A 114047-nucleotide genomic window follows, 5' to 3' on the forward strand; every position below is an offset into this window, starting at 1 on the left:
CCCCGACCACCCCGCCGGTCACGAGTCGCTCCCGGGCGAGGCGAAGGCGCGCTGGACGTCGGCCACCGAGATCCAGTCGGCGGGCAGCGGGACGGTCCGGCTCAGCCGGTCGCCCGGGCGCAGGACGGCGAGGACGGTCTCGACCGGCGCGCAGCCGGCGTCCCGGCAGCGGAGCTGGGAGACCAGCACGGTCTCGTCCGCGCCGAGCCCCAGGGTCGTGCGCACCCACCGGCGCAGCCGGTCGAGGACGTCGGGGGGCACGGGGGCGGGACGCGCGGCGAGGGGTTGCATGGCCGGAGACTAGCCATGATGACAATCATTCTCAACAAGAGGCCGACCGGAGGGGTGGCCGGGTGGCGCCGTCCGGCCACCACCCGACCGTCCCCGTGCAGCGGCGCTGCCGGCTACCGGGCGGGCTCCGGTCGTCCGGCGCCCCGGTGCCGGACGAGCCGGGCCGAGTTGACCGCGACGGCGACCGACGAGGCGTTGTGCAGCACGGCAGCGAGCACGGGGGACAGCGCCCCGCCGCCGGCGACGGCCAGCCCGACCCCGTTGACCGCGATCGACATGCCGTAGTTCTGCCGCACCACGCCCAGCGTCTGCCGGCCCAGCTCACGCAGGTCCAGCAGGTGCCGCAGGTCGTCGCCGACCAGCGCCACGTCGGCGGTCTCCACCGCCACGTCGGTGCCGGAGACCCCCATCGCGATGCCGATGTCGGCCGCGGCGAGGGCCGGGGCGTCGTTGGTGCCGTCGCCGACCATCGCGACGGTGTGCCCCTCGGCCTGCAGTGCCGCGACGACGTCCTGCTTGTGCTCGGGCAGCACCTCGGCCCGCCACTCGGTCACCCCGAGCTCGGCGGCGACGGCGGCAGCGGTGCTCTCGTGGTCGCCGGTGAGCATCACGATCCGCTGCACCCCGGTGGCCCGCAGCGTCTCCAGCACCTCCCGGGACTCCGGCCGCACCTCGTCGCGGAGGCTGACCAGCCCGACCAGCTCGCCGTCGACGGCCAGCAGCAGCGGGGTCTCCGCCGCGGCCCGCAGCCGGTCGAGCCAGCCCTGGGCCGCGTCGCCCACGGCCACGCCCTCGCTGGCCATCAGCGGCTCGCTGCCCAGCAGCAGCACGCGGCCGTCGGCCTGGGTGCGCATGCCCAACCCGAGCAGCACCTCGCACTCCTCGTGCGGCGGGATGAACACGTGCCGCTCCTCGGTGGAGCGGATCACCGCCTGGGCCAGCGGGTGGCGGGAGTGCACCTCGGAGCTGGCGGCGTAGCCGAGCACCCGCTCGGGCGTCCAGTCGTCGGAGAAGGAGACGACGTTGGTGACCACCGGACGGCCGATGGTCAGCGTGCCGGTCTTGTCGAAGACGACGGCGTCCACCCGGCCGGCGGCCTCCAGGTGCGCGCCGCCCTTGATCAGCAGGCCGCGGGAGGCGCCGTTGCCGATCGCGGCGCTGACCGCGGTCGGCGTGGCCAGCCCGACCGCACACGGGCAGGCGATCAGCAGCATGGTCATCGCCCGCCGCACGTCCCGGGTGACCAGCCAGGTCAGCCCGGCGAGGGCGAAGGAAGCGGGCACGAAGCGGCGGGAGAAGTTCTCGCCCACGGTCTGGATCGGCGCCCGGTCGTCGGTGGCCTGCTCGACCCGGGCGATGATCCGGCCGATCGCGGTGTCCGAGCCGGTGGCCGAGGCGCGCACCACCAGCCGGCCGCGCAGGTTGACCGACCCGGCGTGCACCGTCGCCCCCGGGGTGACCTGCACCGGCAGCGGCTCGCCGGTGATCGCGGCCTGGTCGACCACGCCGGTGCCCTCGACGACCACGCCGTCGACCGGCAGCGTCGTCTGGTCGTGCACCACGACGAGGTCGCCGACCCGCAGCCGGGCCAGGTCGACCTGCCGTTCGACGTCGGGCTCGCCCGCCTCCCCGGGCAGGATCACCCAGGCGGTGGTCTCGGTGCCGGCCAGCAAGGCGGAGATCGCGCGGCGGGTGCGGCGCAGGGTGACCGACTGCAGCCACTCGCCGATGTTCAGCAGCCACAGCACGGTCAGCGCCACGACGTTCTCCCGCAGCAGCAGGCTGGCGATGGTCGCGGCGGTGACCAGCGCGTCGGTGCCCGCGCTGCGCCTGCCGGCCAGCGCGCCGGCGGCGCCCTTCACGAACGGGTAGCCGGTGAAGATCGTCAGCGCCGTCGCCACCAGCCGGCTGCGCCCGGTGAGGACCGGCGGCCGGCCGAACCCGTACCGGCGCACGCCCAGCAGGGCCAGGGCGGCACCGCCGACGGCGATCCGCACCAGCTCCCCGTTGGCCACGTCCGCCGACCGCGGCGCCCGCGCCACCTCGGCGGCCGCAGGCAGCGCAACGGCCGAGGCCGCCACCCGCAGCACGTCGGCCCGGACGTCGTCCTCGGCGTCGGCGTCGGCGTCCAGCCAGACCAGCACCTGACCGGTCACCGGGTAGGCGTGCGCGGTGCGGACGCCGGGCACCGCGTCCAGCAGGTCCTCCAGCGCCACCGCCCGCGCGGGTGCACCGGTCAGCGCCGGGACGGCGAGCCGCAGCCGGCCAGCGGCGTCACTGACCAGCCGGGCGGTGCCGGTCGCCGTCTCCACGGTCAGTGCTGGTGGTCGTGGCCGCCGGAGCGGTCGGCCGGCGGGGGCACCTGCTCACCCAGGTCGGCGTAGGCCTGGGCACGGACGTCCCCCGCGGCGAGCCGGGCACGCTCCACGCCGACCTCGGCGCGGCGGGCCCCGCGGATGCCCCACTTCGTCGCCCCGACCGCCAGGCGGCGGGGCAGGCTGCCGGTCTCGCCGCGCTCGGCAGCGCGGACGACGGCCACGCCGACGACCCCGGTCGCCACCGTCCCGGCCGCCTTGCGCAGCACCCGGCCGGCGGTCGCGCCGCGGTTCTTCTTCGTCTCGCTCATCGACGTGCTCCTCGATCGGTCCGTCTGGGGGGTCTCACATGAGATCGTGGGTCCGCCCACGGTAACGGGACTCATCGTCAACGCGCGGAGGGGAGCCGGTCATCGCCGAGGTCCGGGTCGACGGTAGCCGGGTCGGGGACGGGCGGGCGCCCACCCGGGCCGGTGGGCGCAGCACCGACCTGCTGGGTGGGCTGGTCGCCGTCCTGGTGCTGCTGCACTTCCTCGCCCCCGCCTCCCTGCAGCAGCCGGTGGTGCTGGCCTGGAGCACCGTCTTCGTCGCCGTCTGCCTGCAGGCGCTGCCCTTCCTGGTGCTGGGCGTGGCGCTGTCGGCAGCGATCAGCACGCTGGTGCCGCCGTCCTTCTTCACCCGGGCGCTGCCCCGCCGGCCTGCGCTGGCCGTGCCGGTGGCCGGGGTGGCCGGGGTGGTGCTGCCCGGCTGCGAGTGCGCCTCGGTGCCGGTCGCCGGCAGCCTGGTGCGGCGCGGGGTGACCCCGGCGGCGGCGCTGGCCTTCCTGCTCGCAGCCCCGGCGATCAACCCGGTGGTGCTCGTCGCCACGGCCGTGGCCTTCCCCGGCCAGCCGGAGATGGTGGCCGCCCGCTTCCTGGCCTCGCTGGGGGTGGCGCTGGTGATGGGCTGGCTGTGGACCCTGCTGGGCCGCAGTGAGTGGCTGCAGCTCGCCCGGCTGCCCGCCGCGGCGCCGGGGCTGAGCCGGCTCGCCGGCTTCCGCGAGGCGATGGCGCACGACCTGGTGCACGCCGGCGGCTTCCTGGTCGTCGGCGGTGCGGCCGCGGCGACGTTGGGGGTGCTGGTGCCGCGGAGCTGGCTGGAGCAGGTCGCGGCGTCCCCGGTGCTCGCGGTGCTGGTGCTGGCGGCCCTCGCGGTGCTGCTGGCGATCTGCTCGGAGGCCGACGCCTTCGTGGCGGCGAGCCTCACGTCCTTCTCGCTCACCGCCCGGCTGGCGTTCCTCGTCGTGGGTCCCGCCGTCGACGTGAAGCTGATCGCGCTCCAGGCGGGCACCTTCGGCCGCGGCTTCGCGCTCCGGTTCGCGCCGGTCACCTTCGGCGTCGCGGTGCTGCTGGCGGTCGGGGTGGGGGCGGTCCTGCTGTGAGCAGCCGCCCGGACCGGACCACCCAGCACGTGCTCCTCCTGCTGCTCGGCGTCGTCGTCCTGTTCGTGGCCGGCAGCGACCGGTACCTGGACTACGTGCGGGCCGGCTTCCGGCCGCTGCTGCTCGGCGCCGGGGTGGTGGTCGTGCTGCTCGCGGTCGCCGGGCTGCGTCGACCTCGGGGCGGGGTGGAGCACGACCACCCGGGCCCGGCGGTCGGGTGGCTGCTGGCCGCGCCGGTGGCGGTGGTCCTGGTCGTCGCTCCGCCCGCGCTCGGCTCGTACTCCGCCGGCCGGCAGTCCGCAGCCCCGGTCGCGGTGCCCGCCCAGCCGTCGTCGGCGGGCATCGGGGCGGACGATCCCGGCAGCGACCACCGGACGATGACGCTGTTCAGCTACCACGTCTGGTCACTGGCCCCGGACACCAGCGCGCTGGAGGGGCGCCGGGTCCGGCTGGTCGGCTTCGTCTCGCCCCGGGCGGCCGGCGGCTGGTACGTCACCCGCTTCGACATCAACTGCTGCGCCGCCGACGCCACCGCCCTCCGGGTGGCCGTGCCGGACGGGCCGGCGGCGTTCGAGCCCGACCAGTGGGTGGAGGTGGTCGGCACGCACGTCCCGCCGCAGGTGGACCCGGCGGTCGGGTACCCGGAGCCGACGATCGACGCGACCTCGGTGGCCGCGGTGGAGGCGCCGGCCGAGCCCTACGAGTGAGCCCCGCAGTCGACAACAGTTCTCACATGCTCCTATCCTCATGCGAAGACCGCCGGGCTCTTCCGCACCACCACGCGGGCCGCCTCGACGAGGAGACGACCAGATGATCCGCAACACCCGCCAGCGCACCGCCGTCAACGCCGTCTTCGACGAGCTCGAGGGCTTCCACAGCGCGCAGGAGGTGCACGCCCGGATGCGCGCCGCCGGCGACTCGATCGGGCTGTCGACGGTCTACCGGGCCGTCCAGGCCCTCGTCGACGACGGCGAGCTCGACTCGATCCGCACCGACGCCGGTGAGGCGATCTACCGCCGGTGCAGCACCCGGCACCACCACCACCTGGTGTGCCGGGTCTGCGGCCGGACCGAGGAGGTCGAGGGCCCGACCGTCGAGCGCTGGGCCGACCGGGTGGCCGGCGAGCACGGCTTCGTCGACGTCACGCACACGCTGGAGATCTTCGGCACCTGCGCCGCCTGCCACCGCGCCGCGGCGGCCGCCGAGGCGCCGTCGGCCGACCGGCCGGGCTGAGACATCCGGCCGGCCGCCTCGGCGACCTCAGGCCGAGGCCTCCCGGGCGGCCTGCCAGAGGTCGATGCCGGCGTCGACGGCGTGCTGGTCGATCGCGGCCAGCTCCTCGGAGCTGAACTCCAGGTTCTCCAGCGCGGCGACGTTCTGCTCCAGCTGCCGCACGCTGCTCGCCCCGATCAGCACCGAGGTGACCCGCGGGTCGCGCAGCGCCCAGGACAGCGCCAGCTGCGGCAGGCTCTGGCCGCGGGCCTGGGCCAGCTCGTTCAGCGCCCGCACGTGCGTGACGTACTCGGGGGTGATCATCCCCGGGTCCAGCGACTTGCCCTGGTCGGCCCGCGAGCCCGCCGGGACGCCGTCGAGGTACTTGTCGGTGAGCATGCCCTGGGCCAGCGGGGAGAAGGCGATGCAGCCGGCGCCCACGTCGGCGAGGGTGTCCAGCAGCCCCTGCGTCTCGATCCAGCGGTTCAGCATCGAGTACGAGGGCTGGTGGATCAGCAGTGGCGTCCCCAGGTCGGCCAGGATCGCCGCCGCCTCCGCGGTCATCTCCGGGGAGTAGCTGGAGATGCCGGCGTAGAGGGCCTTGCCCGACTGGACGGCCGTGTGCAGCGCGCCCATCGTCTCCACCAGCGGCGTCGTCGGGTCGGGTCGGTGGCTGTAGAAGACGTCGACGTACTCGACACCCATCCGTTGCAGTGACTGGTCCAAGCTGGACAGCACGTACTTGCGGGAGCCGCCGCCCTGCCCGTACGGGCCCGGCCACATGTCGTAGCCGGCCTTGGTGGAGAGGACCAGCTCGTCGCGGTACGGGCGGAAGTCGTCGGCCAGGTGCCGGCCGAAGTTGGTCTCCGCGCTGCCGTAGGGCGGGCCGTAGTTGTTGGCCAGGTCGAAGTGGGTGATCCCCAGGTCGAAGGCGCGCCGCAGGACGTCCCGCTGCCGGTCGAAGGGGACGTCGTCCCCGAAGTTGTGCCAGAGCCCGAGGCTCACGGCCGGCAGGTCCAGGCCGCTCCTGCCGGTGCGCCGGTAGGTCATCGAGTCGTAGCGGGTGCTCTCCGCGCTGTAGGCCATGGGCAGATCGTGCCCGGCGGGCCGCCGGTCAGCGACGACGGGGGCGGCGGCCGCGGCTCGGGGGTGCGGCTGACCTGGAAGTCGACCAGTGCGCGGGCCGGGTCAGCCACTCCGGCAGCGTCGTGCCGCCGTCCCCGAGGGCGGCGGTCAGCTGCGGCTGGGTGAGGAACAGCGCACCGGTGAGGTCGGCGCCCCGCAGGTCGGCAGCGCGCAGGTCGGCACCCAGCAGGTCGGCGTGGCGCAGATCGGCACCGCGCAGGTCCGCCCCGATCAGGTACGCGCCCCGCAGGCTGGCCCCGTGCAGGTCCGCACCGCGCAGCGCCGCGCCCATCAGGTCGGCGCCGCGGCGGTCCCGGGCCCGGCCGGGCACGTCGGCCCGGACGGCGTCGCTGACCCGGCCGAGCAGCTCCCCGACCTCGCTGCGGTACGCGGCGGCGTCCAGCGCGGCCAGCTCGTCGGCGCCGGTGCCGGTCAGCTGCTCGGTGCGGGTGCGGGCCGCGGTCACCTCGGTGTGCAGCGGCCCGGCGGGCAGCAGTGCGGTCGCCTCGGTGAGGTACCAGAGCAGCTCGGTCAGCTGCCGCATGACCGGGAAGACGGCGGCGGTCGCCGCCCGGGTGGCGGCGTCGGTGCGCCAGTCCGCGCCGCCGAACACGTCCTGGGTGACCCGCTGGCCGGCCCCGAAGCAGTCGAACACCGTGCAGCCGGGGAACCCGCGGTCGCGCAGCCGGTCGTGGATGCCGCACCGCGAGTCCGGCTGCAGGTTCGGGCAGGGCGTGCCGGCCGGCTTGTCGATGGCGAAGTCCGCCGAGGCGGCGAACGCCGGGAGGACGCAGCACAGCCCGTTACAGCGACTGCAGTCAGCGGTCAGGTCCCGCCGGGCGTCGGCCAGCAGCGGCAGGAGAGGACGCGGGTCGGGCACGGTGCGGTCAGGCGCCCTGCTGGGACACGAGCGCGCGCAGCGCGGCGACGACCATCGCGTGGTCCTCGACCTGCGGCAGTCCGGAGACCACCACCACGCCCACCGGGCCCACGCCGCGCACCAGCAGCGGGAAGCCCCCGCCGTGCGCCACGTACTGCTGCGGGTCCAGCCCGAACTGCTCCTCGAACGTCGTCCCGGCCTCGCGGGAGCGCTGGCCGACGAAGAGGGAGCTGTGCCCGAACCGGTGCACGGTGGCGGCCTTGCGCGCGATCCAGGCGTCGTTGTCCGGCGTCGCCCCGGTCATCGCGGCGTGGAAGAGCTGGTGGGAGTGCCGGGAGACCTCGATCGCCACGGGCAGCCCGCCGTCCCGGGCGCGGGCCACCAGGTCGGTGCCGAGGGTCCAGGCGTCGTCGTTGGTGAAGCTGAGCAGCTGCAGCTCCTCCTCCTGGGCGGCGAGCTCGGCGAGGGGCGGGAAGTCGCTCATGGGTCAGACCTCGGTGACGTCGAAGGTGCGGGTGGGGGTGACGTACTCGTCCTGCGCGGCGACCAGCAGGATCTCCCGGGAGCCCGCCTCCGCGGTCAGCCGCAGCAGGCCGAACACCGACGCAGCGGCCCGGGCCAGCGCGTCGCCGGCCGACCGGGTCCTCAGCCAGTGCGCCAGGAAGAGCGCGGCGATCGCGTCGCCGGCCCCGTTGACCGACAGGTCCAGGCGCGGGGTGCGCACCCGGAAGTGCCGGCCGCCCTCCGACGCCAGCAGGTCGACGGCGTCGTCCGGGGTGTCCTCGGCGACCAGCGAGGTGGTCAGCACCACGCGCGGGCCCAGCGCCTGGACGGCGGACACGGCGTCCTTGACCGACGCCAGCGACCGGGTCTCGGACTGGGAGAGCAGGTCCAGCTCGTAGTGGTTCGGGGTGACGATGTCGGCGGCCGGGACGGCGACCTCCCGCATGAACTCCGGGATGCCGGGCCGGACGAAGACCCCGCGCCCGACGTCGCCGATCACCGGGTCGCAGCACCAGACGGCCGCCGGGTTGGCGCTGCGCACCTTGGCCACCGACCCGAGCACGGCGTGGCCGATGTCGGCCGACCCCAGGTAGCCGGAGAGCACGGCGTCGCAGCGGGCGAGCGCGCCGCGGTCCTCGATGCCCTGCACGACCTCGTCGACGGCCTGCCCGTCGAACACCCGGCCGGTCCAGGCGCCGTAGCCGGTGTGGTTGGAGAACTGGACGGTGTGCACCGGCCAGACCTCCACGCCCAGCCGCTGCAGCGGGAACACCGCCGAGGCGTTGCCGGCGTGCCCGTAGGCGACGTGGGACTGGATCGACAGGACGTTGACCATGCGCCAGAACATCGCACACCGGCCGCCCGGTCCGGTCAGCCGCGGGGCTGGACCTCGCCCATCGGGCCCCAGCCGGCCAGGTCGGGGGAGTCGACGAACATGATCGACGGCGTCGCCGACACCCAGTCGGGCATCTCCGAGATCGCCTTCTGGAAGTGGTCGGAGGCGGTGTGCACCGCACCGGCCTCGGCGTCGCGGAAGCCCTCCACGAGCACCCAGGTGTGCGGCTCCTCCACGCTGCGGGACCACTCGAAGAAGACGTTGCCCGGCTCGGCGCGCACGGCCTCGGTGAACTCCCGGACGAGCTCGGACCAACGCTCGTCGAACTCCGGACGGACCGGCCACTTCACCACGATGAGGATCACGGGTGCAGCCTAGGTCGCTCCCGCCGTCCGGTCGCGTCCCACCGGATGGGACGTCGTTGACCACCCCCGGTGTGGTGAGGTTCACTCTCTCGGGCCAGTACCGGAAGTTCTCGGAACTGGCCAGGTCACGCAGCAGCGCTGCTCGCGCACCGACCCGAGGAGAACGGGACACATGGGACGACGACGTCTGGGAGCCGGGGCAGCGATGCTCGGCATGGTCGCCACGGCGGGGGTGGTCGCGGCTCCGGCAGCCGGTGCCGCGCCGGCGACCGTGCACACGGCCGACTTCGAGCAGGACACCGGCGGCTGGTCCGGCCGGGGGACGGCGCAGGTCGCCCTCAGCACCGACCAGGCGCGCAGTGGTGCGCAGAGCCTGGCGGTCACCGGGCGCACCGACACCTGGCACGGTCCGGCGCTGGACGCCGCCGCGCTGCTGCCGGCCGGCAGCTGGGAGGTCGAGGCGTGGGTCCGGCTCGCCGACACCACGCCGGAGCCGGAGACCGACGTCGTGACGATGAGCGCGGCGCGCACGCCCACCGGGGGCGCGACCGCCTACGACACCGTGGCCTGGCAGGTCGCCGTCTCCGACAGCGCCTGGACCCGGGTCAGCGGCACCTACGAGTTCGGCACGAGCAACAGCGGCCTCGAGCTGTACCTGGAGAGCCCCGACGCGACCCAGGCCTTCTTCGTCGACGACGTGACGATCACCGGCGAGGCCGCCGGCCCGGTCCAGCCGGGCACCCGCACCGACCTGGCCACCGACTTCGAGAGCGGCGCCGGCGGCTGGGGCCCCCGCGGCGACGCGCAGGTCGCCACCACCACCACCGACGCGCACGCCGGTTCCACCAGCCTGCTGGTCACCAACCGGCTGCAGGCCTGGCAGGGCCCGGCGCTGGACGTCACCGACGGGCTGGCCGTCGGCGAGACCGTGCAGGTCTCGGTCTGGGCGAAGCTCGCGCCGGGACAGGCGCCGGCGTCGCTCAAGGTCTCGGTCCAGCGTGACCGGGCCGGTGCGTCGACCGCCTACGAGGGCGTCTCCGGCGCCGCCGCGGTGGTCACCGCCGACGAGTGGACCGAGCTGCGCGGCACCTACACGCTGGGCGCGGCGATCGACACGGCGCAGGTCTACGTCGAGGGCGACGTCGGCGTCGACTTCCTGATCGACGACTTCGCCCTGACCGGCTTCACCGAGACCCCCCTGCAGGACGTCCCCGGGCTCGCCGACGTGCTCGGCGAGGACGGCTTCGAGCACGTCGGTGTCGCGGTCGACCAGCGGGAGACCGTGGGCCGGCCCGCCCAGCTGGTGCAGCGCCACTTCGACGCGATCACCCCGGAGAACGACGGCAAGCCGGCCGAGATCCAGCCGGTCGAGGGCACCTTCACCTTCGGCGACCTGGACGCGCTGCTCGACTTCGCCGACGCCACCGGCACCGACGTCTACGGGCACGTGCTGGTCTGGCACAGCCAGACCCCGGACTGGTTCTTCCTCGACGGCGACCGCCCGCTGACGAACAGTCCGGCCGACCAGGCCCTGCTGCGCGCCCGGATGGAGGCGCACATCAAGGCGATCGCCGACCACGTCGACGCCCGCTACCCCGACGGCGACAGCCCGATCTGGGCCATGGACGTCGTCAACGAGGTCATCGCCGACGGCGACAACGCCAACCCGCACGACATGCGGGACAGCCGCTGGTTCCAGGTGCTCGGTGAGGGCTTCGTCGACGAGGCCTTCCGGCTCGCCGACCGGTACTTCCCGGACACCGCGCTGTTCATCAACGACTACAACACCGAGATGCCGACCAAGCGGGCCGACTACCTCGACCTGGTCGCCGGCCTGGTCGAGCGGGGCGTCCCGATCGACGGGGTGGGCCACCAGGCGCACGTCGACTTCGCCCGTCCGGTCTCGTGGCTGGACGACTCGCTGACCGCCGTCGAGCAGCTCAGCGCCCGCACCGGGACGCCGCTGCTGCAGGCGATCACCGAGCTGGACGTCAGCGACTCGAAGGAGAACAACGGCGCCGACGTCAGCAACGGCACCGTGCCGCAGCACTCGCCGGCGATGACCGACCAGGACGCCGCCGAGACCGAGCTCGGGTACTACTACCGGGACCTGTTCGACATGCTGCGGGGCCACGCGGACTCGATCGAGTCGGTGACCTTCTGGGGGATCAGCACGGGCCGCAGCTGGCTGCGCACCTGGCCGGCGGCCCGGCCGTGGGAGTCACCGCTGCCCTTCGACGACGACCTGCAGGTGCTGCCCGCCTACTGGGGCATCGTCGACCCGGCGCAGCTGGCACCGCGTCCGGCAGACCAGCTCCCGCCGCGGATCGCCGGCACCGACGACGTGGCCGCCGACTCCACCAGCCCCGCCGGTGCCCGGGTGCAGTACCGGCTGCCGGAGGCCGCCGACACCCGGGACGGCGCCGTGACGCCGGACTGCGCGCCCGCGCCGGGCACGCTGTTCCCGATCGGCACGACCGAGGTGAGCTGCACGGCCACCGACAGCGCGGGCAACACGTCGAACCCGAGCACCTTCGACGTGGTGGTCACCCCGCCGGCGACGGAGACCGAGCTGTACCAGCAGATCAACAACGGGCCGGTCGTCCGGGCGAACGCCAGGCAGACCGTCCAGCTGGTCGTGCAGTTCGGCAACCGGGGCCGGGGCGTGCTGCTGGGCGACTCGTTCGAGTACTCCTGCACCCAGACGGCGGGCCCGGCGCTGGCGCTGGACCTGGCGCCCGGGTCGGCCCGGCAGGTGGCCAACCGGGACTACCCGGCCGGCCAGAACGGCAACGTCACCCTGCGGGCCCGGCCCACGCAGGTCGGCCAGGCGACCTTCGACTGCACGATGTCGATGACCGACAGCAAGGGTGCCCCGGTGAGCAGCACGACGACGGTCACGATCGACGTCCGACGCTGACCACCGGCTGACCGCACGGACGCACAGAGCCCCCGCCCACCGATCGGTGGGCGGGGGCTCTGTGCGTCCTCAGCGCCGCGCGGCCGTCAGCTCGGCGAGGGTCGGCGGGTCGGCCCCGGGGCGGGTGCAGGCGAGGGCGGCGACCAGCGCAGCGTCGTCCAGCAGGGCGATCAGCTCGGGTTCGGGCAGGTCGCGCAGCTGCGCGGAGGTGAGCACGCCGGTGCGGGCCAGCCCGGCGAACAGCCCGGCGGCCAGGCTGTCGCCGGCGCCCACGGTGTCGACCACGGTCACCGACGGCGGCTGCACCCGCAGCACCGCGCCGCCGGGGCGGGCCGCCCGCAGCGCGTCCCCGCCGTCGGTGACGACCACCAGGGACGGCCCCTCGGCGGCCCAGCGGACGGCGGCCTCGTCCAGGTCCGCACCGGGCTCCAGCCACGCGAGGTCCTCGGCGCTCACCTTGACCACGTCGGCGACCCGGCGCAGCTCGGTCACCTGGGCGCGGACCGCGTCGGCGTCGGTCACGAGGCTCGGGCGCACGTTCGGGTCGAAGCTGACCAGCGCGGTGCCCTCGGCCCGCACCCGGCGCACCAGGTCGGCGATGGCCAGCGAGCCCGGCGGGGTCCAGCTGGAGATCGACCCGATGTGCACGATCCTGGTGTCGGCCGGCCAGGCCGCGGCCAGCTCCGCCGCCGTCCACTGCCAGTCGGCGGCACCCACGGTGTGGAAGGAGTAGCTGGCCGACCCGTGCTCGGCCAGCTCGACCACGGCCAGGCTGACCGGTTCGGGGGCCGGCAGCATCGCCTCGGTCGCGACGCCGTTGCCGGCGGCGTGCTCGCGCAGCAGCGCCCCGAACGGACCGGGGCCGACCCGGGACATCAGGTGCGTGGCCGCGCCGAGTCGGGCGGCCGCCACCGCGACGTTGAGTGCGTTGCCGCCGGGGAAGGCGGTGTACTGCGGCGGTGCGCCCGGCGTCGGGTCCCCGGAGGGGATCAGGTCGATGACGAGCTCGCCGCAGACGGTGATCACGGCCACACGGTAGCCGCGGCCTCGGGGCGGTCGGCGGGCGTCCTCCCCGGATCGGGTGGTCTGCGCGGCGACCGCTCAGCAACCGGCGCGGCGCTGCCGATGCACCGGGATCGGACGGTCCGGGCAGCGGGAGGAGGGGCGATGGCGCAGAGCTGGCTGACCGGGGCGGCAGCTGCCGGCCCGCTGCCGCCGACCCGCGAGGGCGTGCCCGGCGAGCTGCGTCGGGAGGTCGTCCGGGACGCCGCCGTGGTCGTCGCCCTGACACTGGGCTGCCTGGCCGCCGGCATCGCCTGGGACCTGCCGCAGCGGCTCGCCGGCTGGTCGCTGGAGACCGGCGCGCCGCTGGACCACGTGGTCTTCCTGCTGGCCGCCTCGCACCTGCTGATGATGGGGTTCGGCGCCCGCCGCGGCCGCCAGCTGAAGACCGAGGCCGCCGAGCACCGCCGGCTGGAGGCGCTGCTGCGCGAGCAGGCCGACCACGACCCGCTGACCGGGCTGGGCACCCTCACCGCGTTCCTGGCCGCACTCGACCGGCTCGAGCGGTCCGGCGCCGCCCCGGACGACGCCGCCGTGCTGCTCCTGGACATCGACCGGTTCACCGCCGTCAACGACACGCTCGGCCATGACGTGGGCAGCGGGCTGCTCGTCGCGGTGGCCGACCGGATCCGTGCGGTGCTGCCGCCGGCCGCGGTCGCCGCCCGGACCGGCGGCGACGTCTTCGCCCTGCTGGTCCCCGACGCCTCCGCCACCGTCGCCTCCGAGGTCGTCGCGGCGCTGCGGCGGCCCTTCTCCGTGGGGGAGCTGGAGCTGGAGGTCGACCTGAGCGCCGGACTGGCGCGCGGGCTCGGGCCCGGGGCGGCCGACCTGTTCCGCCGGGCCGACGTGGCCCGCGGCACCGCGAAGCGGCAGGCGGCCGGGCTGGTGGTCTACAGCCCGGAGCTGGACACCTTCGACCCGGGACGGCTGGCCCTGCACGGTGACCTGCGCCGCGCCCTCCGGGCCGGCGCCCTCGAGGTGCACCACCAGCCCAAGGTGGACCTCGCCGACGGGCGGGTCGTCGGGGTGGAGGCGCTGGTCCGCTGGCCGCACCCCGAGCTGGGCCTGCTGACGCCCGACCGGTTCATCGTGCTGGCCGAGCAGACCGGCCTGATCGCCCCGCTCACCGACCTGGTGCTGCACCGGGCCCTGGCCGATGCCCGCGGGTGGCGCGAGCAGGGCCGGCGGCTGACCGTGGCGGTGAACCTCTCCGCCCGGCTGCTGCACGACCCGGAGCTACCGGCCCGGGTGGCCGCGGCGCTGCGCGCGGAACGGGTGGCACCGGAGGACCTGGAGCTGGAGGTCACCGAGACCGCCGCCATGGAGGACCCCGAGCGCGCCATGACCGTGCTCGGGCAGCTGCGGCTGCTCGGCGTCCGGCTGTCCGTCGACGACTTCGGCACGGGGCACGCCTCGCTGGCGCACCTGTCCCGGCTGCCGGTGGACACCCTCAAGGTCGACCGCAGCTTCGTGGCCGGGCTGGGCACCGAGCCCGCCGCCCGGGCCATCGTGCGCAGCACCGTCGACCTCGGCCACGCCCTCGGCCTGAGCGTGGTCGCCGAGGGCGTGGAGACCGCCGGGCAGTGGCACCAGCTCGCGGCGTGGGGCTGCGACCTGGCCCAGGGCTGGTGGCTGGCCCGGCCGGTGCCGGCCGCCGTCGTCCTGGCGGTGGCCGCCGAGATCGAGCGCCGGTGCGCCGGGCTCGAACCGCCGGCCGCCGTCGACGTGGCCGCGGTCGTGCCGGCTCAGCGGTCGTTCGGGTAGTCCACCCCGAGCTGCGCGCGGACCCCGTCGAGCAGCTCCATCGTGGCCAGCGAGTGCTCCAGCGGCATCACCGGGCTCTCCGTGAGGCCCTGCTGCAGGCAGCGGGTGACCTCCCGCAGCTCGTGCACGTAGCCCGAGCCGATCAGCGGGAACTCCTCGGTGCGGACCGCGCCGTCACCCACCTGCACGTCGAGCCGGGTGGGCCGGTAGACCGCGTGCTCGCCGTCGGTGCGGATCCAGCCGTCGCTGCCGCAGACCAGGGCGGTGTGCGGTGAGCGGGCCAGCAGGGAGGTGGTCAGCTGGGCCTGGGCGCCGGAGGCGTAGCTGAGGGTGAGCGCGTTCTGCGCGTCGACGCCCTCGGGCGTGACGGTGCCCGCGGCGTGCACCGCGTCGGGCAGCCCGAGCGTGCCCCAGGCCCACAGCAGCGGGTAGACGGCCAGGTCCAGCAGTGCGCCGCCGCCGTCGGCGAGGGCCCAGATCCGGGCGGTGAGGTCCTGCGGGGCGGGGAACCCGACCTCCGCGCTGACCCACTGCACCGTGCCGATCTCCCCGGACGCGGCGATCTGCAGCGCGCGCTGGTACGCCGGCAGGAACCGGGTCCAGACCGCCTCCATCAGGAACAGCCCGCGCTCCCGGGCCAGGTCGACGAGCTCCCGGGCCTCCCGCGCGTTGATCGTGACCGGCTTCTCGCACAGCACGGACTTGCCGGCGGTGAGCGCCGCCCGGACCACCGCGGCGTGCTGGGCGTGCGGGGTGGCGACGTAGACGACCTCCACGGCCGGGTCGGCCAGCAGGGCGTCCAGCCCGGTCCGGGTGTCGTCGTCGGCGTACCAGGAGGCGAAGCCCAGCTGCTCGGCGAAGGCCCGGGCCCGCTCGGCGTGCCGGGAGCTGACCGCCTGCAGGACGGCGTCGGGCAGCAGCGCCAGGTCGGCGGTGACGGTGGCGGCGATGGCGCCGGTGGCAACCACGCCCCAGCGGACCGGGCGGCCGGTGGCGGCCAGCGGGTCGGCGTCGAGCAGGTCGGGGCGGGGGATGGCGGGCGAGGTCACGGCTCCACGCTAGGGGAGCGCTCTCAGGCCCCGGACACCGACGCCGCCGACGCCACCTGCGCCCCGAGGACGCCGGCGAGGACGGCCTCGGCGTCCACCGGCAGCGAGCCGCGCCAGGCGACGTGCTGGTCCGGGCGGACGAGGACCAGGTCGGCCCCGCAGGACTCCCGGAGGCCGGGGACGTGGTCGAGGTCCAGCACCCGCAGCGGGACGTCGTGCCGGGCGGCCGCCGTCGTGAACGCCTCGGCGGACACCGCGCGCCCCAGCCGCAGCAGGGTCAGCTCCTCGCCGAGCAGGTCGTAGAGCGAGCGCCCGTCCGGCAGCCAGGCGTGCGGCAGCCGGGCACCCGGGTGCGCCGAGGGGCGGAAGGCGACCAGCTCAGGCTCCGGCACGGGCAGGCCGTCGGGGACGACGACCGGGGAGTCGGGGTAGTCGTAGCCGAGCACCAGGCCGAGGCTGTGGAACTCCGGGTCCTTGACCTGCAGCGCCCGGGCCAGCGCGGCGCGCAGGGCGGCGCCCTCGGCGGTCTCGGCGTCCAGGTCGCCGGTGGCGAAGGACGGCGCCAGGAAGGCCTCCTGTGCCCCGGCCGCGTCGATGGTCCGTTCCGCCACCGGCCGGCGCTCGGCCTCGTAGCTGTCCAGCAGGCACTCCGGTGCCCAGCCGTGCAGCACCGCGGCGAGCTTCCAGCCCAGGTTGACCGCGTCGCCCACGCAGGTGTTGAAGCCGTGCCCGCCCCACGGGGGGTTGAGGTGGGCGGCGTCCCCGACCAGGAACACCCGCTGGCCCCGGTACCGGTCGACCAGCAGCATCCGGGCCGACCAGGGGTCGGTGGCGAGCACCTCCACGTCGATCTCCGCGCCGGCCAGGCTCTGCACCAGCCGCACCGGGTCGACCTGCTCGGTCTCCGCGTCGACGCCCTGGACGATCGCCCACCACGTGCCGTCGAGGTCCAGCCGCCCCATCAGCCCGCCGCGCTCGGCGCCGATCACCCAGTAGTGCACGCCGAGGGCGCACAGCTCCCGTTCCTCCAGCTGGGGGGAGCGGAAGGTGATGCTCACGTTCGGCAGGGTGCCGGAGGAGCCGGCGTACCGGGCCCCGATCGCCCGGCGGGTGACCCCGCTGCTGCCGTCGCAGCCCAGCAGCCAGTCCGCGGTGACCTCGTGCTGGCCGCCGTCCGGGTCCGCGAGCACCGCCCGCGCCTCGGTGGGCCCGTCGGTGACCTCGACGGCGCGCCAGCCGGTGAGGACGGTGACCGAGGCCAGCTCGGCGACGGCGTCCCGCAGGAGCTGCTCGACCAGTGGCTGCGGGGCCTGCTGGCCCGGCTCGGCGAACTCGTCCCGGCGCTCGGTGGTGAGCCCGAAGGCCTCCCGGAAGCGGGTGATCTCGTGCCCGAACAGGCCGGTGCAGAAGACGACGTCCTGCGCGTGCTCGACCGGCAGCGGGGCCAGCGCGCGCAGCCGGTCGGCCAGGCCCCAGCGGCGCAGGTGCTCCATGGTGCGCACGCTGGTGGTCTTGGCGCGGGGGCGGAGCGGGTCGAGCGAGGTGCGCGGTTCGACGACGAGCACCTCGATGCCCCGCCGGCCGAGCTCCAGTGCGGCAGCCAGGCCGCTGGGCCCCCCGCCGGCGATCAACACCGGGACGCGGGCTGGCACGGCGGTCATCGGGGTCTCCTGTCCTGGGCAGCAGCGCCCAGTGGGTGGGAAGAGGGGGGGAGGGCGTCGGTCGTGCGGGCCGCTCGACGCCGGTCCAGCATCGGTGGCGGCCGTCACGTCCCCGTAGCCCGATGTCATTGAGCGGCAGAGCGAGACGGGATCGTCTTCAGGACCCGTGCGCCGCCTGCCACTGCCGGACCCAGGCCCGGCCGTAGTCGTTGCCGTGCGGGGTGCGCAGCACCGTGTGCACGTGGAAGGGCTGCGGGGTGGAGTAGTCGAGGAAGACGCCGCAGTGGTGGTCCAGCTCGGCGATCAGCACCGGGGACTGGACCCGGTAGTAGAAGACGTCGCCGGGGGAGTGGCCGCCGATCCAGCTGAACCAGGTCTCGTCCAGGTGCTCGGCCACCTCGCGCAGGCGGGCCCGGCGGGGGCCCTCGGGGAGCAGGCCGACGAACTGCTCGACGATCCTCAGCACCTCGTGCTGCGCCTCCGGCGGCATCCCCGCGACCGGGACGCCCTCCAGCGGGATGACCCGGTTGTCCTGGAAGGCGCCGGCCAGGTGGCGCTCGTCGCCGGGGTGCACCCGGCCCGGCGGCATCGCCGGGTCGACCATCTCGCGGTAGGTGGTGGCCGCGGCCCGCTGCTCGGGGGGCAGGGCGGCCATCACCGCCAGGCCCGCGGCGATCCGCTCGCCGAACGGCGACGCGGTGCCGGCGTGCGGGCCCTCGTCGATCTCGTCGGGTTCGGCGCCGAGGAAGACCGGGGACAGCGACATCCGGCCCTCGACGACCAGGCAGTTGACCGCGGCGTGGTGGCCGAACAGCTGCCACCCCCACGGCGCACGCAGGTCCGGGTCGCCGTAGAGGGCGATGTTGTAGCTCCACTCGCCCAGCACCGTCGGCAGGTCGACGACCTCGCCCAGGAAGCCGTTGATCAGCATCATGGCGTGGACGAGGTCGGCGCCCTCCGGTGACAGCGAGGCCCGCACCAGGGCCAGTGCCTTCGCCCGCACCTGGGCCGGCTGGAACTCCAGCCGCAGGCCGGTGTCGAACTGCATGAACTCCGGGTTCGCCCAGGTCTGCCACTCGACGGCGTCGACCGGGGAGCTGATCCGCGCCCGCCCGTCGTCGTCCAGCGCGGCCAGGAGGTCGGCGGCGGCGGCGACCATCGCGGCGACCGGCGCCTCCTCGCCCGGCTCGGCGGGGGTCAGCGGGTACAGCCCCTCGCGCAGGACGCCGTCCTCGGTGACCCCGCGGAAGTCGGCGAGGTACAGCGGCGTCCAGCCCTCGACCAGCCCGCCGGTGAAGGTGCCCGGCGTCCGGGCGTGCTCCCGGTAGGCGTAGGCGTCCAGCCCGCGGACGCCGGCCAGCCGCGGGTGGTCGTGCGGGAAGAGGTACCGGCGGAACTCACCGGACACCGCGGGCAGCCTCTCCCCGTGCGGAGTTCCCGACGACGGTGTTCCGCAGCACGCCCAGGTGGTCCACCTCGACCTCGACGACGTCGCCGGGTTGCAGCAGCCACGGCGGCGTCCGGGCGTAGCCGACCCCCGACGGCGTGCCGGTGGCCAGCAGGTCGCCGGGGCGCAGCGTGAACGTCCGGGAGATCAGGGAGAGGGTGTCGCCGACGGTGTAGACCATCTCGTCGGTGCGCCCGTCCTGGACGGTCTCGCCGTTGACCCGGGTCTGCACCCGCAGGCCCTCGCGCAGGTCGCCGACCTCGGCGGCCGGCACGAGCGGCCCGAGCGGGCCGGAGCGGTCGCCGTTCTTGCCGAGGATCCACTGGCTGGTCAGCTTCTGCGCCCGCCGCGAGGTGAGGTCGTTGAAGGTGGAGTAGCCGACGACGGCGGCCAGTGCGTCCTCGGGGGTGGCGTCGACCAGGGTGCTGCCCACGTAGGCCACCACCTCGCCCTCCCAGTCCAGCCCGTCCTCCTCGGCCGGCACCGGCACCTCGGCGCCGTCCACGGTGAGCGAGGCGGTCCAGCGGGCGAACAGCGTCGGGTAGGGCGGGATCTCCTGGCCGGCGAAGCTGCCCTCGGCGACGTGCTTGAGGTAGTTCAGCCCGATGCAGACCACCCGGGCGCCGGGCAGCACCGGCGGCACGAACTCGACGTCGGCCGCAGCGAGCGTCTCCCCGCCGGGCTCGCGGGACAGGTGCCCGGCGGCGTCGGTCCAGAAGTCCTCCAGTCCGGCCACGACGGTGACCGAGGCGCCGTCGTCGGAGAGCGCGGCGACCTGCACCCCGCCGCCGTCCCGGCGGATGCCGACTGTCCTCATGCCCGGTCTCCTTCGTCGATCAGGTGGCGCCGCAGGAAGGCGACGGTGCGGGCCAGCGCGTCGGTGGCCGCGTCCGGGGCGCCGAGCCACATGTGGTCGGCGCCGTCGTAGGTGTGCAGCTGCACGTCGGGCAGCAGTCCGGCCAGCCGCTCGCTCTGCACGCAGGGGACGAACCGGTCGGCCCGGCCGTGCAGCAGCAGGAACGGCGGTGCGCTGGGGGAGGCGTGTGTGAGTGGGCCGGCCTGCGCGGCCAGCTCGGGGACGGTGGACACCGGCGCACCGAGCAGCTGCGCCTCGCGGCTGTCCGGGGCGGCGGGGTCGTTGCCGATGTCGGTCGCCACCGCCGCGACGTCGCTCGGTGCGTACCAGGCGGCCACGGCGGAGACCGCGGACGACGGGCCGGTGACGCCGACCTCGCCCTCGAGGGCGGGGTCGGTCACCAGGCCCAGCAGCTCGGCCAGGTGGCCGCCGGCCGACTCCCCCCAGGCGGCGACCCGGTCGGCGTCGACCCCCAGCTCGGCGGCGCGGGAGCGCAGCCACCGGACGGCGGCCTTGGCGTCGTGCAGCTGCGCCGGCCACACCGCCTCCCCCGACAGCCGGTAGTCGACGCTGGCCACGGCGACCCCGGCCTGGGCGACGGCCTCGAACGGCGTCGGGTCCGCCTCCCGGTAGGCCGGCCCCGCGCTGCGCCGGCTGCCCAGCCGCCACCCGCCGCCGTGCAGGAACACCACGACCGGTGCCGGGCCGTCCTCGGCCGGGAGGTACAGGTCGAGCTCGAGCGGCCGGGCGCCGGGCAGTGCCGCGAAGGGCACGCCGGACAGCACCCGGACGCCGCCGGCCCCGGTGCGGGGCGGGGGCAGGGGCGCCTCGTGGGCGGGTGGTGGGAGCGGGAGGGCAGGCGTGGGCACGGGTCTCCTCAGGGCGCGCTCCCGCAGCCGAGGGGGCCTCGGCTGCGGGGGAGGTGCGGTGGGCGGCGCGGGTCAGGCGGTGGGCTCGGGCCACTCGAAGTCGCGCATGAACTGCATGTTGTGCTGCTGCGCCGCGGCCTGCATGCGCGGGAAGTCCGGGATGAACGGCGGCTGGTCCGGGGCCGTGGAGTCGGTCGGGGTGCCCATGTGCTGGAAGAACCGCTCGAAGCCGCCGGACAGCGTGCCCATCATCCGGGCGTCCTCGACGATCTGGTACGCGTGGGCGAAGCCGGCCGGCACGTAGCCGAAGTCCCCGGGGGTGAGCAGCTGCGACTGCTTGGCGCCCTCGGCGTCCTGGAAGAACAGCCGCACCTTGCCCTCGAGCACGTAGAACGTCTCGTGGGTCTCGTTGTGCGAGTGGGTGGGGATGACGTCGCCGGCGGGGGAGGCGCTGGTGATGATGCCGAACTGGTTGCCGGTCTCGTCGCCGGAGAGCAGCACGGTGAACACGTCGCCGAACAGCTTGGCGTGCTCGCCCTCGCCGCTGCGGAGCACGTAGGGCTGCGGCTTGCCGGGCAGCACGCCCTGCCACTGCGGGCCCTTCGCGGGGTCGATCAGGTACTCGAAGCTCATGGGGTGCTCCCGGTTCGGTGTCGACGTTGACGGTGCCGAGCCTCGGTGACCGGTGTCACCGCGGCCCAGCGAGCTGCCATTGGGCGGCAGGCGGATCAGGCGAGGCCGTTGCGCTTCGCGACGTCGCCCAGCCAGGCCAGGCTCGGCTTGGGGGTGCGGGCGAACGTCTCCCGGTCGACGGCGACCAGACCGAAGGTGGGTGCGAAGCCGAGCATCCACTCGAAGTTGTCCAGCAGGCTCCAGTGCACGTAGCCGCGCACGTCGGCGCCGTCGGCGATCGCCTCGGCCAGGCCGCGGAGCGCGTCGGTGGTGAAGGCGATCCGGTCGGCGTCGTCGGCGGTGGCGATGCCGTTCTCGGTGACGATCAGCGGGGTCTCCGGCAGCACCGAGGACGCGTACCGGATCGCCGCACCGAGGGCCTCCGGCCGGCGCTCCATGCCGTGGGCCAGGGTCTGCCGGTCGGCAGGCGGGGCGATCAGCCCGTCGGTGCCGAACCGCTGGGCCGTGTAGATCTGCAGCCCGACGAAGTCGTCGCCGGCGGCGGCGTGCAGGAACTGGTCCATCATCGCGGCGCGCGCCGTCTGCAGGTGCTCCTGGCCGCCCTCGTCGATGTACTCCAGCCCCACCAGGGTCATCCCCGCCGGCGCGGACCCGGCGCCCCGGAGCACCTCCATGCTGCGGCGGTGCAGGCCGATCAGCGCCTCCGCGACGCCCTGGTCGGGCACCGGCAGGCCCCGGATCTCCTCACCGCGGCGGGCCATCGCGCCGATCACCGGCTGCACCGCCATCAGGTTCGGCTCGTTGATCGTGGCCACGTACTCGGCGTCGGCGACGGCCGGCAGGGCGAGCTCGGTGAACCGGGCGACCCGGTCACCGGCCTTCGGCCCGGTCCAGCCGCCGTCGTGCATCATCCAGCGCGGCATCGTGAAGTGGACCAGCGTGGCGATCGGGGCCAGCCCTCGGTCCCGGCAGCCGTCGACGATCCGGCGGTAGTGGTCCAGCGCCGCGCGGGAGACCTCGCCCTCGGCCGGCTCGATCCGGCTCCACTCCAGGCTGAACCGGTAGGTGGTGAGCCCGGCCCCGGCGACCAGGTCGAGGTCGTCGGACCACCGGTGCCACGAGTCGCAGGCGTCGCCGCTGGGCTCCGCGAAGGGGGAGTGCGGCGCGTGCTCCATCTCCCAGTGGTCGTTGTTCACGTTGCCGCCCTCGACCTGGTGCGCGGCGGTGGCCGTCCCCCAGAGGAAGCCGTCGGGGAACTGTGCAGGTGCGGTCATGCCGCCACCTCCAGGGTCTCGGGAGTGCGGGCGGTGGCGACGACGTCGGCCATCAGGGTCAGCGTGGAGTCGACCGGCTCGAGGTCCGGCCGGGTGTTGAGGAAGCCGTGCAGCATCCCGACGGCGGTGACCTGCCGGACGTCGACGCCGGCCAGGGCGAGCTGCGCGACGAACGCCTCGCCGGAGGAGCGCAGGTCGTCGTACTCGGCGTTGACCACCAGCGTCGGGCAGAGCCCCTCCAGGACGGCGAGCGCGCCGAAGGCGTAGCCGTCGGCCGACGACAGCGGCCCGCCCAGGTAGTTGGTGTTGAAGGAGTGGGTGTCCTCCGGCAGGAAGCGCAGCAGCGCCGGGACCTCGGCCATCCGTGCGGCGAGGGCTGGCGAGGCCGGGGGCAGCACTGCGTGGGCCACCGGGTAGATCGGCAGCAGCGCGGCCGGCGGCTCCCCGTCCTCGTCGCGCAGCTTCAGTGCCGCCCCGATGGCGAGGTTGCCACCGGCGCTGGCGCCGCCCAGGGACAGCCGCGTCGGGTCGATCCCCAGCGCGTCCGCGTTCTCGCGGGTCCACCGGAACGCGGCCACCACGTCGTCGTACGGCACCGGGTGGTGCACGCCGTCGTGGCACAGCCGGTAGTCGACGCTGACCACGACCGCGCCGGCGCGGTCGGCCATCTGCCGGGCGGTCCAGTCGGCCTCGGGCATGTCCAGGTCCCCGCTGACGAACGCGCCCCCGTGCAGCCACACCAGGCCCGGCCGGTCGGTGGCGTCCCCCGCGGGCAGGTAGACCCGGACCGGGATCGAGCCGTGCGGGCCGTCGATCGTCTCGTCCCTGGTGCGCACCTGCGGCGGGAGGGGGGCGCCGGTGATCGACATGAACTCGTCCAGGCGGGCCCGCTGGTCCGGGTCGGCCATCGCCGTCTCGAAGGAGGTCAGTCCCTCCAGCAGAGCGAGCTTCGACGCGATGGCGGGGTGGATCGGCACAGCGCTCCTCGGTGGTCGACGGTCCGATGAGCATGCGTGACCCGGCTCACCGTGATCAGCACCGCTGCCGGTCAATGGCAGGGGAGTCGGATCAGGGCGTCGCGGGGGCCCGCCAGGCGCCGAGCCCTCGGGAGATGCCCCGCGCGGCCGTGCGCACCGCCGGGCCGAGCAGTCGTGGTTCGGCGTTCTCCGCCGGGACGACGACCGACAGCGCGGCGACGACGGTGCCCTGGGCGTCGTGCACGGGGGCGGCGACGGAGACGATCGGCCCCGGGGCGGCGCGGCGGAGGGTGGACAGCCCGTCCCGCCGGATCTCGGCCAGGGTGCGGCGGAGCGCAGCGGGGGAGACCGGGACGTTCTCCGGCTGGTGCATCAGCGGCTGGGCCAGCACCTCCTCCTGGAACCCGGGTTCGGCGAACGCCAGCAGCACCAGCCCCACCCCCGTGGAGTGCAGCGGCAGCCGCCCGCCCGCCCGGTACAGGGCGGGGACGGCGCCGTGCGAGGACAGCCGCTCCACCATCACCGCCTCCTCGCCCTCCCGGACGGCGAGCAGCACGTGCTGCCGGGTCACCTCCTCCAGGTCGCCCATGAACGGCAGGGCCACCTGGCGCAGCCCGTGGCTGCGCGGGCTCAGCGACGCGACCTCCCACAGCCGCAGCCCGATGGAGAAGCGGCCGTCGGCGCCGCGCTCGAGGGCCCCCCACTCCAGCAGCCGGCCGGCCAGGCGCAGTGCCGAGCTGGCTGGGATCCCCGTCCGCCGGCTGAGCTCGCTGAGGGTCAGGTACGGCCGGTTGCTGTCGAAGGCGCTCAGCAGGGCGAGCGCCCGGTCGACGACGGGGTCCCCGGCCGGCGGGCGGTGGCCGCGGGCGCGGGGCGGCGCACCAGGGACCCCGGTCACCGGGAGGACATCCGTTCGTCACGGTTGAGGCACAGACCACAGTTGCGTTCCATTGAGCGGCATTGTGCCTGACGTCACGGCAGAGCCCGCCGCATGGTTGCCGCCAAGCCGGATCCCCGGCGCGGCCGACCCCGGCCGACATGACCCCTCTGCAACGAAGCGAAGGAGCCAGACCGGCATGAAGCTGTTCCGGACCCCCGACCCCCGGGCGCCGCGCCGCCCGACCCTGATGCGGACCGGGGTCGCCGTCCTGGCCACCGGGGCGCTCACCTCGCTCGCCGCGTGCGGTGGCGGCGACGGTGGCGGCAGCACCAGCAGCCAGAGCGCCAGCGACACCCTGACCTTCGCCTACGACGCGGACGCCGCCCCCACCGGCTACGACCCGCTGGAGTACTCGCAGGGCCAGTTCACCTTCTTCAGCGCGCTGTACGACTCGCTGTTCGTGACCCAGCCCGACGGCACGGTCGCCCCCAGCCTGGTCACCGAGTTCAGCAACAACGAGGACGACACCCAGACGACGCTGACCCTGCGCGACGGCGTCACCTTCGCCGACGGCACGGAGCTGACCGCGGAGGTCGTGAAGGCCAACCTGGACCGCCGCAACGACGCCGACCTCGAGGCCTACGGTGCACTGGCCACCGGCGGGGCCAGCGAGATCGTCGACGTGGCGACCCCGGACCCGCAGACCGTCGTCATCACCTGGGCCCAGCCGCAGGCCAGCCCGGAGAACGCCCTCACCGACACCGCCGGCGTCATCGTCGGGCCCGAGGGCCTCGCCGACCCCGCCTCGCTGGAGACCAACCCCGACGGCTCCGGCGCGTACACGCTGAACGCGGGCGAGACGACGCGGGCCAGCACCTACACGCTGGACAAGAACGCCGAGGCGTGGAACGCCGACGAGTGGGCCTACGACACCGTCGTGTTCAACGTGATCACCGACCCGCAGGCGCTGGCCAACGCGGTCGTCTCCGGGCAGGCCGACATCGCCACCATCCTCAAGCCGACCACGATCGACATGGTCGAGCAGCGTTCCAGCCTGGCGAAGGTCGGCGGCACGATCGTCGGCTTCCCGGTCATCGACAAGACCGGTGCCACCAACCCGGCCTTCGCCGACGAGCGGGTCCGGCAGGCGATCAGCCACGCCATCGACCGCGAGGCGATCGTCGAGCAGCTGCACCCCGGCGCCCAGCCGACGGCCCAGCTCTTCCCCGCCGACGCCGCGGGCTTCGACCCGGCGCTGAACGAGGAGTTCGGCTACGACCCCGAGCGGGCCCGCGAGCTGCTCGCCGAGGCTGGCCTGGCCGACGGGTTCGCCTTCGACATCACCGTGCTCGGTCAGCCGACCGAGGACCAGGTCGTCATCCAGAGCCAGCTGGCCGAGGTGGGCATCACGATGAACTTCGTGACGGCGACCTCCACCGACCAGGTGTTCGCGGCCGTGCGCACCGACCCGCTGATCTACGGGCCGATGGCGGTCGGCGGTCAGCCGGCCGGCTGGGTCGCCGGCGTGCTCTACGGCGGCTTCATGAACATGCAGGGTGCCGAGGAGCCGGAGATCGCCAGCGCCATGGGGGCCGCGCTCGGTTCCACCGGTGAGGCCAAGGAGCAGGCGCTGAGCGACCTGAACCGGGCGATCGCCGAGCACGGCTGGTACATCCCGGTCTACGAGGACTACGCCTACACCGGCTACAACGCCGAGAAGGTGGCCGAGCCGCCCTACGCCGGGACGAACAACTACCTGGTCCTCTCCGAGGTCGAGCCGGCCGTCTGAGCCGCCGGACGTCGGCCGGTGACCGCGGGGCCTCCGCGGTCACCGGCCCCTCCCGCACCCTCCCCGCACGCGCACCCGAACGCCGAAGGACTCCCAGATGCTCGCTTTCATCGCCCGGCGGCTGGCCATGGCCGTCGGCACGGTGCTCGCCGCGGTGGTCATCAGCTTCCTGCTGGTGCACGCCACCGACAGCTCCCCGGGCGCGGTCCGGCTGGGCACCAACGCGACCCCCGAGCGGATCGTGGCGGAGAACGAGGCGCTGGGCTGGAACCGCCCGCTGCCCACCCAGTTCCTGGACTACCTCGCCGACCTGGTGCGGGGCGACCTCGGCACCTCGCTGATCGACGGCCGCTCGATCGCCGCCGACCTGGCCGACCGGGTGCCCGTCACCGCCTCGATCGCCCTCTTCGCCACCGTCCTCTCCGGTGTCCTGGGTGTCTTCCTCGGGGTCACCGCGGCGGTCCGCGGCGGCCGGCTGGCCCGGGTCATCACCACCGGAAGCGGCATCGCGCTCTCCCTGCCGGTCTTCTGGGTCGGCATCCTGCTGGTCTACGTGCTGGCCCTGCAGCTCGGCTGGCTGCCCGCCACCGGGTACGTGCCGTTCTCCGCCGACCCGGTCGGCTGGTTCACCAGCCTGCTCGTCCCGGTGCTCACGCTGACCATCGGCGGGGCGGCGATCGTGGCGCGGACGGCGAACGCCGGCCTGCGGCAGGCGCTGGCCCAGGAGCACGTCCGCACGCTGCGCGCGATGGGCACCCCGGAGTGGCGGATCCGCTACGTGCACGCCCTGCGCTTCGCGAGCCTGCCGGTCGTCTCCGTGCTCGGCATCCAGTTCATCGCCCTGTTCGGCGGTTCGGTGATCATCGAGAACCTCTTCGCGCTGCCCGGGCTGGGGCAGGCCGGGCAGGCCGCGGCGGCCTCCAGCGACTTCCCCGCCCTGGTCGGCGTGGTCGTGGTGGCCACCGTCGTCGTCGTCGTCGTCAACCTGCTGCTCGACCTGGTCGTCGCGGCCCTGGACCCGAAGGTGCGTGCCGCATGACCGCCCTCCCGTTGGACGCGGCCGGGGAGATCTCGCCGGACCCGAGCCCGCGCCCGGGGCGTCGGCTGCCCGAGGCCCTGCGCCGGCCCGGTGCGTTGCTGGCGACCGGCTGGCTGCTGTTCGTCGTCGTGGCGTCACTGACCGCCCCGCTGTGGCGGCCCTACGGCGTCGCCGAGCAGGACCTCGCCAGCCGGCTGGCGCTGCCCTCGGCGGACCACTGGCTCGGCACCGACCCGCTGGGCCGCGACCTGCTCAGCCGGATCTTCACCGCCGGCACCGAGCCGCTGCTCTCCTCCGCGGTGACCGTGCTGGTCGCCTTCGGGATCGGCCTGCCGCTGGCGCTCATCGCGGCCGAGCGCGGGCCCCGCGTGGAGCGGGTGATCAGCCGGGTGACCGAGGTCTTCCTGGCGCTGCCGTCGACGATCCTGCTGCTCGCGGTGATCGGGGTGATCGGTGTCCGGACCTTCATCATCATGGCGATCCTGGGTGTGCTGATCTCCGCGGCGGTCTACCGCGTGATGCTCGGGGTCGCCCAGTCGGTCCGCACCCGGCTCTACGTCGACGCCGCCCGGGTCAACGGCCTGGGCTCGCTGCGGGTCAACGTCGTCCACGTGCTGCCGTCGATGGCCACCGTCATCGCCGTGCAGGCCGCCCAGCTGTACGGCATCGGGCTGCTGATCGTCGCCGGCCTGGCGTTCCTCGGCTTCGGACCCGCCGAGCCGGACCCCAGCTGGGGGTTCATGATCCAGGACGCGTCGTCCTACGTGTTCACCGCGCCGTGGCTCATGGTGCCGACGGGCCTCGTGCTGGCGCTCACCGTCATCGCCGCCAACGAGCTGGCCGATGCCCTCGCCGGCAAGGCCTCGGGGGAGACCGCGCCGGTCCGCCGGACGCGCCGGCCGGCCGCGCGGACCGCTCCCGTCGAGACCGCCGCGGCCGACCCGGCCGCCGTCTTGGAGGTCGCGGACCTGACCGTCGCCGTGGACGACGGCCCGGAGCTGGTCACCGGTGTGTCGTTCGCGCTGCAGCCCGGGCGGGTGCTCGGCCTGGTCGGTGAGTCCGGGTGCGGGAAGACGATGACCGCCCGGTCGCTGCTCGGGCTGCTGCCCGACGGCGTCTCGGTGACCGGTGGCTCGATCCGGTTCGCCGGCCGCGACCTCGTCGGGCTGTCGGAGCGGGAGCTGGTCGCCCTCCGCGGCCGGGAGATCGCGATGATCTCCCAGGAGCCGATGGTGGCGCTGGACCCGATGTTCTCCGTCGCCTACCAGCTCACCGGCCCGATCCGCCGGTTCCGCGGGGTCGGCCGGCGGGAGGCGCGGACCATCGCCGCCCAGCTGCTGCGGCAGGTCGGCATCGTCGACGGCGAGCGGGTGCTGAAGAGCTACCCCCACCAGCTCTCCGGTGGCATGGCCCAGCGGGTGGCCATCGCGCTCGCCCTGACCGGGGAGCCGAGGGTGCTGGTCGCCGACGAGCCCACCACCGCGCTCGACGTGACCGTGCAGGCGGAGATCCTCACCCTGCTCCGGGCGCTGGTCCGCGACACCGACCTGTCGGTCGTCATCGTCAGCCACGACCTCGGGGTCGTCGCCGACCTCTGCGACGACGTCGCCGTCATGTACGCCGGGACGGTCGTCGAGTCCGGCACCGCGGCGGCCGTGCTGGACGAGCCGGCGCACCCGTACGCGCAGGCCCTGCTGGCGGCCAACCCGCACGTGCCCGACGGCGTGCCCGTGCCGGTGCGGCTGGCGTCCATCCCCGGGACCGTGCCGCCGCCGGGCTCCTGGCCGACCGGCTGCCGGTTCGCCACCCGGTGCCAGTTCGCCCAGGACCAGTGCCGGTCGCCGTTCCCCGTCCTCCCCGCCCACGCCACCGGCTCGGTGCTGTGCGTCCGCGCTGAGGAGCTCGCCCGCGAGCACCTGAGCTGGGCCGCCGAGCCCGTCGGTGCACCGCCGGAGGCGGCCGGTTCCCCGCCGGAGCCGGCCGGTGCCACGTCCGTCCCGACCGCAGGAGCACTCCGATGACCGCACTCGCCCACGCCGCCTCCGGGGCCGGCGCGGTGCAGCAGACGCCGGCGCTCCGGGTCCGCGACCTGGTCGTCCGGTACGGCTCCGGGCGCAGGGCGAAGAGCACCCCGCCGGCGGTGGACGGCGTCAGCTTCGACATCGCCCCCGGCGAGACGCTCGGTCTGGTCGGCGAGTCCGGGTCGGGCAAGTCGACGATCGGCAAGGCCGTTCTCGGCCTGCAGCGGCCGACCGCCGGCACGGTGGAGGTCGCCGGGCAGGACGTCACCGCGATGTCGCTGAAGCAGCGCAGCCGCCAGGTGGCCGACCTGCGGGTGGTCTTCCAGGACCCGTACTCCTCGCTGAACCCGGCGCGCACCATCGGCCAGACGCTGGTGGAGCCGCTGCGCCTCATGGGCGTGAAGGGCCCGGAGGCGCTGCAGCGGGCCCGGGCGGGACTGGAGTCCGTCGGCCTGCCCGCCGACGCGGCCGACCGCACCCCTGCCCAGTTCTCCGGTGGGCAGCGGCAGCGCATCGCCATCGCCCGGGCACTGGTCTGCGACCCGAAGGTCGTCGTCCTCGACGAGCCGGTGTCCGCCCTCGACCTCTCCACGCAGGCGCAGGTGCTCAACCTGCTGGCCGACCTGCGCGACCAGCGCGGCCTGTCGTTCCTGTTCATCGCCCACGACCTCGGGGTGGTGCGGTTCCTGTCCCAGCGCACCGTCGTCCTGTACCGCGGTCAGGTGATGGAGACCGGCCCGGCCGAGGCGGTCGCCGAGCAGCCGCGGCACCCGTACACCCTCGCGCTGACCGCAGCGGCCCCGGTGCCCCGCCCCGCCGAGCAGGCCGCCCGCCGCGCGGCCCGGGAGTCCGCCGGCTTCGGAACGGCCGGGGCGGCCTCGCCGTCGGCGACGGGCTGCCCGTTCGTGCCGCGCTGCCCGCTGTCCACCGACGTCTGCATCGAGCAGCGCCCGCCGCTGCGGCTGGTCGACACCGACCTCACCGCCTGCCACCACGCCGAGCGGTCGGCCGACCTCGGTGCCCCGCTGCACCGCGGCCGCTGAACCGCCCGCCCACCACGTCCGACAGGAGAGGCATGTCTGCGCCGCACGGCCTGCGGGTGGAGCACCTGGACGAACCGCTGGGCCTCTGCACCACCACGCCCCGGCTGTCCTGGCAGCTGCCGGCCGGTGCCCGGGAACAGCGGGCGTCCCGGCTCACCGCGGACACCGGCTGGGACACCGGCTGGGTGGAGGGCGACCGCAGCCTGCTCGTGCCCTACGCCGGCCCGCCGCTGTCCTCCGGGCAGCGGGTGCAGTGGCAGGTGCAGGTCCGCACCGACCTGGGGGAGAGCGCGCCGTCCGCGCCCGGCTGGTTCGAGACCGGGCTGCTGTGGGCCGAGGACTGGCAGGCGGCGTGGGTGGAACCGGGGGAGCTGCCCGCCGGCCCGCCCGGGGAGCGGCCCGCCGCGCTGCTGCGGTACGAGTTCGACGTCGACCGGCCGGTGGTGGCCGCCCGGCTGCACGCCACCGCCCAGGGGCTGTACGAGGCCTTCCTCAACGGCACGCGCGCCGGTGACGCCGAGCTGACGCCCGGCTCGACCCAGTACGACGTGCGTCTGCAGGTGCACACGGCCGACGTCACGCACCTCCTCCGGCCCGGCCGCAACGCACTGGCCGTGGTGCTGGCCGACGGCTGGTTCCGCGGGCAGATCGGCATCCTCCGCGCCGCCGACCAGTGGGGCGACCGGCTCGCGCTGCTCGCCCAGCTGCACCTGGTGCACGACGACGGGAGCGTGACCGTCCTCGGCACCGGGCCGGGCTGGCGCAGCGCGGAGGGCCACGTGGTGGCTGCCGACCTGATCGCCGGCGAGCGGGTCGACCTGCGCCGGCTGCCGCGCGGGTGGGACGTCCCGGGGTTCGACGACGCCGGCTGGGCGCCGGTGGGCGTCGTCCACCACGGGTACGCCGGCCTCGTCGACTCCCCGGCGCCGCCGGTGCGCCGGGTCCAGGAGCTCACCCCGCTGTCGGTCACCCGGCTGCCCACCGGCGACCATCTCGTGGACCTGGGGCAGAACATCAACGGCTGGGTGCGGCTGACCGACCTGGGGCCGGCGAACACGACCCTCACGCTGACCCACGGCGAGGCGCTCGGCCCGGACGGCGACCTCACCACCGACCACCTCCGCCCCGCCGTGCCGTTCCTGCCCGCACCGCTGCCGGCCGGTCAGGTCGACCAGGTGGTGTCGGCCGGCGTGCCGGGAGAGGTGTTCGAACCCCGGCGGACGACGCACGGCTTCCGGTACGTGCGGGTCGAGGGCCACCCCGGCGACCTCACCGTCGACGACGTGCGCGGCATCGTGGTGCACACCGACCTGCGGCGCACCGGATGGTTCAGCTGCAGCGACGAGCGGCTGGACCGGCTGCACGAGGCGGCGGTGTGGAGCTTCCGGGGCAACGCCTGCGACGTCCCGACCGACTGCCCGCACCGGGAGCGGGCCGGCTGGACCGGCGACTGGCAGCTGTTCGTGCCGACCGCCGCCTTCCTCTACGACGTGGCCGGGTTCTCCGCCAAGTGGCTGCGCGACGTGGCCGCCGACCAGTGGCCCGACGGCACGGTCGCCAACATCAGCCCGTCGTCGCGCAGCGAGGGGCGGGACAGCCCGGTCGCCGGGATGAACGGCTCGGCGGGCTGGGGCGACGCGGCGGTCATCGTGCCCTGGGAGCTCCACCGGGCCTACGGCGACGAGCAGATGCTGGCCGAGCTCTGGCCGACGATGGTCGGCTGGCTGGACCGGGCCGAGCGGATGGCCCGTGACCACCGGCACCCGCAGCGGGCCGCCCGTCGGCCCGAGCCCGCACCGCACGAGCGGTTCCTCTGGGACACCGGCTTCCACTGGGGCGAGTGGCTGGTGCCCGGTGAGGAGATCGACGACTTCGGCGCGTTCGTCGCCGCGGACAAGGGCGAGGTGGCCACCGCCTACCTCGCGCACAGCGCCACGCTGATGAGCCGGATCGCCGCCGTCCTCGGCCGCACGACGGACGCCGACCGCTACGCCCGGCTGGCCGCCGGCGCACGGGCCGCCTGGCAGGCGGAGTACCTGGACGACGCGGGGCGGCTGACCTGCGACACCCAGGCCGACCACGTCCGGGCGCTCGCCTTCGACCTGGTGCCCGCCGAGGTGCGGCCGGCGGTCGCTGAGCGACTGGTCGAACTCGTCCGCAAGGCCGACACCCACCTGGGCACCGGGTTCCTCGCCACCCCCTACCTGCTGCCGGTGCTCGCCGACGCCGGGCACCTGGACGTCGCCTACGAGCTGCTCCTCTCCGACACCGAGCCGTCGTGGCTGACGATGATCGACCGCGGCGCGACGACGACGTGGGAGCGCTGGGACGGCGTGGACGCCGACGGCGTGCCGCACGAGTCGCTGAACCACTACAGCAAGGGCGCGGTCGTCTCCTTCCTGCACCGGTACACCGCCGGGATCGAGCCGCTGGAGCCGGCGTACCGGCGGTTCCGGGTCCGCCCCCGGCCCGGTGGTGGGCTGACCTCGGCCGAGGCCGCGCACGAGTCGCCGTACGGCCGGATCGAGTCGGCCTGGCGGATCGCCGACGGCGCGTTCTCGCTCCGGGTGCTGGTCCCCGCGGGCACCGAGGCGACCGTCGTCCTGCCCGACGGCACCACCCATCCCGCCGGCCCCGGTCGGCACACGTTCACGACGACGGAGAGCGCCCGATGACCACCACCGACACCCCCGAGTGGGCAGGCCCGGCACACTTCCTGCCGCCGCACGAGCCGATCCGGCGCGCTGACGGCGCCCGGCACTTCTCCGGCCTGACCTACGCCGTCGCCTTCGGCTACCGGCCGCTGCAGCTCGACGTCTGGGTGCCCGACACCCCGGCGCCGGCACCGCTGGTGGTCTACGTGCACGGCGGCGGCTGGATGATGGGCGACCGGCGGTACCTGCCCGAGACGCTCCGGCCGGGGGCGCTGTTCGACGCCTTCCTCGAGGCCGGCCTCGCGGTCGCGACCATCGACTACCGGCACGCCCACGAGGCCGCGTTCCCCGCCCAGCTGCACGACGCGAAGGCCGCCGTCCGCTACCTGCGCGCGCACGCCGACGTCCTCGGGGTCGACACCACCCGGATCGGGGCGATGGGCGAGTCGGCCGGTGGGCACCTGGCCGCGCTGCTCGGGCTCACCGCGCACCGCACCGACCTGGAGGGGCATCACGGGGTCACCGGACCCTCCAGCGCGGTCGACGTGGTCGTCGACTGGTACGGCGTGGCCGACCTGGACACCATGCCGCGCCAGGCGCCGCCGCCGGAGGTCGCTGCGCTGCTGCCGGTGGAGATGCAGGTGCCGCCGGAGGACCAGCTCATCGAGGGGCTGGACGGGCAGCTCCGGGACGACGCCAGCCCGATCACCCACGTCACCGAGCAGGCCCCGCCGTTCCTGCTGGTGCACGGCACCGGGGACTGGCTGGTGCCCTACACGCAGAGCGAGCAGCTGCACGCGGCCCTGACCGGTGTGGGCGTGGACTCCCGGTTGGTGCCGGTCGAGGGCGCCGAGCACATCTTCCTGGGGCACGGCGACGTCGACGGCCTGATCGACCTCTCCGTCTCGTACCTGGCCGACTCCCTCCTGGAGCACCGGCCATGAGCGACCTGACCGTCCTGCCCGTCACCGTCGAGCACCACCGGGAGCCGCTCGGCATCGGGGAGCCGGCGCCGCGGCTGTCCTGGGTCGCGCGCACCGACGTCGACGGCTGGCGGCAGACCGCCTACGAGCTGGAGATCGAGCCCGCGGACGGCCCGGCGTGGTCCTCGGGCCGGGTCGACTCCGACGGGTCGGTCCTCGTGCCCTGGGGCGCACCCCCGCTGGCCAGTCGTGAGCGGCGCGCGGTCCGGGTCCGGGTGTGGGGCGAGGGGGTGGGTGAGCCGTCGGCCTGGAGCGAGGACGTCGTCGTCGAGGCCGGGCTGCTCGACCCGGCCGACTGGACGGCGACCCTCGTCCGGCCCGTGCTCCCCGCGGACGCCGGCGACGAGCCGGCGGCGCTGCTCCGCCGTGAGTTCGTGCTCGACCGGCCGGTGGTCCGGGCCCGGTTGTACGCCACCGCGCAGGGCGTCTACGAGGCCGAGCTGAACGGTGCGGTCGTCGGCGACGAGGTGCTGGCGCCGGGCTGGACCAGCTACACCCACCGGCTGCGCTACCAGACCCACGACGTGACAGGCCTGGTGCACGAGGGCGCCAACGCGTTCGGCGTCCACCTCGCCGACGGCTGGTACACCGGCTTCCTCGGCTTCACCGGCAAGCGCGACTGGTACGGCGACCGCACCGGCGCCTTCGCCCAGCTGGAGGTCGAGCACCCGGACGGCAGCCGCACGGTGGTCAGCACCGACGACACGTGGCGGTCGGCGCCGAGCCCGCTGACCCGGGCGGGGCTCTACAACGGCGAGACGTTCGACGCCCGGCGGGAGCTGCCCGGGTGGTCGCAGCCGGCCTTCGACGACAGCGGCTGGACACCGGTGGAGCCCGGGACCCTGGAGGTGACCACCCTCGTCGCCCCGACCGGGCCGCCGGTGCGCCGCACCGAGATCCTGCCGGTGCGCGAGATCAGCACCTCCCCGTCGGGGAGGACGCTGGTCGACTTCGGGCAGAACCTGGTCGGCCGCCTGCGGCTCTCGCTGCCGGACGCACCGGCGGGCACCGAGGTCACCGTCCGGCACGCCGAGGTGCTCGAGCACGGCGAGCTGGGCACCCGCCCGCTGCGCGCCGCCGACGCGACCGAGGTCATCGTCCTGGACGGCGCGGGGCCCCGTACCTGGGAGCCGCGGTTCACCTTCCACGGCTTCCGGTACGCCGAGGTCAGCGGCTGGCCCGGGGAGCTGACCGCCGACTCGCTGGAGGCGGTGGTCCTGCACACCGACCTGCGCCGCACCGGCACGTTCAGCTGCTCCGACGCCGACGTCACCCGGCTGCACGAGAACGTGGTGTGGGGGATGCGCGGCAACTTCCTCGACGTCCCGACCGACTGCCCGCAGCGCGACGAGCGGCTGGGCTGGACCGGTGACCTCCAGGTCTTCGCCCCGACCGCATCGTTCCTGTACGACACCACCGGCATGCTGCGGTCCTGGCTGGCCGACCTGGCCGCCGAGCAGCTGACCGACCACGACGGCATCGTGCCGATGTACGTGCCCTACATCCCGATGCTGCCCATCCCGCTGCAGGCCGACGTCGGCTGGGGCGACGCCGCCGTCGTCGTCCCGTGGGTGCTGTACCAGCGCACCGGGGACGCCGGACTGCTCGCCGACCAGTGGGAGTCGATGACCCGCTGGGTCGAGGTCTTCGCCGCCCGGGCCGGGGACGGGCTGGACTTCCCGGAGGGCGGGTTCTCCTTCGGCGACTGGCTGGACACCGCAGCGCCGCCGGACAACCCGGCGGCGGCGCGCACGGCCTGGCAGTGCGTGGCCACCGCCTACCTGGCCCGCTCGGCGCGCACCCTGGCGCAGGCGGCGGAGGTGCTCGGCCGCGACGGCGCCCGCTTCGCCGACCTGGCCGAACGGGCCGCCGCCCGGTTCCGGGCCGAGTACGTGACCCCCACCGGGCGGGTGGCCTACCCGTCGCAGACGGCCTACGCCCTGGCGCTGGAGTTCGACCTGCTGCTGCCGGAGCAGCGCGAGCACACCGGCCGGTTGCTGGCCGAGCAGGTGCTGAAGGACGGCTTCCACATCGCCAGCGGCTTCCTCGGCACGCCGCTGGTCACCGATGCGCTGACGAACGCCGGTGAGCTGGCCACCGCCTACGAGCTGCTGCTGCAGCGGGAGAACCCGTCGTGGCTGTACCCGGTGACGATGGGGGCGACGACGATCTGGGAGCGCTGGGACTCCATGCTCCCCGACGGGACCATCAACCCCGGCGACATGACGTCGTTCAACCACTACGCCCTCGGCGCCGTCGCCGACTGGCTGCACCGCACGGTCGCCGGCCTCGCCCCCGCCGCACCCGGGTACCGCCGGATCCGGGTCGCCCCACGGCCGGGCCCGGGGATCACCTCGGCCGCCGCGACGCACGAGACGCCGTACGGGACGGCGTCGGTCTCCTGGACCGTGGACGGCGCGGCCTTCGCACTGCAGGTGGTGGTCCCGCCGAACACGACGGCGGAGATCGCGCTGCCCGACGGCAGCGAGCCGGTCGAGGTCGGCTCCGGACGGCACTCCTTCACCCGGGACGTCGTCGTGCCGCCGCCGGTGGAGAAGCCCGCGCTGTTCTTCGACGCGGAAGCCCACCAGTGACCCCGACCCCCGTCGTCCCCGGGTTCCACCCGGACCCGAGCATCTGCCAGGTGGGCGACACCTACTGGATGGTCGTCTCCAGCTTCGAGTACGCCCCCGGCGTGCCGCTGTTCCGCTCGACCGACCTGCTCTCCTGGGAGCAGGTCGGCCACGTGCTGGCCCGCCCGTCGCAGCTGGACGTCTCCGCCGCACCCGGCTCCGGCGGCATCACGGCACCGACGCTGCGCCACCACGACGGCCGGTTCTGGATGATCACCACCAACCTCGCCGACGGCGGCTGGCAGACCCTCGTCACCGCCGAGGACCCGCTGGGGGAGTGGTCCGAGCCGGTCCGGCTGCCCGAGGTCCGCGGCATCGACCCCGACCTCGCCTGGGACGACGACGGCGCGCTGCTGGTCACCTACGCCGGCTTCGGCGCCGGCGGCCCGGCCGGGCTGGTCCAGCAGGCGGTCGACCCGGTGACCGGTGCCGCGCTCACCGAGCGGCAGCACGTGTGGCAGGGCACCGGCGGCCGGTTCCCGGAGGGCCCGCACCTGTACCGGGTCGGCGCGCACTGGTACCTGCTGATCGCCGAGGGCGGCACCGAGCGCGGCCACGCGGTGACCATCGCACGCGGGCCGTCGCCGCAGGGGCCGTGGGAGGCCTGCCCGGACAACCCGCTGCTCACCCACCGCGGGGTCGAGCACCCGGTGCAGAACACCGGGCACGCGGACCTGGTGCAGCGGACCGACGGCAGCTGGGCGATCGTCTTCCACGGCGTCCGCCCGCGCGGCGCGAGCCCGCAGTTCCACGTGCTGGGCCGGGAGACCTTCGCCGCCGAGGTGGAGTGGGTCGACGGCTGGCCGCAGCTGGGGGAGTGGCTGACCCCGCCCGCCGGGCCGGTCGAGGTCGAGGAGCTGGCCGGCGGCGAGCTGCCGGCCTCCTGGGTCTCGCCGCGCCGTTTCCCCGGCGACGTCCTCACCCGGGGCGAGGGCGGCTGGCGGCTCACCGCCGTGGACGCCGACCCGGCCTCGGACGACGCTGGCTTCGCCGGCCGCCGGCAGGAGCACCTGTACTGCCGGGCCCGCGCGGTCGTGGCGGCGCACGGCGACGGGGTCGGGGGCCTGTCGGTGCGGATGGACCCCCGGCACCGCCTCGAGCTCCAGGCCGCCGGGGACGTGGTGCGAGCGGTCGCGCAGGTCGGCCCGCTGCGGTCGCTGCTGGGCGAGGCCGCCGTCCCGGCCGGGGACGTCGTGCTCGAGGTGCGGGCCGTCCCGTCGGAGGGCCACTTCTCCTCCACCGCGCTCAGCCCGGACCAGCTGGTCGCCGGGGTCGTGGACGCCGACGGCGGCTTCACCGAGCTCGGCCGGATCGACGGCCGCTACCTCTCCACCGAGGTCGCCGGCGGCATGACCGGCCGGATGCTCGGCGTCTGGTGCTCCAGCGGCTCGGTCGTCGTCCGCTCCTTCCACTACGCCGGCAGTGACGAGCCGGGGGAGCTGCCGTGACCGGGTCCCTGCGCATCACCGAGCGGTGCCGCGTCGTCGTCGACAACGACTGGGCCGGTGACCCCGACGGGCTCGTCGCCCTCGCCCACCACCTGCTCAGCGCCGCCAACCGGGTGGTCGCGGTGACCAGCTCGCACCTGAGCCCGGTGTTCGGCCCGCCCGCGGGCGGGGCGGCCGCCGGGACGGCCCTCGCCCAGCAGCTGGTCGACCTGGTGGACGGGCCGCACCGGCCGGTCGTGGCCAGCGGGTGCGACGTGCCGATCGACGGCGGCGACACCCGTTCCGGGGCCGCCGACGTCATCGTGGCGGAGGCCCGGCGGGAGGACCCGCTGCCGCTGTTCCTGGTCTGCGCCGGCCCGCTGACGAACGTGGCCCAGGCGCTGCGGCAGGCGCCGGAGATCGCCCAGCGGCTCACCCTGGTCTGGGTCGGCGGGGCGCTCGACGGCGGGGCCTTCGAGTACAACCGGGAGACCGACGCGCAGGCCGCGCGCGAGGTGCTGGCCTGCCGGGACCTGGCCATCTCGCAGTTCCCGCTGGAGACCTACCGCCGCTGCACGTACTCCGTCGCCGAGCTGGAGCAGGACCTGGGCGGCTCGGGCCGGGTGGGCGCCTGGCTGTGGCAGCGCTACGTCGAGCTGCCGGTCCCCGACTTCCTCCCGCAGCCGGAGACCTGGCCGCTCGGCGACAGCCCGCCGGTCCTGGTCACCGCGCTCGACGACGCTGCCTGCTCGTGGACGGAGTCCCTCGTGGCGCCGGGTGGTGCGGTCCGCCGGGTCTGCACCGACGTGGACACCCGCCTGCTCGTCGCCGACCTGCTGGCCCGGCTCCGGCGGCACGAACGCCGGCAGGGGAGCTGATCGGGCACCGAGCAACGTCCCGGTGCGGTGTCTTCCACGGGTGACACCGCACCGGGACGTGCCTCGGCGGGCCGGTGCGGCTCAAAGCGTGGTCATCCCGCCGTCGACCGCGAAGGTCGCGCCGGTGGCGAACACTGACTCGTCGCTGGCGAGGAACACCATGACGCCCTCGAGGTCGTCCGTCGTGCCGGCCCGGCCCATCGGGATCCGGCCGACGATCGCGGCCCGCGCGACGGGGTCGGCGGTGAGGGTGCTGACCAGACCCGTCTCGGTGTAGGGCGGCACGACGGTGTTCACCCGAATGCCCCGGCGGGCGTAGGCGGCGGCGACCGTGCGGCCGAGCCCGTGCATCCCGGCCTTGGACGAGGCGTAGGCGGTGAACTCCGCGCCCTCACCGCGGACGGCGGTCGGACTCCCGGTGAGCACGATCGACCCGCCGCCGACGGTGAGCATCCCCCGAACGGCGTGCTTCACCGTCAGGAACGCGCCGGTCAGGTTCACCTCGTGGGTGCGGCGCCAGACGTCGAGGTCCAGGTCGGCGATCTCGGCGTCCTGGCCGAACAGCTGCACGCCGGCGTTGACGACCACCACGTCGGGGACCCAGCCGTCCGCTGCCAGCGCGGCGAACCCACCCGCGACGCTGTCCTCGTCGGCGACGTCCATCGGCACCGCCCGCCCGCCCGACGCCCCGGCGGCTGCCACGGCACCGTCGGCGTCCCGGTCGGCGTAGGCCACCCGCGCCCCCTCGGCGGCAAACCGGTCGGCCACTGCCCGCCCGATGCCGGCCGCGGCCCCGGTGACCAATGCCGTCTTACCTGCCAGTCGCGTGCCCATCCGGGCAGACTGCCTCGACTCCTCGCCGTCGGACAGGTCCACTGCCATCCACCGGCACCACCGGCGAGCTGCCGCCCAATGGCAGCCGGGTGGCCTCCAGTGACGACGGTCACCGAGGATCGAGCGCGTCCGGGCTCCAGCGGCGATCCAGCAGACGGCGGATCGCCCTTCGGCTGGGTCCGGGCGGCATGGGGCGCTCCAGCCAGGACGCCATCCGTCGCGTGCTGACCTTCCTCCGACGACTCGAGAGGGGCAGCCATGCGCCGCACCCCGTTCACCACCGGCTGGCAGTTCCGGCCGCACGCCAACCACTTCGCCGAGATCAACGGCGCAGGCCAGTCCTGGCAGGACGTGACCCTGCCGCACGACGCGACGCTCGGTCAGCCGCGGGACGCCGCGCACGGCCCGGGCACCGCGTACTTCCCCGGTGGCGTCTACGAGTACCTCACCACGGTCGCCGCACCGGGGGAGTGGCGCGACCGGGTGGTGGCGCTGGAGTTCGAGGGCGTCTACCGCTCCGCGCAGGTGTTCGTGAACGGCAGCCTGGCCGGGCAGTGGGCGACCGGGTACACCCAGTTCACCGTCCCGCTGGACGACCACCTCCGGTACGGGCAGGACAACGAGGTGCGGGTGGTCTGCCGCAGCCACGCCGACTCCCGCTGGTACGCAGGCGCCGGCATCCACCGCCCGGTGCACCTGCTCGTCGGCCCGCTGGTGCACCTCGCCCAGGACGGCGTCACGGTCACCACCGAGCAGGTCGACGGTGGCGTCGCCGTCGTCGGCGTGGCGGCCACGGTGGCGCACGCCGGCCGGGGCCTGGCCCACCGGGAGCTGGTCATCGAGCTGCGCGACGCCGCCGGCACGGTCGTCGGGACGGGGACCTCGCCGGTCACCGTGCTGCCCGGGGAGCCGGCGGTGGTCCGGCAGCGGTTCCTCGTCCGGGACGCCGCGCTGTGGAGCCCCGACTCGCCCGCGCTGTACACCGCCGCCGTCGTCCTGCGCGACGGTGCGGCCGAGACCGACGCCGAGGACGTCCGCTTCGGGATCCGCACCCTGTCGCTGGACCTGGAGCGGGGCCTGCGGGTCAACGGCGAGACGGTGCTGCTGCGCGGCGCGTGCGTGCACGCCGACAACGGCGTGCTCGGCGCGGCCGCGATCGACCGGGCCGACGAGCGGCGGGTGGAGCTGCTCCAGGCCGCCGGGTTCAACGCGCTGCGCAGCTCGCACGGACCGATGCCCCGGGCGATGCTCGACGCCTGCGACCGGCTGGGCGTGCTGGTGATGGACGAGCTCACCGACATGTGGACGGAGAACAAGACCGACTTCGACGCCGCCCTCGACTTCCCGCAGTGGTGGGAACGCGAGGTCGCGGCGATGGTCGCCAAGGACCGCAACCACCCCAGCGTGGTCATGTACTCGATCGGCAACGAGATCCCGGAGCTCGCCAAGCCGCACGGCGGGCTGTGGTCCCGGCGGCTGGCCGAGGCGGTCCGCGCACTGGACGGCACCCGGTTCGTCACCGCCGGCATCAACGCGATGCTCACCGTGCTGGGCGAGGCCCGGGGCCCCGAGGGCGTCGAGGCCGGGATCAACACCGCGCTCACCGACATGGGCGAGTTCATGGAGCACCTGTCGGTGTCGTCGATGGTCGGCGAGCGCACCGCGGAGGCCTACGACGTCCTCGACGTGGCCGGGATGAACTACATGGAGGCCCGCTACGAGCTGGACCGGGAGCTGTTCCCGCGGCGGGTGATCGTCGGTTCGGAGACCTTCGCGCAGAAGATCGACCGGCTCTGGCGGCTGGTGCAGGACCACCCGCACGTCATCGGTGACTTCACCTGGACCGGGTGGGACTACCTCGGCGAGGTCGGCATCGGCCGGGCCTGGGACACCGCGGACCCGGCCGCGGCCGGCTTCAGCGGCGCGTTCCCGTGGCTGCTGGCCTGGTGCGGCGACATCGACGTCACCGGGCACCGCCGCCCGGCCTCCTGGTACCGGGAGATCGTCTTCGGGCTGCGCCGCGACCCCTACCTGGCGGTGCAGCGGCCGGAGCACTCCGGCCGGACCTGGGGCTCGACCCCCTGGGGGTGGGCCGACACGGTGGGCAGCTGGAGCTGGGCCGGCGCCGAGGGCACGCCGCTGGAGGTGGAGGTCTACAGCGACGCCGAGGAGGTCGAGCTGCTGCTGGACGGGCGCTCGCTGGGCACCGCACCGGCGGGGGAGGCCCACCGGTTCCGCGCCGAGTTCGCGGTGCCCTTCGCCCCGGGTGAGCTCACCGCGGTCGCCCGCACCGGCGGCCAGGAGACGGGCCGGTTCTCCCTCCGCACGGCGACCGGGGACGTGCGCCTGGCGGCCGCCGCCGACCGGGACGTCGTCCGGGCCGACGGGACCGACCTGGCGTACGTCGACCTGTCCCTGACCGACGCCGACGGCACGGTGTTCACCGGCGTCGACCGGGTGGTGACCGTCGTCGTCGAGGGGCCGGCCGTGCTGGCCGGGTTCGGCAGCGCCGCGCCGTCCACCACCGAGTCCTACCTCGACGACGTGCACACCACCTTCGACGGCCGGGCGCTCGCCGTCGTCCGCCCGACCGGCCCCGGGACGATCACACTGACCGCGACGGCGGAGGGCTGCGCACCCGTCGCGGTGACGGTCCAGGCGCACTGACCGGTCGAGACCCGTCCCGCTGCGGTGTCCGCCTCGGGGGACACCGCAGCGGGGCGCGTCTCGATGTGGGAGCTGGCTACGGTGCTGGCATGACGGACGTGGTGCAGCCCTGGGGCGCCGGCGAATGGACGACGCCGCCGGTCGCGGCCACCGAGGACGGCGACGACCTGCTGGTCACCGCGGTCGAGGGCAGCGACGCGTGGCGGCACACCAGCTACGGGTTCGTGCACGACGACGCGCACGCCCTGCTCGCGCCGCTCGACGGTGCGGTCGAGGTGACCTTCGACGCCGACCTCGACCAGCAGTTCGACCAGGCGGGGCTGATGCTGCGGGCCGACGCGGAGACCTGGCTGAAGAGCGGCGTCGAGTTCTCCGACGGCGCCCCGCAGCTGGGCGCGGTGGTCACCCTCGGCCGCTCCGACTGGTCGGTGGCGCCGGTGCCGGACTGGGCCGGCCGCCGGGTGACCGTGCGGGCCAGCCGGGCAGGGGACGCCGTCACCGTCCGGGCCCGGGTGGACGACGAGCCGTTCCGGCTGGTCCGGGTGGCCTGGTTCCCGCCGGACGCCGAGGTGCACGCCGGCCCCTACTGCTGCGCGCCCACCCGGGCCGGCCTCGTCGTCCGCTTCCGTCGCTGGGCCACCGGCCCGGCCGACGCCGCCCTGCACTGAACAGCCCCGGGCTGGACGGCCCTGCACCGGACAGTGCTGCGCCGAGCCGTCCTCCCGCTGGATGGCAAGGCGGCCGACGCCGTGGTCGGGGGCTCGGCAGGATCGACGGGTGACCCCCACCACCCCGCTCGACCCGACCGCGCTGCCGCTCGAGCAGAAGGCGGCGCTCCTCTCCGGCCAGGACTTCTGGTCCACCCCGCCCGTCGAGGCCGCCGGCCTCCCGTCGGTGGTGCTCACCGACGGCCCGCACGGCGTCCGCCGCCAGGTGGGCGACCTGGACCAGATCGGGCTGCTGGAGAGCGTGCCGGCCACCTGCTTCCCGCCGGCGGTCGCGGTCGGCTCCAGCTGGGACCCGGAGGTGGCCGAGCGGATCGGTGCGGCGATCGGGGTCGAGGCGCGCGCGATCGGCGTCCCCGTCGTCCTCGGGCCCGGGGTGAACATCAAGCGGTCACCACTGTGCGGGCGCAACTTCGAGTACTACTCCGAGGACCCGCTGCTGGCCGGGGTGCTGGGCGCCGCGCACGTCCGCGGCCAGCAGGACGCGGGCGTCGGGGCCTCGGTGAAGCACTTCGCGGCCAACAACCAGGAGACCCAGCGCATGCAGGTCAGCGCCGACGTCGACGAGCGCACGCTGCGCGAGATCTACCTGCCGGCGTTCGAGCGGGTGGTCACCGAGGCGCAGCCGGCGACGGTGATGTGCGCCTACAACAAGGTGAACGGCGTCTACGCCTCCCAGAACCGCTGGCTGCTCACCGAGGTGCTGCGCGAGGAGTGGGGCTTCGCCGGCGCCGTCGTCTCCGACTGGGGCGCGGTCGACGACCGGGTCGCCGCCCTGGAGGCGGGGCTGGACCTGCAGATGCCCGGTGACCACGGTGCCGGCAACGCCCTCGTCGTGGACGCCGTCCGCACCGGGCGGCTGGACGAGGCCGTCGTCGACCGCAGCGTTGCCCGGGTGGCGGCGCTGGCCGGGTACGTCACCGAGCCGGCCCATGCCGCCGACGTCGCTGCCTTCGACGCCGACGCCCACCACGCGCTGGCCCGCGAGCTGGCGGCCGGCTGTGCGGTGCTGCTGAAGAACGACGGCGGCGCGCTGCCCCTGGCCGCCGGGCAGCGGGTCGCGGTCGTCGGCGAGTTCGCCCGGACCCCGCGTTTCCAGGGCGGCGGCAGCTCGCACGTCAACGCCACCCGGGTCGACGACGCGCTCACCGCGCTCACCGCCGCCCACCCCGGCGTCGCCTTCGCGGCCGGGTTCACCCTCGACGGCTCCGGGGACGTCGCCGCGCTGCGGGACGAGGCGGTCGAGCTGGCCCGGGACGCCGATGTCACCGTGGTGTTCGCCGGGCTGGCCGAGAGCGACGAGTCCGAGGGCTTCGACCGCACCCACCTGGACCTCCCGGCGGCCCAGGTGCAGCTGATCCGCGCCGTGGCCGCGGTCGCCCCGCGGACGGTCGTGGTCCTCTCCTCCGGGAGCGTGGTCTCCCTGGAGGGCTGGCACGACGACGTCGACGCGGTGCTCGCCGGGTTCCTGCTCGGCCAGGCCGGCGGCAGCGCGCTGGCCGACCTGCTCACCGGTGCTGCCGACCCGTCGGGACGGCTGGCCGAGACCATCCCCCTGCGCCTGCAGGACACCCCCAGCTGGCTGAACTTCCCGGGGGAGCAGGGGCACGTCCGCTACGGGGAGGGCGTGATGGTCGGCTACCGGCACCACGTGACGACCGGCACCCCGGTGCGCTACCCGTTCGGTCACGGGCTGAGCTACACGACGTTCGAGACGAGCGACCTGCAGGTCACGGCCACCGGCGCGGACAGCGCGGAGGTCGCCGTCACGGTGACCAACACCGGCGGACGCACCGGCCGGCACGTCGTCCAGGTGTACGTGGCGACCAGCGCCGGACCGGTCCGGCGGCCCGCCCGCGAGCTGCGCGCCTTCGGCAAGGTGTCGTTGGCGCCGGGGGAGTCCCGGACGGTGACGTTCGCGCTGGACCGCCGGGCGTTCGCCTACTGGGACGTGCGCGAGTCCGGCTGGGTGGTGGCGCCGGGGGAGCACACCGTCCAGGTCGGCCGCAGCGCCGCCGACGTGGTGGCCGAGGCGAGCCTGACGCTGGCCGGCGACGAGATCGTCCCGGAGCTCACCCTGCAGTCCTCGGTCGCCGAGTGGTTCGAGCACCCGGTGGCCGGGCCGCAGCTGCTCGAGGGGTTCCTGGCGACCATGCCGGAGGGCGCTGCGGAGATGCACGCCGGGATGCTGCAGATGATCGGGTCCATGCCGATGCGCCGGTTCGCGGCCGACTTCGGCGCGGCGATCCCCACCGACGAGCTGGAACGGCTCATGGCGGCCGCGCGGGCCGCCCGGTGACCCGCTACGTCGCGCTCGGCAGCTCGTTCGCCGCCGGCCCGGGCATCGAGCCGATCCTGGACCCCGGGTGCGCCCGCTCGGGTGGCAACTACCCGCACCTGGTCGCCGAGCGCCTCGGGTACGACCTGGTCGACGTCACCTCGGGCGGGGCGACGATCGACGACGTCCTCACCCGGCCGCAGGCGCTGCTGGCCGGCGGCACCGTGCCGCCGCAGGTCGACGCGGTCGGCCCGGACGCCGACCTGGTGACCGTGACCGTCGGCGGCAACGACGTCGAGTACCTGCTCACCCTGCTGCGCTGCTCGTCCCGGGCCGACCCGGAGGGCACCCCGCTGCCGGCCCGGGCGTTCTTCGGCACCCCGATCGACCCGGCCGCGGTGCACGCCGCGCTGGCCGTGCTGCCGGGCCGGCTGGCGGGGCTGGTCGGCGAGGTCCGCCGCCGGGCACCGCGGGCCCGGGTGGTGCTGGTCGACTACCTGACCGTGGTGCCGGACCGGGCCACCCCCGCCTTCCCGATGAGCGAGGAGCACCGCCTGCTCTGCGCCGACGTCGGCCGGCGGCTGGAGGCGGCCACCGCCGCCGCTGCGCGGGACAGCGGCGCCGAGCTGGTGGCGGCCTCGGCCGTCTCCCGGGACCACGCCGTCGGCTCGGCGGACCCGTGGGTCACCGGCTGGGTCTTCGGTGACCTGCTCGGCGGCGGGGTGGCGCCCTACCACCCGAACGCCGCCGGGATGCGCGCCGTCGCCGACCTGCTGACCGACCGGCTCACCGCCGCACCCGTGTCCTGAGGGGCGGTTCGTCTCGTCGGGGACGGGCAAGGAGGACGGGTCCCCACCCCCGTCCGAGAGGAACACCACCAGCATGCGCGGAGCCGTCCTGCACGCCCCCGGCGACGTCCGCGTCGAGCAGCTCGACGACCCCCGGGTCCTCGAGCCCACCGACGCCGTCGTCCGGGCCTCCGCCACCTGCGTCTGCGGCTCGGACCTCTGGTCCTACCGGGGCATCAACGAGGTCACCGAGCCGACGCCGATCGGCCACGAGTACTGCGGGATCGTGGAGGAGGTCGGTGCCGACGTCACCGCGGTCCGGCCGGGCCAGTTCGTCATCGTCCCGTTCATCGCCTCCGACGGCACCTGTGCGAACTGCCGGGCCGGCTACCAGAGCGCCTGCGTGCACCGGGTCGGCATCGGCGGCGCCCAGGCCGAGCTGCTGCGGGTGCCGCACGCCGACGGCACCCTGGTCGCCACCCCGGAGGTCCCGGCGCCGGAGCTGCTGCCCAGCCTGCTCACCCTCTCCGACGTCATGGCCACCGGCTGGTTCGCCGCGGTGGCCGCCGGCGTGCAGCCGGGGATGACCGTCGCGGTCGTGGGGGACGGCGCCGTCGGCCTGCTCGGGGTGCTCTCCGCCCAGCAGCTGGGGGCCGAGCGGATCATCGCGATGAGCCGCCACGAGCCCCGGCAGCGGCTGGCCACCGGCTTCGGCGCCACCGACATCGTGACCGAGCGCGGGGACGAGGGCGTCGCGCGCATCCGGGACCTCACGAACGGGGTGGGCGCCGACGCCGTCCTGGAGTGCGTGGGCACCGGCGAGTCGATGGACCAGGCGATCCGCTCCACCCGCCCCGGCGGTGGGGTCGGCTTCGTCGGCGTCCCGCACGGCGTGGAGATCACCGGCCGGCAGCTGTTCTCCACGATGGTGCGGCTGCACGGCGGCCCGGCGCCGGTGCGCCGCTTCCTGCCCGACCTCATCGACCGGGTCTGGTCCGGGGCGATCGACCCGGGCCGGGTGTTCGACCTGCAGCTGCCGCTGGACCAGGCGGCCGAGGGCTACCGCGCGATGGACGAGCGGCGCGCGGTCAAGGCGCTGCTGACGCCCTGACCGGTGGGGCCCCGGGCCGGGGCCCCACCGCCGTCAGGTCCGGACGGGCGCGTCCTCGTCCCGGTCGTCGCCGACCGGCTCGACCAGCACCGGCTGCTCGACGCCCGGCTCCGCCCGCAGCGCGGCGAGCTCGTCCTCCGAGGACACCGCCTCGCCGCGGGCGACCATGCCGGCGACGTCGGACAGCGGCACCTCCCGCAGCGCCAGGGCCAGCAGCAGCGCGAGGACCAGGATCGGCACCAGGTACCAGAACACCGGCGCCAGGGCGTCGGCGTAGGCGTCCACGATCGCGGTGCGCAGCGGCTCACCGGCGGCCTCGACCGCCGTCGGCACCAGGGTGTCCGGCGAGGTGATCCCGGCCTGCACCGCCTGCTCGGGGTTCCCGGCCAGCGCCTCGCCGAGCCGGTCGCCCAGCCGGGAGGTGAACAGCGTGCCGAAGACGGCGACGCCCAGGACGGCGCCGACCTCGCGGAAGTAGTTGTTCGTCGAGGTCGCGGTGCCGATCTGCGCGGCCGGGACGGCGTTCTGCGCGGCCAGCACGACGTTCTGCATGATCAATCCGAGGCCGGCGCCGAGCAGGAAGAACATCGCGCCGACGGTCCACAGTGCGGTGTCCCCGGCCAGCGTGGTCATCCAGACCATCGCCGCCAGGATCAGCGCGACCCCGGCGACGGTGAACACCTTGTAGCGGCCGGTGCGCATGATGACCGCGGCCGAGCTCTGGATGGTCAGGATGATCCCGGCGGTCATCGGCAGCATCAGCAGGCCCGAGTTCGCCGCCGAGAGGCCCGAGCTCATCTGCAGGTAGGTGGGCATGAAGGCGATCGCGGAGAACATGCCCAGGCCGACCGCCATGCCCAGCGCGGTGGCCACCACGAAGGTCGGGTTGCGGAACAGGGACAGCGGGACGATCGGCTCCACCGCCCGCCGCTCCACCACCACGAAGGCGGCGACCGAGGCGGCGAGCACGGCCAGCAGCGCCAGCACCTGCCAGGAGCCCCAGCCCTCGCTGCCGCCGATGTCGCTGGCCAGCACCAGCGACGTGGTGGCAGCCGACAGGGTGAGGATGCCGGCGAGGTCCAGCGGCGTGGTGTTCCGCTTGCGCGGCAGGGAGAGTGCGGCCCAGCCGACGGCGAAGGCGGCCAGCCCGATCGGCACGTTGACCCAGAAGCACCAGCGCCAGCCGAGGGCCGCGCTGTCGGTGAAGAACCCGCCGACCAGCGGCCCGGCCACGGCGGACAGCCCGAACAGCGCGCCGATCGGGCCCATGTACTTCGCCCGCTCCCGGGCCGGGACGATGTCGGCGATGATCGCCTGGGACAGGATCATCAGCCCGCCGCCGCCGAGGCCCTGCACGCCGCGCCAGAACACCAGCCAGCCGAAGTCCGGCGCCAGCGCGGCCCCCAGGCTCGCGACGGTGAACAGCCCGATGGCCACCAGGAACAGCGTGCGGCGGCCGAACAGGTCGCCGAACTTGCCGTAGACGGGCATGACCAGGGTGGTCGCCAGCAGGTAGGCGGTGGTCATCCAGGCCATGTGCGAGACACCGCCGAGCTCACCGACGATCGTCGGCATCGCGGTGGACACGATGGTCTGGTCCAGGGCGGCCATCAGCATGCCGGCGAGCAGCGCGCCGAAGATGGTGTTGATCCGCCGGCGGGTCAGGACGATGGGCGGCGCGGCAGCGGGCGCGCTGGACATGGGTCTCCTCGGAGTCGTGCGGGGTCGGGCGGGGGGAGCGGAGGGGTCAGCGGTGCGGAGCGGGGAAGCCCGCCTCGACCTGGTCCCAGCCCTCGTCGACGAGGGCGGGCAGGGATGCGGTGTAGCCGCCGGCGCTCCAGCGGTGCAGCGCCGTGCGCATCACCGAGCCCTGGACGGCGGCGAGCAGGGTGGGCTGGACGTCGAGGTCGGCCCGGGTGCCGGTACGGGCGGCGAGCCACTCGGCCAGCTCGCGCTCGCTCTGGGCGAAGGTCGCGGTGAGCCGGGCGGCCAGCACCGGGTGGGCCTCGACGACCTGGAGCCGCAGCGGCCACAGCTCCGTCTCGGCGGCCATCCGCTCGGCCGTGGCGGCCTGCACGGCCCGCAGCGCCTGGATCGGGGTCTCGTCGGCCGGCCTGGTCGACAGGGCCTCGGCCAGCCGGAGCGAGTGCTCCGGGTCCAGCCCGATGACCGCCTCGTCCTTGGACGGGAAGTAGTTGAAGAACGTGCGGGGGGAGACGTCGGCCGCGGCGGCGATCTCGTCGACCGACACCCGGTCCAGCCCGCGCTCGGCGACCAGCCGCAGCGCCGCCTCGTGCAGCGCCACCCGGGTGGCCTGCTTCTTGCGCTCGCGCAGCCCGGTGGTCACGGCGAGAGCATCGCAGAGAACATGCAGAGACTGCAAACATGCGCACACTGCATGGCGCGCCGTTGGTCGCCCCTGCGCCTGTCCCGGCGGCGTCCCACGGCAGCCCAGCTGGTGGACGGCGGGTGCGGACCGCGCGGCACCGGCGGCCATCGGCGAGGATCGGCCGGTGACCGACATCGAGAGCCCGCCCATCGCCGTCACCGGGTCGACCGGGCGGCTCGGCGGCCGGGTCGCCCGGCTGCTCGCAGACGCCGGGGTGCGCCAGCGGCTGCTGGTCCGGGACCCGGCGCGCGCCCCGCAGCTGCCCGGTACGACCGTGGCGGTCGCGCCCTACGCCGACCGGCGCGCCGTCCGCGAGGCGCTGACCGGCGTCGGCACGGTGCTGATGGTCTCCGGCAGCGAGTCCGCCGACCGGGTCGAGCAGCACCGCAGCTTCCTCGACGCGGCCGCGGACGCCGGGGTCGGGCACCTGGTCTACGTCTCCTTCCTCGGCGCCGCGCCGGACGCGACGTTCCTCCTGGCCCGCGACCACTGGGCCACCGAGGAGCACGCCCGGACCCTGGGCCTGCCGGCCACGTTCCTCCGCGACGGGCTCTACGCCGACGACATGCCGGGGCTGGTCGGCGAGGACGGCGTGATCCGCGGCCCGGCCGGCGACGGCCGGGCGTCGGTGGTGGCGCTGGACGACATCGCCGCCGTCGCCGCGACCGTGCTGCGCGACCCGGCGCCCCACGCCGGGGCTGCCTACGACCTCACCGGGCCGGCGGCGCTGACCCTTCCCGAGGTCGCCGAGACGATCACCGCCGTGACCGGCCGGCCCGTGCGGTACCAGGCGGAGACGGTCGAGGAGGCGTACGCCTCCCGGGTGCAGTTCGACGCACCCGACTGGCTCGTGGCCGCCTGGGTCTCCACGTACACGGCGATCGCCGCCGGGGAGATGGCGCCGGTCAGCAGCGACGTCCCGGACCTGCTCGGCCGCCCGGCCACCCCGCTGGCCGAGGTGCTGCGGCGGGGTGGGACCACGGCAGGATGAGCCGGTGACCTCCGCGCCGCACCTCGCCTCCCGGTTGCAGGGCTTCGGGACGACGGTCTTCGCCGAGATGAGCGCGCTCGCCGTCGCCACCGGCGCGATCAACCTGGGCCAGGGCTTCCCCGACGAGCCCGGCCCGGCTGAGGTGCTCGACGTGGCCCGGGCGGCGATCGGCACCGCGCACGACCAGTACCCGCCGGGCCCCGGGCAGCCCGACCTGCGGGCCGCGATCGCCGAGCACCAGCAGCGGTTCCACGGGCTGGCGTACGACCCGGCCGACGAGGTGCTGGTCACCGCCGGGGCCACCGAGGCGCTCACCGCCGCGCTGCTCGGGCTGCTGGAGCCCGGCGACGAGGTGGTGCTCTTCGAGCCGATGTACGACAGCTACGCCGCGGCGGTCGCGATGGCCGGCGGGGTGCTGCGCCCGGTCCCGCTGCGCCCGCCGCCCGCGGTCGCCGGCGAGGTCGCCACGGGCCGGTGGACCTTCGACGAGGCCGAGCTGCGCGCGGCGGTCACCCCGCGGGCGCGGCTGCTGCTGCTCAACACCCCGCACAACCCGACCGGCAAGGTCTTCACCCGCGCCGAGTTGGCGGTGCTGGCCGAGGTGGCCGGCGCCGCGGACCTGCTGGTGCTCACCGACGAGGTCTACGAGCACCTGGTGTTCGACGGTGCCGAGCACGTCTCGATCGCCACGCTGCCCGGCATGCGCGAGCGCACCCTGGTGGTCAGCAGCGGCGGCAAGACGTTCAGCACGACCGGCTGGAAGACCGGCTGGATCTGCGGCCCGGCGTCGCTGGTGGCGGCGGCCCGCACCGCGAAGCAGTACCTCACCTTCGTCAACGGCGGGCCGTTCCAGCCCGCGATCGCCGCCGGGCTGCGGCTGCCCGACTCGTACTTCACCCGCGTCGCCGCGGACCTGCAGCGCCGCCGCGACCTGCTGGTCGCCGGGCTGGCCGAGGCCGGGCTGCCGGTGGTGAGCCCGGAGGCCACCTACTTCGCCACCGTCGACGTCCGCCCGCGGCAGCCCGACGGCGACGGCATCGCCTTCTGCCGGACGCTGCCCGGGCGCGCCGGGGTGGTCGCCGTCCCGACCGTGGTCTTCTATGCCCCGCAGCACGCGGAGCTGGGGCGGCACCTGGTGCGCTTCGCCTTCTGCAAGCGTGACGAGGTGCTGGCCGAGGCGGCCCAGCGGTTGAGGGAGCTCACATGAGGATCGCGGCAGTGCAGCACGACATCGTCTGGGAGGACCGGGACGCGAACTTCGCGCGGCTGGCCCCCCAGGTGGCCCGCGCGGCCGGCGCCGGCGCGGAACTCGTGCTGCTCACCGAGACCTTCTCCACGGGGTTCTCCATGACGCCCGGGATCGGGGAGCCGGAGGGCGGTCCGTCGTCGCAGTTCCTCGCCGCCCAGGCGGCCGAGCACGGCGTCTGGGTGGCCGGCACCTGCCCGGAGACCGACGTCGAGGGCGAGCTGCCCTACAACACGTTCGTGCTCGCCGGCCCCGACGGCACCGCCCACCGCTACCGCAAGCTGCACCCCTTCGCCGACGAGCGGAACCGGTTCCGGTCCGGCACCGGCCCGGTCACCGTCGAGGTCGGCGGACTGCGGGTCACCCCGTTCATCTGCTACGACCTGCGCTTCGCGAACGTCTTCTGGGCGGCCGCACCGGACACCGACGTCTACCTGGTCCCGGCGAACTGGCCCAGCCCGCGCCGGCACCACTGGTCGGCGTTGCTGCAGGCGCGGGCGATCGAGAACCAGGCCTACGTGGTCGGCGGCAACCGGGTCGGCACGGCCGGCGACGGCACCGAGCACGCCGGGGACAGCCGGATCGTGAGCCCGATGGGCGAGCTGCTGGCCACCGCGTCGGGGGTGGAGACGATCGTGCTGGCCGACGTCGACGCCGCCGAGGTCGCCGCCACCCGCGACCGGTTCCCCTTCCTCGGCGACCGGCGGGACCTGGCCTCCCGGCCCGGCTGACCTGCCGCTGGGCGTCGTCCGCCCGAAAGCTGGGAGGATGGGTGCCGACCGGCCCCGGCATGGGGCCGAGGACGTCAAGATGTGCAGGAGCTGAAGGATGCCGCAGGGCACGGTCAAGTGGTTCAACGCCGAGAAGGGCTTCGGGTTCATCGAGCCCGACGACGGCGGGCAGGACGTGTTCGCGCACTTCTCGGCCATCGCCGACGACGGGGGCTTCCGCAGCCTGGACGAGGGGCAGCGGGTCGAGTACACCGCCAGCTCCGGCGACCGCGGCATGCAGGCCGACTCGATCCAGCCGCTGGGCGGCGGGGGTGGCCGGCCCGCCCGTGAGGAGCGCGGGCACCGGGACGACCCCCGGCAGGTGCGTGCCCCGCGGGCAGCTCGCAGCGGCAGTGGCGGGTCCGAGGGCACCGTGCGCTGGTTCAACGCCGAGAAGGGCTTCGGGTTCATCGAGCCCGACGAGGGCGGGGACGACGTGTTCGTGCACTTCTCCGCGATCGCCGACGACGGCGGCTTCCGCAGCCTCGACGAGGGGCAGCGGGTCGAGTACACCGCCAGCCCCGGCCAGCGCGGCATGCAGGCCGACTCCGTCCAGCCGCTCGGCGGCGCCCGCGCCCCCCAGCGCGAGGAGCGCGGCCGCCGGGACGACCGCGCCCCGCGCGGCGGGCGGGTCTCCGAGGGCACCGTGCGGTTCTTCAACGCCGACAAGGGCTTCGGCTTCATCGAGCCCGACGAGGGCGGCGACGACGTGTTCGTGCACTTCTCCGCCATCGAGGACGACGGCGGCTACCGCAGCCTGGACGAGGGACAGCGGGTCGCCTACACGGCCAGCCCCGGCCAGCGCGGCATGCAGGCCGACTCGGTCCGCCCGCTCGGCGGCAGCCGGCCGCCGGCCCGGTACGACGACCGGCGGGACGACCGGCCCCGCCGGGACGACCGGCCCGCGCGTGCCCCCCGCGCACCCCGCGCCGGCGGTGGCGGTGCCCAGGGCACCGTGCGCTGGTTCAACGCCGAGAAGGGCTTCGGGTTCATCGAGCCCGACGAGGGCGGGGACGACGTGTTCGTGCACTTCTCCGCCATCGCCGACGACGGCGGCTACCGCAGCCTGGACGAGGGGCAGCGGGTCGAGTACTCCGCCAGCCCCGGCCAGCGCGGCATGCAGGCCGACTCCGTCCAGCCGCTGTGACACCCTCCCGCTGACCGCCGGGCACCCGGGCGGTCAGCGGGACGGACGGGCTCCCCGTCGACCCCGGGTGCGCACCGGTCCGATGAGGGAGCAGATGGTCACCGAGGCAGACGGTGGAACGCCGGGGGAGTCCGCACCGGCCTGGACCCGGAGCTACGCCGAGGGCGTCCCGGCCGAGATCGAGGTCCCGCGGGAGACCGTCCCCGACCTGCTGGCCGCGGCGGTGCAGCGGTTCCCCGACCGGCCGGCGCTGGAGTTCTTCGGCGCGACCACCGACTACACCAAGCTCCAGGACGCCGTCGCGCGGGCGGCGACGGTGCTGCACGACCGCGGGGTGCGGCCGGGTGACCGGGTCGCCCTGGTGCTGCCGAACTGCCCGCAGCACGTGGTCGCCTTCCAGGCCGTCCTCCGGCTGGGAGCGGTGGTCGTCGAGCACAACCCGCTCTACACACCCGAGGAGCTCGGTCAGCAGTTCCGCGACCACGGCGCCGGAGTCGCCGTCGTCTGGGACGTCGTCGCCCCCGTGGTCCAGCGCCTGGACGCCCCGGAGCTGCGCGAGGTGCTCGCGGTCGACCTCAGCCGGGCGCTGCCGCTGGTCAAGCGGCTGGCGCTGCGGCTGCCGGTGCCGAAGGCCCGGGCCACCCGGGCGGCGATGACCAGGCCGGCCCCCGGGGCGACGCCCTGGGACGCCGTGGTGGCCGCGGCGACCCCGCTGGCGGTGGACCACCCGGGCCCGGCGCACGAGGACGTGGCGCTGCTGCAGTACACCGGCGGCACCACCGGCAGCCCCAAGGCCGCCGTCCTCACCCACCGGAACCTGGTCGCCAACGTCACCCAGTCCCTCGCCTGGGTGCCCCAGTTGCGGGCGGGGCAGGAGGTCTTCTACGGCGTCCTCCCGCTGTTCCACGCCTACGGCGTGCTGCTGTGCCTGGCCGCGGCGGTGCGGCTGGGGGCGGTGCTGGTGCTGTTCCCCCGCTTCGACGTCGACCAGGTGCTGGCGGCGGCCAAGCGGAGGCCGCCGACGTTCTTCCCCGGCGTCCCGCCGATGTACCAGCGGCTTGCGACCGCGGCGCAGGAGCGCGGTGTGGACCTGTCGGGCACCCGGGTGGCGATCTCCGGGGCCATGCCGCTGCCGCTGGAGACCGCGCAGCTGTGGGAGCGGGTGACCGGCGGGCTGGTCGTGGAGGGCTACGGGATGACCGAGGCCTCGCCGATCGTGATCGGCAACCCGGTGGGGCCGACCCGCCGGCCGGGCACCGTCGGGCTGCCGTTCCCGTCGACCCGGATGCGGGTGGTCGACCCGGAGGACCCGACCGTGGACCGGGCGCCGGGGGAGCGCGGGGAGCTGCTCGTCTCGGGCCCGCAGGTGTTCTCCGGCTACTGGAACCGGCCGGAGGAGACCGCCGCGGTGCTGCTGCCCGGTGGCTGGCTGCGCACCGGTGACGTGGTCGAGGTCGACGACGACGGCTTCGTCCGGATCGTCGACCGGATCAAGGAGCTGATCATCACCGGCGGCTTCAACGTCTACCCCTCCGAGGTCGAGGACGTGCTGAAGGCGGTCGACGGCATCACCGACGCCGCCGTCGTCGGCCTGCCCGGCCGGAACGGCGAGGAGGTCGTCGCCGCGGTGGTGCTGGACCGGGAGCTGGACCTGGACGCCGTCCGGGAGTCCACCCGCGGGTCGCTGGCCGCCTACAAGGTGCCGCGGCGCATCGTGGCGGTCGACGACCTGCCCCGCTCGCAGATCGGCAAGGTGCTCCGCCGCGAGGTCCGCGACCAGCTGCTCGCGGACTAGACGACCGATCCCACGGCATCGCGTCCGCGGGACCGTGGTCGAGCCGGTCAGCTCGACGACCGTCCCGCGGGACCGCGGTCAGCAGCGCGGCGCGTCCCGGAGGGCACCGGTCAGCGGGTCCAGCAGGAGCGGCCTGGCCAGGTCGACGCCCCGTCGACGTACTGGCTCGAGGACCGGGACGGCTGATCGTTCTGCTGACGAGGGGCCCCTGCGCCCGAGGTGGCAGGGACCGGCTGCGGGCGGACCAGTCCGTGCGCGCGCAGCGTGTCGTGGACCGTCGTCATCAGGACGGCGCTCTGGTCGTCGTCGGTGGCGCTGTTCAGCCCGATGGCGATGATCACCCCCGAGTCCGGGAAGTAGGCGTGCAGGGCGCGGAAGCCCAGCGTCTCGCCCTCGTAGAACCAGAACGTCCCGAGCTCCTCGACCGTGAGCTGGGCGATGCCCAGTCCGAACCCCTGGGGGTCGTCCACGGAGGTGCGCGCGATCGGCTGGCCGGTCGTGGTGGAGATGAGGCTCTCCAGCTCGGCCTGCTGCTGGGGCGGCAGCAGCCGGCCGCCGTAGAGAGCGCGTTCCCAGCGGGTCATGTCCCTGGTCGTGCTGATGATGCCGCCGGCAGCGCGCGCCCAGGACAGGGTGTCCCGGCTGACGTCCTGTCCGAACTGCGGCAACGGGAACTGCTCGTTGAACAGGTAGCCGGCGGGTTCGCGGCTGGTCACCGAGGCGGGGTAGACGTGGGGGCGGTAGTGCAGGTCGCGCAGGCACAGCGGATCGATGATGCGGTCGTAGAGCTGCTCCTGATAGCTCGCCCCGGTCACCCGTTCGATGATCATCTCGGCGAGGACGTAGTTCGTGTTCGAGTAGCTGTAGCCCGTCGTGGCCGGAGCGTCGAGCACGTAGCCGACCAGCCGTTCGGGTGAGAAGTACGTGTGCGGGTCGGCGCCGTAGTCGGCGTACCAGGCCGGCTGGTCGTCGTAGGTCGGGATGCCGCTGGTCATGTTCAGCAGGCGGCGGATCGTCACGTCCCCCCACTGCGGGTACTGCGGCAGCCAGGTGCTGAGGGTGTCGTCGATGGACAGGCGGTGCTCGGCCTCCAGTTGCAGCAGCAGCACGGCGGTGAACGCCTTGGTGTTGCTGCCGATCTGCCAGACGCTGTCCGGTCGCACCGGCACCGAGCCGCCGAGGGTCGTCGTCCCGGCGCTGACGTCGATGGTCCACCGACGATCGGGCAGGCTCACGCTCAGACCCGCGCCCGAGACGTGCTCGGCCGCCCCGCGCTCCTGCAGGTAGGCCTCCAGGTCCGCCCGCAGCTGCGCCTCCAGGTCGCCTGCGCCTGCGGTCGCCGGACCGGCCGGCATGGCGCGCGCGGGGACGTTCCCCCCGATCGGCGCGACGAGTCCTCCCAGCACGATCAGCGCGGCGACGAGTGCGCGGACCAGGCGTGCGCGGCTGTGCAGCAGTGGTGCTCGGTCTTCGGTCATCGCGGGCTCCGCCGGGAGGGAGATGTCGAGCAGGGCTGCCCACCGTCCCGGGGCCGAGCCGCCGATGGGAGTTCTCGATGGACGTGCGTCCGCGTCCCCGGCGTGTCCCTACGCCGCTCCACCTCCTCCCTCACCCGAGGGGCCGGCACCGCCCCCGGCGTGCGCGGGTGCCCGCAGGCTGCGACGCCCCGATGTCCGCCTGGACCGCCGCGGCCGGTCGTGGCCGTCGATGACCTGCCTGCTCGCCGACCAGCCCGGCGCACCCGTGCCCGGTCGGCGGGCGGCTGATCAGGCCCGGTCGTGCAGGGTGACGTGGTACCCGTCGGGGTCGGCGAAGGTGAACGTCCGGCCGAAGGGCCCGTCGACGGGTGCGGAGACGACGGTGTGCCCGTCGGCGGCGAGCGCGTCGTGGATGGCCTGGACGTCGGTGGCGTGCAGCCAGATCGCGGCGCCGATGCCGGGCTGGGGGACGGAGACGAGATCGGTGCCGGGGACGACGTCGCGCAGGGCGAACGCGATCGGCTTCGTCTCGAAGACGACGGCGTGCGGGGGCCCGGCCGGCGAGCGGACGAGGCCGAGGTACTGCTCGTAGAACGCCTGGGACGCGGCGAGGTCGCGCGCCTGCAGGGAGATGAAGTCGGGGCCGGTCACGGGCATGGAACGCTCCTCCGAGGCATGTCAGGTTCCTGACACGCATGACGTTATGTCAGAATCCTGACATGAGTCAAGACGGCGGCATCGACCTGGAGACGTCGCTGGGCTACCTGCTCAAGGAGGCGTCGAGCGCGCTCCGCACGGCCATGGAGGAGGTGCTGCGGCCGCTCGGGATGAGCGTGACCCACTACTCCTGCCTGGAGCTGCTGGCCCAGCGACCGGGCTCGTCGAACTCCGAGCTGGCCCGGGGGGCGTTCGTGACCCGTCAGTCGATGAATGTGCTGCTCCAGGCCCTGGAGCGGGACGGCTACGTGACCCGTCCCGCCGAGGCGCCGGTCGGGAAGGCCCTGCCCACGCGGCTCACCCCGCGCGGCCGGCGCAGTCTGGATAAGGCGACCGCGGCGGTCCGGTCCGTCGAGGTCAGGATGCTGGCCGGTCTGACCGAGACGGAGCAGGCGACCGCGCTCCGGTTGCTGCGGAGCATGGTCCGTTCGCTGCGCGAGGAAGCCCCGCCCGGCTGAGCGATCCGGAGGCCTACGGCGCGACGGCCTCCGGGTCGCCCGCGAGCACCTCCACCCGACCGTTGCGCAGCCGCACCGGGTACACCGGCAGCCGCACCGCCGGGTCGTCGGGCGCGTCCAGGCAGACGCCGGTGGTCAGGTCGAAGACCTGCTTGTACATCGGCGAGGCCACCGTCGGCGCGTCGCCGCGGGTGCCCACGATGCCCCGGGCGATCACGTGCGCACCGCTGACCGGGTCGCGGTGCCCCACGGAGTGCAGCGAGCCGTCGAAGAGCCGGAACAGCGCGATCTGCTCGTCCCCGACCAGAGCGGCCACCCCGCGCTCGGGCTGCAGGTCGGCGTACCGACAGACGGTCGTCCACCCGGTCGGGGCTGTGGTCCAGGGGGGCAGGGTCGCGGTCATCGGGAGAACACCTCCAGTCGGGGGCCGGCCACCAGCACGGCGCCGGCGGCCTCGCCGGCCGTCCGTTCCGCCGCGGTGCTCGGCCGGGGCTGACCCCGCTCCACCACGTAGGACAGCGAGGGGTCGGGGGAGTCGGGGGCGTTGACGAAGGAGGCGAACCGGCGCAGCTTCTCCGGGTCCTCCAGGGTGGCCCGCCACTCGTCGGTGTAGCCCTCGACGTGGTCGGCCATCGCCGCGTCCAGGTCGGCGGCGATGCCCAGGCTGTCGTCCAGGACGACGGCGCGCACGTGGTCCAGCCCGCCCTCGATCTCCTCCAGCCAGGGCGCGGTGCGCTGCAGCCGGTCGGCGGTGCGGACGTAGTAGACGAGGAAGCGGTCGATGGTGCGGACCAGCGTCTCGGTGTCCAGGTCCTCGGCCAGCAGCTTCGCGTGCCGCGGGGTGAACCCGCCGTTGCCGCCGACGTAGAGGTTCCACCCCTTGTCGGTGGCGATGACGCCGACGTCCTTGCCGCGGGCCTCGGCGCACTCCCGCGCGCAGCCGGAGACGCCCAGCTTGATCTTGTGCGGGGAGCGCAGCCCGCGGTAGCGCAGCTCCAGGGCGATCGCCAGAGCCACCGAGTCCTGCACTCCGTACCGGCACCAGGTCGACCCCACGCAGGACTTCACCGTGCGCAGCGACTTGCCGTACGCGTGCCCGGACTCGAAACCGGCGGCCACCAGCCGCTCCCAGATCGCCGGCAGCAGCTCCATCCGGGCGCCGAACAGGTCGATCCGCTGCCCACCGGTGATCTTGGTGTAGAGCCCGAAGTCGCGGGCCACCTCACCGATCGCGATCAGCCCCTCCGGCGTCACCTCGCCGCCCGGGATGCGCGGCACCACCGAGTAGGTGCCGTCCTTCTGGATGTTGGCCATCACGTGGTCGTTGGTGTCCTGCAGCGTCGCCCGCTCGCCGTCCAGCACGTGCCCGGGGGCGAGGCTGGCCAGGATGGAGGCGACCACCGGCTTGCAGATGTCGCAGCCCCGGCCGCGGCCGTGCCGGTCGACCAGCTCGCTGAAGCTGGTGATCCCGGTGACCCGGACGACGTCGAACAGCTGCGCCCGGCTGACGTCGAAGTGCTCGCACAGCGCCGAGCTCACCGTCGCCCCGGCGGCCGTCAGCTCGGTGGTGACCAGCTTCTTCACCAGCGGCAGGCAGGAACCACAGCTCGTGCCGGCCTTCGTGCAGGCCTTCACCGCGCCCAGGTCGGTGCACCCGTCGCAGCGGACGGCGTCCCGGATGGCCCCGGCGGTGACGTTGTTGCAGGAGCAGACCGCGGCGTCGTCGGGCAATTCGGCCGAGGCCGGACCGCCCTCGGCACCCTCCGGCAGCAGCCAAGCGGCCGGGTCACCGCCCAGCTCGCGGCCCACCAGCGGCCGCAGCCCGGCGTAGGCGCTCGCGTCCCCGACCAGGATGCCGCCGAGCAGCGTGCGGGCGTCGTCGGAGAGCACCAGCTTCTTGTAGACCCCGGCCACCGGGTCGCCGTAGACGACCGACAGCGCCCCCGGGGAGGTGCCGAACGCGTCGCCGAAGCTGGCGACGTCCACGCCCAGCAGCTTGAGCTTGGTCGAGAGGTCGGCGCCGGGGAACTCCGCGGCTCCACCGAGCAGCTGGTCGGCGACGATCTCGGCCATCGTGTAGCCGGGGGCGACGAGGCCGTAGGTGCGCCCGTCCAGGCAGGCGACCTCGCCGATCGCCCACACGGCCGGGTCCTCGGTGCGGCAGGTCGGGTCGACCACCACCCCGCCGCGCGGGCCGACCGGCAGCTCGCAGGCCCGGGCCAGCTCGTCGCGCGGCCGCACGCCCGCGGCGAAGACGACGACGTCGACGTCCAGGTGGGTGAGGCCGGCCGCGGAGCCCTCGGCGGCGTGCATGCGCGCCACCCGGCCGTCCCGGCCCGCGGTCAGCCTGGCGGTCGCGGTGCCGGCGTGCACCTGCACGCCGAGCGCACCGACCAGCCGCTGCAACGCCTCGCCGCCGCCCTCGTCGACCTGCAGCGGCATCAGCCGGGGGGCGAACTCGACCACGTGGGTCTGCACGCCCAGCGCGGTCAGCGCGCCGGCGGCCTCCAGCCCGAGCAGCCCGCCGCCGACGACGGCGCCGGTGACCGGGCGGGGGCTGCTGCCCTCCTGCCGCCGGGTGCCGACCTCGGTCACGTACTGGCGGAGGGCCGCGACGTCGTCGATCGTCCGGTAGACGAAGCAGCCGGGGAGCTCCTTGCCCTCGACCGGGGGGACGAACGGCGCGGATCCGGTGGCCAGCACGAGCGCGTCGTAGCCGTGCTCCCGGCCGCCCGCCGTCCGCACCACCCGGGCCGCGCGGTCGACCTCGGTCACCTGCTCGCCGCGGCGCAGCTGAACCCCCAAGGTGTCCCAGAGGGCCGGGTCGCCGAGCGCCAGGTCCTGCGGGTCCCGGCCGGAGAAGTAGGAGGTGAGGGCGACCCGGTCGTAGGGTGCGCGCGGCTCCTCGGCCAGCACGGTCACCTGCCAGCCGCCCTCGGCGACCCCGCCGCGGTCGACGAGCGCCTCGACCAGCCGGTGGGCGACCATCCCGCCGCCGACGACGACGAGCCGGCGGCCTCCGGGGGTGCGCGGGGCGGCGCCGCTCGTGGGCATCGGGTCGGCGGTGCTCATGCGCAGGGGGCTCCTTCGACGACGGCGACGGCGGTGCTGCGGGACTCCGGTGCTGCCGACGCGGGTCCCATGCCGAGGGAAGCTATGTACGGGGTGTTTCGGTCGGCGCCCCGACGCGTTACGGAGCGGCAAGGTCCGGCGCACACTGCCGCCGGGCCCGGCGTGAGCCGCTCAGCCCTGCGGGCCGCTCCCGAAGTCGCCGAACGGCTCGCTCGCCATCGGGGCCACGGGGGCCTGCGCGAGGAGCTGCCCCGCGGCGTCCACGGTGCGCACGGTGCGCGCGCCCTCGGGGAGGGCGACGACCGTGCCGCCCCCGGTCAGCGGGAGCTGGGCCAGCACCCGGTCGGTGGGGCCCAGCACCAGTGCGGCAGCCGCGGCCGGTGGCGCGGTGACCACGAGCCAGCTGCCGTCGCCCGGCTGTGCGCGCCCCGGCCGTTCGACCGTGCACGTCCGGACGACGGTCAGCGACGCCACCGGGGTGGGGCCGGGCGGGGTGGCGGTGCCGCAGGCAAGCGCCCCGCCGACGCCACCGACCCAGGTCGTGACCACCAGCGCACCGCCGGGGCTGCGACCGACGACGACGGCGACGGTGCCCGGCCCCCGGCTCTGCGGCAGGGTGCCCGACCACAGCAGCTCCGGCTGCAGCTCGGCGGGTTCCACGCCCAGCGGCACGGCCAACCCGACCAGGGCGGCCGCGACCACCCGTGCGTCGGGTTCGCCGTCGACCGGGCGCACCGGGTCGAGCTCGGGGAGCGGGGTGCTGCGGCCGGGCCGGTCCCCGGGCCAGTCGACGGCCGAGCGGTGCACCAGCCGTCCCTCCCGGGTGACCCGGACGCTCAGCGCCGGGCCGTCCTCGGTGGTGGTCGCCGGGACGACGGCCACGCCCTCGACCGCCTCGACCGGCGTGTAGCCGCGGCCGACGGTGCCGCGCGGGCCGACCCGCAGCCGGTCGGAGACCTCGATCGTGTCGCCCGGTGCGGTGACCACCACCAGCGACGCCGCACCCGGCCCGCCCAGCAGCAGGGCGACCGGCCGGCTGCGGCCCAGCCCCCGCGGGAATTGGGGGACGAGCGCGTCCGCGGATGCCCCGGTCGGCCCGATGAGCCAGGTGCCGCGGAAGTCCTCGTCCACCGTGCCGACGACCAGCGCCGCGCGGCCGGAGGGGGTGTCCCCGGCGAAGACCACGGTCCGGTCCGCGACCGGGGGCGCCGCCAGGCCACCCCAGTCGGCCCGCTGCACCGCGGCGAGGAACGCGGGGTCGTCGGCCAGCGACCCGCGGGCGGGACCGGTGAGGACGGGCGCGGTACGGACGGACGGCTCGTCGGCAGGGGCACCGGCCGACGGCCCGGCGCCCGACGGCCCGGCACCCGACGACGTGCCACCCGACGGCTCGGCGCCCGCCGAGGCGGCAGCCGACGGCCCGGCGGCGGGGTCGGGTCGGTCGGACGCCGGCCGGGTCAGCGCGCCGACCGCACCGGCGAGCAGCACCGCGGCCACCGTGGCCGCGGCCAGCACCCGCCGCCGCAGCCCCGTCCGCCGGTGCCCGACGTCGGCGACGGCCTGCGCGGCGTCCAGCCGCCACCCGCCCGGTGCCCCGGACAGCCGGGCCAGCCCGTCGTGCAGCCGCTGTTCCTCCGTCGCCGGCTGCGCGCGCCGGTAGGGGTCCGGCCGCACGGCCGGGCGCAGCCGCTCGGCACCCTCGGCAGCGGCCGCGTCGGCCGCCGCCGCCGGGACGCCGAGCACCGCGCCGACGGCGGCCGGGTCGAGGCCGTCGGCGACGCGGAACACCGTCGCGGCGCGGGTCCGCAGGGGGAGCTCCCGCAGCGCGCGGGCCAGCTCCTCGTCCACCGCCGGGGCGAGCGGATCGGGCAGCTCCTCGATGACCTGCTCGCTGCCCACCCCCCGGCGGCCGGCGCCGGTCACCAGCGCCCGGCGGGCCGTGGTCAGCGGGTCCGGCGCGGGCCAGGCCCGCCGGGTGCGGGTCAGGGCCCGCTGCACCAGCTCCTCGGCGGTGGCCCGGTCGCCGGTCAGCAGCAGCGCGGTGCGCAGCAGCCCGGGACGGTGGTCGGTGACGAACCGCGCGAAGCCGACGTCGTCCGGGAGTCCGTCGTCCGCCACGCCGCGCACCTCCCGGCCTCAGGCCGCAGCGTAGGCCTGGGTGAGCCGGGTGAAACCGTCGTCCAGCGACACCTGCGGCGTCCAGCGGAGCGCCTCGCGGGTGCGGCGCTGGTCGAACCAGTGCGCGGTCGCCAGCTGCTCGGCCAGGAACCGGGTCAGCGGGGGAGTGTCCCGCCGCTGGGTGACCATCCAGATCGCCTCGACGAGGCCGCCGGCGGCCCAGGCCGCCCGGTACGGCACCCGCCGGCGCGGCCCGGGGACGGCGGCGGCGCGGCACAGCCGGTCGATCACCTCGGCGACCGGGCGGGGCTCGCCGTTGGAGACCACCAGCGCCTCCCCGTGCACCCGGCCGCAGGCGTCGACCGCGGCGATCAGCGCGGCGGCGGCGTTGTCCACGTAGGTGGTGTCGATGAGCGCGGCACCCGAGCCGATCACCGGCAGCCGCCCGGCCCGGGCCCGCTCGACGATCCGCTCGACCAGCTGGGTGTCCCCGGGACCCCAGACCAGGTGCGGGCGCACCGCGAGCACGGCGAGCGCGGCGTCGTCCGCGGCCAGTGCCTCCTGCTCGGCGACGGCCTTGGAGCGGGAGTAGTGCCCGCGGGCCCGCGCCGGGTCGGCCGGCTGCGCGCCGACCCCGACCAGGGCCGAGCCGCCGTGCGCGACCGACGGCGAGGAGACGTGCACCAGCCGGCCGACCCCGGCGCGCCGGCAGGCGGCGACCACCGCGCGGGTGCCGTCGATGTTGGCCCGCGCGTACTCCGCCCACCGCCCGGTGACGTCGACCTTGGCGGCCAGGTGCAGCACGGCGTCCTGCCCGGTCACCGCGCGGGCCACCACGGCCTGGTCGGCGACGTCCCCGCGCACCTCGCGGCAGGGCAGCCCGGCCGGGCGGCGCTGGAGCACGGTGACCTCGTCGCCCCGGGCCAGCAGGCCGTGCACCGTGGCCCGGCCGAGCATGCCGCTCGCGCCGGTGACCAGCACCCTCATCGGGTGCCGGTCCGCGCGCCGGCGAGCGTGCGGGCCGCCTGCCGGGCCACCTCCCGCCGGTCGATCTTCGACTGGTGCCGGATGTCGACCGGCAGCCTGCCGGTGACCAGGACGGCGGCGACCTCGGTGCCCGCAGCGTCGCGGACGGCGTCGGCCAGGGCCGGCCCGGCGAGCTCGAGCCGGGCGCGGCGGCGTGCCCCGTCGGCGGGGACGACGACGACCACCACGACCTGTGCACCGACCGGCCCCACGCCGACCACGGCCGCGGCGCTGACGTCGTCCAGCAGCTGGACCCGCTGCTCGACGCCGACCGGGGTCACCACGCCGGCGGCGGTGGTCACCACGTGCGGCAGCCGGCCCTCGATCCACAGCCGGCCCTCGGCGTCCAGGTGCCCGACGTCACCGGTCCGGTGGAAGCCCGGGTCGCGGGACGAGGCGCGCTCGGTGGCCCACAGGGCGTCGTAACGGTCCTTGACGTGCGCGGCCCGCACGGCCACCTCACCGGTCGTCCCGGGGGCGTCGGTGAGCTCGCCGTCGGCCGACCCGGTCGGGGACAGCGGGCTGACCCGGACGTCGACCCCGGGCAGCGGCCGGCCGACGCAGACCCCGTTCCCGGGCCCGGCGGCCTCGATCTCGGTCGCCGAGACGTCGGTGACCGGCAGCGCCTCGGTCATCCCGTACGGGGTGTGCGCCGCTGCCGCGGGCAGCACCTCGCGCAGTCGCCGCAGCAACGGCAGCGGCACCGGGGCGCCGGCGGACATGAGCAGGCGCACCCGGCCCAGCGCGGCCCGCTGGGCGTCGCTCAGCTCGCCGGCGGTGGCGGCGACCCGGCTCAGCGCGGCCGGGGAGGCGAAGACCACCGTGCCGTCGACCGCCGCGGCGGCGTCGGCCAACGCGGCTGCCGTCAGCGACCCGGGCCGGGTCACGTCGACGTCGGGCACCGCGGAACCGATGCCCAGCGCCGGCCCGAACAGCGCGAACGGCGCGAAGCCGGCGACCAGCCGGTCGTCGGGGGACAGCCCGTACGTGGCACCGACCAGGTCCAGCTGGGCCATCGCCTGGCGCCGCGTGTAGACGACGCCCTTGGCGGGCCCGGTCGCGCCGGAGGTGAACAGGACGGCGCAGTCGGTGTCCGGGTCGGCCTCGGGCGGCAGCGGTGCGGTGCTGCCCGCGCGCTCCAGCTCCTCGAGCGTGGTGGCCACCGACAGCGCGCGTGCGGCGGCGGCGGGCAGCGGCGTGGCGGCGATCCGGGTCGCGGTCAGCCCCATGGCGCGGGCGGCCGCCAGCCCGGGGGCGCCGCCGATGACCGCGTCGACCCGGGCGCTGCGCAGTGCCCGGCGCATGCCGCGCAGGCCCAGGCCCTTGTCGGCCACGACGATGACGGCGCCGGCCCGCCAGACGGCGTAGACCGCGGCGGTGAGGTCGGTGGAGGGCTCGACCAGCAGGGCGACCCGCTGCCCCGGCCGGACGCCGGCCTGGCCGAGCCCGGCGGCGAGGTGCTCGACCCGGCGGTGCAGCTGCGCCCAGCTGACGGTCGCGCCACCGACCTCGACCACGGCCGGGGAGTCGTCACCGGCCCGGTCGGCCAGCGCGGAGCCGAGGCCCCGGGTCTGCGGCGTCGGCTCGGCCGGGCGGGCGGTGGTGGCGGTGTGCCGGCCGGTGGACAGGTCGCCGACCCACTGGGCGACCGCGGCGGCGTACTGCGGTGCGTCCTCGGGCAGCAGGTGCGAGGCGCCCTCGTAGCGGTGCAGCTGGGCCTGGGGGAGCCGCGCGCGCAGGTCGGCCAGGTACCGCTCGCCGAAGACCGGGTCGCGCGGGCCCCACAGCAGCAGCGCCGGGACGTCGAGGGAGCGGATGCCCTCGGCGATCGCCTCCTGCGCGGCCCGGGAGGGGTGGCCGGTGGAGAAGGGGATGTCGGCCACGAAGTCCCCGACCGACCGTCGGCGGGCCGCCGTCCGGTAGGGCGCGGCGAAGGCGTCGCGGACGTCGGCCGGCAACCGCGGGGAGGACAGCGCCGTCGTCGCCCGGACGAACAGCGGCGTGCCGACCGTGGCCACCGACCGGACCCCGGGCGCGTGCGCCAGGCGGATCAGCGCCGGGCCGAGGTCACCGGGCGGCATCGAGACCGCGGTGTTGCCCAGGACGACGCCGCGCAGCTGGTCCCGGTGCGCCAGCGCCCAGCCCAGCGAGATGACCCCGCCCCAGTCGTGCCCGACGGTGACCACCGGGCCGGTGACGCCCAGCGCGGAGGTGAGGTCGCCGAGGTCGGCGACCCGCTGCTCCAACGGCCGGGGCCCGGGGAGCCGCGCCGAGAAGCCCATGCCCAGCTGGTCCGGGGCGATGACCCGCCACCCGGGTGGGGCCGCGGCGAGCAGCCGGCGCCAGAGGTAGGACCAGGTGGGGTTGCCGTGCACGCACAGCAAGGTGCCCACCGGGTCGGGAACGCCGTTGTCGAGCAGGTGCCACTCGTGCTTCGTGCCGCCGGCGTCGGCCACGGTGATCCGGCGGGACCAGGCCGGGTCCAGCCCGGGCAGGCCGGCCGGGAGGTCGGTCGGCGTGCTCACCAGGCGATCTCGAGGCAGGAGGCGTTGAGGCCCGAGCCGATGCCCATGAGCAGCACCCGGTCGCCGTCGACCAGCTCGTGCTGGGCGTTGGCCAGGGTGTAGGGCACCGACGCCGGGCCCAGGTTGCCGCGGGTGGGGAAGGTCTTGGGCACCCGGGTCTCGTCGATGCCGAACCGCTCGCACATGGCGGCCGTGTGCACCTTGGACACCTGGTGGATCACGTAGCGGTCCATGCCGCGCTGCCAGTCGAAGTCCGCGGCGGCCTCCTCCCACATGTCCATCGACAGGTCCAGGCCCGCTTCCAGCAGGCCCTTGAGGTCGGTGCGCATCTCGTCGTTGTCGCCGGTGCACAGCTCGTGGTGCTCCGTGCCGGCCCGGCTGACGGAGCCGACCAGCCGGTGGCCCTCCGGGTGCTGGTCGGACCGGCCGAGCACCATGGCCACGGCACCGGACCCCAGGGTCAGGGTCGCGAACTGGGCGATCACGTCACGGGCGGTCGTGTCGGGCTGGTTGAGCCGGTCGATGGTGCGGTCCTGGACCGTCTGGGCGTCCTCCCCGTTGACGATCACGGCGTGCTCGATCATCCCGGAGTCGATCATCGCCGCGGCCAGCTCCATGCCGTTGACGAAGCCGAGGCAGGCGTTGGTCACGTCGAAGTTCTGCGCCGACCGCGGCAGCCCCAGCGCGTGGTGGACGGCGACGGCCGTCGAGGGCTCCAGGTACCGGCGGCTGACCGAGGTGTTGATCATCAGGCCGATGCCGGCCGGGTCGACGCCGCTCTCGCTGATCGCCTTCGCCCCGGCCATGGCGGCGCCGTCGGTGAAGGTGACGCCGTCCTCCCACCACCGGCGCTCGCGGATGCCGGCCAGCCGTTCGAGCAGGCCAGGGCGCAGCCCGACCCGCTTGTAGGTGTCGGCGAGCCGCTCGTCGATGGCGTCGGAGGTGACGACTCGGGAGGCATCTGCCGTCTGCACGGTCAGGATGCTGGTGTTGCTGAAGCGGTGCGTGGCGTTTCCACTCATGGGCGGGGTCCAGTCCTCGAGAGGGGGCCGACTCTTCCATGTGTGTCGCCGGCGTTCCGTTGGGCACTACCCGACGAGGACACCGGTATGCCGTCGGACGTCCACCGGCGGCACAGCTCACACCGCCCCGGCGGAGCGCTCAGAACCGGACGGGCAGCTCGTCCAGGCCGTAGACGAAGGACAGCTCGCGGAAGGACAGCTCCCGCTGCGGCACGGCCAGCGCGAGGTCGGGGAAGCGGCGGAGCAGCGCGGGCAGCACGACCCGCAGCTCCATCCGGGCCAGCTCCGCGCCGATGCACCGGTGGATGCCGTGACCGAAGGCCAGGTGGCCGGAGACCGGTCGCCGCAGCGGGTCGAAGGTCTCCGGCTGGTCCCCGGCCGACCGCGGGTCGCGGTTCGCGCCGCTGAGCGAGGCGAGCACGACGTCCCCGGCCTTCAGCGGGACGCCGAAGAGGTCCAGGTCGTGCCGGGCGAACCGGGGGAACGCCAGCTGCACGACCGACAGGTGCCGCAGCAGCTCCTCGACCACCCGGTCGACGTCCGCGCGTGAGCCGTCGCGCACCAGCGCGGCGTGGGCCGGGTCGCGCAGCAGCACCATGGTGCTCAGCGAGATCATCCCGGCGGTCGTCTCGTAGCCGCCGGTGAAGACGCCGTCGGCCAGGCCGGCGAGGTCGACGTCGGAGATCCGGTCGCCCTCGTCCCGGATGATCTGGCCGATCAACCCGGGGCCGGGCTCGGCGCGCTGCCGGGCGACGGCGTCGAAGAGGAACTCGCGCTGGGCCGAGACCGCACCGAAGGCCGCGGCGGCGCCGGCGGTCGCGTCGAAGCGCTGGACGCCGAGCCGGGCGAACGCGTCCCGGTCCTCCAGCTCCAGGCCCAGCAGCGCGCAGATGGTCTGGAACGGCACCGGGAAGGAGACCAGCCGGGCCAGGTCGGCCGGGGACCCGGTCGCGGCCAGGGCGTCGAGCCGCTCCGCCACGATGGTCTCGATCATCGGCTCGAGCCGGGCCAGCCGGCGCATCGTGAACTCCGGCGTGATGATCTTGCGCAGCCGGGTGTGCAGGGGCGGGTCGGTGAAGCCCAGGCCACCGACCTCCTCGGCGCTGCTCGGACCGGCGCCCGGCAGCAGGTGCCGGATGTCGTTGCTCCAGCTGTCCCGGTCGGCCAGCACGGCCCGGACGTGCTCCGCGCCGGTGACCAGGTACACGGAGAAGGCGAACGGCAGCTTGAGCCGGTGCACCGGGTCCTGATCCCGGAGCTCCGCCAGCCGGGGGACGGGGTCGATGCCGTCCCGCTGCAGGGGCACCTTGGTGCGTTCGGGGATGAAGGTCAGGCTGGAGAGGTCGATGCCGCGCTTCTGGATGCGGCGGGCCAGCAGCTTGCCGGTCCAGGCACGCGCCCGGGCCCGGACCCCGGCGCCCGCCCGCGCGCCGACCGGCGGCCGGGGCGTGGGGACGGGGTACCTGGAGAGTGCGGGGACACCGGGCGCGGGGGGACGGGGTGCGGGGTCCGTGACCCCTCCCGCCGGCTTGTGGTCGATGGCGTCTTCGTACTCCAGGACGGCGTTGTCGATCAAGGCCGCCACGCGCCGTCCACCAGAGCGTTCACCTCGGCGTCCCTGTCGTCGCCCCTGTCGTCGCCCGCCCGCCCGCCGCGCCGGGGCCGTGGTTTGCCGGGCGGCAGCGGTCGGGCACCAGCGGCCCATGGACGCCGAGATCACGTTGCGGGTCGACGGCGAGGCGCACCGCCTCACCGTCGACACCCGCACCTCCCTGCTGGACGCGCTGCGCGAGCGGCTGGGCAACACCAGCCCGAAGAAGGGGTGCGACCACGGACAGTGCGGGGCCTGCACCGTGCTGCTGGACGGCGACCGGGCGCTGACCTGCCTCGCCCTGGCGGTGGCGCACGACGGCGCGGAGATCACCACGGCCGACGGGCTGGCCCCGGCCGGGGAGCTGCACCCGGTACAGCAGGCGTTCCTCGACCAGGACGCCTTCCAGTGCGGCTACTGCACCCCGGGCCAGGTCTGCTCGGCGGTCGGCGTGCTCGACGAGGTGGGCCGGGGCTGGCCCAGCCACGTCACCGAGGACCTCACCGGGGAACCGGAGCTGACCCACGACGAGGTGGCCGAGCGGATGAGCGGCAACCTCTGCCGCTGCGCGGCGTACGTGAACATCACCCCCGCGGTGCAGCAGGCGGCCCGGTCGTGAAGCCGTTCGCCTACGCGCACCCCGGCGACGTCGCCGAGGCCGTGCGCGACGTGGCCGCCGAGCCGCACGCGGTGTTCCTCGCCGGCGGCACCAACCTGGTCGACCACCTCCGGCTCGGGGTGGCCCGGCCGGACCTGGTGGTCGACGTCCGCACGCTGACCTCGCGGGAGGTCACCGACACCCCGGACGGCGGGCTGCGGCTGGGTGCGGCCTCCACCAACAGCGCGGTCGCCGCCGACCGGCGGGTCCGCGAGCGCTACCCGGTGCTGGCCCAGGCGCTGCTGGCCGGTGCGACCGGCCAGCTGCGCAACATGGCCACCACCGGCGGCAACCCGCTGCAGCGCACCCGGTGCGTCTACTTCGCCGACGTCACCACCCCCTGCAACAAGCGCGAGCCCGGCACCGGGTGCTCCGCGGTCGGCGGCTACACCCGCCACCACGCCGTGCTCGGCACCCCGGGCGCGCTGCCGGACCCGACGGCGCCGGAGACCTGCATCGCCACCCATCCCTCGGACATGGCGGTCGCGCTGGCCGCCCTGGACGCGCAGGTGCAGGTGCTCGGCCCGGCCGGTGAGCGCACGATCCCCTTCGTCGACCTGCACCGGCTGCCCGGCGACGACCCGTCCCGGGACACGGTGCTCGAGCACGGCGAGCTGATCACCGCGATCGACCTCCCCGCGCTGCCGGCCGGCACCCGCTCGGCCTACCGCAAGGTCCGCGACCGGGCCTCCTACGCCTTCGCGCTGGTCTCGGTGGCGGCGGTCCTGCGCCCGGACGGCGACCTCCGGCTGGCCCTCGGCGGCGTCGCGCACAAGCCGTGGCGGGCCAGCCGGGCCGAGGAGGTCCTCCGCGGGCAGGAGCTCACCGAGGACGCCGTCCGCGCCGCGATGGCCGCCGAGCTGGCGGCCGCCCAGCCGCAGCCCGGCGTCGGCGGCGGCAACGGCTTCAAGATCCCCCTCGTCTCCCGGACGGTGCTGGCCACCGTGCGGGGCCTTCTCCCGGAGGAGCAGTCATGACCGACCTGCTGGAGCCGCGCGCCATCGGCCAGGCCCTGGTCCGCCGGGACGGGGAGCAGAAGGTCCGCGGCACCGCGACCTACGCCTACGAGACGCCGGTCGAGCACCCGGCCTACTGCTCCGCCGTGCAGGCCACGATCGCCCGCGGGCGGGTCACCGCGATGGACACCACGGCGGCCGAGGCCCTGGACGGGGTGCTCGCCGTGCTCACGCCGTTCAACGCGGAGCGGCTGGCCGACGACTCCGACGCCGAGTACGCCGTCCTGCAGGGGCCGGAGGTCGGCTTCCGCGGGCAGCTGATCGGGGTGGTGGTCGCCGAGACCTCCGAGCTGGCCCGGCAGGCCGCCGACGCGATCGAGGTCGGCTACGCCGAGCAGCCGCACGACACGACGCTGTCCGCCGACCGGGACGACCTCTACGCCCCCGAGCAGGTCAACGCCGGCCACGAGACCGACACCGCGGAGGGCGACGTCGCCGCGGCGATGTCCACCGCCGAGGTCACCGTCGAGCACACCTACGCCACCGCGATGTACCACAACAACCCGCTGGAGCCGCACGCCACGACGGCGCTGTGGGAGCCGGCGGGCGAGGGCTCGCTGACCCTGTGGGACTCCACCCAGGGGGTGCACCCCGACCGCGCCGCGGTGTGCCAGGTCTTCGGGCTGGAGCAGGAGCAGGTGCGGGTCGTCTGCCCCTACGTGGGCGGGGGATTCGGCTCCAAGGGGCTGCCGCACGCCAACGTGATGCTCACCGCGCTGGCCGCCCGGGCGCTGCCCGGCCGGCCGGTGAAGCTGGCGCTCACCCGGCAGCAGATGTTCTCCCTGGCCGGGTACCGCACGCCGACCATCCAGCGGGTGCAGCTGGCCGCCGACCACCGGGGCCGGCTGTCGGCGGTCGCGATCGACGTGGTCGAGCAGACCTCGCGGATCAAGGAGTTCGCGGAGCAGACCGGGGTGCCCGCCCGGATGATGTACGCCGCCCCGAACCGGCGCACCACGCACCGGCTGGCCGCCCTCGACGTCCCGGTCCCGTCGTGGATGCGGGCACCCGGCGAGTGCCCGGGCATGTTCGGGCCCGAGGTCGCGATGGACGAGCTGGCCGAGGAGCTCGGCATCGACCCGATCGAGCTGCGCGTCCGCAACGAGCCCGAGGTCGACCCGGAGACCGGCAAGCCCTGGTCCAGCCGCAACCTGGTGCGCTGCCTGCGCGAGGGCGCCGAGCGGTTCGGCTGGTCCGGGCCACGGGCGCACCGGGACGGCGACTGGCTGGTCGGCACCGGCGTCGCCTCCTCGGTCTACCCGACGATGCGCCAGGCCACCTCCACGGCCGAGCTGCGCTACGAGGGCGGTCGCTACGTCGCCGAGACCGGGGCTGCGGACCTGGGCACCGGCGCCTGGACGGTGCTGCCGCAGATCACCGCGGACGCCCTGGGCGTCGACGTCGCCGACGTCGAGGTGCGGATCGGGGACACCCGGTACCCGGTCGCCTCGGTGGCCGGGGGCTCCTCGGGCACCAACACCTGGGGATCGGCGCTGGTGGTCGCGGCCCGGGAGTTCCGCACCAAGTACGGCACCGACCCGAGCGACGGCGACACGGCCAGCGGGGACGTCGACCAGGCGGCCACCGACGACGCGCACGCCCCGTACGCGTTCGGCGCCCAGTTCGTCGAGGCGCGGGTCAACGCCGACACCGGGGAGGTCCGGGTGCCGCGGCTGCTCGGCGTCTTCGGCGTCGGCCGCGTGATCAACCCGCGCACGGCGCGCTCGCAGCTCATCGGCGGGATGACCATGGGGCTGTCGATGGCGCTGCACGAGGACAGCGTCTGGGACCCGCAGGTGGCCCAGGTGGCCAACCACGACCTGGCCGAGTACCACATCACGGTCAACGCCGACGTCGGCGAGATCGAGGCGCACTGGATCGACGAGCACGACCCCTGGGTCAACGCGATGGGCTCCAAGGGCATCGGCGAGATCGGCATCGTGGGCACCGCGGCGGCCGTGGTGAACGCCGTGCACGCCGCCACCGGCGTCCGCGTCCGGCACCTGCCGGTCACCCTGGACAAGCTGCTGCCCGCGCTGCCGTAGCGGCCGTCGGGGCGTCCTGGATCGAGGGCGCGTCCACGGTGGACGGCGGGCCGGCGAACGAAGGAGGAGCGCGTGACGGGACAGGTCGTGACGGACACATGGGCGGGGGTCGGGCGGGGCACCGTCGCCGCCGGTCCCGGTGCCGCACCCCGGCGCGGCGGTCGCCGGTGAACAGCCGCCGTCGGCGCCGGGCGCTGGCCCGGGCGCTCGCCGCCCCGCTGGCCGTGGGGGGAGTGGTGCTGCTCGTGCGCCCGGAACAGGTCGCCCGGGCGGTCAGCGGGCGTGGGCGCGAGCCGAGCGCCTGGGTGGTCCGGGTGTTCGGCGGCCGGATGCTCGTCCAGCACACCGCCGTCCTCCTGCACCCGACCCGCGGCCTGGTGCTGGCGGGGGTGGCCGCGGACGCGCTGCACGCGGCCAGCATGGTGCCCACCGCACTGGCCTCGGCGGCCTACCGCCGCCCCGCCTGGGTCAGCGGCGCCTTCGCCGCCGGCTCGGCGGTCCTTGCCGCCGCGGTCAGTCCCCGGCCCGGGGACTGACCGCACCGACTGCCCGCGGGTCAGGGGGCGATGACCGCCTTCGTCCAGCCGCTCTCCCGGTGGTCGAAGGTCTCGTAGGCCTGCAACACGGTGGGCATGTCCTCGACCTGAGTCAGCACCGTGGCCGGGTCCACCGCCCCGGTGCGCACCAGCTCCAGCAGGTGCGGGATGTAGCGCCGGTGGTTGCAGTTGCCCATCTTGATGCTGAGGTTCTTGTTCATCGCCGCGCCGGTCGGGAAGGCGGTCAGCTGCGGTGGGTAGACGCCGATGACCCCGATGCTGCCGGCCTTGGCGACGGCCTGGACCGCCCACTCCAGCGACTGGCTGGGCGCGTCACCCGGGACGAAGGTGTCCCCGTGCGGGTTCTGCTCCGGGGCCACCTGGTCACGCTCGGCGTCGAACTGCGCCGCCTCCTGCTCGGCCTTCTCCGCGGCCGGTCCGGTCTTCGGCCGCTGGGCGTCCACGCCGACGGCGTCGATCACCCGGTCGACCCCGATGCCGCCGGTGAGCTCCTTCACCACCTCGACCGGGTCCTCGGTGTTGAAGTCGATCGCCTCCGCACCCCGGCGCCGGGCCTGGTCCAGCCGGCTGGTGATGCCGTCGACGACGAGCACCCGGCCGGCGCCCTGCTGGAAGGCGCTGGTCACCGCGAACTGGCCCACCGGGCCCGCGCCCAGCACGAGGACGGTGTCACCGTCGGACACGTCGGCCAGCCGCGCGCCGAACCAGGCGGTCGGGTAGATGTCGGACAGCATCAGCGCCGCGTCGTCGCCCACCTCGTCGGGGAGCCACACCGGGCCGACGTTGGCGTACGGGATCCGGGCGTACTGGGCCTGCAGGCCGTCGACCGGTCCGGTGGTCTGCGGGCCGCCGAAGAAGCAGGTGCCGGCGGCGGCCCCGTTGGGGTTCGCGTTGTCGCACTGCGCGTAGTAGCCGGCCCGGCAGTAGGAGCACCAGCCGCAGCCGACTGTCGAGGGGACCACCACCCGGTCTCCGGGGCGCAGGTTCCGCACGCCCGGGCCGGTCTCCCGCACGATGCCCACCGCCTCGTGGCCGAGGATCGTGCCCTCGACCATGCCGGACATCGTGCCCCGGACGAAGTGCAGGTCGGTGCCGCAGATGCCGCTCGCGGTCACCTCGATGATCGCGTCGGTGGGGTCCTGGATGGTCGGGTCCGGGACGTCGTCGAGCCGGATGTCCCCGACGCCGTGCCACACGACTGCCTTCATGGTGCCTCCTGCGGATGAGCGGACGCCGCGCTGTGGACCTGGGCTCGGTCCGACGGCGTCCCGTCGGCCCCTACCCGGTCGTGCCCCGTCCACCCGCCCGACGCGGTGCGGGTCCGACGGCTCAGCCGAGGGTGCCGTCGCCGACCAGCGCGGTCACCAGGCCGGCACCGAGACCGACCGCCAGCACGCCCAGGGCCCCGGCCACCGCCGCCGCGTGCGGCCAGCCGGCCGTCGCTGCGGGCTCGCCGGGCCGGAACGCCTCGACCAGCCACCGCAGGTAGTAGAAGAGGCTGACCACGGTGTTCACCGCGGCGACCACCACCAGCCAGGCCAGACCGCCGTCCCACGCGGCGGTGAAGACGGTCAGCTTCCCGAGGAAGACCGCCGTCGGCGGGGTGCCGACCAGGCTGAGCAGGCTGATCACCAGCGCGGCGGCCAGCGCCGGTCGCTGCCGGGCGAGGCCGCGGAAGTCGGTCAGCGACCGGGCGCCGGGCACCGCGGCGAGCACCGCGAAGGCGGTCAGGTTGGTGACCGCGTAGCCGGCCAGGTAGACCAGCAGCGCCGGGGTCGCGGCGGAGGTGCTGGTGACGACGGCGACCGGCATGAGCAGGTAGCCGACCTGGCTGACCGTCGACCAGCCGAGCAGCCGGCGGGCGTCGGTCTGGGCGAGCGCGGCCAGGTTGCCCAGCGTCATGGTGGCGGCGGCGAGCAGGCCGACCAGCAGCGGCCAGGGCAGCGAGCCCGGCAGCACGTCGACCAGCCGCGCGGCGGCGACCAGGGCCCCGAGCTTGGGCACGGTGGTGAGGAAGGCGGCGGCCGCGGTGCCGGCGCCCTGGGTGGCGTCGGGCACCCACTGGTGCAGCGGGACGCCGCCGGCCTCGAACAGCAGCCCGGCCAGCACGGCCAGCGCCCCGACGGCCACCGCGGCGGCCGGTGCAGCCGCCAGGCCGGTGGCCAGGTCGGCGTAGGCGGTGCCACCGGCGATGCCGGACAGCACGGTGGCCCCCAGCAGCAGGAGGATGCCCGACAGGGCGCCCAGCAGGTACGTCTTCAGCGCCGCCTCGGCCGCGCCGGGGGAGCGGACCATCCCGACCAGGGCGTACACCGGGATGCTGGCCAGCAGGAACCCGACGGCGAGGGTCAGCAGGTCGTCGGTGGCGGCCAGCACGATCGCGCCCAGCCCGCCGAGCAGCAGCAGCGTGTAGGTCTCGCTCTCCCGGGCCTGCCCGGCCAGCTCGTCGACGCCGAGGCCGATGACCAGCAGCACCGCCGCGACCACCACCAGCCGGGTGACCCCCGTGGCGGTGTCCAGCACGAAGGCCCCGAACACCGTCTCCGTGACCCCGCCGAGAGGGGCGTCCCGAGGGAAGGCCAGGGCGGCGGAGACACCGGCGACCAGCAGCGCTGCGACGGCGACCAGCCGGGCGACCCACTGCCGTTGCCGGGGCAGGAAGGAGCCGGCCAGCAGGGTGACCACCGCGCCGCCGAGCAGGCAGAGCTCGGGCAGCAGCGCCAGTGGCGACTGCTCCATCACCTGCCCACCAGGTCGACCAGGACGGCGGACGCCGGGGTGATCAGGTCCAGCAGCAGCCAGGGCAGGACGCCGATCGCCAGGGAGAGCAGCAGCAGCCCGGTGACCGGCACCGCCTCGACCGCCCGGACGTCGGAGAAGCCGATCGACCGGCCGCCGGGCAGCCCGGTGACCAGCAACTGCAGCGCCCGGAGGAACAGCGCCGCGGTGATCAGGATCCCGGGGAGCGCGATCGCCGCCCAGGCCGTGGTGCCGATGCTCCCGGCGAAGACCTGGAACTCGGCGATGAACCCGCTGAACGCCGGGATGCCCAGCGAGGCGAACGCCGCGACCGCGAAGAGCCCGGACCAGACCGGTGCGCTGCGCGCCAGCCCGCCGTAGTCGCGCATCGCGTAGCTGCCGGTCCGGTCGTGCAGCACCCCGGCCAGCAGGAACAGCGCACCGGTGATCAGGCCGTGGCTGACCATCTGGGTGACCGCGCCGGTCACGGCCAGCTCGCGGGCCGCCGTCCCGGTGCCGAGCAGGCCGGCCGCGCCGACGGCGAGCACCACGTAGCCCATGTGGTTGATCGAGGTGTAGGCGATCATCCGCTTGACGTCGGTCTGCGCCAGGGCGACCAGCGCGCCGTACAGCACCGAGGCGATGCCGACGGCGAGCACCACCCAGGCCGCCCCGCGCCAGGCGTCCGGCATCGCGGGCATGGCGATCCGGACGAAGCCGTAGGTGCCCATCTTCAGCAGCACCGCGGCCAGCACCGCCGAGCCGATCGCCGAGGCGTCGGTGTGCGCCGGCGGCAGCCAGGTGTGGAACGGGATCGTCGGCGTCTTCACCGCGAGCCCCAGCAGCAGGGCGGCCAGCACGAAACCACCGGCGACCGGGTGGTCCTGCAGGGGTGCGGCGGCAACCAGCTCGGGGATGTCGAAGGTGTGCGGGTCGGCGGCCAGGTAGAGGCCGATGAAGCCGAGCAGCAGCGCCAGGCTGCCCAGGAACGTGTACAGGAAGAACTGCAGCGCCGAGCGGCCGGCGTCCCTGCCGTGCCCCCAGCCGGCGATGGCGGCGTACATGCCGACGATCGACAGGTCGAAGAAGACGAAGAAGACGATCAGGTCCTGGGCGGCGAACAGCCCCATGCAGGTGGACTGCAGGGCGAGGAAGAGGGCGGCGTGCTGGCGCGGGCGCCGGTCCTCGCGCAGCCCGTAGACCGCGCAGGCGCTGAACACCACCGCGGTCAGCGCCAGCAGCGGCACCGATAGCCCATCGACCCCGACGTGCCAGCTGCTGTTGACCGACGGGATCCAGCGCGCGCGCTCCTCGAACGCGAGGTCGCCGTCGGCGGGCGTCTCGTACCGCGCGATCAGCACGCCGACGAGCACGACCTCGGCGGCGGTGACCGCGATCCAGGTCCAGCGGGCGACCCGGTCGGGCACCGCGGGCACGGCCAGCAGGGCCCCGGCGACGAGGGGCAGGAAGATGATCGAACTGAGCACGGAGCTACCTCACTGCCAGCAGGAGGGCCAGCGCGGCGGCGAGCACCACGGCGGCCGAGACGTAGTACTGGTGCAGCTGGCCGGTCTGGGTGCGCCGGGCCCAGCCCCCCAGCCAGCGGGTGCCGGCGGCCAGCGACCGCACGGCGGCGTCCGGACCGGCCAGGTCGGCCCGGCCCGCGGCGTCGGCGAGCCGGACCGTGCCGGCCGACGAGGCGCGCACCCCGCGGTCCAGCCGGTCGTCGTCGAACCGGGCGGCCCCGGCGGCCAGGTGCAGGGCACCGCGGGCGGTGCCGTGCACGGCGGGGGTCAGTCGCCGGTCGTCGAACCGGGCCAGCGCCTCGGCGGCGCGCAGCACCGGCCGGACGACGACCAGGTCGGTCGCCCGGGCCAGGCCGAGCCAGCCGGTGAACCAGCTGCCCACCCGGCCCCAGGAGACGCGCCTGACCCGCGCGGAGGCCATCACCAGCACCCCGCCGATCGCCAGCAGGGCAGAAATGGCCATTTCTGCCCAGGAGGCGGTGGGGGCGCCGGTCTCGCCGAGGAGCCGGTGCAGCGCCTCGCCCACCGGGGGGAGGGCCAGCAGACCCAGCACGGCGGCGCCGACGGCGAGCACGACCAGCGGGGCCCGCTCCAGCGGCCCCACCCGGCGGGTGCCGTCCTCCTCGGTGTCATAGCCCTCCTCGGCCCGCGCGGGCAGCGGCCGCCAGACCAGCCACAGCACCTTCCCGGCGTAGGCCGCCGAGAGCGCGGCCGCTGCCAGTCCGGCCAGGTAGAGCGCGAGGGACTCCTCCAGGGCCCCGGCCAGCACCTCGTCCTTGGTCGCCCACAGCGACAGCGGGACGACGCCGGCCAGCGCCAGCGCGCCGATCGCGGCGCACACCCCGACCAGCGGCCACAGCCGGGCCGCACCACGCAGCGCGGCCAGCTGCTTGGTGCCCAGCGCGCTCAGCCACGCCCCGGCCACCAGGAACAGCAGCGCCTTGGTGGCCGCGTGCGCCACCAGGTGCGCCGTGCCGCCGGCGACCGACCCGACCCCGGCGCCGAGCACGACGAACCCCAGCTGCGCCGCGGTGGAGGCGGCCAGCAGCTGCTTGAGGTCGCGCTGCGCGACCGCGACCGCGCCCAGCAGCAGGGCGGTCAGCACCCCGGCCCAGGCGGTCACCGGCCCCGCCCAGCCGGTGGCCGCCAGCAGCGGAGCGGTGCGCAGCAGCAGGTAGCCGCCCATCGCGACCATCGCCGCGGAGTGCAGCAGCGCGCTGACCGGGCTCGGCCCCTGCATGGCGGCGGACAGCCAGGCGGTGAACGGCAGCTGGGCGGCCTTGCCGAGGGCGGCCACCAGCACGCCGGCCGCCACGACGTGCAGCCAGCCGCCGTCGGCGCCGGCCAGCTCGTCCAGCGCCAGGCCGGTGCCGCCGGCCAGCGCCGCCCCGGCGGCCAGGTACAGCCCCAGGTCGGCGGTGCGGGTGGTCAGGAAGGCCGTCAGCCCGGCGCCGACCCGGTGCTCCTCCTGCCAGCGGAAGCCGATCAGCGCGTAGGACGTCGCGCCCATCACCTCCCAGGCGAACAGCAGCGTCGGCAGCGTCGTCGCGGTGACGGTGACGACCACCGCGGCGGCGAACAGCAGCATCAACCCGGTGAACCGGGCCCGCGCCCCCTCGACGTCCCCGGCGGAGAAGACCAGCACCAGCAGGGTCACCGCGGTCACCGCCGGCAGCACCACCGCGGCGAGCGGGTCGACCGCCAGCCCGAAGCCGGCGGCCGGCAGGAACGGTGCCTGCACCGCCGGCCGCTCCAGCGCCACGGCGATCGACAGCGCCAGGACGACGGCCGCCGTCCCGATGCCGGTCGCGGGCGCGGCCCGGTCGGCCCGCCGGCCGAGCACGCACAGCAGCGCCCCGACGGCGGCCGGCAGGACGGCGACGGCCCACAGCAGGCCGGTCACTGGGCGAGGTCCGTGGCCATGTCGGTCATGTCGGACTGGCGGGACCGGTGCAGCAGGGTGGCCACGGCGAAGCCCATCGCCATCTCCACCGTCATCGCGGTGATCACCACGAGCAGCAGCACCTGGCCGTCGGGGGTGGGGGAGAGGAACCACCAGAACGCCGCCGCGGCGAGGATGACGCCGTTGAGCATCAGCTCCAGGCCCATCATCACCATGACCACGACCTGCTGGGAGATGGCCCCGTAGAGGCCCACGCTGAACAGCGCGGCCGCGACCAGCAGCATCGTCTGCAGGGTCATCGCCGGGACCCCCCGCGCAGGGCGGTGCCCTTCAGGTCGTCGCCGAGCCGGTCGTAGCGGCCCCGCGGCAGCGCCAGCACCAGGGCGGCGACGATCGTGGCGAAGAGGACCGGCGAGACGGTCATCATCACCAGCATCTTCGACTCCATGATCGCCTCGCCGAGCGAGGTGACCAGGCCCGCGGCCGGGGCGCCGCGGCGGGTCGGCCACGGGACGAGCAGCGCCCCGGCGGCCAGGACGACGAACGTGCCCAGCGAGACCGCCAGGGCGGGGCGCTTGCCGTGCACCATGCTCATCGGCATCAGCGCGGGGTTCATCCCCATGAACATGATCATGTAGATGCCCATGACGGCCATCTCCATGGTCATCATCAGCACGGTGATGACGCCCAGGAACTCCAGGTCGACCAGCAGCAGCACCAGGCCGACGGCGATGAACGACGCGGCCAGCGCGTAGGTCGCCCGGGCCATCGAGTCGACCCGGAAGACGGCGACGCCGGCGGCCACCGCCACGACGGCGAGCACCCAGAACACGATCCCGGTCAGCAACGTCCCTCCCTCCTCAGGCCTGGACCACGACGACGACGGACACGACCAACACCTGCAGCAGCACCAGCGGGAGGGCGACCAGCCAGGCCGGGGCCGCGAACTGCTCCGGGCGGATCACCGGGAGCACTCGCCGCAGCGCGACGAGCGCCGCGAGCAACCCGGCGGTCTTGACCAGCAGCCACAGCCAGGCCGGCAGCAGCGGACCGTGCCCGCCGCCGAGGAAGGCGGTCGCCCCGAAGGCGGCCCCGGCGGTGAGCAGCGCGTACCGCCCGGTGCTGAGCAGCCAGCGGTCGACCCCGGACGCCTCGACGAGCACCCCGCCGGCCGTCGTCGCGCCGGTGGGCGCGGAGAGCGGCCCCCAGACGGAGAACCCGGCCACCGCGACGCAGAAGACGGCGAAGGCCACCGGCATCCAGACGACGAACCACAGCCCGGACTGCGCGGCCACCACGTCCCCCAGCCGGAGGCTGCCGGCGGCGACCGCCGGTGCGGTGAGCGCGAACATCAACGGCAGCTCGTAGGACAGCGCCTGGGCCAGGCACCGGTAGCCGCCGACCAGGGCGTGCGCGCTGTTCGGGCCCCAGCCGGCCAGCCAGACCGCCGCCCACACCAGCACGTCCATCGCGTTGAACCAGACGACGCCCACCGTCAGGTCGGCCACGGTCCACCGGCCGAACGGGACGACGGCGATCATCAGCAGCGCGGCGGTGAGCAGCCCGGCACCGCCGATCCGCTGCAACGGGAGGTCCGCGGCCACGGTGGTCCGGCGGCGCTGGCCGAACAGCCGGGCCGTCTCCGCGACCGGGGCGAGCAGGCCACCGCCCAGCGGCTGCCCGGCCGACCGCGCGGCCAGCGCGCCGTCCAGGCTCGCCGCGGCGGCTGCGACCAGGAGGAGCAGCGCGGCCGCCACCGGCACCCAGCCGACCGAGACCTCGGTGACGGTCACGAGCCTGCCCCCACCGGCACGGTCACCCGGTCGGCGGTGTCCAGGTCGAGCGAGGCCACCACCAGCCGGGCGGTGGCCAGGTCCAGCCCGGTGACCAGCTCGGCCACCGCGCTCAGCTCGGTCGACCGGCGCTGCCCGGTGCCGGTCAGCCAGTGCCGCAGCCGGTCGTGCGCATCGCCCTCGGGCAGCCGGCCCAGGCCGCGCAGCGACCAGCGGAGCAGTCGGGAGCGGGTGATCCGGCGGGTCAGCCGCTCGGCCTCCGGCGGCTGTCCGCCGGCCAGCAGGCCGTCGCGGACCCGCGCGGCCCGGACGGCGGCGTCGTCCCAGCCGGCCAGGACCAGCAGGGTGGCCACCGCGTCCCACCGACCGGCGGGGGTGCCGTGCACCGGCGGGTCGGGCGGGGCGTCGTCGGCCGGCAGCAGGACCTCGGCCCGGGCGGCGACGACCAGGTCGCCCTGCAGCGTGGTGTGCAGCAGCAGGCCGGCCGGCCAGTGCGGCAGCACCGGCCCCAGCGGGACGTGCAGCACGTCCATGTCCAGGCCGTCGGGGTCGGGGAGCTGGTCGTCGCCGCCGGCGCCGGCCAGGCCGATGCCGGCGGGCATCGGCATGTCCATGTCCATGTCCATGTCGCCGTCGCCGGAGTCGTCGCCGCCGCCTTCGCCGGAGTCGTCGTCCATGTCCATGTCGCCGTCGCCGGAGGCGTGGTCCCCGTCGGCGTCGCCCGGGTCGTCGTCCATGTCCATGTCGCCCGAGTGGCCGGAGTCGCCGTCCATGTCCATGTCGCCCATGCCGTCGTCGCCCGCGGCGGTGGTCCCCGGTTCCGGATCGGCCGGCCGGCCGGCGGCGTCGCGCCGCTGGGCTGCGCCGTCGGCGAGCTCGGCCGCCGCACCGTCCAGGACGGCCGGGACGTCGTCGGCGGTGGTGACCTCCGCCCGGGCGCGGGGGCCGGGCAGCTGGCTCCAGACGTGGTCGACCGCGGCGGTCAGCCGGGCGCCGGGGCGCCCGCACACCACCAGCAGGTCGGCGTCGGCGGGGGAGCCGGCCAGCCGCCAGCCGCGGGCCCGCACGTCCTGCTCGAGCGCGCACCGGGTGCGGCTCCAGCCCGGGACCTCCACCGCCAGCACCGCGGTGCGCCGGGCGGCCAGCCGCGTCAGGTCCACCGCAGTGCACCCTCGCGCCAGGCCCAGAGCACGCCGGTCATCAGCACGCCGAGCAGCACGAACATCTCGACGATCGCCGAGGTCCCGATCGAGGCGACCACGGTCGCCCACGGGTACATGTAGAGCATCTCCACGTCGAAGGCGAGGAACAGCAGGGTCATCGGGTAGTACCGCGCCTCGAACCGGGACAGGGCGTGCTCGGCGGGCCGCCAGCCGGAGAGGAAGGGCAGGCTCGCCACCGCATCCGGCGCCACCGCGGTCCGCCGGTGCAGCAGGTACGCCAGCAGCACGCCGCTGACGGCGAGGCCGAACATGGCGGCGAGACTCAGGTAGGCCACCCCGGGTTCCCCCTCGTCCGTTCCGCCTGAGGCCGTGGTCTGACCGCGACCGCGCATACCCGTGCGACCGTCCGGGTAACCGCCTCACCGTGGCAGATCACCCCCATCCGGTCGACCCCGTGCGTGTGGCCTCGGCGAGGGCGCGCGTGCCGAGCCGGGAGGACGCCGCGAGCCTGTCGGCGATGCTGAGCCTGCTGGCCGACCCGACCCGCTCCCGGGTGCTCTACGCCCTGGACGTGGTCGACGAACTCTGCGTGGGCGACCTGGCGATGGCGCTGGAGGCGACGGAGGACGCGGTCGGCTACGCGCTGCGGCTGCTGCGCACCGCCGGCTTCGTGACCAGCCGGAAGGACGGGCGGGTCGTCTTCTACCGGCTGGCCGACGGCTTCCCGGGGCCGCTGCGGGAGCACTGCCTGCGGCAGCTGGTCGAGCTCTCCCGCCAGGTCGCCGACGCGGAGGGCTGACCCCGGCTCAGCTGCTGCGCGCGACCGTCTCCAGGTGCTCGCTGTACGTCCGCCGGCCGTGGACGTACGGCTCGGCCGGGACGAGCGCCCCGCCGGTCATCGCCGCACCCACCCGGCCGGGGAGCCGCACCGGGACGACGAGCCGGCGCTGCCCGGTGGCCCGCAGCAGCCGCCGGACCAGGTCGACCATGTCGTGGTCCTCCGGCCCCGCGATCGGCTGGGCGACCCCCTGGGGTGCACCGTGGGCCAGCTCGACGAGGTGCGCGGCGACCTCGGCGGCGGCCACCGGCCGGCTGGCCATCCGGGGGACGACGACGAGCGGGCGTGGCGAGCGGTCGACCAGCTGGCCGGCGAGCTCGTGGAACTGGGTGGCCCGCAGCAGCGTCCAGGGCACCGGACCGGCGGCCAGCAGCTCCTCCTGCCGCCGCTTGCCCAGGTAGTAGCCGAAGTCGACGGTGTCGGCGCCGACGATCGACGCCGTGACGACGTGCCCCGCGCCGGCCCGGGCGGCCGCGGCGAGCAGCTGGGTCGTGGCCGCGGTGAAGAAGGCCACCGACCGGCGCCGGCTGGCCGTGGTCACGTTCGCGACGTCGACCACCGCGTCGACGCCGTCGAGGGCGGCCGCCAGGCCGGTGCCGTCGGTCAGGTCGACGCCGCGGGACCGGGCGAGCACGACCGGGTCGTCGCCCTGCCGCGCCAGCTCGGCGACCACCAGCGCACCCAGCAGGCCGGTGCCACCGGCCACCGCGATCCTCACGCGCCCATCCTGGCCGATGCCCGGGGCGCTCAGCGGGCAGGCGCCTCCGGGCCGAGGGCGATGGTCAGCTGCAGCACCGTCTGCGGGTCCTCGAGGCGGTCGCCGTACAGGTCGCGGAGCTGCCCCATCCGGTATCGCACGGTCTGCGGGTGCACGAACAGCTCGGCGGCGACCTGCTCGCGCCGCCCGTGGTGCAGCAGCCAGGAGCGCAGGGTGGCGGCCAGCTTCTCCCGGGTGGCCGGGGTCAGGCCGTCCAGCGGGGCGAGGGCGGCGGCCCGCAGGTCGGCCAGGGCGTCCTCGTCGGCCCGCAGCACCAGCTCCGGGAGCCGCTGCTCGGTGTCCAGCGGCGCCGGGCCGGTGGCGCGCAGCCCGAGCCCCAGGGCGCGCAGGGCACGGGCGTAGGACCCGGCGACCGCGGTCCAGGGGCGAGCGGGGCCGACCACCGCGGACCGCCCGTCGAGGGCACGCAGCAGGGCGACCCGGGCGCCCTCGCCGGCGTCGGGCACCAGCAGCACGCTGAGCTCCAGGGCCGGGTCCAGTCCGGGCGGGTCGTCGTCCAGCTGCAGGGTGCGCGGGTCCAGCAGCGCGACGGCGCCGCGGGCCCGGACCTCCGGGAGCAGCACGGCGGTCAGCGTCCGCGGGGGGAGCCAGCCGGCCCGGTCGGCCGCGGGGGTGAGATCGTGCAGCGGGCGCCCGGCGAGCAGCAGCGCGCCCAGCCGCTCGCGGTGGTGCCGGCGGACCCGGCCGGTGGTCTCCAGCTCGTCGGTGTGCCCGGCCACGCTGGCGGCCGACAGCTGGTCGATGTAGGCGAACACCAGCTCGGCGAAGCGGGCCAGCGCCCCGACCGAGAGGCCGGCGCCCACCGCGGTGTCGCTCATGTGCCGCCAGGACACCCGGGCGCCGACCCGGTAGGCGGCCAGCAGCGCGTCCATCGACCGCCCGCTGCGCGCCTCGCCCCGGCCCAGCGAGTAGGCGCCCTCCAGGGCGGGACCGATCGGCCGGCTCGCGTCGGCGCCCCCGGCCGTGGTGGCCAGCTCCAGGAACCCGCCCAGGGCCAGCTGGACGGCGTTGGAGATCGCCCGGCCCATCTGGCCGGCGAAGGCGTCGGCGTAGCTGGGCACCTCGACGACGATGCTGGCCACGGTCTGCTCGGCGACGGCGGGGAGCTGGGCCTGCATCGCGGCCACCACCGACGGTGGGAAGGTCACCTGGTCGCTCATCGTCCGCACCTCCACGTTGTTCGCCGAGGATAGAACTCGGCGTCCGATTCACGTCATCGGCACAGTTCTTCGCCCCTCGCGCGGGTAAGACTCAGTACATGACCGCCACTGTTCCGCGCCCGTCGACGGCCCGTCCCGTGCTGACCACGCTGCGCGACCGGGTGCTCAAGGTGGCCGAGCTCGTCACGACGCCGCTGCTGCCCGCCGACTACCTGGACCTGGTCGACCCGCTGCGCTCCGGTGCCGCGCTGCGCGGCCGGATCGAGGCGGTGCACCGGGAGACCCGGGACACCGCCAGCATCGTGATCCGCCCGGGCCGCGACTGGCTGCCGCACACCCCCGGCCAGTACGTCCGGATCGGCATCGACATCGACGGGGTGCGGCTGTGGCGCGCCTACTCGATCACCTCGGTGCTCGGCCGCGCCGACGGCTGCTTCAGCATCACCGTGAAGGCGATCCCCGACGGCAAGGTCAGCAACCACCTGGTGCACCGCGCCCGGCCGGGCACCGTCGTCCAGTTGGACCAGGCCACCGGAGACTTCGTCCTCCCCGAGGCGCGGCCGGCCAAGGCGCTGTTCGTGACCGCCGGTTCCGGCATCACGCCGGTGATGGGCATCCTGCGCAACCTGGGCGAGGACGCCGGGTGCGACGTCGTCCTGGTGCACTCCGCGCCCACGCCCGAGGACGTCATCTTCGGCGCCGAGCTGCGCGAGCTGGCCGCGGCCGGCCGGATCCGGCTGGTCGAGCACCACACCGAGGCCGCCGGCCTGCTGGACGCCGAGGCGATCGCCGACCTGGTGCCCGACCTGGCCGAGCGGGCCACCTGGGCCTGCGGCCCGGTCGGCCTGCTCGAGGCGCTGGAGGAGCACTGGGCGGCCCAGGGCATCGACGACCAGCTCTACACCGAGCGCTTCCGCCCCCGGGTGCTGGTCACCGGCGAGGGCGGCACCGTCACGTTCGCGAAGTCCGGCCGCACGCTGGAGGCCGACGGCGCGACCCCGATCCTGGACGCCGCCGAGGAGGCCGGGCTGCTCATGCCCAGCGGCTGCCGGATGGGGATCTGCTACGGCTGCGTGCTGCCGCTGCGCGAGGGCGCCGTCCGTGACCTGCGCAACGGGGAGCTGACCACCGCCGCCCCCGGTGACGGCGTCCTGATCCAGACCTGCGTCAGCGCCGCCGCTGACGCCTGCGACATCGACCACTGACCCCCGCACCCCAGAGCTGAGGAGCCGCACATGACCGTCCTGCAGAAGAAGCCCGACAACCCGATCGCCCACCTCTCCGAGGCCGACATCGAGGCCATCGGCCGCGAGCTCGACGCCATCCGGCAGAGCGTCGTGGACAGCCGTGGCGAGGACGACGCGGCCTACATCCGCCGGGTCATCGACGTGCAGCGCAAGATGGAGCTGGCCAGCCGGGCCGTGCTGCTGTTCTCCAAGTTCCCGCCGGCCTGGGTGCTGGGCACCATGGGGCTCTCGGTCGCCAAGATCCTGGAGAACATGGAGATCGGGCACAACATCCTGCACGGGCAGTGGGACTGGATGCGTGACCCGAAGATCCACTCCACGACCTGGGAGTGGGACATGGCCAGCCCGGCCGAGCAGTGGAAGCACTCGCACAACGTGCTCCACCACACGTACACGAACGTGATCGGCAAGGACAACGACCTCGGCTACGGCATCATGCGCGTCGACGAGGACCAGAAGTGGGTGCCGCTGTACCTGCTGCAGCCGGTGTGGAACTTCGTCAACGCCTGCTTCTTCGAGTACGGCATCGCCGCCTACGACCTGGAGCTGGGCAAGAACCTGGCCACCAAGGAGCGGCGGGCCGACCCCGGCTTCCGCGCCCGCGGCAAGCAGGTGCTGAAGAAGATCGGCAAGCAGATGACCAAGGACTACGTCGTCCACCCGGCGCTGTCGGGTCCGTCGTTCCTGCCGACCCTGGCGGCCAACTTCACCGCCAACGTGGTGCGCAACCTCTGGTCGCACTCGGTGATCATGTGCGGGCACTTCCCGGAGGGCGTGGAGACCTTCGAGAAGAAGTCGATCGACGGCGAGACCCGCGGTGAGTGGTACCTGCGCCAGATGCTCGGCTCGGCCAACATCTCCGGCAGCAAGGCCATGCACATCATGACCGGGAACCTGTCCCACCAGGTCGAGCACCACCTGTTCCCGGACCTGCCGAGCAACCGGTACGCCGAGATCGCGCCGCAGATCCGCGACCTGTTCGCCCGCTACGGGCTGCGGTACCACACCGCGTCGCTCCCGCGTCAGGTCGGCTCGGCATGGCACAAGGTGCTCCGGCTCTCGCTGCCCAACGGCTGGCTGGCCCAGACCACCCCGGCCAACGCCCCGGCGCAGGTCGTCAAGCTCTACAAGATGACCACCGGCGGGCCGAAGGTCCGCCGCCAGCTGCAGGGCGCCGCCTGGAACCAGGTCGCTGCCTGACCCAGCTCCACAGCTCGACAGCGCTCACACGACGGAGCCCGCCAGGCAGGTCGCCTGGCGGGCTCCGTCGTGTCCGGGGTGGTTCAGCCGGCGCTGGGGTGCGGCTTGACCGCGAGCACCGGCCGGTCGGCGTCCAGCAGGATCCGCTGGGCGCTGCTGCCCATCAGCAGCTTGCCGACGGGGGAGCGGCGGCGCAGCCCGATCACGATCAGTGAGGCATCGGCCTCCTCGGCCACCCGGAGCACCGAGTCGGCCAGGTCGCCGGTGTGCGGGGTCTGCCGCACCTCCAGGGCCACCCCGTCGGTGCGGCTGCGCTCGGTGAGCTGGGCGACCAGCTCCGGCGGGGCGACGTCGGCGCTGACCGGCGCGCCGCCGCGGGGGCTGTTGAGCACCAGCAGGTCCTCGCCCCGGCGGCGGGCCTCGGCCAGGCCGGCCGCGAAGGCCGCCTCGCCCTCGGGGGTGGGGAGGAAACCGACGAGGACGGTCACACGAGCTCCTTGGGGGTGGTGGTGTCGGAGTGGTCGGCGGAGGTGCCCCGCCGCCGGGCCAACGCGCTGCGGATCGGCGGCAGCAGGGCCACGACCACGAAGACGACCAGCAGTGTGCCGGAGATCGGGCGGGTGAAGAAACCGGTGGTGTCGCCGTCGAAGATCAGCAGCGACCGGCGCAGCGAGTCCTCCAGCAGGGTGCCCAGGACGAAGGCCAGCAACAGCGGCCCCGGGTCGAAGCCGACCTTCTTCATCAGGTAGCCGAGCACGCCGAAGACGATGACCAGGACGATGTCGAACGTGCTGTTGTTGACCGTGTAGACGCCGATCAGCGTGATCAGCACCGTGATCGGCGCCAGGACGGCCGGCCGCACCCGGAGGATCTTCACGAACAGCCCCACCAGCGGGATGCTCATGATCAGCAACAGGATGTTGCCGATGTACATCGAGTTGACCACGCCCCAGAAGAGCTCCGGCTCGTCGGTGACCAGCCGCGGGCCGGGGGAGACGCCCGAGACGAGCAGCGCACCGAAGATGACCGCCATGGTCGCGTTGGCCGGGATGCCCAGCGTGAGCAGCGGGATGAAGGACGACGTCGCGGCCGCGTTGTTCGCCGTCTCCGGGCCGGCCACCCCCTCGACCGCGCCCTTGCCGAACCGCTCGGGGGTCTTGGAGCGCCGCTTCTCCACCGCGTAGGCGGCCAGCGAGGAGAGCGTCGCCCCGCCGCCGGGCAGGATGCCGAGGACGAAGCCGAGCACCGAGCCACGACCGATCGCCCCGGAGGACCGGCGCAGGTCGGCGCGCGAGGGCCACACGTTGGCCACCTTCGCCGGCGCGTGGACGGCGTTGTGCCGCTCCTCCAGGTTGTAGAGGATCTCGCCGAGGCCGAACAGGCCCATCGCGATCGGGACGAAGTCCAGCCCGTCGGCCAGGTTCAGGTTGCCGAAGGTGAACCGCTCGCCCCCGGTGAACGCGTCCCGGCCGACCGTGGCGAGCAGCAGGCCGATGCAGGCGGCGATGACCGCCTTGAGCCGGCTGCCGCTGCTCACGGTCGCGACCAGGAGGATGCCGAGCAGCGCCAGCGCGGTGTACTCCGGCGGCCCGAAGTCGAGGGCGAAGCCGGCCACGACGGGGGCGAGGAAGGACAGGGCGACGATCGAGATCGTGCCGCCGACGAACGAGCCGATCGCCGCGATGCCCAGCGCGGTGCCGGCCTTGCCCTGGCGGGCCAGGGCGTGGCCGTCGAACACCGTGACCACCGAGGAGGCCTCACCCGGCAGCTTGAGCAGCACCGAGGTGATCGTGCCGCCGTACTGGGCGCCGTAGAAGATCCCGGCCAGCATGATGATCGAGGTCACCGGCTCCAGGCCGATGGTGATCGGCAGCAGGATCGCGATGGTCGCGGCGGGCCCGAGGCCGGGCAGCACGCCGACGAGCATGCCGACGACGACGCCGATCAGGCAGTACAGCAGGTTGGTGGGTTCCAGGACGACGGCGAAGCCGTCGAGCACCGGGGCGACGTCCACTCAGACCCTCCTTCAGAACAGGTGCGGGATGGGGACCGAGAGGGCGGCCACGAAGACCAGGTAGAACGCGACCACCACGCCGAGGCTGACGAGCACCGACGAGCGCCAGGTCTCCCCGCCGAGGAAGCGCAGCCAGACGAAGGCGAGCAGCGCGGCGGGGATCTCGAAGCCGATGACCTCGATGACCGCGACGAAGACGACCATCGTCGCCAGGCCGGCCACCACCAGCCAGGACGAGCGGGAGAAGCGCTCGGCGTCCGAGGTGCTGGTATCGGGGGCGCCGGCGTCCGGCGAGGTGGTGCGCGCGTCGAGCGCGAGCGCGAGGCCCAGGACGACGATGACGACGCCCAGCACCATGGGCCAGGTGCCCGAGCCCGGGTTGCCGGCGCTGCCGGCCCCGAGCGAGAGGGAGCCGACCACCGCGGCGACGCCGAGCGCCACCACCAGGACGGCGACGACCACGTTCGTGGTCGTGCCGGCCGGCGGGGGCCGGTGCTCGGCCTCCACCTCGACCTGGTGGGCGTCCTCCTCGACGTCGTGCAGCGTGGAGGCGTGCGGTCCGACGGGGTGCGCCGGCCCGGCCGTCGAGGTCGAGCCGGCGTCCTCCCGGGGGGTGGCCCCGGCGGCCGTGCTGCCGCCGGGGTGCCCCGGGGTGGTCGCCCCGTCGTGCGCAGAGGTCACTGCTCTCCACCGAGGTCGATGTCGTACTCCTCGACCACGCTGCGGTACCGGTCCAGGTTCTCCGTCCACAGGTCCCGGATCTCCTCACCGTCGAGCTCGTTCGGGGTGAGCAGGTTGTCCTCGTTGAACTGCTGGTAGGCCTCCTCCTCGAAGGCCGCCTGGAACCCGTCGCGCAGCGTCTGCATGACGTCGTCCGGCACGCCCTGCGGGGCGAAGACGGCGCGCGACTGCTGGACCGGCACGTCGTAACCGGCCTCGACGGCGGTCGGGGTGTCGGGGAGGTAGCTGGGCCGCTCCTCGGCGAAGGTCACGATCGGGGTCAGCTCGCCGGCCTCGATCTGCTCGATCGCCTCGCCGAGCTGGATCGAGCCGACGTCCACCTGGCCACCCAGCACGGCGGTCAGGGTGGGGGAGCCGCCGTCGAAGGGGACGGCGGTGGCGTCGATGCCGGACTGGGCGAAGAGCAGCTCCTGGGAGAGCTGGCTGCCGGTGCCCACGCCCGTGGTGCCGAAGGTGATCGGGCGCCCGGCGGCAGCGAGGTCCTCGACCGTGGTGAAGCCGGAGCCGGGCGCGGTCACCAGGACGTAGTCGTCCAGCGAGAGGCCGGTGACGATGTCGAAGTCCGCGATGTCCGGCGCCTCGCCCTCACCCACCGCGAGCGGGGTGATGTAGGCCAGGCTGCCGTTGTAGACCATCAGCGTGTGGCCGTCGGGCTCCTCGCCGGCCAGCTCCTGGGCGGCCAGCGCACCGTTGGCGCCGGGCTGGTTCTCCACCGTGACCGGGACGCCCAGCTCGTCGGACAGGCCCTCGGCCGCCGCGCGGGCGATGAGGTCGGTGCTGCCGCCGGGGTCCTGGCCCACCAGCACGGTGATCGGGTCGTCGCCGGGGAAGTCCGCGGCGTCGGCGTCCGAGCCGCCGCCCACGTTGCCGCCGCAGGCCGCGACCGAGAAGGTCAGAGCCAGCCCGAGACCGGTCACCGTCCAGGGGCGCGCGCCGAAGTGCTTGTCCATGTCGTTCTCCTCTTCGAGAAGCCGGCGGTCCGGCTGCAGGCGCTGTGAGTGCGGTCACGCACCGAGCCAGGGCAGCGTAAGAACGACCGGCGATGCCTGTCCAAGAGCGATGCAGCATTGATTGATACCTTGCCGACATGGCGTTCACGCTGGAGCAGTTGCGCGGTTTCGTGGCGGTCGCCGACGAGCTGCACTTCGGCCGGGCGGCGGCCCGGCTGGCCATGACCCAGCCCCCGCTGAGCCGCCAGATCCAGAAGCTGGAGCGGGCCGTGGGCGCCCAGTTGCTGGAGCGGGACAACCGCCGGGTCAGCCTCACCGCGGCCGGCGAGGTGTTCCTGGTGGAGGCCCGCCGGCTGCTCACGCTGGCCGACGGTGCGCCCGAGCTCGCGCGCCGGGTGTCCTCGGGCTCCAGCGGCGTGCTGCGGATCGGGTTCACCGCCGCCTCCACCTACGGCCTGCTCGGCCGCTTGCTCGACGACCTGGCCCGCGACCTGCCCGACGTCGACGTCGACCTGGCCGAGATGGTCACCCGCGAGCAGGTGGCCGGCCTGCTGGCGGAGGAGATCGACCTGGGGCTGGCCCGGCCGCCCTTCGACGAGGAGCGGTTCGGCTCCCGGCTGCTGCACCGGGAGGCGCTGCTGGTCGCGGCCCCGCGGGGGCACCGGTTGCTCGAGCTGGGGCGCCCGGTCGAGCCGGCGGACCTGGCCGGCGAGCCGGTCGTCATGCACTCGCCGACGAAGGCCCGGTACTTCTACGACCTGGTGGTCGGGTTCGTGCCGGTGGCGTCGGAGAACACCGTGCACACGGTGAGCCAGGTGCTGACCATGCTGTGGCTGGTGGCCGCCGGGCGCGGGATCGCGTTCGTGCCGGAGTCGGCGGCCGGGCTGACCATCGAGGGGGTCGGTCTGGTGCGGTTGCAGACCCCCGTCCCCCGGCCGGTCGAGCTGCACCTGCTCTGGGCCCGGGAGTCGAAGAACCCCGCACTGTGGCGCGCACTGGCCGGTCTCACCGCTGGGCAAGCGCTTTCATGATGCGCGGCGAGCATCGTTCGATGCGGAACTGCTCTTGGACAGGCATCGTCAGCCGTTCCTAGGGTGACGTCGACCACCGCCCCACGACCCCCGGTCGATCGGCGCGCGGACCCGTCGGACCCAAGGACACGCCCCGTGACGATGCTGCCCCCGGACGCCCTCGCTGACCGGCTGAAGTCCGGCCTGCTCTCGTTCCCGGTCACCCACTTCGACGCCGACCTGCAGTTCGACGAGCCCCGCTACCGCGAGCACCTCGCCTGGCAGTCCAGCTTCGACGTGGCCGGCCTCTTCGCCGCCGGCGGCACCGGGGAGGGCTTCTCGCTCACCCCCGCCGAGATCGACCGGGTGGTCCGGGTCGCCGTCGACGAGGTGGCCGACCGGGTGCCGGTCATCGCCCCGGCCACCGGGGGCACCGCCGTCTCGGTCGCCCAGGCCCAGGCCGCCCAGGCCGCTGGCGCCTCCGGCCTGCTGCTCTTCCCGCCCTACCTCACCGAGGCGAGCCAGGCCGGGCTGGTCGAGCACGTCAGCGCCGTCTGCCGGGCCACCGACCTCGGGGTGATCGTCTACAGCCGGGCCAACGCCGTCCTCGCCGACGTGACCGTCGCCGAGCTCGCCGACCGCAACCCGAACCTGATCGGGCTGAAGGACGGCGTCGGCGACATCGAGCAGATGACCCGCACCTACGCCAAGGTCGGCGAGCGCCTCATCTACGTCGGCGGGCTGCCCACCGCCGAGACGTTCGCCCTCCCGCTGCTGCAGCTGGGCGTGAGCACCTACTCCTCGGCGCTGTACAACTTCCTCCCGGAGTTCGCGCTGCGCTTCTACGCCGCCGTGCGCGCCCAGGACCGCCCCGCGGTGTACGGGATGCTCAGCGACTTCGTCCTGCCCTACCTGGACATCCGCGACCGGGCCCGCGGCTACGCGGTGTCGATCGTCAAGGCCGGGCTGACCGCCGTCGGCCGGGACGGCGGCCGGGTGCGGCCGCCGCTGACCGACCTGACCGAGTCCGAGCTGGCCGAGCTCACCGCACTGGCCTCCAAGGTCTCCTGAGCCCCGACCACCGTCTGCCGAGAGGACCACGATGAGCGGAAACCCGCCGACCGTCAGCCGCGTCGAGGTGGTGCCCGTCGCCGGGCGGGACAGCATGCTGCTGAACCTCAGCGGCGCCCACGGGCCGTTCTTCACCCGCAACATCGTGATCGTCACCGACAGCGAGGGCCGTGAGGGCGTCGGCGAGGTGCCCGGCGGCGAGGACATCCGCCGCACGGTGGCCGACGCCGCTCCGCTGCTCGTGGGGCAGCCGGTGGGGATGTTCGGCCGGCTGCTGCGCTCGGTCGCCGACACCTTCGCCGACCGGGACGCCGGTGGCCGCGGGCTGCAGACCTTCGACCTGCGCACCACGATCCACGCGGTGACCGGGCTGGAGTCCGCCCTGCTGGACCTGCTCGGCCAGCACCTGGGCGTGCCCGTCGCCGAGCTGCTCGGCGACGGGCAGCAGCGGGACGCCGTCCCGATGCTCGGCTACCTCTTCTACGTCGGGGACCGGGCCGCCACCGACCTGCCCTACGCCGCCGAGGCCGACCCGGCCGACGACTGGGAGCGGCTGCGCCGGGAGCCCGCCCTCACCCCCGAGGCGGTCGTCGCCCTGGCCGAGGCGGCGCAGGCCCGCTACGGCTTCGCCGACTTCAAGCTCAAGGGCGGGGTGCTCCCCGGGGAGCAGGAGGTCGCCGCCGTCCGGGCGCTGGCGGAGCGGTTCCCCGACGCCCGGGTCACGCTGGACCCCAACGGCGGGTGGCTGCTGGCCGACGCCGTCCGGCTGCTCGGCGACCTGCACGGCGTGCTCGCCTACGCCGAGGACCCGGTGGGCGCCGAGGGCGGCTTCTCCGGGCGGGAGGTCATGGCGGAGTTCCGGCAGACCACGGGGCTGCCGACGGCCACGAACATGATCGCCACCGACTGGCGGCAGATGGCCCACGCGGTGCGCTCGCACGCCGTGGACATCCCGCTGGCCGACCCGCACTTCTGGACCATGCGCGGCTCGGTGCGGGTGGCCCAGCTGTGCGCGGACTTCGGCCTGACCTGGGGCTCGCACTCGAACAACCACTTCGACGTCTCCCTGGCGATGTTCACCCACGTCGGCGCCGCCGCACCGGGGGAGATCACCGCGCTGGACACCCACTGGATCTGGCAGGACGGCCAGGCGCTCACCCGGTCGCCGCTGCAGATCCGGGACGGGCAGATCGCCGTGCCGACCGCCCCCGGGCTCGGCGTCGAGCTGGACCGGGACGCGCTGGCCGCGGCGCACGAGCTGTACCGGGAGCACGGCCTCGGTGCCCGGGACGACGCGGTCGCCATGCAGTACCTGGTGCCCGACTGGCGCTTCGACCCCAAGCGCCCCTGCCTGGTCCGCTGACCCTCCTCTCTGCGCTGGAGCACCCCATGACGACGACCGCCCCTGCCCCCACCTCCGTCGCACCGGCCGTGCTCGACCGGATCTCCTCGGTCACGCTCTCCTCGGTCACGCTGCCGCTGCCCAACCCGATCAGCGACGCCAAGGTCTTCACCGGCCGGCAGCGGGCGATGACCGAGGTCGCCTTCCTGTTCGCCGAGATCCGCACCGAGGGCGGCTTCGAGGGCGTCGGCTTCAGCTACTCCAAGCGGGCCGGTGGCCCGGCCCAGTTCGCCCACGCCGGGGAGGTCGCCCCCGACCTGATCGGCGAGGACCCGAACGACATCGCCCGGCTGTGGACCAAGCTCGTCTGGGCCGGGGCCTCGGTGGGCCGCAGCGGCGCCTCGACGCAGGCGATCGCCGCCATCGACGTCGCGCTGTGGGACCTCAAGGCCAAGCGCGCCGGGCTGCCGCTGGCCAAGCTGCTGGGCGCGCACCGCGACTCGGTCCGCTGCTACAACACCTCCGGCGGCTTCCTGCACGAGACGATCGAGCAGGTCAAGGACAACGCCACCCGCACCCTGGAGAGCGGCGTCGGTGGCATCAAGATCAAGGTCGGGCTGCCCGACTCGGCCGAGGACCTGCGCCGGGTGCGCGCCGTCCGCGAGCACCTCGGGGACGGCGTGCCGTTCATGGTCGACGCCAACCAGCAGTGGGACCGGCCCACGGCCATGCGGGTCAGCCGCCGGCTGGAGGAGTTCGACCTGGTCTGGATCGAGGAGCCGCTGGACGCCTACGACGCCGAGGGGCACGCCCAGCTGGCCCGGTCGCTGGACACCGCGATCGCCACCGGTGAGATGCTCACCAGCGTCGCCGAGCACCGGGAGCTGATCCGGGCCGGCTCGGTCGACATCCTGCAGCCGGACGCCCCGCGGATCGGCGGCATCACCCAGTTCCTCAAGCTGGCCGCGCTGGCCGACGACGCCAACCTGCAGATCGCCCCGCACTTCGCCATGGAGATCCACGTGCACCTGGCCGCGGCCTACCCGCACGAGCCGTGGGTGGAGCACTTCGACTGGCTGCACCCGCTGTTCAACGAGCGGCTGGAGACCCGGGACGGCCGGATGCACCTGTCCGACCGCCCCGGCCTCGGCGTCACCCTGACCGAGCAGGCCCGCGCCTGGACCGTGGACCGCGTCCACGTCGACGCGCCCCGCTGACCCGTCCACCCCACCCGACAGGAGCAACCATGACCGACGTCATGAGCATCGACCCGCGCACCGGGCAGGCAGCCGAGGTGGTCGCCCAGGAGACCAGCTCGGCGGAGGTGGCCCGGCTCTGCGAGGCGGCGCTGGCCGCGGCGCCCGCGCTGGAGGAGCTGGGCCGGGACGGCCGCGCCGCCCTGCTGCGCGCCCTCGCCGACGCACTGGAGGCCCGGCGGGAGGACGTCGTCGCCGTCGCCGACCGGGAGACCGCCCTGGGCACCACCCGGCTGAACGGCGAGCTGACCCGCACCGCCTACCAGCTGCGGCTGTTCGCCGAGGTGCTCGACGAGGGCAGCTACCTCGAGGCGACCATCGACCACGCCGGCGACAGCCCGATGGGCCCGCGCCCGGACCTGCGCCGGATGCTGCTGCCGATCGGTCCGATCGCGGTCTTCGGGGCGAGCAACTTCCCGCTGGCGTTCTCCGTGCCCGGCGGCGACACCGCCTCCGCGCTGGCCGCCGGCTGCCCCGTGGTGGTCAAGGCGCACGGCTCGCACCCGGCGACCTCCCAGCTGGTGTTCGAGGTCTTCGTCGAGGCGGCCCGGGCGGCCGGCGCACCGGAGGGCACCCTCGGCCTGGTCCACGGCCTGCAGGCCGGTGCCGACCTGGTCGCCCACCCGGCGATCCGCGCCGTCGGCTTCACCGGCTCGGTCAACGGCGGCCGCGCGCTGCTGCAGATCATCGAGCAGCGGCCCGACCCGATCCCGTTCTTCGGCGAGCTGAGCAGCCTCAACCCGGTCGTGGTCACCCCGCAGGCCGCGGCCGAGCGCGGCACCCAGCTGGGCGGTGAGCTGGTCGGCTCCTTCACCCTGGGCGCCGGGCAGTTCTGCACCAAGCCCGGGCTGGTGCTGGTGCCCGCCGGCGCCGAGGGCGACCAGGTCGTCGACGCGATGGCCGAGGCCGTGCGCGGCAGCAGCCCGCAGGTGCTGCTCAACGAGGGGATCGCGGCGTCGTTCGGGAAGCTGTCGGCCGCGATCGCCGAGGCCCCCGGGGTCACCCCGGTCGCCCGCGGCACCGAGGCGGAGGGCGCCGGCTTCGCCGCGACGCCGCTGCTGCTGACCACCTCGGCCGACGCGCTGCCCGAGCAGGTCACCGAGGAGGTCTTCGGCCCGGTCACCGTGGTGGTCCGCTACGCCGGCGAGCCGGAGCTCTTCGACGCGCTCGGGAAGATGCCGTCCTCGCTCACCGCCACGGTGCTGCGGGGCGCGGGGGAGACCCAGCTGCCGCTGGCGGTCTCCCAGGAGCTGCGCACCCGGGCCGGCCGGATCGTCTACGACGCCTACCCGACCGGGGTCGCGGTGTCCTGGGCCCAGCACCACGGTGGCCCGTGGCCGTCGACCAACTCCCAGCACACCTCGGTGGGCACCTCGGCCATCCGCCGGTTCCTGCGCCCGGTCACCTGGCAGGGCGCGCCGGCGGAGGTGCTGCCGGCCGAGCTGACCGAGGACTTCACCGGCATCCCGCGCCGGGTGGACGGCGTGCTGCAGCTGCCCGCGTGAGCGCGCGGGTCGCGCTGGTCAGCAGCGAGCGGGGGCTGCGCGTCGACCCGGACCTGCCGATCGCAGCCCCCGCGCTGCGGTCGGCGGGGCTGGCCGTCGACCTGGTCCGGTGGGACGACCCGGACGTCGACTGGGCCGGGTACGACCTCGCCGTCGTCCGCTCGTGCTGGGACTACGCCTGGCGGCGGGCGGAGTTCCTGGCCTGGGCGGCGGCTGTCCCGCGACTGCGCAACCCCGCACCCGTGCTCGCCTGGAACACCGACAAGCGGCACCTGCGCGACGTCGCCGCCGCCGGGCTGCCCGTCGTCCCCACCGTCTGGGACCCCACCGAGGCCGCCCAGCTGCCGGACGCGGGGGAGTGGGTGGTGAAGCCGACGGTCTCCGCCGGCTCCCGGGACACCGCCCGGTGGAGCGATCCGGCCGCGGCGCTCGGGCACGTCGCCGAGCTGACCGCCGCCGGCCGGACGGCGATGGTGCAGCCCTACCTGCCCAGCGTGGACGACGCCGGGGAGACCGCGATGCTCTTCCTCGGCGGGCGGTTCTCCCACGCCGTGCGCAAGGGGCCGCTGCTGCAGCGCGGGGAGGGCGTGCGCCAGGACCGGGACAGCCGCGGCGACCTGCGCGCGGTCGACCCGACGCCGGCGCAGCGGGCGGTGGCGCAGGCGGTGTTCGACGCCGTCCCCGACCTGGTGCCGGGCGCCGAGCCGCCGCTGTACGCCCGGATCGACCTGGTGGCCGACGCCGCCGGCGACCCGGTGCTGCTCGAGCTGGAGCTCACCGAGCCCAGCCTCTTCCTGCCCCAGGCGCCGGACACGGCGGTGGCGCAGCTGGCCGGGGCCGTGCAGGACGCGATCGGGTGAGGACCGCACCGGTGCGCCGGCCGCCGGCGTGACCGCGGTGCTGGGCGGGTTCGCCGCCCTCGCCGCGGTCATCGCCGTCGGCTGGGTCACCGCGCGCACCGGGGTGCTGGGCGAGGGCGCCACCGGGGTGCTCTCCCGGCTGTCCTACTACGTCGCCACCCCGGCGCTGCTGCTGCTCACCCTGGCCGACGCCGACCCGGCCACCCTGCTGACCGCGGCCCTGGTCGCCACCGGCGGCAGCGCGCTGGTCGCCGGGCTGCTCTACGCCGGGCTGGCCCGCTGGTGGTGGCGGCTGGCCCCGGCGCAGCTGGCCACCGGTGCGCTGGCATCGGGCTACGTCAACGCCGGCAACCTCGGCATCCCGATCGCGGTGTACGTGCTGGGCGACGCCTCCTACGTCGCCCCCGTCCTGCTGTTCCAGGTGCTGGTGATGGCCCCGGTCGGGCTGTCGGTGCTGGCCGGCTCCCGCGGCCCGGACGAGGCCGCGCCGTCCCGGTGGCGGGTGGTCACCCAGCCGGTGCGCACCCCGGTGGTGCTGGGCTGCGTGCTCGGGCTGCTGCTGGCCGAGACCGGGCTGCGGCTGCCCACGCTGGTGCTGCGACCGGTCGAGCTGCTCGCCGCCCTCGCCGTCCCGGCCGCGCTGCTCGCCTTCGGCTCCGGGCTGCGCGGTGCGCCGCGGCCCGCCTCCGGCGACGGCCGCGGTCAGGTGTGGCTGGCGGTGGGACTCAAGACGCTCGTGCAGCCGACGGTGGCCTACCTGGTCGGCCGGTGGGCGGTCGACCTGTCCGGGGTGCCGCTGCTCGCGGTCACCCTCACCTCCGCGCTGCCGACCGCGCAGAACGTGTTCGTCTACGCCACCGCCTACGACCGCGGCACCGCACTGGCCCGGGACGCCGTCCTGCTGACCACGGTGCTGTCGGTCCCGGTGCTGGTGGGGGTGGCGGTGGTCCTCGGATGACGGGAGGACGGCATGAGGAGGGCGACTTGAGGAAGGGAGCTGCGGTGACGGGCACGGAGGAGCGGGACGTCGTCCTGGTGGGCGGCGGGGTGATAAGCGCGACCCTGGGGGTGCTGCTCAGCGAGCTGGAGCCGAGCTGGACGATCACCGTCGTCGAGCGGCTGGACGCCGCGGGGCTGGAGAGCTCCAGCGCGTGGAACAACGCCGGCACCGGGCACGCCGGGCTCTGCGAGTTCAACTACACCCCGCGCCGGCCCGACGGCACGGTCGACCCGACCAGCGCGGTGGAGATCGGCGAGCAGTTCCTCACCTCGCTGCACCTGTGGGCCCAGCTGACCGAGCGTGGCCTGCTCGGTGCGCCCGGGGACTTCATCCGCTCGGTGCCGCACATGGGCTTCGGCCGGGGCGCCGACGGGGTGGCCTACCTGCGTGCCCGCTGGGCGGCCCTGGCCGACCACCCGCTCTTCGCCGGTCAGGAGTTCTCCGACGACCCCGCGGTGCTCGCCCGGTGGCTGCCGCTGGTGTTCGACCAGCGGCCGGCCGGTGAGCCGGTGGCGGCCACCCGCTCGGCGCAGGGCACCGACGTGGACTTCGGCGTGCTCACCCGGCGGCTGCTGGACGTGCTGGCCGGCCGCGGCGCGGACGTGCGGTTCGGCCAGGAGGTGCGCGCGCTGCGCCGGCACGGCGACCGCTGGCACCTCGACGTCCGGGACCGCCGCACCGGCGCACGCCGGCGGCTGCGGACGCCCTACGTCTTCGTCGGCGCCGGGGGCGGCACCCTGCCGCTGCTGCAGTCGGCCCGGGTGCCGGAGGTGCGCAGCCACGGCGTCTTCCCGATCAGCGGCCAGTTCCTGCGCACCGACCGCCCGGAGCTGGTGGCTGCGCACGGCGCCAAGCTCTACGGCCACGCGGCGCCCGGCGCGCCGCCGATCTCGGTGCCGCACCTGGACCGCCGGGTCGTCGACGGCCGGGAGCACCTGCTCTTCGGCCCGTTCGCCGCCTTCTCCCCGCGGTTCCTCACCCAGGGCCGGCTCACCGACCTGGTGCGCTCGGTGCGGCCGGGCAACCTGCCGACCCTGCTGGCCGCGGCCCGGGACAACCGCGCCCTGATGGCCTACCTGGTGCGCCAGCTGCGGCAGACAGGTGAGGACAAGATCGCGGCGCTGGCGGAGTTCGTGCCCTCGGTGCGCGCCGAGGACTGGGAGCTGGTCACCGCCGGCCAGCGGGTGCAGGTGCTCAAGACCGCCGACGGCCGGGGCAGCATGGTCGGCTTCGGCACCGAGCTGCTGACGTCGGCCGGCGGCTCGCTGGCCGCGCTGCTCGGTGCCTCGCCGGGTGCCTCGACCGCCGCCGCGACGATGGTCGACGTGCTGGCGGCCAGCTTCCCGGGGCGGATGGCCGGCTGGGCGCCGCAACTGGACGAGCTGGCCCCCGCCGCCGGCACCGTCCGCGGCTGGGACGCCGACCGGCTCGCCGCGACCGTGGCCTCCGCCCGCGCGGTGCTGCAGCTGACCCCCGGAGGAGACCCCGCATGACCGCCACCGACACCCTCCTCCCCGCACTGCGCGCGGCCCTGGGGCCGGCCGGGCTGGTCACCGACCCCGACCAGATCGGGAGCTACCTCACCGACTGGCGGGGTGCCTGGTCCGGCGCGGCGGCCGCGGTGGTGCGGCCGGGCAGCACCGCGGAGGTCGCCGCGGTGCTGCGGCTGTGCCGGGACGCCGGGGTCGCCGTCGTCCCGCAGGGCGGCAACACCGGCCTGTGCGGCGGGGCGGTGCCCGACGCCTCGGGCCGGCAGGTCGTGCTGTCGCTGGGCCGGATGCGCCGGGTACGTGAGCTCGACCCGGCCAACCAGACGATCACCGTGGAGGCCGGCGCGGTGCTGCAGTCGGTGCAGGAGGCCGCGGCCGCCGCCGGCCGGCTGTTCCCGCTGTCGCTGGGCTCGGAGGGCAGCGCCACGATCGGCGGCACCCTGGCCACCAACGCCGGCGGCACCGCGGTGCTGCGCTACGGCACCATGCGCGACCTGGTGCTGGGCCTGGAGGTGGTGCTCCCGGACGGCCGGGTGTGGCACGGGCTGCGCGGCCTGCGCAAGGACAACACCGGCTACGACCTCAAGCACCTGTTCGTCGGCGCGGAGGGCACGCTCGGGGTGATCACCGCGGCGGTGCTGAAGCTGTTCCCCGCCGTCCGCAGCCGGGCCACCGCCTGGGTGGCGCTGCCCGGGCCCGCGGCGGCGGTCGAGCTGATCGAGGTGGTGCGCGCGCTGGCCGGCGACCGGCTCACCGGGTTCGAGGTGATGAGCCGGCAGAGCGTGGCGTTCGTGCTCGCGCACGCGGCCGGGGTCCGCGACCCGTTTCCCGCACCGCACCCCTGGTACGCCCTGGTCGAGCTGAGCGACACGCTGCCCGGCGCCGGGCTGGCCGAGGTGCTGGAGACCGCGCTGGGGGAGGCGTTCGACCGCGACCTCGCCCGCGACGCGGTGATCGGGTCCGGCTCGGCCCAGGTCGCTTCACTCTGGGCACTGCGGGAGGGGATATCGGAGGCGCAGAACGCCGAGGGGCCCAGCCTCAAGCACGACGTGACGGTGCCGGTCAGCCGCATCCCGGAGTTCGTCGAGCGGACCGACCGGGCGCTGGCCGCGGCGCTGCCCGGCATCCGGGTCGTGGCCTACGGGCACGTCGGCGACGGCAACCTGCACTACAACCTGAGCAAGCCGGTGGGCTCGGCGGACGCCGCGTTCCGGGCCCGGGCCGACGAGCTGGCCCGGGTCGTCTACGACTCGACGGCCGCCTTCGCCGGCAGCATCAGCGCGGAGCACGGCATCGGCCAGGCCAAGCGGGACCTGCTCGCCGACTACGAGGACCCCCTGGAGCTGGAGCTGATGCGCGGGGTGAAGGCCCTGCTCGACCCCGCCGGGCTGATGAACCCGGGCAAGGTGCTGCCGGCGGGGTGAGCCGGCGCAGTCCGGTCCCGGGGGCACCCGGGACCGGACGGCGGGGGGTCAGCGGGCGCGGCCGCCGCGGGCGTTGATCGACGCCAGGGCCGGGTCGACCTGCAGGTCCTCGTCGAGCTGGATGACGACGTGCTCGTTGTCGTCGGGCACCCCGGCGGTGCGCCCGGCCGAGCCCGGGTAGTTGTTGTCGTTGCCGACGATGATGTGGTGGTCGTCCAGCACGGCGATCTGCTCGATCGTGACGAACGGGAAGGTGAAGTAGCCGCCCTTCGCGCCACCGACGCCCTGCGGGTCCGGGATGGCCATCAGGTTGGATAGCAGCCGCTTGTCGGCGTAGCCGTCCCGGTCGATGTCCCGGGTGTCGACGAGGTAGACGGCCTTGAGCTGCGCCGTCGGGCCCTGGCCGTTGTCCCGCTCCAGGACGAGGAAGCGGTTCTGGTCCAGCGCGACCATGTCGCCGAGGGCGTTGCCCGGCACCTCGAAGCGCACCTTGGCCTTGAGGCCGGTGTAGACGCCGCGGCGGGTGTCGAAGGAGTAGATGCGGCGGGTGGCCGGGTCGTCGCCGGCGACGGCGCCCTCGAGCATCGGGTAGAGAGTGTGGCCGTCGACGCCCAGCGCCATGCCCTCGAAGCCCTTGCTCGACCCCAGCGTCGGAGCGGCACCGCCCAGGTCCCACGCCTCGGGGGCGCGGACGCCCTCGGGCTGGACCGGCGCGGACAGCACCCGGCCCTGCGCGTCGACGTGCACCACGCTGGGGCCGAACTCCTCACCGATCCAGAACGTGCCGTCGGGCATCCGCTGGAAGGACTCCGGGTCCAGGTCGGCGCCGGTGAGCCGGCGGTCGCTGCGGGTCAGCGGGAAGGGGAGCTTGCCGTCGGGGTCGGAGAGGCTGAAGCCGCCGTCGAGCACCGTCGTCTGCTGGGTGGTGGTGTCGATGTGCACCCGGATGACGCGCAGCAGGAAGTCGGCGCTGTTGGCCTTGGTGCCGTAGCCGTTGTCCTCCAGCACCAGCCAGTCGTCGCCGTCCCGCAGCAGGCCGGAGAAGCCCTGGATCGGCTGGGCGGGGAACGGCGGGGTGACCCCGTTGGCGGGGCTCGCCAGCGCGCCGGAGGAGACCTGCTCGCCGAAGGTGGCCGAGGGCAGGACCGAGCGGCCGACCAGCTCGGCCTGCTGGCTGCCGTTGCCCTGGGGCACGGTGGGGGAGCCGCCGGCGAACGCCGGGACGGCGACGGCGGTCAGCAGACCGGCAGCGGTGAGGGTCAGGGCGACACGGCGGGACGGTCGGCGCACGGGGGCTCTCCTGGGTCGGGCGGTGGAGCGGGCCGGCTGACCGTGTCGCGGCGAGGCAGCCGCCGGTCGGCGTCCCCATGACCGTTCTGTGAGCCCACCGTGAACGTGCCGGGTCGGTGGCCCGCGGGCCCGGCGCGCGGGTTGGCCGGGCGCCGTCCGGGCTACTGGGGACCGGTGACGACGCGGCTGCGCTTCGACGGCTGGATCCTGGGCACCGGCACCACCTCCGGCACCCGGGTGGTGCTCGGGCACTGGCCGTCCTCGCCGCTGGGCGCCTTCTCCGACGTGATGGTGCAGCGGCCCGACGGCCACCGGGTGCTGCTCGCCCCGAGCGAGGAGGTCGCCGAGTTCGTCGGCTCGACCTACACCTTCGACGAGGTACGGCTGACCGGCGTCGAGGTCGCCCGGCCGGACGAGCGGACCTGGTCACTGCACGCCGGGCCGCTGCGGCTGACCGCCCGGGTCGGCCGCCGTCCCGCGCTCGGTCTCCTGCTCCGCGCCGTGCCGGCCCCGCTGGCCCGCACGCCGGCCTGGGTCGGGTTGCTCGACCCGCCGGCGCGGCTGCTCACCGGGCTGCGCACCACCGGCTCGGCCGGCAACGGGCGCACCGAGCACTACGGCGTCCAGGACCTGCACCGGCTGGCCGCCGTCGAGGCCGGCTGGGACGGCGAGCCGCTGGGCGACCTCGCCCCGGTGCGTCCCCCGGTCACCTTCGGGTTCGGCTCGGTGCCGCCGGAGCCCTCGGTGGTCCGGGTGACCACCACCGTCCGCCTGCCCTGACCTCACCTCCGCCGGGACGGGCGCGAGGTCAGGTCGCCGGAGCGTCCCCCACGACGACGTTCCACGGCCGGATCGTCCACCCGGTCACCAGGCCGTGGACGACGTAGGGGTCGGCCTCGACGAACCGCTCGACGACCTCCCGCGGCGCGGTCCAGACCAGCAGTGCGCGGTCGAAGGGGTCCGGCAGGGCGCCGGCCAGCAGCAGCTCGCCGCGCTCGTGGGCGGCCCGGGCCAGCTCCAGGTGGTCCGAGCGCAGCGCCGTCCGGCGCTCCAGGTAGTCCTCGGCCAGCGTGTACTCCAGCAGCAGGTGCATGGCCGCCACCCTCACACACCGGCGGTTGCCGACGCCGCGCACGGGGCACCCCCCGGCCGACGAGCTGCCCAGGAGGCACCATGCGCGCGATGACGTACCGAGGCCCGTACAAGATCAGGGTCGAGGAGAAGGACCGGCCCCGGATCGAGCACCCGAACGACGCGATCGTCCGGGTGACGCTGGCCGCGATCTGCGGTTCGGACCTGCACCTCTACCACGGGCTGATGCCGGACACCCGGGTCGGCCACACTTTCGGCCACGAGTTCATCGGCGTCGTCGACGAGGTGGGCCCGTCGGTGCAGCACCTGCAGGTCGGCGACCGGGTGATGGTGCCGTTCAACGTCTTCTGCGGCTCGTGCTGGTTCTGCGCCCGCGGTCTGTACTCCAACTGCCACAACGTGAACCCGAACGCCACCGCGGTCGGTGGCATCTACGGCTACTCGCACACCACGGGCGGTTACGACGGCGGGCAGGCCGAGTACGTGCGGGTGCCCTTCGCCGACGTCGGGCCGGTGAAGATCCCCGACTGGATGCACGACGAGGACGCCGTGCTGCTCACCGACGCCGCCGCCACCGGGTACTTCGGGGCGCAGCTGGGCGAGATCGTCGAGGGCGACACCGTGGTGGTCCTGGGTGCCGGGCCGGTGGGCCTGATCGCCGCCCAGTCGTCCTGGCTGATGGGCGCCGGCCGGGTGATCGTCGTCGACCACCTCACCGAGCGGCTGGCCAAGGCCCGGGAGATGGCCCACGCCGAGACCCTCGACTACGACCAGCTGGACGACGTCGTGGTCGAGCTGAAGCAGCAGACCGACTTCCTCGGCGCCGACGTCGTCATCGACGCGGTCGGTGCCGAGGCCGACGGCAACGCCCTCCAGCAGATCACCGGGCCGAAGCTCAAGCTCCAGGGCGGGTCGGCGACGGCGCTGAACTGGGCGATCGACGCGGCACGCAAGGGCGGCACGATCGCGGTGGTGGGCGCCTACGGCCCGATCCCGAACGCGGTCAAGTTCGGCGACGCGATGAACAAGGGCCTGACCCTGCGGATGAACCAGACCCCGGTGAAGCGGCAGTGGCCCCGGATGTTCGAGCACGTGCGCAACGGTCACCTGACCCCGCGGCAGATGGTCACCCACCGGTTCCCGCTGGACGACGTCGCCGAGGCCTACCACGTCTTCTCCGCCAAGCTCGACGGCTGCATCAAGCCGCTCGTCGTGCCCGGCGCCCACTGAGGGAGCGACCACCATGACCGAGCCCGACGTCCCCACCGCCTACGTCCGCGACAAGCGGACCCCGCCGCCGAGCCGGGAGGAGCTGCGCGCCCGCATCCCCGGCTGGGGCGTCGACCTCGACCCCGCCGACCGGCCGTCGTCCCCCAAGCTGCAGTACCCCGCCGACACCGGCGCCCACTGGGACTTCCCGGACCGGCAGCCGGGGTCCGCGGGGCGGGAGCGCTCGATCGAGCACGCGTTCGTGACGCCGGTGTTCGGCACCGCCCAGCCGCTGCACGGGCCGTCCGGGGCGATCCGCCGGCTGGCCTACGAGCGGTTCAGCGAGGCCCGGCTGGCGCACTGGCTGCTGCTCGTGGCCGGGGACCGGGTCGACGCCTGGGGTGCGCACCTGGCGTCCTTCGCCTCGCCCCGTCCCGACGTGCCGGCGACCGGGGTGCGCACCGAGCTCTCGCACGGCGGGCTGCGCTCGCGGTCCGGCCGGTCCGACCGGCGCCACCAGCTGCTGGACCCGGTGCTGGTGGCCGGCCCGTGGGCGGTCGCCGCCGGCGTCGGCGGGCTCGCCGTCCGACGGCTGGGCCGCGCGCTGCGGCGCTGACCCGCCGCCCGGTCAGGTGGTGGGGCTGGCCGTCGGGGTGAGCAGCAGCTCGTAGTCGGTGGCCGACAGGGGCCGGGAGGTCAGCTCACCCGAGGGCAGCGGGGCCTCGACCGGCTGCCCGGCCCGGGTCAGCAGCACCGTCTCGACCTCCGGGAGGCTGGTCGCGGTCAGCACGATCTGGGCCACCGCCCGGCGGCTCTCCTGCCCCGCCGGCGCCTCGGCGTCCCCGCCCAGGTCGATGGTCACCCTCCCGTCGGACAGCTCGTCGACCGCGAGCGACGTCTCCGGCCGCAGCGCGGTGGACAGCCGGTCGGTCAGCTCGCCGGTGGTCGGGCCGGTCGCCAGGTCGTCGAGCAGCTGGTCGAGCCGGTCCTCCAGCGGGCCGGCCTCCAGCGACCGGCCGCGGGGGACCAGTGCGCCGTCCTCGGCCACCAGGTAGACGCGCGGCTCGTCCAGGCGCGCGTCGGCCGAGGGGGCGCCGGTGGCGGTCGGGCTGGGGGAGGCCAGGTCGTAGGGGACCTGCGAGGTGGGGATCGGCTCGGGGGCGCCGCCGGTCGGGACCCCGCAGCCGCCCAGCGCGCCGGCCAGCAGCAGCGCGCAGCACGTCGCGTGCACCCGGTTCACTGCGAGGCGCCGGGGAGGGAGAGGGTGAAGCGCGCGCCGCCGAAGGGGCTCTCCGAGCACCAGGCGCCCCCGCCGTGCCCGGTCGCGGTCTCCTCCACGATCGCCAGGCCCAGGCCCGCGCCGGGCAGCGACCCGCGGGCGGCCCGCGGGCCGCGGGCGAACCGCTCGAACACCCGCTCCCGCTCGACGAGCGGCACCCCGGGACCGGCGTCGTCGACGATGACGACCACCGAGCCCTCCCGGCGTTCCACCAGCACCGCCGCCGCCCCGCCGGCGTGCCGGTCGGCGTTGTCCAGCAGGTTGGTCACGGCCCGCTCCAACCGGTTCTTGTCACCCTGTACGACCGTCTCCTCGTCCGGGTCGGCGGAGAGCACGACCTCCGGTCCGCCGCGGTGCGCCAGCACCTCGCGGACGAGGGCGCCCAGCGAGACGGGCTCGTCCCGCGCCGTCACCGGGTCCCCGTCCACCCGGGCCAGCTCCAGCAGGTCGTCGAGCATCCGGCGGAACCGGCCGAGCTCGCCCTGGATCAGCGTCAGCGCCTGCTGGCCGCGCTCCGAGAGCTCCTCCCGGCGGGCGCCCAGCACCTCGACGCTGGTGACCAGGCTGGTCAGCGGGCTGCGCAGCTCGTGGCTGACGTCGCCGACGAACCGGGTGTCCCGCTCGATCCGGGAGGCCAGCGCGTCGACCATGCTGTTGAAGCTGGCGACGATGGCCAGCAGGTCGGGGTCCTCGGTGGGCGGCAGCCGGATGTCCAGCTCACCCCCGGCGATCCGGGTCGCCGCCCCGGCCACCTGCTCCAGCGGCTGGACGACGCGCCGGCTCGCCCAGGCCCCGAACAGCGCCCCGGCCAGCGTGGCGGTCGCCGCGCCGGCGCCCAGCACCGCGGCCAGCGTGCGCAGTGCGGTCTGCAGCTCGACCAGCGGGGCGACCTCGTAGAACTCGATGCCCGCCGCGGCGACCGGGATGCCGATCACCAGGTGCGGGCCGGTCGGGGTGTCGACCCGGGCGGTGCCGGGCGAGCCGGCGGCCACCAGCTCCTGCAACGCGCCCGGGACGTCGCGGGCGCCGACGTCCAGGCGCGAGGAGTACCAGGCGCCGTCGCTGCGCACCACGACGTCGGCGCCGCCGGAGGGCACGAGGTCGTCGAGCTCGTCGCCGACCTCGCTGCCCGCCGTGGACAGCCGGCTGGCCAGCACGTTGGCGTCGGTGAACGCCTGCCGGGTGGCGGCGCTCTCCCGCTGGTCCAGCAGGTAGCTGCGGGCCAGCGCGAACGTGGTGGCCACCAGGACGGCGGAGACCAGCAGCGCACCGACGGCGAAGGCGAGCACGATCCGCGCCCGCAGCCGTCTCGGCGCGAGCGCCAGCCTCACTGCGGGTCCAGCCGGTACCCCAGCCCCCGCACGGTCACCACCAGGGTCGGCGCACCCGGGTCCCGCTCGACCTTGGTCCGCAGCCGGCGCACGTGCACGTCCACGAGTCGTTCGTCGCCGAAGAACCCGTGCTCCCAGACCCGCTCCAGCAGGGCCTGCCGGCTGAGCACCCGGCCGGGGGAGGCGGCCAGCTCGCACAGCAGCCGGAACTCGGTCAGCGTCAGGTGCAGCTGCTCGGTGCCGCGGTGCACCGTGCCCCGGTCCGGCCGGAGCACCAGCGGTGTCTCGGGGTGGTTGTCCAGGACCAGCTCCTGCGGTCGCTCGTCCACCCCCGCGCTGGCGCTGATCCGGCGACGCAGGGCGCGCAGCCGCGCGGTGATCTCCTTGACCTGGAACGGCTTGGTCACGTAGTCGTCGGCGCCGGCCTCGAGCGCGGCCACGATGTCGTGGGTGTCGGCCCGGGCGCTGACCACCACGATCGGCAGGTCGTTGGCGCGGCGGACCTCGCGGATGACGGCGTAGCCGTCCATCGCACCGAGCATCAGGTCGACGATCATCAGGTCGGGCGCGGCGATGGCCACCTGCCGGCAGGCGTCCTCGCCGCTGGCCGCCTCGGCGACCTCGTAGCCCTCGTCCTCGAGGGCCCAGCGCAGGGGCATGCGGATGTGGTCGTCGTCCTCGACCAGCAGCAGACGCGGCGACACGCGGCCCATGCTGCCATCGCCCCGGCGCGCGCCCGGCGCCGGTCGGGCAGCCGTCACAGGATCGCAAACCAACGGGGGGTCGATCGCAAGGTGCGGCACCGATGCTCGGAGGTGACCACCCGACCACGCAGAGCCGCGGGGAGCACTGCCGATGACCGTCACCGCCGTCCACCGTCCACCGACGGGAACGGACGCCGTCCCCGTGCGTCCCGGTCGGGACGGGCAGGTGGTCGTGCGGCTGTCCGACGACCTGCTGGCCGACGGGCTCGCGGACCTGCGGTGGCTGCTGCGCGACGCGCTGCTGTCCGGGGCGCGCCGGCTGGTCGTGGACCTCACCGACGTCCGGCAGCTGTCCAGCACCGCGGTGGCCAGCTTCCTGTGGGCGCACCGCACCTGCCGGGCCCGCGGTGGCGCCGTCGTCCTGCGCGGGGTGAACCGGCGCACCGAGGACCTGCTGCACCGCACCGGTCTGTGGCGGGTCATGCAGCTGGAGGACCCGGCCGAGCACCCCGGGCACTGACCGCCCCCGTGCCCTCCCGCCCTCGGGGGACGGGGTGCGGGACACTCCCGGCATGCCCACTTCCGACTCCCACCGGGGCGGCCCGCTGAGCGTGCTGGTCGGCCGGGTCCGCGGCGCCCTCTGGCCGATCCCGGCGCTGGGCATCCTGCTGGCCATCGTCCTGGGCACCACGCTCCCCGAGCTGGACCAGCACTGGGCGACCCGGGAGCACCCGCTGACCTTCGCCTTCGGAGGCGGGGCATCCGCCGCGCGGGACCTGCTGGCCGCGATCGCCGGTTCGCTGATCTCGGTGACCGGCGTGACCTTCTCGCTCACCGTCGTCGCCCTGCAGCTGAGCAGCAGCCAGTTCACGCCGCGGCTGCTGCAGACCTTCTCCACCGACCGCACGGTGCAGCTCACCCTGGCCCAGCTGGTGCTGACCTTCACCTACGCCCTCACGGTGCTGCGGACGGTCCGCACCGAGAGCGCCACGGAGGACGACGACGCGTTCGTGCCGCGGTTGTCCATCACGGTGGCCTACCTGCTGACGCTGGGCAGCGTGCTGGCGCTGGTCCTGTTTTTGGGTCACCTCTCCCGGCTGCTGCGGGTGGAGACGATGCTGCGCGACGTGCACGACGAGGCCACCCAGACCCTCGCCCGGGAGCTCGACGAGCCCGACGGTGCGGCGCGCGACGCGGCGGACCACCGCAGCGCAGGGCCACCGGTGCCGCTGGTGGCCCGGTCCAGCGGCTTCCTGACCGTGGTCGACGAGCGGGCAGCGGTCGCCGCGGCCCGCGAGGCCGGCGTGGTCGTCGAGCTGGCCGTGCGGATCGGTGACTCCGTCGTCGAGGGGACGCCGGTGGCCCACGCCTGGTCGCTCGCGCCCGGTGGCAGCCCGGACACCGCGAGGTTGGAGGAGGCGCTGGACCGCAGCTTCCAGCTCTACTACGAGCGCACGCCCGACCGGGACCTCGCCTACGGGCTGCGCAAGGTGGTCGACATCTGCGTCCGGGCGCTGTCCCCGGGCACGAACGACCCGACCACGGCGGTGCACGCCCTCTCGCACGCCTCCTCGCTGCTCGGCCGGTTCGCCGAGCGCCCCGACGAGCCCCGGGTCTGCCGGGACGAGGAACAGCGGGTCCGGCTCGTGGTGCCGCCCTGGGAGCTGCCCGCGCTCCTGCAGCTGGCCGTCGAGGAGCCACTGCAGTTCGCCGAGGGGCAGCCCACGGTGCTCCGCCGGCTGGCGGGGCTGCTGCGGGAGTTCGCCTGGCGCGCCCAGGGGCGTTCCGTCGACGACCTGGTCTGCCGCTACGTCGACGCGGTGGCCGAGCGGGCGCTGGAGTCCACCGCCGTGGCGGAGTCCGAGACCCGGGCGTGGCGGCAGCAGGTCCGCCAGGCGCTGGCCGGGAGCTGGCCGGCCGAGGTCGGCTGACCCGCCCCGGCGTCACCCGACGGCGGTCTCCCGCGGCGCGTTCCGGACGAGCAGCTCGTCGCCGGAGGCCCGCATGGTGGTGCGCAGGTCCGAGAGGACGTGCAGACCGACGGCGTCGGCGGCCTGCACGTCGGCCAGGTCCAGGACCACGGTGGAGTGCCCGAGCCGGCGGAGGCCCTCCACGGTGCCCCGCAGCAGGTCGGCGCCCTGGGGGGTGAGGTGCCCGCTGACCCGGACCCGGCCGGTGTGGCCGTCGACCACCTCGGTGAGCGAGGGGCCGGGGAGCGGGTGCGGTGCGCGCTGGGCGGTCACGTCGTCCTCCGGGGTCGGCATCGGTCGGGTCGCTGGGGCGGAGGGCGGCGGTGGTGACCACCCGACCCGCGTCGCCGGGACCCGAGAGTGGCAGCCGGGAGGCGCAGCCGACAGGTCTGCGGGCAGACCGTCACGGACCCGTCACATTGCCGCGGCGGCCCACGTGTTTCCGGCCGGCGGGGGCTGGCTAGGGGCAGCGGGATCAGCCGGACGCAGCAGATGCGTTCCTGCGAACCCCGCATCGGGAGGGGAGCGGGCCGAGCGGGCGAGCGCGACGAGGAGAGAGCGTCATGTGGTTCGACTCATGGGCGGACCTGGGCAGGATCCTGGCGGTGGGGGCGGCGGCCTACGTCACCGTCGTCGTCGTGCTCCGGACCTCCGGCAAGCGGACGCTGGCCAAGCTGAACGCCTACGACCTGGTCGTCACGGTGGCGCTCGGCTCGACCCTGGCCACCATCCTGCTCAGCTCCGACGTCTCGTGGGCCGACGGCGCGGTGGCGCTGGCCCTGCTGGCGGGGCTGCAGATGCTCGTGGCCTGGGTGTCGGTGCACTGGGGGGGCGTGCGCAGCGTCGTGACCGCACGGCCCACCCTGCTGTTCAGCGAGGGCCGGCCGCTGCCGGAGGCCCTGCGGGAACAGCGGACGACGCTGGACGAGGTGCGGCAGGCGGTGCGCGCCGCCGGCTCCGGCGACCTCGCCGACATCGCCGCCGTGGTGCTGGAGACCGACGGCACCCTCAGCGTCATCCCGCGCAGCAAGATCGGGGACTGGTCGGCGCTGGAACGGGTCGCCGGGGCGGAGCGCGGCGCCGCGGGGGACCGGGCGGCCTGAGCGCCGACGGGATGGGCCTCGGTATCTCTTACGATCCTGTGACGGTTCGCTGACTCGCAGCTCCTGGCCTGTCGCCCGCGCGGTTCATCACCCAGGGTGTCCGCATGGTCTCCGTCTGGATCCAGTCCCTGCACAACCTCCACTGCCCGGAGTGCGACACCCGGCTCATCGAGCGCGCCGGCCGGTTCGACGTGCCCGGCCGCCCGCGGCCGGTCCTGGTGGGGGAGGTCGGCACCCTGTGCTGCCGGGGTGGCCACCCGCTGCCCGGCCGCCCCGAGCTGTACGCGCACCGGGAGCAGCGCGGCCACGCCCGGACGGCTGCCGTCCGGGAGGTCGCGCCGCCGACCTCCGTCGACGTCCAGCTGGTGGCGGCCGGCGCGCCGCTGGCCGACGCGTGAGCCGGCGATGACGCTGTCGATCGCGCCGGCGGCGCCGGCCACCACCGACCGTGCGCGGCGGCCCGGGAGCCGGCCGGGTGGCGCGCTCGCCGCCCTGCTGCGGTGCCCCGGCTGCTCGTCCCGCGACCTGGTGGACGCCACGCAGCCGACCGAGGACGACAGCTGGTGGGCGACCATGCTGTGCCGCAGCTGCGGGCACGAGTGGATCGCCCGCTCCTGACCACCCCCGGTCGGCGGCGTGCCGGGCGGCTCAGCCCAGCGAACTGAGCAGCTGGCGGCAGGCCTGCTCGCAGCGGCGGCAGGACTCGGCGCACACCCGGCAGTGCTCGTGCATGTCGGCGTGGCCACCGCACTCGTCCCCGCAGGCCTTGCAGGCGGCCGCGCACGCCTCGAGGACCGCGCGGACCACGTCCGCGTCGTGCCCGGTGCGCCGGGACAGCACCCGCCCGGTGGCCTCGCAGACGTCGGCGCAGTCCAGGTTGGTCCGGATGCAGGTCCGCAGGTCGGCGACCATGTCCTCGGCCAGGCAGGCGTCCGCGCAGGCGGTGCAGGCCTGCGCGCACTCCACGCACGCCTCGATGCAGGCGACGAGCGCCTCCCGGTCGATGCCCCCCTGGTCCTGCGGGTGGGTCTCCAGCATCTGGGCTGCGGCGGTCATGGCGAGTCCTCCTGGTCGTCCGGGGCGGCCCGTCGCCGCCCTCCCTGCCTCCGCCCTACCCACCGCCGACGGCGGGGGCACGTGCGTCACGGGGTCGTGATCCGGCACCGCCGGTCCCGCTGCCGGGGCACGGCCCCGCGCACGCCACCGGCCTGCCCCTAGATTCGCTGCCG

101 protein-coding genes are annotated in these 114047 nt (G+C 75.0%); 49 read left to right on the forward strand and 52 right to left on the reverse strand.

Annotation, left to right across the window (positions count from 1 at the left end; translation table 11 throughout):
* Window positions 1-18 precede the first annotated feature (18 nt).
* The 3 genes from FB380_RS16030 to FB380_RS16040 form a co-directional block, all read right to left on the reverse strand.
* Window positions 19-291 carry a hypothetical protein gene (locus FB380_RS16030; protein ID WP_208383650.1) on the reverse strand — a complete coding sequence of 91 codons (273 nt, stop codon included), beginning with the start codon at window positions 289-291 and terminating at the stop codon, window positions 19-21.
* 113 nt (window positions 292-404) lie between these two features.
* A complete protein-coding gene (locus tag FB380_RS16035; protein WP_229681918.1) occupies window positions 405-2603 on the reverse strand; it encodes a heavy metal translocating P-type ATPase in 2199 nt (732 codons plus the stop codon).
* Window positions 2604-2605: 2 nt separating this feature from the next.
* Window positions 2606-2917: a DUF1490 family protein gene (locus tag FB380_RS16040; protein WP_166756373.1), complete on the reverse strand. Its 312-nt coding sequence runs from the start codon at window positions 2915-2917 to the stop codon at window positions 2606-2608.
* A 206-nt stretch (window positions 2918-3123) separates the two neighbouring features.
* Between FB380_RS16040 and FB380_RS16045 the strand changes: the two genes are divergently transcribed.
* The 3 genes from FB380_RS16045 to FB380_RS16055 all read left to right on the forward strand — a co-directional run bounded on the left by FB380_RS16045 (window position 3124) and on the right by FB380_RS16055 (window position 5259).
* Window positions 3124-4026 carry a permease gene (locus FB380_RS16045; protein WP_208383651.1) on the forward strand — a complete coding sequence of 301 codons (903 nt, stop codon included), beginning with the start codon at window positions 3124-3126 and terminating at the stop codon, window positions 4024-4026.
* Complete coding sequence (locus tag FB380_RS16050; protein ID WP_166756374.1) at window positions 4023-4733, forward strand: TIGR03943 family putative permease subunit; 711 nt, start codon at window positions 4023-4025, stop codon at window positions 4731-4733. The genes FB380_RS16045 and FB380_RS16050 overlap by 4 nt, the downstream gene beginning before the upstream one ends.
* 103 nt (window positions 4734-4836) lie before the next feature.
* A complete protein-coding gene (locus tag FB380_RS16055; protein WP_166756375.1) occupies window positions 4837-5259 on the forward strand; it encodes a Fur family transcriptional regulator in 423 nt (140 codons plus the stop codon).
* A 27-nt stretch (window positions 5260-5286) separates the two neighbouring features.
* Here FB380_RS16055 and mgrA read toward each other — a convergent pair whose 3' ends face one another.
* From mgrA to FB380_RS16080, 5 genes are read right to left on the reverse strand one after another with little or no spacing between them, the layout of a single operon-like run.
* Complete coding sequence (gene mgrA / locus FB380_RS16060; RefSeq protein ID WP_166756376.1) at window positions 5287-6324, reverse strand: L-glyceraldehyde 3-phosphate reductase; 1038 nt, start codon at window positions 6322-6324, stop codon at window positions 5287-5289.
* A gap of 28 nt (window positions 6325-6352) precedes the next feature.
* Window positions 6353-7243 carry a pentapeptide repeat-containing protein gene (locus FB380_RS16065; protein WP_229681919.1) on the reverse strand — a complete coding sequence of 297 codons (891 nt, stop codon included), beginning with the start codon at window positions 7241-7243 and terminating at the stop codon, window positions 6353-6355.
* A 7-nt stretch (window positions 7244-7250) separates the two neighbouring features.
* Entirely contained in the window at window positions 7251-7727 is a 477-nt protein-coding gene (locus FB380_RS16070; protein WP_166756377.1) for a heme-degrading domain-containing protein, read from the reverse strand.
* Window positions 7728-7730: 3 nt separating this feature from the next.
* Window positions 7731-8594: a pyridoxal kinase PdxY gene (pdxY, locus tag FB380_RS16075; RefSeq protein WP_243851240.1), complete on the reverse strand. Its 864-nt coding sequence runs from the start codon at window positions 8592-8594 to the stop codon at window positions 7731-7733.
* Between the two features lie 23 nt (window positions 8595-8617).
* Window positions 8618-8947, reverse strand: coding sequence for a putative quinol monooxygenase (locus tag FB380_RS16080; RefSeq protein WP_166756378.1), 330 nt, complete (start codon window positions 8945-8947; stop codon window positions 8618-8620).
* A 172-nt stretch (window positions 8948-9119) separates the two neighbouring features.
* Between FB380_RS16080 and FB380_RS16085 the strand changes: the two genes are divergently transcribed.
* Entirely contained in the window at window positions 9120-11867 is a 2748-nt protein-coding gene (locus tag FB380_RS16085; RefSeq protein ID WP_208383652.1) for an endo-1,4-beta-xylanase, read from the forward strand.
* 69 nt (window positions 11868-11936) lie between these two features.
* Here FB380_RS16085 and FB380_RS16090 read toward each other — a convergent pair whose 3' ends face one another.
* Window positions 11937-12893, reverse strand: a complete 957-nt coding sequence (locus tag FB380_RS16090; RefSeq protein WP_166756379.1) for a PfkB family carbohydrate kinase — start codon at window positions 12891-12893, stop codon at window positions 11937-11939.
* A 141-nt stretch (window positions 12894-13034) separates the two neighbouring features.
* Here FB380_RS16090 and FB380_RS16095 point away from each other — a divergent pair, with 141 nt between their 5' ends.
* The gene (locus FB380_RS16095) at window positions 13035-14693 is read left to right on the forward strand and encodes a putative bifunctional diguanylate cyclase/phosphodiesterase (protein WP_166756380.1); all 1659 of its coding nucleotides are present in this window, start codon (window positions 13035-13037) and stop codon (window positions 14691-14693) included.
* Here the strand turns inward: FB380_RS16095 and FB380_RS16100 are convergent.
* The 9 genes from FB380_RS16100 to FB380_RS26025 form a co-directional block, all read right to left on the reverse strand.
* Complete coding sequence (locus tag FB380_RS16100; RefSeq protein WP_166756381.1) at window positions 14675-15742, reverse strand: Gfo/Idh/MocA family protein; 1068 nt, start codon at window positions 15740-15742, stop codon at window positions 14675-14677. The two genes, FB380_RS16095 and FB380_RS16100, sit on opposite strands and share 19 nt — an antisense overlap.
* A gap of 23 nt (window positions 15743-15765) precedes the next feature.
* Window positions 15766-17403: an FAD-dependent monooxygenase gene (locus tag FB380_RS16105; protein ID WP_166756382.1), complete on the reverse strand. Its 1638-nt coding sequence runs from the start codon at window positions 17401-17403 to the stop codon at window positions 15766-15768.
* A gap of 157 nt (window positions 17404-17560) precedes the next feature.
* Entirely contained in the window at window positions 17561-18811 is a 1251-nt protein-coding gene (locus tag FB380_RS16110) for a DUF3500 domain-containing protein (protein ID WP_166756383.1), read from the reverse strand.
* Window positions 18801-19667, reverse strand: coding sequence for a fumarylacetoacetate hydrolase family protein (locus FB380_RS16115; RefSeq protein ID WP_166756384.1), 867 nt, complete (start codon window positions 19665-19667; stop codon window positions 18801-18803). Before FB380_RS16115 ends, FB380_RS16110 begins: the two co-directional genes overlap by 11 nt.
* Entirely contained in the window at window positions 19664-20575 is a 912-nt protein-coding gene (locus tag FB380_RS16120; RefSeq protein WP_166756385.1) for an alpha/beta hydrolase, read from the reverse strand. The genes FB380_RS16115 and FB380_RS16120 overlap by 4 nt, the downstream gene beginning before the upstream one ends.
* A gap of 72 nt (window positions 20576-20647) precedes the next feature.
* Window positions 20648-21208, reverse strand: coding sequence for a quercetin 2,3-dioxygenase (locus FB380_RS16125; protein ID WP_166756386.1), 561 nt, complete (start codon window positions 21206-21208; stop codon window positions 20648-20650).
* A gap of 95 nt (window positions 21209-21303) precedes the next feature.
* Window positions 21304-22482: a glycoside hydrolase family 1 protein gene (locus FB380_RS16130; protein WP_166756387.1), complete on the reverse strand. Its 1179-nt coding sequence runs from the start codon at window positions 22480-22482 to the stop codon at window positions 21304-21306.
* Entirely contained in the window at window positions 22479-23459 is a 981-nt protein-coding gene (locus tag FB380_RS16135) for an alpha/beta hydrolase (protein WP_166756388.1), read from the reverse strand. The genes FB380_RS16130 and FB380_RS16135 overlap by 4 nt, the downstream gene beginning before the upstream one ends.
* 91 nt (window positions 23460-23550) lie before the next feature.
* Window positions 23551-24357, reverse strand: a complete 807-nt coding sequence (locus FB380_RS26025) for an IclR family transcriptional regulator (protein WP_166756389.1) — start codon at window positions 24355-24357, stop codon at window positions 23551-23553.
* 178 nt (window positions 24358-24535) lie between these two features.
* On the opposite strand from FB380_RS26025, the gene FB380_RS16145 reads away from it, so the two are divergent.
* From FB380_RS16145 to FB380_RS16185, 9 genes are all read left to right on the forward strand, one after another.
* Entirely contained in the window at window positions 24536-26128 is a 1593-nt protein-coding gene (locus tag FB380_RS16145; protein ID WP_166756390.1) for an ABC transporter substrate-binding protein, read from the forward strand.
* Window positions 26129-26225: 97 nt separating this feature from the next.
* A complete protein-coding gene (locus FB380_RS16150; protein ID WP_166756391.1) occupies window positions 26226-27167 on the forward strand; it encodes an ABC transporter permease in 942 nt (313 codons plus the stop codon).
* The gene (locus tag FB380_RS16155) at window positions 27164-29188 is read left to right on the forward strand and encodes a dipeptide/oligopeptide/nickel ABC transporter permease/ATP-binding protein (protein ID WP_166756392.1); all 2025 of its coding nucleotides are present in this window, start codon (window positions 27164-27166) and stop codon (window positions 29186-29188) included. The genes FB380_RS16150 and FB380_RS16155 overlap by 4 nt, the downstream gene beginning before the upstream one ends.
* On the forward strand, window positions 29185-30231 hold the full coding sequence (locus FB380_RS16160; protein ID WP_166756393.1) for an oligopeptide/dipeptide ABC transporter ATP-binding protein: 1047 nt from the start codon (window positions 29185-29187) through the stop codon (window positions 30229-30231). The genes FB380_RS16155 and FB380_RS16160 overlap by 4 nt, the downstream gene beginning before the upstream one ends.
* 32 nt (window positions 30232-30263) lie before the next feature.
* The gene (locus tag FB380_RS16165) at window positions 30264-32906 is read left to right on the forward strand and encodes a family 78 glycoside hydrolase catalytic domain (protein ID WP_166756394.1); all 2643 of its coding nucleotides are present in this window, start codon (window positions 30264-30266) and stop codon (window positions 32904-32906) included.
* On the forward strand, window positions 32903-33829 hold the full coding sequence (locus tag FB380_RS16170) for an alpha/beta hydrolase (protein ID WP_166756395.1): 927 nt from the start codon (window positions 32903-32905) through the stop codon (window positions 33827-33829). The genes FB380_RS16165 and FB380_RS16170 overlap by 4 nt, the downstream gene beginning before the upstream one ends.
* Window positions 33826-36462, forward strand: coding sequence for a glycoside hydrolase family 78 protein (locus FB380_RS16175; RefSeq protein ID WP_166756396.1), 2637 nt, complete (start codon window positions 33826-33828; stop codon window positions 36460-36462). The genes FB380_RS16170 and FB380_RS16175 overlap by 4 nt, the downstream gene beginning before the upstream one ends.
* Window positions 36459-37949 (forward strand): glycoside hydrolase family 43 protein, encoded by a 1491-nt coding sequence (locus tag FB380_RS26030; RefSeq protein ID WP_166756397.1) that lies wholly within the window; start codon window positions 36459-36461, stop codon window positions 37947-37949. Before FB380_RS16175 ends, FB380_RS26030 begins: the two co-directional genes overlap by 4 nt.
* Complete coding sequence (locus FB380_RS16185) at window positions 37946-38806, forward strand: nucleoside hydrolase (protein ID WP_166756398.1); 861 nt, start codon at window positions 37946-37948, stop codon at window positions 38804-38806. Before FB380_RS26030 ends, FB380_RS16185 begins: the two co-directional genes overlap by 4 nt.
* Window positions 38807-38887: 81 nt before the next feature.
* Here FB380_RS16185 and FB380_RS16190 read toward each other — a convergent pair whose 3' ends face one another.
* Entirely contained in the window at window positions 38888-39640 is a 753-nt protein-coding gene (locus tag FB380_RS16190; RefSeq protein WP_166756399.1) for an SDR family NAD(P)-dependent oxidoreductase, read from the reverse strand.
* A gap of 258 nt (window positions 39641-39898) precedes the next feature.
* On the opposite strand from FB380_RS16190, the gene FB380_RS16195 reads away from it, so the two are divergent.
* The 5 genes from FB380_RS16195 (at window position 39899) to FB380_RS16215 (ending at window position 47209) form a co-directional block, all read left to right on the forward strand.
* On the forward strand, window positions 39899-42307 hold the full coding sequence (locus tag FB380_RS16195; protein WP_166756400.1) for a glycoside hydrolase family 2 TIM barrel-domain containing protein: 2409 nt from the start codon (window positions 39899-39901) through the stop codon (window positions 42305-42307).
* Between the two features lie 89 nt (window positions 42308-42396).
* The gene (locus FB380_RS16200; RefSeq protein ID WP_166756401.1) at window positions 42397-42975 is read left to right on the forward strand and encodes a DUF1349 domain-containing protein; all 579 of its coding nucleotides are present in this window, start codon (window positions 42397-42399) and stop codon (window positions 42973-42975) included.
* Window positions 42976-43084: 109 nt separating this feature from the next.
* Window positions 43085-45331 carry a glycoside hydrolase family 3 C-terminal domain-containing protein gene (locus tag FB380_RS16205; protein WP_229681920.1) on the forward strand — a complete coding sequence of 749 codons (2247 nt, stop codon included), beginning with the start codon at window positions 43085-43087 and terminating at the stop codon, window positions 45329-45331.
* Window positions 45328-46119 carry an SGNH/GDSL hydrolase family protein gene (locus FB380_RS16210; RefSeq protein ID WP_166756403.1) on the forward strand — a complete coding sequence of 264 codons (792 nt, stop codon included), beginning with the start codon at window positions 45328-45330 and terminating at the stop codon, window positions 46117-46119. The genes FB380_RS16205 and FB380_RS16210 overlap by 4 nt, the downstream gene beginning before the upstream one ends.
* A 73-nt stretch (window positions 46120-46192) precedes the next feature.
* Window positions 46193-47209 carry a zinc-dependent alcohol dehydrogenase family protein gene (locus FB380_RS16215; protein ID WP_166756404.1) on the forward strand — a complete coding sequence of 339 codons (1017 nt, stop codon included), beginning with the start codon at window positions 46193-46195 and terminating at the stop codon, window positions 47207-47209.
* Window positions 47210-47242: 33 nt separating this feature from the next.
* On the opposite strand, the gene FB380_RS16220 is transcribed toward FB380_RS16215, so the two are convergent.
* Complete coding sequence (locus FB380_RS16220; protein ID WP_166756405.1) at window positions 47243-48910, reverse strand: MDR family MFS transporter; 1668 nt, start codon at window positions 48908-48910, stop codon at window positions 47243-47245.
* Between the two features lie 46 nt (window positions 48911-48956).
* Window positions 48957-49556 (reverse strand): acyl-CoA-like ligand-binding transcription factor, encoded by a 600-nt coding sequence (locus FB380_RS16225; protein ID WP_208383654.1) that lies wholly within the window; start codon window positions 49554-49556, stop codon window positions 48957-48959.
* Between the two features lie 166 nt (window positions 49557-49722).
* Between FB380_RS16225 and FB380_RS16230 the strand changes: the two genes are divergently transcribed.
* From FB380_RS16230 to FB380_RS16255, 5 genes are all read left to right on the forward strand, one after another.
* Complete coding sequence (locus FB380_RS16230; protein WP_229681921.1) at window positions 49723-50589, forward strand: SDR family oxidoreductase; 867 nt, start codon at window positions 49723-49725, stop codon at window positions 50587-50589.
* Between the two features lie 4 nt (window positions 50590-50593).
* The gene (locus FB380_RS16235) at window positions 50594-51796 is read left to right on the forward strand and encodes a pyridoxal phosphate-dependent aminotransferase (RefSeq protein WP_166756406.1); all 1203 of its coding nucleotides are present in this window, start codon (window positions 50594-50596) and stop codon (window positions 51794-51796) included.
* Entirely contained in the window at window positions 51793-52566 is a 774-nt protein-coding gene (locus tag FB380_RS16240) for a nitrilase-related carbon-nitrogen hydrolase (RefSeq protein ID WP_166756408.1), read from the forward strand. Before FB380_RS16235 ends, FB380_RS16240 begins: the two co-directional genes overlap by 4 nt.
* Before the next feature lie 97 nt (window positions 52567-52663).
* Window positions 52664-53752, forward strand: a complete 1089-nt coding sequence (locus FB380_RS26340; RefSeq protein ID WP_425563410.1) for a cold-shock protein — start codon at window positions 52664-52666, stop codon at window positions 53750-53752.
* A 94-nt stretch (window positions 53753-53846) separates the two neighbouring features.
* Window positions 53847-55547: a long-chain-fatty-acid--CoA ligase gene (locus FB380_RS16255; RefSeq protein ID WP_166756410.1), complete on the forward strand. Its 1701-nt coding sequence runs from the start codon at window positions 53847-53849 to the stop codon at window positions 55545-55547.
* Between the two features lie 110 nt (window positions 55548-55657).
* On the opposite strand, the gene FB380_RS16260 is transcribed toward FB380_RS16255, so the two are convergent.
* A complete protein-coding gene (locus FB380_RS16260; RefSeq protein WP_166756411.1) occupies window positions 55658-57025 on the reverse strand; it encodes a serine hydrolase domain-containing protein in 1368 nt (455 codons plus the stop codon).
* 288 nt (window positions 57026-57313) lie between these two features.
* Window positions 57314-57682, reverse strand: coding sequence for a VOC family protein (locus FB380_RS16265; RefSeq protein WP_166756412.1), 369 nt, complete (start codon window positions 57680-57682; stop codon window positions 57314-57316).
* Between the two features lie 62 nt (window positions 57683-57744).
* Between FB380_RS16265 and FB380_RS16270 the strand changes: the two genes are divergently transcribed.
* A complete protein-coding gene (locus tag FB380_RS16270; protein ID WP_166756413.1) occupies window positions 57745-58200 on the forward strand; it encodes a MarR family winged helix-turn-helix transcriptional regulator in 456 nt (151 codons plus the stop codon).
* Window positions 58201-58213: 13 nt separating this feature from the next.
* Here the strand turns inward: FB380_RS16270 and nirD are convergent, their stop codons facing one another.
* The 7 genes from nirD to FB380_RS16305 all read right to left on the reverse strand — a co-directional run bounded on the left by nirD (window position 58214) and on the right by FB380_RS16305 (window position 69548).
* On the reverse strand, window positions 58214-58603 hold the full coding sequence (nirD, locus tag FB380_RS16275) for a nitrite reductase small subunit NirD (RefSeq protein WP_166756415.1): 390 nt from the start codon (window positions 58601-58603) through the stop codon (window positions 58214-58216).
* Entirely contained in the window at window positions 58600-61272 is a 2673-nt protein-coding gene (nirB, locus tag FB380_RS16280; RefSeq protein WP_229681922.1) for a nitrite reductase large subunit NirB, read from the reverse strand. The genes nirD and nirB overlap by 4 nt, the downstream gene beginning before the upstream one ends.
* 171 nt (window positions 61273-61443) lie before the next feature.
* Window positions 61444-63390, reverse strand: coding sequence for a SigE family RNA polymerase sigma factor (locus tag FB380_RS16285; RefSeq protein ID WP_166756416.1), 1947 nt, complete (start codon window positions 63388-63390; stop codon window positions 61444-61446).
* Window positions 63391-63408: 18 nt separating this feature from the next.
* The gene (locus tag FB380_RS16290) at window positions 63409-64377 is read right to left on the reverse strand and encodes an NAD-dependent epimerase/dehydratase family protein (protein WP_166756417.1); all 969 of its coding nucleotides are present in this window, start codon (window positions 64375-64377) and stop codon (window positions 63409-63411) included.
* On the reverse strand, window positions 64374-66941 hold the full coding sequence (locus tag FB380_RS16295) for an alpha/beta fold hydrolase (protein WP_229681923.1): 2568 nt from the start codon (window positions 66939-66941) through the stop codon (window positions 64374-64376). Before FB380_RS16295 ends, FB380_RS16290 begins: the two co-directional genes overlap by 4 nt.
* Entirely contained in the window at window positions 66938-67963 is a 1026-nt protein-coding gene (locus FB380_RS16300) for a 3-oxoacyl-ACP synthase III (protein ID WP_166756418.1), read from the reverse strand. Before FB380_RS16300 ends, FB380_RS16295 begins: the two co-directional genes overlap by 4 nt.
* 139 nt (window positions 67964-68102) lie before the next feature.
* A complete protein-coding gene (locus tag FB380_RS16305; protein WP_229681924.1) occupies window positions 68103-69548 on the reverse strand; it encodes a cytochrome P450 in 1446 nt (481 codons plus the stop codon).
* A gap of 118 nt (window positions 69549-69666) precedes the next feature.
* Between FB380_RS16305 and FB380_RS16310 the strand changes: the two genes are divergently transcribed.
* The 4 genes from FB380_RS16310 to FB380_RS16325 all read left to right on the forward strand — a co-directional run bounded on the left by FB380_RS16310 (window position 69667) and on the right by FB380_RS16325 (window position 73809).
* Window positions 69667-70173 (forward strand): 2Fe-2S iron-sulfur cluster-binding protein, encoded by a 507-nt coding sequence (locus FB380_RS16310; RefSeq protein ID WP_166756420.1) that lies wholly within the window; start codon window positions 69667-69669, stop codon window positions 70171-70173.
* A complete protein-coding gene (locus FB380_RS16315; RefSeq protein WP_166756421.1) occupies window positions 70170-71189 on the forward strand; it encodes an FAD binding domain-containing protein in 1020 nt (339 codons plus the stop codon). Before FB380_RS16310 ends, FB380_RS16315 begins: the two co-directional genes overlap by 4 nt.
* Window positions 71186-73273 carry a xanthine dehydrogenase family protein molybdopterin-binding subunit gene (locus tag FB380_RS16320; RefSeq protein WP_166756423.1) on the forward strand — a complete coding sequence of 696 codons (2088 nt, stop codon included), beginning with the start codon at window positions 71186-71188 and terminating at the stop codon, window positions 73271-73273. Before FB380_RS16315 ends, FB380_RS16320 begins: the two co-directional genes overlap by 4 nt.
* 167 nt (window positions 73274-73440) lie before the next feature.
* A complete protein-coding gene (locus FB380_RS16325; RefSeq protein WP_166756424.1) occupies window positions 73441-73809 on the forward strand; it encodes a hypothetical protein in 369 nt (122 codons plus the stop codon).
* Between the two features lie 20 nt (window positions 73810-73829).
* Here FB380_RS16325 and FB380_RS16330 read toward each other — a convergent pair whose 3' ends face one another.
* From FB380_RS16330 to FB380_RS16370, 9 genes are all read right to left on the reverse strand, one after another.
* Entirely contained in the window at window positions 73830-75038 is a 1209-nt protein-coding gene (locus FB380_RS16330; RefSeq protein ID WP_166756425.1) for a zinc-dependent alcohol dehydrogenase, read from the reverse strand.
* Window positions 75039-75159: 121 nt separating this feature from the next.
* Window positions 75160-76569, reverse strand: a complete 1410-nt coding sequence (locus FB380_RS16335; protein WP_166756426.1) for an NADH-quinone oxidoreductase subunit N — start codon at window positions 76567-76569, stop codon at window positions 75160-75162.
* Window positions 76569-78056 carry a complex I subunit 4 family protein gene (locus FB380_RS16340; protein ID WP_166756427.1) on the reverse strand — a complete coding sequence of 496 codons (1488 nt, stop codon included), beginning with the start codon at window positions 78054-78056 and terminating at the stop codon, window positions 76569-76571. The genes FB380_RS16335 and FB380_RS16340 overlap by 1 nt, the downstream gene beginning before the upstream one ends.
* Before the next feature lie 4 nt (window positions 78057-78060).
* Complete coding sequence (locus tag FB380_RS16345; RefSeq protein ID WP_166756428.1) at window positions 78061-79998, reverse strand: proton-conducting transporter transmembrane domain-containing protein; 1938 nt, start codon at window positions 79996-79998, stop codon at window positions 78061-78063.
* The gene (locus FB380_RS16350) at window positions 79995-80297 is read right to left on the reverse strand and encodes an NADH-quinone oxidoreductase subunit NuoK (protein WP_166756429.1); all 303 of its coding nucleotides are present in this window, start codon (window positions 80295-80297) and stop codon (window positions 79995-79997) included. The genes FB380_RS16345 and FB380_RS16350 overlap by 4 nt, the downstream gene beginning before the upstream one ends.
* The gene (locus FB380_RS16355) at window positions 80294-80845 is read right to left on the reverse strand and encodes an NADH-quinone oxidoreductase subunit J (protein WP_166756430.1); all 552 of its coding nucleotides are present in this window, start codon (window positions 80843-80845) and stop codon (window positions 80294-80296) included. Before FB380_RS16355 ends, FB380_RS16350 begins: the two co-directional genes overlap by 4 nt.
* A 13-nt stretch (window positions 80846-80858) precedes the next feature.
* A complete protein-coding gene (locus FB380_RS16360; RefSeq protein WP_166756431.1) occupies window positions 80859-81791 on the reverse strand; it encodes an NADH-quinone oxidoreductase subunit H in 933 nt (310 codons plus the stop codon).
* A complete protein-coding gene (locus FB380_RS16365; RefSeq protein ID WP_166756432.1) occupies window positions 81788-82951 on the reverse strand; it encodes a hypothetical protein in 1164 nt (387 codons plus the stop codon). The genes FB380_RS16360 and FB380_RS16365 overlap by 4 nt, the downstream gene beginning before the upstream one ends.
* The gene (locus FB380_RS16370) at window positions 82942-83289 is read right to left on the reverse strand and encodes an NADH-quinone oxidoreductase subunit A (protein WP_229681925.1); all 348 of its coding nucleotides are present in this window, start codon (window positions 83287-83289) and stop codon (window positions 82942-82944) included. The genes FB380_RS16365 and FB380_RS16370 overlap by 10 nt, the downstream gene beginning before the upstream one ends.
* Before the next feature lie 146 nt (window positions 83290-83435).
* Here FB380_RS16370 and FB380_RS24835 point away from each other — a divergent pair, with 146 nt between their 5' ends.
* The gene (locus FB380_RS24835) at window positions 83436-83753 is read left to right on the forward strand and encodes an ArsR/SmtB family transcription factor (protein WP_229681926.1); all 318 of its coding nucleotides are present in this window, start codon (window positions 83436-83438) and stop codon (window positions 83751-83753) included.
* 7 nt (window positions 83754-83760) lie between these two features.
* Here the strand turns inward: FB380_RS24835 and FB380_RS16380 are convergent, their stop codons facing one another.
* Together FB380_RS16380 and FB380_RS16385 are read right to left on the reverse strand one after the other, a co-directional pair.
* On the reverse strand, window positions 83761-84510 hold the full coding sequence (locus FB380_RS16380; protein WP_166756433.1) for an SDR family oxidoreductase: 750 nt from the start codon (window positions 84508-84510) through the stop codon (window positions 83761-83763).
* A 29-nt stretch (window positions 84511-84539) separates the two neighbouring features.
* Window positions 84540-85730, reverse strand: coding sequence for a PucR-like N-terminal domain-containing protein (locus FB380_RS16385; RefSeq protein ID WP_166756434.1), 1191 nt, complete (start codon window positions 85728-85730; stop codon window positions 84540-84542).
* Window positions 85731-85828: 98 nt separating this feature from the next.
* On the opposite strand from FB380_RS16385, the gene FB380_RS16390 reads away from it, so the two are divergent.
* Both FB380_RS16390 and FB380_RS16395 read left to right on the forward strand, forming a co-directional pair.
* Window positions 85829-86935: a ferredoxin reductase gene (locus tag FB380_RS16390; RefSeq protein WP_166756435.1), complete on the forward strand. Its 1107-nt coding sequence runs from the start codon at window positions 85829-85831 to the stop codon at window positions 86933-86935.
* Between the two features lie 30 nt (window positions 86936-86965).
* Window positions 86966-88177, forward strand: coding sequence for a fatty acid desaturase family protein (locus FB380_RS16395; protein WP_166756436.1), 1212 nt, complete (start codon window positions 86966-86968; stop codon window positions 88175-88177).
* An 83-nt stretch (window positions 88178-88260) separates the two neighbouring features.
* Here the strand turns inward: FB380_RS16395 and FB380_RS16400 are convergent, their stop codons facing one another.
* From FB380_RS16400 to FB380_RS16415, 4 genes are read right to left on the reverse strand one after another with little or no spacing between them, the layout of a single operon-like run.
* Window positions 88261-88665 (reverse strand): universal stress protein, encoded by a 405-nt coding sequence (locus FB380_RS16400; protein ID WP_166756437.1) that lies wholly within the window; start codon window positions 88663-88665, stop codon window positions 88261-88263.
* Window positions 88662-90191 carry a tripartite tricarboxylate transporter permease gene (locus FB380_RS16405; protein ID WP_166756438.1) on the reverse strand — a complete coding sequence of 510 codons (1530 nt, stop codon included), beginning with the start codon at window positions 90189-90191 and terminating at the stop codon, window positions 88662-88664. The genes FB380_RS16400 and FB380_RS16405 overlap by 4 nt, the downstream gene beginning before the upstream one ends.
* Before the next feature lie 12 nt (window positions 90192-90203).
* The gene (locus FB380_RS16410) at window positions 90204-90872 is read right to left on the reverse strand and encodes a tripartite tricarboxylate transporter TctB family protein (protein ID WP_166756439.1); all 669 of its coding nucleotides are present in this window, start codon (window positions 90870-90872) and stop codon (window positions 90204-90206) included.
* Window positions 90869-91882 (reverse strand): Bug family tripartite tricarboxylate transporter substrate binding protein, encoded by a 1014-nt coding sequence (locus tag FB380_RS16415; RefSeq protein ID WP_166756440.1) that lies wholly within the window; start codon window positions 91880-91882, stop codon window positions 90869-90871. The genes FB380_RS16410 and FB380_RS16415 overlap by 4 nt, the downstream gene beginning before the upstream one ends.
* A gap of 137 nt (window positions 91883-92019) precedes the next feature.
* On the opposite strand from FB380_RS16415, the gene FB380_RS16420 reads away from it, so the two are divergent.
* The 9 genes from FB380_RS16420 (at window position 92020) to FB380_RS16460 (ending at window position 102840) form a co-directional block, all read left to right on the forward strand.
* Entirely contained in the window at window positions 92020-92913 is an 894-nt protein-coding gene (locus tag FB380_RS16420; RefSeq protein WP_166756441.1) for a LysR family transcriptional regulator, read from the forward strand.
* A 141-nt stretch (window positions 92914-93054) separates the two neighbouring features.
* Window positions 93055-93963: a 5-dehydro-4-deoxyglucarate dehydratase gene (kdgD, locus tag FB380_RS16425; RefSeq protein WP_166757172.1), complete on the forward strand. Its 909-nt coding sequence runs from the start codon at window positions 93055-93057 to the stop codon at window positions 93961-93963.
* A gap of 31 nt (window positions 93964-93994) precedes the next feature.
* Complete coding sequence (locus FB380_RS16430) at window positions 93995-95326, forward strand: enolase C-terminal domain-like protein (RefSeq protein ID WP_166756442.1); 1332 nt, start codon at window positions 93995-93997, stop codon at window positions 95324-95326.
* Window positions 95327-95352: 26 nt separating this feature from the next.
* On the forward strand, window positions 95353-96522 hold the full coding sequence (locus FB380_RS16435; protein WP_166756443.1) for an L-talarate/galactarate dehydratase: 1170 nt from the start codon (window positions 95353-95355) through the stop codon (window positions 96520-96522).
* Between the two features lie 29 nt (window positions 96523-96551).
* Window positions 96552-98066: an aldehyde dehydrogenase (NADP(+)) gene (locus FB380_RS16440; RefSeq protein ID WP_166756444.1), complete on the forward strand. Its 1515-nt coding sequence runs from the start codon at window positions 96552-96554 to the stop codon at window positions 98064-98066.
* Window positions 98063-98926 (forward strand): ATP-grasp domain-containing protein, encoded by an 864-nt coding sequence (locus tag FB380_RS16445; protein ID WP_166756445.1) that lies wholly within the window; start codon window positions 98063-98065, stop codon window positions 98924-98926. Before FB380_RS16440 ends, FB380_RS16445 begins: the two co-directional genes overlap by 4 nt.
* Before the next feature lie 28 nt (window positions 98927-98954).
* Window positions 98955-99884, forward strand: coding sequence for an AEC family transporter (locus FB380_RS16450; protein ID WP_166756446.1), 930 nt, complete (start codon window positions 98955-98957; stop codon window positions 99882-99884).
* 44 nt (window positions 99885-99928) lie between these two features.
* Window positions 99929-101419, forward strand: coding sequence for a malate dehydrogenase (quinone) (gene mqo, locus FB380_RS16455; protein WP_229681927.1), 1491 nt, complete (start codon window positions 99929-99931; stop codon window positions 101417-101419).
* The gene (locus FB380_RS16460; protein ID WP_166756448.1) at window positions 101416-102840 is read left to right on the forward strand and encodes an FAD-binding oxidoreductase; all 1425 of its coding nucleotides are present in this window, start codon (window positions 101416-101418) and stop codon (window positions 102838-102840) included. Before mqo ends, FB380_RS16460 begins: the two co-directional genes overlap by 4 nt.
* A gap of 48 nt (window positions 102841-102888) precedes the next feature.
* Here FB380_RS16460 and FB380_RS16465 read toward each other — a convergent pair whose 3' ends face one another.
* Window positions 102889-104130 (reverse strand): esterase-like activity of phytase family protein, encoded by a 1242-nt coding sequence (locus FB380_RS16465; RefSeq protein ID WP_166756449.1) that lies wholly within the window; start codon window positions 104128-104130, stop codon window positions 102889-102891.
* Between the two features lie 174 nt (window positions 104131-104304).
* On the opposite strand from FB380_RS16465, the gene FB380_RS16470 reads away from it, so the two are divergent.
* Window positions 104305-104910, forward strand: coding sequence for a hypothetical protein (locus FB380_RS16470; RefSeq protein WP_166756450.1), 606 nt, complete (start codon window positions 104305-104307; stop codon window positions 104908-104910).
* A 28-nt stretch (window positions 104911-104938) separates the two neighbouring features.
* Here FB380_RS16470 and FB380_RS16475 read toward each other — a convergent pair whose 3' ends face one another.
* Window positions 104939-105223: a YciI-like protein gene (locus FB380_RS16475; protein ID WP_166756451.1), complete on the reverse strand. Its 285-nt coding sequence runs from the start codon at window positions 105221-105223 to the stop codon at window positions 104939-104941.
* Window positions 105224-105312: 89 nt separating this feature from the next.
* On the opposite strand from FB380_RS16475, the gene FB380_RS16480 reads away from it, so the two are divergent.
* Together FB380_RS16480 and FB380_RS16485 are read left to right on the forward strand one after the other, a co-directional pair.
* Entirely contained in the window at window positions 105313-106452 is a 1140-nt protein-coding gene (locus FB380_RS16480) for a zinc-dependent alcohol dehydrogenase (protein ID WP_229681928.1), read from the forward strand.
* A 13-nt stretch (window positions 106453-106465) separates the two neighbouring features.
* Complete coding sequence (locus FB380_RS16485) at window positions 106466-107047, forward strand: hypothetical protein (RefSeq protein ID WP_166756453.1); 582 nt, start codon at window positions 106466-106468, stop codon at window positions 107045-107047.
* A gap of 12 nt (window positions 107048-107059) precedes the next feature.
* On the opposite strand, the gene FB380_RS24840 is transcribed toward FB380_RS16485, so the two are convergent.
* From FB380_RS24840 to FB380_RS16500, 3 genes are read right to left on the reverse strand one after another with little or no spacing between them, the layout of a single operon-like run.
* Window positions 107060-107662, reverse strand: a complete 603-nt coding sequence (locus FB380_RS24840) for a GerMN domain-containing protein (RefSeq protein WP_166756454.1) — start codon at window positions 107660-107662, stop codon at window positions 107060-107062.
* Window positions 107663-107667: 5 nt separating this feature from the next.
* Window positions 107668-109041 carry a sensor histidine kinase gene (locus tag FB380_RS16495; RefSeq protein WP_166756455.1) on the reverse strand — a complete coding sequence of 458 codons (1374 nt, stop codon included), beginning with the start codon at window positions 109039-109041 and terminating at the stop codon, window positions 107668-107670.
* Window positions 109038-109754, reverse strand: a complete 717-nt coding sequence (locus FB380_RS16500) for a response regulator transcription factor (protein ID WP_166756456.1) — start codon at window positions 109752-109754, stop codon at window positions 109038-109040. The genes FB380_RS16495 and FB380_RS16500 overlap by 4 nt, the downstream gene beginning before the upstream one ends.
* Window positions 109755-109896: 142 nt before the next feature.
* On the opposite strand from FB380_RS16500, the gene FB380_RS16505 reads away from it, so the two are divergent.
* Entirely contained in the window at window positions 109897-110265 is a 369-nt protein-coding gene (locus FB380_RS16505; protein WP_166756457.1) for an STAS domain-containing protein, read from the forward strand.
* A gap of 52 nt (window positions 110266-110317) precedes the next feature.
* Entirely contained in the window at window positions 110318-111676 is a 1359-nt protein-coding gene (locus FB380_RS16510) for a DUF2254 domain-containing protein (protein ID WP_166756458.1), read from the forward strand.
* A 12-nt stretch (window positions 111677-111688) separates the two neighbouring features.
* On the opposite strand, the gene FB380_RS16515 is transcribed toward FB380_RS16510, so the two are convergent.
* A complete protein-coding gene (locus FB380_RS16515) occupies window positions 111689-112009 on the reverse strand; it encodes an STAS domain-containing protein (RefSeq protein ID WP_166756459.1) in 321 nt (106 codons plus the stop codon).
* 269 nt (window positions 112010-112278) lie between these two features.
* On the opposite strand from FB380_RS16515, the gene FB380_RS16520 reads away from it, so the two are divergent.
* From FB380_RS16520 to FB380_RS16530, 3 genes are all read left to right on the forward strand, one after another.
* Window positions 112279-112818: a DUF421 domain-containing protein gene (locus FB380_RS16520; RefSeq protein ID WP_166756460.1), complete on the forward strand. Its 540-nt coding sequence runs from the start codon at window positions 112279-112281 to the stop codon at window positions 112816-112818.
* 104 nt (window positions 112819-112922) lie between these two features.
* The gene (locus FB380_RS16525) at window positions 112923-113216 is read left to right on the forward strand and encodes a hypothetical protein (RefSeq protein ID WP_166756461.1); all 294 of its coding nucleotides are present in this window, start codon (window positions 112923-112925) and stop codon (window positions 113214-113216) included.
* Window positions 113217-113223: 7 nt separating this feature from the next.
* Complete coding sequence (locus FB380_RS16530) at window positions 113224-113436, forward strand: hypothetical protein (RefSeq protein ID WP_166756462.1); 213 nt, start codon at window positions 113224-113226, stop codon at window positions 113434-113436.
* 30 nt (window positions 113437-113466) lie between these two features.
* Here the strand turns inward: FB380_RS16530 and FB380_RS16535 are convergent, their stop codons facing one another.
* A complete protein-coding gene (locus FB380_RS16535; protein WP_166756463.1) occupies window positions 113467-113874 on the reverse strand; it encodes a four-helix bundle copper-binding protein in 408 nt (135 codons plus the stop codon).
* Window positions 113875-114047: the final 173 nt, after the last annotated feature.

Origin of the sequence: Modestobacter marinus, from assembly GCF_011758655.1 — a bacterium.
GTDB lineage: Bacteria > Actinomycetota > Actinomycetes > Mycobacteriales > Geodermatophilaceae > Modestobacter > Modestobacter marinus.

Coding starts and splice junctions, on each gene's coding strand:
- FB380_RS16030 (WP_208383650.1), bottom strand. CDS start 291: ATGCAACCCCTCGCCGCGCGTCCCGCCCCCGTGCCCCCCGACGTCCTC.
- FB380_RS16040 (WP_166756373.1), bottom strand. CDS start 2,917: ATGAGCGAGACGAAGAAGAACCGCGGCGCGACCGCCGGCCGGGTGCTG.
- FB380_RS16055 (WP_166756375.1), top strand. CDS start 4,837: ATGATCCGCAACACCCGCCAGCGCACCGCCGTCAACGCCGTCTTCGAC.
- mgrA (WP_166756376.1), bottom strand. CDS start 6,324: ATGGCCTACAGCGCGGAGAGCACCCGCTACGACTCGATGACCTACCGG.
- FB380_RS16070 (WP_166756377.1), bottom strand. CDS start 7,727: ATGAGCGACTTCCCGCCCCTCGCCGAGCTCGCCGCCCAGGAGGAGGAG.
- pdxY (WP_243851240.1), bottom strand. CDS start 8,594: ATGTTCTGGCGCATGGTCAACGTCCTGTCGATCCAGTCCCACGTCGCC.
- FB380_RS16085 (WP_208383652.1), top strand. CDS start 9,120: ATGGGACGACGACGTCTGGGAGCCGGGGCAGCGATGCTCGGCATGGTC.
- FB380_RS16095 (WP_166756380.1), top strand. CDS start 13,035: ATGGCGCAGAGCTGGCTGACCGGGGCGGCAGCTGCCGGCCCGCTGCCG.
- FB380_RS16105 (WP_166756382.1), bottom strand. CDS start 17,403: ATGACCGCCGTGCCAGCCCGCGTCCCGGTGTTGATCGCCGGCGGGGGG.
- FB380_RS16115 (WP_166756384.1), bottom strand. CDS start 19,667: ATGAGGACAGTCGGCATCCGCCGGGACGGCGGCGGGGTGCAGGTCGCC.
- FB380_RS16125 (WP_166756386.1), bottom strand. CDS start 21,208: ATGAGCTTCGAGTACCTGATCGACCCCGCGAAGGGCCCGCAGTGGCAG.
- FB380_RS16130 (WP_166756387.1), bottom strand. CDS start 22,482: ATGACCGCACCTGCACAGTTCCCCGACGGCTTCCTCTGGGGGACGGCC.
- FB380_RS16145 (WP_166756390.1), top strand. CDS start 24,536: ATGAAGCTGTTCCGGACCCCCGACCCCCGGGCGCCGCGCCGCCCGACC.
- FB380_RS16150 (WP_166756391.1), top strand. CDS start 26,226: ATGCTCGCTTTCATCGCCCGGCGGCTGGCCATGGCCGTCGGCACGGTG.
- FB380_RS16155 (WP_166756392.1), top strand. CDS start 27,164: ATGACCGCCCTCCCGTTGGACGCGGCCGGGGAGATCTCGCCGGACCCG.
- FB380_RS16160 (WP_166756393.1), top strand. CDS start 29,185: ATGACCGCACTCGCCCACGCCGCCTCCGGGGCCGGCGCGGTGCAGCAG.
- FB380_RS16165 (WP_166756394.1), top strand. CDS start 30,264: ATGTCTGCGCCGCACGGCCTGCGGGTGGAGCACCTGGACGAACCGCTG.
- FB380_RS16170 (WP_166756395.1), top strand. CDS start 32,903: ATGACCACCACCGACACCCCCGAGTGGGCAGGCCCGGCACACTTCCTG.
- FB380_RS16175 (WP_166756396.1), top strand. CDS start 33,826: ATGAGCGACCTGACCGTCCTGCCCGTCACCGTCGAGCACCACCGGGAG.
- FB380_RS16190 (WP_166756399.1), bottom strand. CDS start 39,640: ATGGGCACGCGACTGGCAGGTAAGACGGCATTGGTCACCGGGGCCGCG.
- FB380_RS16195 (WP_166756400.1), top strand. CDS start 39,899: ATGCGCCGCACCCCGTTCACCACCGGCTGGCAGTTCCGGCCGCACGCC.
- FB380_RS16200 (WP_166756401.1), top strand. CDS start 42,397: ATGACGGACGTGGTGCAGCCCTGGGGCGCCGGCGAATGGACGACGCCG.
- FB380_RS16215 (WP_166756404.1), top strand. CDS start 46,193: ATGCGCGGAGCCGTCCTGCACGCCCCCGGCGACGTCCGCGTCGAGCAG.
- FB380_RS16220 (WP_166756405.1), bottom strand. CDS start 48,910: ATGTCCAGCGCGCCCGCTGCCGCGCCGCCCATCGTCCTGACCCGCCGG.
- FB380_RS16240 (WP_166756408.1), top strand. CDS start 51,793: ATGAGGATCGCGGCAGTGCAGCACGACATCGTCTGGGAGGACCGGGAC.
- FB380_RS26340 (WP_425563410.1), top strand. CDS start 52,664: ATGCCGCAGGGCACGGTCAAGTGGTTCAACGCCGAGAAGGGCTTCGGG.
- FB380_RS16255 (WP_166756410.1), top strand. CDS start 53,847: ATGGTCACCGAGGCAGACGGTGGAACGCCGGGGGAGTCCGCACCGGCC.
- FB380_RS16260 (WP_166756411.1), bottom strand. CDS start 57,025: ATGACCGAAGACCGAGCACCACTGCTGCACAGCCGCGCACGCCTGGTC.
- FB380_RS16265 (WP_166756412.1), bottom strand. CDS start 57,682: ATGCCCGTGACCGGCCCCGACTTCATCTCCCTGCAGGCGCGCGACCTC.
- FB380_RS16270 (WP_166756413.1), top strand. CDS start 57,745: ATGAGTCAAGACGGCGGCATCGACCTGGAGACGTCGCTGGGCTACCTG.
- nirD (WP_166756415.1), bottom strand. CDS start 58,603: ATGACCGCGACCCTGCCCCCCTGGACCACAGCCCCGACCGGGTGGACG.
- nirB (WP_229681922.1), bottom strand. CDS start 61,272: ATGAGCACCGCCGACCCGATGCCCACGAGCGGCGCCGCCCCGCGCACC.
- FB380_RS16290 (WP_166756417.1), bottom strand. CDS start 64,377: ATGAGGGTGCTGGTCACCGGCGCGAGCGGCATGCTCGGCCGGGCCACG.
- FB380_RS16300 (WP_166756418.1), bottom strand. CDS start 67,963: ATGAGTGGAAACGCCACGCACCGCTTCAGCAACACCAGCATCCTGACC.
- FB380_RS16310 (WP_166756420.1), top strand. CDS start 69,667: ATGGACGCCGAGATCACGTTGCGGGTCGACGGCGAGGCGCACCGCCTC.
- FB380_RS16320 (WP_166756423.1), top strand. CDS start 71,186: ATGACCGACCTGCTGGAGCCGCGCGCCATCGGCCAGGCCCTGGTCCGC.
- FB380_RS16330 (WP_166756425.1), bottom strand. CDS start 75,038: ATGAAGGCAGTCGTGTGGCACGGCGTCGGGGACATCCGGCTCGACGAC.
- FB380_RS16335 (WP_166756426.1), bottom strand. CDS start 76,569: ATGGAGCAGTCGCCACTGGCGCTGCTGCCCGAGCTCTGCCTGCTCGGC.
- FB380_RS16350 (WP_166756429.1), bottom strand. CDS start 80,297: ATGACCCTGCAGACGATGCTGCTGGTCGCGGCCGCGCTGTTCAGCGTG.
- FB380_RS16385 (WP_166756434.1), bottom strand. CDS start 85,730: ATGAGCGACCAGGTGACCTTCCCACCGTCGGTGGTGGCCGCGATGCAG.
- FB380_RS16390 (WP_166756435.1), top strand. CDS start 85,829: ATGACCGCCACTGTTCCGCGCCCGTCGACGGCCCGTCCCGTGCTGACC.
- FB380_RS16395 (WP_166756436.1), top strand. CDS start 86,966: ATGACCGTCCTGCAGAAGAAGCCCGACAACCCGATCGCCCACCTCTCC.
- FB380_RS16415 (WP_166756440.1), bottom strand. CDS start 91,882: ATGGACAAGCACTTCGGCGCGCGCCCCTGGACGGTGACCGGTCTCGGG.
- FB380_RS16420 (WP_166756441.1), top strand. CDS start 92,020: ATGGCGTTCACGCTGGAGCAGTTGCGCGGTTTCGTGGCGGTCGCCGAC.
- kdgD (WP_166757172.1), top strand. CDS start 93,055: ATGCTGCCCCCGGACGCCCTCGCTGACCGGCTGAAGTCCGGCCTGCTC.
- FB380_RS16430 (WP_166756442.1), top strand. CDS start 93,995: ATGAGCGGAAACCCGCCGACCGTCAGCCGCGTCGAGGTGGTGCCCGTC.
- FB380_RS16435 (WP_166756443.1), top strand. CDS start 95,353: ATGACGACGACCGCCCCTGCCCCCACCTCCGTCGCACCGGCCGTGCTC.
- FB380_RS16440 (WP_166756444.1), top strand. CDS start 96,552: ATGACCGACGTCATGAGCATCGACCCGCGCACCGGGCAGGCAGCCGAG.
- FB380_RS16460 (WP_166756448.1), top strand. CDS start 101,416: ATGACCGCCACCGACACCCTCCTCCCCGCACTGCGCGCGGCCCTGGGG.
- FB380_RS16475 (WP_166756451.1), bottom strand. CDS start 105,223: ATGCACCTGCTGCTGGAGTACACGCTGGCCGAGGACTACCTGGAGCGC.
- FB380_RS16480 (WP_229681928.1), top strand. CDS start 105,313: ATGACGTACCGAGGCCCGTACAAGATCAGGGTCGAGGAGAAGGACCGG.
- FB380_RS16485 (WP_166756453.1), top strand. CDS start 106,466: ATGACCGAGCCCGACGTCCCCACCGCCTACGTCCGCGACAAGCGGACC.
- FB380_RS16500 (WP_166756456.1), bottom strand. CDS start 109,754: ATGGGCCGCGTGTCGCCGCGTCTGCTGCTGGTCGAGGACGACGACCAC.
- FB380_RS16505 (WP_166756457.1), top strand. CDS start 109,897: ATGACCGTCACCGCCGTCCACCGTCCACCGACGGGAACGGACGCCGTC.
- FB380_RS16510 (WP_166756458.1), top strand. CDS start 110,318: ATGCCCACTTCCGACTCCCACCGGGGCGGCCCGCTGAGCGTGCTGGTC.
- FB380_RS16515 (WP_166756459.1), bottom strand. CDS start 112,009: ATGCCGACCCCGGAGGACGACGTGACCGCCCAGCGCGCACCGCACCCG.
- FB380_RS16520 (WP_166756460.1), top strand. CDS start 112,279: ATGTGGTTCGACTCATGGGCGGACCTGGGCAGGATCCTGGCGGTGGGG.
- FB380_RS16525 (WP_166756461.1), top strand. CDS start 112,923: ATGGTCTCCGTCTGGATCCAGTCCCTGCACAACCTCCACTGCCCGGAG.
- FB380_RS16530 (WP_166756462.1), top strand. CDS start 113,224: ATGACGCTGTCGATCGCGCCGGCGGCGCCGGCCACCACCGACCGTGCG.
- FB380_RS16535 (WP_166756463.1), bottom strand. CDS start 113,874: ATGACCGCCGCAGCCCAGATGCTGGAGACCCACCCGCAGGACCAGGGG.